At 45.1% G+C, this 115,343-nt stretch carries 91 protein-coding genes, 3 rRNA genes, 4 pseudogenes and 1 riboswitch (2 of these 99 cut by a window edge); of the genes and pseudogenes, 73 read left to right on the top strand and 25 right to left on the bottom strand.

Annotated elements, in window-relative coordinates:
* From LRC_RS09970 to LRC_RS09950, 4 genes and pseudogenes are all read right to left on the bottom strand, one after another.
* Positions 1 to 657: the 5' portion of an IS3 family transposase gene (locus tag LRC_RS09970; protein WP_014074292.1), read on the bottom strand. 165 nt of this gene lie to the left of the window's left edge; 657 of the gene's 822 nt are visible here — the first part of the coding sequence; it begins with the start codon at positions 655 to 657; the stop codon falls past the left edge of the window.
* A 29-nt stretch (positions 658 to 686) separates the two neighbouring features.
* Positions 687 to 1,401: pseudogene (locus LRC_RS09965) on the bottom strand (helix-turn-helix domain-containing protein).
* A gap of 361 nt (positions 1,402 to 1,762) precedes the next feature.
* The gene (locus LRC_RS09960; RefSeq protein WP_014074291.1) at positions 1,763 to 2,347 is read right to left on the bottom strand and encodes a GNAT family N-acetyltransferase; all 585 of its coding nucleotides are present in this window, start codon (positions 2,345 to 2,347) and stop codon (positions 1,763 to 1,765) included.
* Between the two features lie 314 nt (positions 2,348 to 2,661).
* Complete coding sequence (locus LRC_RS09950) at positions 2,662 to 4,578, bottom strand: M13 family metallopeptidase (protein ID WP_014074290.1); 1,917 nt, start codon at positions 4,576 to 4,578, stop codon at positions 2,662 to 2,664.
* A 240-nt stretch (positions 4,579 to 4,818) separates the two neighbouring features.
* Here LRC_RS09950 and jag point away from each other — a divergent pair, with 240 nt between their 5' ends.
* Positions 4,819 to 5,529, top strand: coding sequence for an RNA-binding cell elongation regulator Jag/EloR (jag, locus tag LRC_RS09945; RefSeq protein ID WP_014074289.1), 711 nt, complete (start codon positions 4,819 to 4,821; stop codon positions 5,527 to 5,529).
* 35 nt (positions 5,530 to 5,564) lie between these two features.
* Positions 5,565 to 6,032: a MarR family winged helix-turn-helix transcriptional regulator gene (locus LRC_RS09940; protein WP_014074288.1), complete on the top strand. Its 468-nt coding sequence runs from the start codon at positions 5,565 to 5,567 to the stop codon at positions 6,030 to 6,032.
* Between the two features lie 779 nt (positions 6,033 to 6,811).
* Here LRC_RS09940 and LRC_RS09930 read toward each other — a convergent pair.
* On the bottom strand, positions 6,812 to 7,615 hold the full coding sequence (locus LRC_RS09930; protein ID WP_014074286.1) for an HAD family hydrolase: 804 nt from the start codon (positions 7,613 to 7,615) through the stop codon (positions 6,812 to 6,814).
* Positions 7,616 to 8,007: 392 nt separating this feature from the next.
* Between LRC_RS09930 and LRC_RS09925 the strand changes: the two genes are divergently transcribed.
* The 5 genes from LRC_RS09925 (at position 8,008) to LRC_RS09905 (ending at position 10,868) form a co-directional block, all read left to right on the top strand.
* Entirely contained in the window at positions 8,008 to 8,421 is a 414-nt protein-coding gene (locus tag LRC_RS09925; RefSeq protein ID WP_014074285.1) for a MerR family transcriptional regulator, read from the top strand.
* A 174-nt stretch (positions 8,422 to 8,595) separates the two neighbouring features.
* Entirely contained in the window at positions 8,596 to 8,958 is a 363-nt protein-coding gene (locus LRC_RS09920; protein WP_014074284.1) for a PadR family transcriptional regulator, read from the top strand.
* Positions 8,951 to 9,580 (top strand): DUF1700 domain-containing protein, encoded by a 630-nt coding sequence (locus LRC_RS09915; RefSeq protein ID WP_014074283.1) that lies wholly within the window; start codon positions 8,951 to 8,953, stop codon positions 9,578 to 9,580. The genes LRC_RS09920 and LRC_RS09915 overlap by 8 nt, the downstream gene beginning before the upstream one ends.
* Entirely contained in the window at positions 9,577 to 10,569 is a 993-nt protein-coding gene (locus LRC_RS09910) for a DUF4097 family beta strand repeat-containing protein (RefSeq protein WP_014074282.1), read from the top strand. The genes LRC_RS09915 and LRC_RS09910 overlap by 4 nt, the downstream gene beginning before the upstream one ends.
* A gap of 41 nt (positions 10,570 to 10,610) precedes the next feature.
* Positions 10,611 to 10,868 (top strand): PspC domain-containing protein, encoded by a 258-nt coding sequence (locus LRC_RS09905; protein WP_014074281.1) that lies wholly within the window; start codon positions 10,611 to 10,613, stop codon positions 10,866 to 10,868.
* A gap of 84 nt (positions 10,869 to 10,952) precedes the next feature.
* Here the strand turns inward: LRC_RS09905 and LRC_RS09900 are convergent, their stop codons facing one another.
* Positions 10,953 to 11,135: a hypothetical protein gene (locus LRC_RS09900; protein ID WP_014074280.1), complete on the bottom strand. Its 183-nt coding sequence runs from the start codon at positions 11,133 to 11,135 to the stop codon at positions 10,953 to 10,955.
* 131 nt (positions 11,136 to 11,266) lie between these two features.
* Here LRC_RS09900 and LRC_RS09895 point away from each other — a divergent pair, with 131 nt between their 5' ends.
* The gene (locus tag LRC_RS09895; protein WP_014074279.1) at positions 11,267 to 11,767 is read left to right on the top strand and encodes a hypothetical protein; all 501 of its coding nucleotides are present in this window, start codon (positions 11,267 to 11,269) and stop codon (positions 11,765 to 11,767) included.
* Between the two features lie 854 nt (positions 11,768 to 12,621).
* Here LRC_RS09895 and LRC_RS09890 read toward each other — a convergent pair.
* Both LRC_RS09890 and LRC_RS09885 read right to left on the bottom strand, forming a co-directional pair.
* Complete coding sequence (locus LRC_RS09890; RefSeq protein WP_180376257.1) at positions 12,622 to 12,957, bottom strand: hypothetical protein; 336 nt, start codon at positions 12,955 to 12,957, stop codon at positions 12,622 to 12,624.
* A gap of 49 nt (positions 12,958 to 13,006) precedes the next feature.
* On the bottom strand, positions 13,007 to 13,318 hold the full coding sequence (locus LRC_RS09885) for an ArsR/SmtB family transcription factor (protein WP_014074278.1): 312 nt from the start codon (positions 13,316 to 13,318) through the stop codon (positions 13,007 to 13,009).
* Positions 13,319 to 13,446: 128 nt separating this feature from the next.
* On the opposite strand from LRC_RS09885, the gene LRC_RS09880 reads away from it, so the two are divergent.
* From LRC_RS09880 to LRC_RS09870, 3 genes are all read left to right on the top strand, one after another.
* Positions 13,447 to 15,168 carry an ABC transporter ATP-binding protein gene (locus LRC_RS09880; protein ID WP_041820197.1) on the top strand — a complete coding sequence of 574 codons (1,722 nt, stop codon included), beginning with the start codon at positions 13,447 to 13,449 and terminating at the stop codon, positions 15,166 to 15,168.
* Entirely contained in the window at positions 15,168 to 16,928 is a 1,761-nt protein-coding gene (locus LRC_RS09875; RefSeq protein ID WP_014074276.1) for an ABC transporter ATP-binding protein, read from the top strand. Before LRC_RS09880 ends, LRC_RS09875 begins: the two co-directional genes overlap by 1 nt.
* Before the next feature lie 1,621 nt (positions 16,929 to 18,549).
* Positions 18,550 to 20,460 (top strand): heavy metal translocating P-type ATPase, encoded by a 1,911-nt coding sequence (locus LRC_RS09870; RefSeq protein WP_014074275.1) that lies wholly within the window; start codon positions 18,550 to 18,552, stop codon positions 20,458 to 20,460.
* 500 nt (positions 20,461 to 20,960) lie between these two features.
* Here the strand turns inward: LRC_RS09870 and LRC_RS09865 are convergent, their stop codons facing one another.
* A complete protein-coding gene (locus LRC_RS09865) occupies positions 20,961 to 21,902 on the bottom strand; it encodes a nucleoside hydrolase (protein ID WP_014074274.1) in 942 nt (313 codons plus the stop codon).
* Between the two features lie 253 nt (positions 21,903 to 22,155).
* On the opposite strand from LRC_RS09865, the gene LRC_RS09860 reads away from it, so the two are divergent.
* From LRC_RS09860 to LRC_RS09820, 9 genes are all read left to right on the top strand, one after another.
* Positions 22,156 to 23,181, top strand: a complete 1,026-nt coding sequence (locus LRC_RS09860; protein WP_014074273.1) for a BMP family lipoprotein — start codon at positions 22,156 to 22,158, stop codon at positions 23,179 to 23,181.
* A gap of 115 nt (positions 23,182 to 23,296) precedes the next feature.
* Positions 23,297 to 24,817 carry an ABC transporter ATP-binding protein gene (locus LRC_RS09855; RefSeq protein ID WP_014074272.1) on the top strand — a complete coding sequence of 507 codons (1,521 nt, stop codon included), beginning with the start codon at positions 23,297 to 23,299 and terminating at the stop codon, positions 24,815 to 24,817.
* Positions 24,818 to 24,825: 8 nt separating this feature from the next.
* Positions 24,826 to 25,908, top strand: coding sequence for an ABC transporter permease (locus tag LRC_RS09850; RefSeq protein WP_014074271.1), 1,083 nt, complete (start codon positions 24,826 to 24,828; stop codon positions 25,906 to 25,908).
* The gene (locus tag LRC_RS09845) at positions 25,905 to 26,864 is read left to right on the top strand and encodes an ABC transporter permease (protein WP_014074270.1); all 960 of its coding nucleotides are present in this window, start codon (positions 25,905 to 25,907) and stop codon (positions 26,862 to 26,864) included. Before LRC_RS09850 ends, LRC_RS09845 begins: the two co-directional genes overlap by 4 nt.
* Positions 26,865 to 27,331: 467 nt before the next feature.
* Positions 27,332 to 28,333 (top strand): LacI family DNA-binding transcriptional regulator, encoded by a 1,002-nt coding sequence (locus LRC_RS09840; RefSeq protein WP_014074269.1) that lies wholly within the window; start codon positions 27,332 to 27,334, stop codon positions 28,331 to 28,333.
* A gap of 158 nt (positions 28,334 to 28,491) precedes the next feature.
* Positions 28,492 to 30,750, top strand: a complete 2,259-nt coding sequence (locus LRC_RS09835; protein ID WP_014074268.1) for a glycoside hydrolase family 65 protein — start codon at positions 28,492 to 28,494, stop codon at positions 30,748 to 30,750.
* A gap of 13 nt (positions 30,751 to 30,763) precedes the next feature.
* Entirely contained in the window at positions 30,764 to 31,432 is a 669-nt protein-coding gene (gene pgmB, locus LRC_RS09830) for a beta-phosphoglucomutase (RefSeq protein ID WP_014074267.1), read from the top strand.
* A gap of 473 nt (positions 31,433 to 31,905) precedes the next feature.
* Positions 31,906 to 32,763: an endonuclease/exonuclease/phosphatase family protein gene (locus LRC_RS09825; RefSeq protein WP_014074266.1), complete on the top strand. Its 858-nt coding sequence runs from the start codon at positions 31,906 to 31,908 to the stop codon at positions 32,761 to 32,763.
* 49 nt (positions 32,764 to 32,812) lie between these two features.
* Positions 32,813 to 33,385 carry a DJ-1 family glyoxalase III gene (locus LRC_RS09820; RefSeq protein ID WP_041820414.1) on the top strand — a complete coding sequence of 191 codons (573 nt, stop codon included), beginning with the start codon at positions 32,813 to 32,815 and terminating at the stop codon, positions 33,383 to 33,385.
* Between the two features lie 45 nt (positions 33,386 to 33,430).
* Here LRC_RS09820 and LRC_RS09815 read toward each other — a convergent pair whose 3' ends face one another.
* From LRC_RS09815 to LRC_RS09800, 4 genes are all read right to left on the bottom strand, one after another.
* Positions 33,431 to 33,631, bottom strand: a complete 201-nt coding sequence (locus LRC_RS09815) for a DUF3955 domain-containing protein (protein WP_003696027.1) — start codon at positions 33,629 to 33,631, stop codon at positions 33,431 to 33,433.
* Between the two features lie 106 nt (positions 33,632 to 33,737).
* Positions 33,738 to 35,819: a methyl-accepting chemotaxis protein gene (locus tag LRC_RS09810; protein WP_014074264.1), complete on the bottom strand. Its 2,082-nt coding sequence runs from the start codon at positions 35,817 to 35,819 to the stop codon at positions 33,738 to 33,740.
* Between the two features lie 158 nt (positions 35,820 to 35,977).
* Positions 35,978 to 36,946, bottom strand: coding sequence for a sugar ABC transporter substrate-binding protein (locus tag LRC_RS09805; protein ID WP_014074263.1), 969 nt, complete (start codon positions 36,944 to 36,946; stop codon positions 35,978 to 35,980).
* A 20-nt stretch (positions 36,947 to 36,966) separates the two neighbouring features.
* On the bottom strand, positions 36,967 to 38,955 hold the full coding sequence (locus LRC_RS09800; protein ID WP_014074262.1) for a methyl-accepting chemotaxis protein: 1,989 nt from the start codon (positions 38,953 to 38,955) through the stop codon (positions 36,967 to 36,969).
* A gap of 247 nt (positions 38,956 to 39,202) precedes the next feature.
* Between LRC_RS09800 and LRC_RS09795 the strand changes: the two genes are divergently transcribed.
* The 14 genes and pseudogenes from LRC_RS09795 (at position 39,203) to LRC_RS09730 (ending at position 54,351) form a co-directional block, all read left to right on the top strand.
* Positions 39,203 to 40,291, top strand: a complete 1,089-nt coding sequence (locus LRC_RS09795; protein ID WP_014074261.1) for an ABC transporter ATP-binding protein — start codon at positions 39,203 to 39,205, stop codon at positions 40,289 to 40,291.
* Between the two features lie 11 nt (positions 40,292 to 40,302).
* A pseudogene (locus tag LRC_RS09790) lies at positions 40,303 to 41,110 on the top strand (ABC transporter permease).
* Positions 41,110 to 41,952 (top strand): ABC transporter permease, encoded by an 843-nt coding sequence (locus LRC_RS09785; protein ID WP_014074259.1) that lies wholly within the window; start codon positions 41,110 to 41,112, stop codon positions 41,950 to 41,952. The pseudogene LRC_RS09790 and the gene LRC_RS09785 overlap by 1 nt, the downstream one beginning before the upstream one ends.
* Positions 41,949 to 43,022 (top strand): ABC transporter substrate-binding protein, encoded by a 1,074-nt coding sequence (locus LRC_RS09780; RefSeq protein ID WP_014074258.1) that lies wholly within the window; start codon positions 41,949 to 41,951, stop codon positions 43,020 to 43,022. Before LRC_RS09785 ends, LRC_RS09780 begins: the two co-directional genes overlap by 4 nt.
* Before the next feature lie 1,548 nt (positions 43,023 to 44,570).
* Positions 44,571 to 44,783, top strand: a pseudogene (locus LRC_RS09775) (HAD hydrolase family protein); the annotation flags it as partial.
* 246 nt (positions 44,784 to 45,029) lie between these two features.
* Entirely contained in the window at positions 45,030 to 45,464 is a 435-nt protein-coding gene (locus tag LRC_RS09770) for an Hsp20/alpha crystallin family protein (protein ID WP_014074257.1), read from the top strand.
* Positions 45,465 to 45,738: 274 nt separating this feature from the next.
* Positions 45,739 to 47,316 carry an ATP-binding cassette domain-containing protein gene (locus tag LRC_RS09765; RefSeq protein ID WP_014074256.1) on the top strand — a complete coding sequence of 526 codons (1,578 nt, stop codon included), beginning with the start codon at positions 45,739 to 45,741 and terminating at the stop codon, positions 47,314 to 47,316.
* A 358-nt stretch (positions 47,317 to 47,674) separates the two neighbouring features.
* Positions 47,675 to 47,953, top strand: coding sequence for a chorismate mutase (locus tag LRC_RS09760; protein WP_041820191.1), 279 nt, complete (start codon positions 47,675 to 47,677; stop codon positions 47,951 to 47,953).
* Positions 47,950 to 49,113 carry a chorismate synthase gene (aroC, locus tag LRC_RS09755; RefSeq protein WP_014074255.1) on the top strand — a complete coding sequence of 388 codons (1,164 nt, stop codon included), beginning with the start codon at positions 47,950 to 47,952 and terminating at the stop codon, positions 49,111 to 49,113. The genes LRC_RS09760 and aroC overlap by 4 nt, the downstream gene beginning before the upstream one ends.
* A 2-nt stretch (positions 49,114 to 49,115) precedes the next feature.
* Positions 49,116 to 49,637, top strand: a complete 522-nt coding sequence (locus LRC_RS09750; RefSeq protein WP_014074254.1) for a hypothetical protein — start codon at positions 49,116 to 49,118, stop codon at positions 49,635 to 49,637.
* Positions 49,638 to 49,647: 10 nt separating this feature from the next.
* Positions 49,648 to 50,961: a 3-phosphoshikimate 1-carboxyvinyltransferase gene (gene aroA / locus LRC_RS09745; protein WP_014074253.1), complete on the top strand. Its 1,314-nt coding sequence runs from the start codon at positions 49,648 to 49,650 to the stop codon at positions 50,959 to 50,961.
* Entirely contained in the window at positions 50,954 to 52,045 is a 1,092-nt protein-coding gene (locus LRC_RS09740) for a prephenate dehydrogenase (protein WP_014074252.1), read from the top strand. The genes aroA and LRC_RS09740 overlap by 8 nt, the downstream gene beginning before the upstream one ends.
* A gap of 5 nt (positions 52,046 to 52,050) precedes the next feature.
* Complete coding sequence (locus LRC_RS09735) at positions 52,051 to 52,545, top strand: shikimate kinase (RefSeq protein ID WP_014074251.1); 495 nt, start codon at positions 52,051 to 52,053, stop codon at positions 52,543 to 52,545.
* A gap of 159 nt (positions 52,546 to 52,704) precedes the next feature.
* A complete protein-coding gene (locus LRC_RS09730; protein WP_014074250.1) occupies positions 52,705 to 54,351 on the top strand; it encodes a peptide ABC transporter substrate-binding protein in 1,647 nt (548 codons plus the stop codon).
* 142 nt (positions 54,352 to 54,493) lie between these two features.
* Here the strand turns inward: LRC_RS09730 and LRC_RS09725 are convergent, their stop codons facing one another.
* A complete protein-coding gene (locus LRC_RS09725; RefSeq protein WP_014074249.1) occupies positions 54,494 to 56,248 on the bottom strand; it encodes an ABC1 kinase family protein in 1,755 nt (584 codons plus the stop codon).
* A gap of 195 nt (positions 56,249 to 56,443) precedes the next feature.
* Here LRC_RS09725 and LRC_RS09720 point away from each other — a divergent pair, with 195 nt between their 5' ends.
* From LRC_RS09720 to rrf, 11 genes are all read left to right on the top strand, one after another.
* Positions 56,444 to 58,072 carry a peptide ABC transporter substrate-binding protein gene (locus LRC_RS09720; RefSeq protein WP_014074248.1) on the top strand — a complete coding sequence of 543 codons (1,629 nt, stop codon included), beginning with the start codon at positions 56,444 to 56,446 and terminating at the stop codon, positions 58,070 to 58,072.
* A gap of 184 nt (positions 58,073 to 58,256) precedes the next feature.
* On the top strand, positions 58,257 to 61,091 hold the full coding sequence (locus tag LRC_RS09715; protein ID WP_014074247.1) for a sigma-54-dependent transcriptional regulator: 2,835 nt from the start codon (positions 58,257 to 58,259) through the stop codon (positions 61,089 to 61,091).
* 302 nt (positions 61,092 to 61,393) lie between these two features.
* The gene (locus LRC_RS09710; RefSeq protein ID WP_014074246.1) at positions 61,394 to 61,813 is read left to right on the top strand and encodes a PTS sugar transporter subunit IIA; all 420 of its coding nucleotides are present in this window, start codon (positions 61,394 to 61,396) and stop codon (positions 61,811 to 61,813) included.
* Positions 61,803 to 62,318, top strand: a complete 516-nt coding sequence (locus LRC_RS09705; protein WP_014074245.1) for a PTS sugar transporter subunit IIB — start codon at positions 61,803 to 61,805, stop codon at positions 62,316 to 62,318. Before LRC_RS09710 ends, LRC_RS09705 begins: the two co-directional genes overlap by 11 nt.
* A 30-nt stretch (positions 62,319 to 62,348) precedes the next feature.
* Positions 62,349 to 63,335: a mannose/fructose/sorbose PTS transporter subunit IIA gene (locus tag LRC_RS09700; protein WP_014074244.1), complete on the top strand. Its 987-nt coding sequence runs from the start codon at positions 62,349 to 62,351 to the stop codon at positions 63,333 to 63,335.
* Between the two features lie 34 nt (positions 63,336 to 63,369).
* Positions 63,370 to 64,179 carry a PTS mannose/fructose/sorbose transporter subunit IIC gene (locus LRC_RS09695; RefSeq protein ID WP_014074243.1) on the top strand — a complete coding sequence of 270 codons (810 nt, stop codon included), beginning with the start codon at positions 63,370 to 63,372 and terminating at the stop codon, positions 64,177 to 64,179.
* A gap of 14 nt (positions 64,180 to 64,193) precedes the next feature.
* Positions 64,194 to 65,108, top strand: coding sequence for a PTS system mannose/fructose/sorbose family transporter subunit IID (locus LRC_RS09690; protein WP_014074242.1), 915 nt, complete (start codon positions 64,194 to 64,196; stop codon positions 65,106 to 65,108).
* A 99-nt stretch (positions 65,109 to 65,207) separates the two neighbouring features.
* Positions 65,208 to 65,588, top strand: a complete 381-nt coding sequence (locus LRC_RS09685) for a DUF956 family protein (protein WP_004563749.1) — start codon at positions 65,208 to 65,210, stop codon at positions 65,586 to 65,588.
* A gap of 843 nt (positions 65,589 to 66,431) precedes the next feature.
* A 16S ribosomal RNA gene (locus tag LRC_RS09680) occupies positions 66,432 to 67,994 on the top strand.
* A gap of 214 nt (positions 67,995 to 68,208) precedes the next feature.
* Positions 68,209 to 71,122, top strand: a 23S ribosomal RNA gene (locus tag LRC_RS09675).
* A 74-nt stretch (positions 71,123 to 71,196) separates the two neighbouring features.
* A 5S ribosomal RNA gene (rrf, locus tag LRC_RS09670) occupies positions 71,197 to 71,313 on the top strand.
* Together the 16S, 23S and 5S rRNA genes form the textbook arrangement of a ribosomal RNA operon.
* Before the next feature lie 471 nt (positions 71,314 to 71,784).
* Here rrf and LRC_RS12325 read toward each other — a convergent pair.
* Positions 71,785 to 71,865, bottom strand: coding sequence for a hypothetical protein (locus LRC_RS12325; protein WP_420805677.1), 81 nt, complete (start codon positions 71,863 to 71,865; stop codon positions 71,785 to 71,787).
* Between the two features lie 108 nt (positions 71,866 to 71,973).
* Here LRC_RS12325 and LRC_RS09665 point away from each other — a divergent pair.
* The 3 genes and pseudogenes from LRC_RS09665 to LRC_RS09655 form a co-directional block, all read left to right on the top strand.
* Positions 71,974 to 72,413: pseudogene (locus tag LRC_RS09665) on the top strand (family 1 glycosylhydrolase); the annotation flags it as partial.
* Positions 72,414 to 72,691: 278 nt separating this feature from the next.
* Complete coding sequence (locus tag LRC_RS09660; protein ID WP_014074241.1) at positions 72,692 to 74,884, top strand: PTS transporter subunit IIBC; 2,193 nt, start codon at positions 72,692 to 72,694, stop codon at positions 74,882 to 74,884.
* 231 nt (positions 74,885 to 75,115) lie between these two features.
* Complete coding sequence (locus tag LRC_RS09655; RefSeq protein ID WP_014074240.1) at positions 75,116 to 75,934, top strand: endonuclease/exonuclease/phosphatase family protein; 819 nt, start codon at positions 75,116 to 75,118, stop codon at positions 75,932 to 75,934.
* A gap of 557 nt (positions 75,935 to 76,491) precedes the next feature.
* Here the strand turns inward: LRC_RS09655 and LRC_RS09650 are convergent.
* Both LRC_RS09650 and LRC_RS09645 read right to left on the bottom strand, forming a co-directional pair.
* Positions 76,492 to 77,493, bottom strand: coding sequence for a LacI family DNA-binding transcriptional regulator (locus LRC_RS09650; RefSeq protein WP_014074239.1), 1,002 nt, complete (start codon positions 77,491 to 77,493; stop codon positions 76,492 to 76,494).
* A 25-nt stretch (positions 77,494 to 77,518) separates the two neighbouring features.
* Complete coding sequence (locus LRC_RS09645; RefSeq protein WP_014074238.1) at positions 77,519 to 79,009, bottom strand: sucrose-6-phosphate hydrolase; 1,491 nt, start codon at positions 79,007 to 79,009, stop codon at positions 77,519 to 77,521.
* Between the two features lie 285 nt (positions 79,010 to 79,294).
* Between LRC_RS09645 and LRC_RS09640 the strand changes: the two genes are divergently transcribed.
* The 11 genes from LRC_RS09640 (at position 79,295) to LRC_RS09580 (ending at position 95,468) form a co-directional block, all read left to right on the top strand.
* The gene (locus LRC_RS09640) at positions 79,295 to 81,220 is read left to right on the top strand and encodes a sucrose-specific PTS transporter subunit IIBC (RefSeq protein ID WP_014074237.1); all 1,926 of its coding nucleotides are present in this window, start codon (positions 79,295 to 79,297) and stop codon (positions 81,218 to 81,220) included.
* Between the two features lie 228 nt (positions 81,221 to 81,448).
* The gene (locus LRC_RS09635; protein ID WP_014074236.1) at positions 81,449 to 82,420 is read left to right on the top strand and encodes a LacI family DNA-binding transcriptional regulator; all 972 of its coding nucleotides are present in this window, start codon (positions 81,449 to 81,451) and stop codon (positions 82,418 to 82,420) included.
* Between the two features lie 109 nt (positions 82,421 to 82,529).
* The gene (locus tag LRC_RS09630) at positions 82,530 to 84,200 is read left to right on the top strand and encodes an alpha-glucosidase (RefSeq protein WP_014074235.1); all 1,671 of its coding nucleotides are present in this window, start codon (positions 82,530 to 82,532) and stop codon (positions 84,198 to 84,200) included.
* Positions 84,201 to 84,218: 18 nt separating this feature from the next.
* On the top strand, positions 84,219 to 85,982 hold the full coding sequence (locus tag LRC_RS09625; RefSeq protein ID WP_014074234.1) for a glycoside hydrolase family 13 protein: 1,764 nt from the start codon (positions 84,219 to 84,221) through the stop codon (positions 85,980 to 85,982).
* A gap of 313 nt (positions 85,983 to 86,295) precedes the next feature.
* Complete coding sequence (locus LRC_RS09620; RefSeq protein ID WP_014074233.1) at positions 86,296 to 87,546, top strand: extracellular solute-binding protein; 1,251 nt, start codon at positions 86,296 to 86,298, stop codon at positions 87,544 to 87,546.
* Between the two features lie 322 nt (positions 87,547 to 87,868).
* On the top strand, positions 87,869 to 89,152 hold the full coding sequence (locus LRC_RS09615; RefSeq protein ID WP_014074232.1) for a carbohydrate ABC transporter permease: 1,284 nt from the start codon (positions 87,869 to 87,871) through the stop codon (positions 89,150 to 89,152).
* Between the two features lie 8 nt (positions 89,153 to 89,160).
* Entirely contained in the window at positions 89,161 to 90,036 is an 876-nt protein-coding gene (locus LRC_RS09610) for a sugar ABC transporter permease (RefSeq protein ID WP_014074231.1), read from the top strand.
* A 205-nt stretch (positions 90,037 to 90,241) separates the two neighbouring features.
* Positions 90,242 to 91,051 carry a maltodextrose utilization protein MalA gene (locus LRC_RS09605; protein WP_014074230.1) on the top strand — a complete coding sequence of 270 codons (810 nt, stop codon included), beginning with the start codon at positions 90,242 to 90,244 and terminating at the stop codon, positions 91,049 to 91,051.
* Between the two features lie 53 nt (positions 91,052 to 91,104).
* Positions 91,105 to 92,928, top strand: coding sequence for an alpha amylase N-terminal ig-like domain-containing protein (locus LRC_RS09600; protein ID WP_014074229.1), 1,824 nt, complete (start codon positions 91,105 to 91,107; stop codon positions 92,926 to 92,928).
* A gap of 1,007 nt (positions 92,929 to 93,935) precedes the next feature.
* Positions 93,936 to 94,766 (top strand): transporter substrate-binding domain-containing protein, encoded by an 831-nt coding sequence (locus LRC_RS09585; RefSeq protein WP_014074227.1) that lies wholly within the window; start codon positions 93,936 to 93,938, stop codon positions 94,764 to 94,766.
* A 15-nt stretch (positions 94,767 to 94,781) separates the two neighbouring features.
* Entirely contained in the window at positions 94,782 to 95,468 is a 687-nt protein-coding gene (locus LRC_RS09580) for an amino acid ABC transporter permease (RefSeq protein ID WP_014074226.1), read from the top strand.
* An 855-nt stretch (positions 95,469 to 96,323) separates the two neighbouring features.
* Here LRC_RS09580 and LRC_RS09575 read toward each other — a convergent pair.
* Positions 96,324 to 97,694 carry a C40 family peptidase gene (locus LRC_RS09575; protein ID WP_338034082.1) on the bottom strand — a complete coding sequence of 457 codons (1,371 nt, stop codon included), beginning with the start codon at positions 97,692 to 97,694 and terminating at the stop codon, positions 96,324 to 96,326.
* Between the two features lie 807 nt (positions 97,695 to 98,501).
* On the opposite strand from LRC_RS09575, the gene serC reads away from it, so the two are divergent.
* The 4 genes from serC (at position 98,502) to lepB (LRC_RS12115) (ending at position 101,613) form a co-directional block, all read left to right on the top strand.
* Positions 98,502 to 99,590, top strand: a complete 1,089-nt coding sequence (serC, locus tag LRC_RS09570) for a 3-phosphoserine/phosphohydroxythreonine transaminase (RefSeq protein WP_174519772.1) — start codon at positions 98,502 to 98,504, stop codon at positions 99,588 to 99,590.
* Entirely contained in the window at positions 99,590 to 100,768 is a 1,179-nt protein-coding gene (locus tag LRC_RS09565) for a 3-phosphoglycerate dehydrogenase family protein (RefSeq protein WP_014074224.1), read from the top strand. The genes serC and LRC_RS09565 overlap by 1 nt, the downstream gene beginning before the upstream one ends.
* Before the next feature lie 313 nt (positions 100,769 to 101,081).
* Positions 101,082 to 101,399, top strand: a complete 318-nt coding sequence (lepB, locus tag LRC_RS12120; RefSeq protein ID WP_258414324.1) for a signal peptidase I — start codon at positions 101,082 to 101,084, stop codon at positions 101,397 to 101,399.
* On the top strand, positions 101,377 to 101,613 hold the full coding sequence (gene lepB / locus LRC_RS12115) for a signal peptidase I (protein ID WP_258414322.1): 237 nt from the start codon (positions 101,377 to 101,379) through the stop codon (positions 101,611 to 101,613). Before lepB (LRC_RS12120) ends, lepB (LRC_RS12115) begins: the two co-directional genes overlap by 23 nt.
* Before the next feature lie 87 nt (positions 101,614 to 101,700).
* On the opposite strand, the gene LRC_RS09555 is transcribed toward lepB (LRC_RS12115), so the two are convergent.
* From LRC_RS09555 to LRC_RS09530, 6 genes are all read right to left on the bottom strand, one after another.
* Positions 101,701 to 102,255 carry a folate family ECF transporter S component gene (locus LRC_RS09555; RefSeq protein WP_014074223.1) on the bottom strand — a complete coding sequence of 185 codons (555 nt, stop codon included), beginning with the start codon at positions 102,253 to 102,255 and terminating at the stop codon, positions 101,701 to 101,703.
* A 63-nt stretch (positions 102,256 to 102,318) separates the two neighbouring features.
* Positions 102,319 to 102,420: riboswitch (THF riboswitch) on the bottom strand.
* Between the two features lie 139 nt (positions 102,421 to 102,559).
* A complete protein-coding gene (locus tag LRC_RS09550) occupies positions 102,560 to 103,123 on the bottom strand; it encodes an ECF transporter S component (protein WP_014074222.1) in 564 nt (187 codons plus the stop codon).
* A 194-nt stretch (positions 103,124 to 103,317) separates the two neighbouring features.
* Positions 103,318 to 104,118 (bottom strand): metal ABC transporter permease, encoded by an 801-nt coding sequence (locus tag LRC_RS09545; RefSeq protein ID WP_014074221.1) that lies wholly within the window; start codon positions 104,116 to 104,118, stop codon positions 103,318 to 103,320.
* The gene (locus LRC_RS09540) at positions 104,118 to 104,774 is read right to left on the bottom strand and encodes a metal ABC transporter ATP-binding protein (protein WP_014074220.1); all 657 of its coding nucleotides are present in this window, start codon (positions 104,772 to 104,774) and stop codon (positions 104,118 to 104,120) included. Before LRC_RS09540 ends, LRC_RS09545 begins: the two co-directional genes overlap by 1 nt.
* Before the next feature lie 18 nt (positions 104,775 to 104,792).
* The gene (locus LRC_RS09535; protein WP_014074219.1) at positions 104,793 to 105,668 is read right to left on the bottom strand and encodes a metal ABC transporter solute-binding protein, Zn/Mn family; all 876 of its coding nucleotides are present in this window, start codon (positions 105,666 to 105,668) and stop codon (positions 104,793 to 104,795) included.
* Positions 105,669 to 106,180: 512 nt separating this feature from the next.
* Positions 106,181 to 106,411: a helix-turn-helix domain-containing protein gene (locus tag LRC_RS09530; RefSeq protein ID WP_041820184.1), complete on the bottom strand. Its 231-nt coding sequence runs from the start codon at positions 106,409 to 106,411 to the stop codon at positions 106,181 to 106,183.
* 123 nt (positions 106,412 to 106,534) lie between these two features.
* Between LRC_RS09530 and LRC_RS09525 the strand changes: the two genes are divergently transcribed.
* From LRC_RS09525 to LRC_RS11615, 6 genes are read left to right on the top strand one after another with little or no spacing between them, the layout of a single operon-like run.
* Complete coding sequence (locus tag LRC_RS09525; protein WP_041820182.1) at positions 106,535 to 106,954, top strand: hypothetical protein; 420 nt, start codon at positions 106,535 to 106,537, stop codon at positions 106,952 to 106,954.
* A 48-nt stretch (positions 106,955 to 107,002) separates the two neighbouring features.
* Positions 107,003 to 107,803, top strand: coding sequence for a hypothetical protein (locus tag LRC_RS09520; RefSeq protein ID WP_014074218.1), 801 nt, complete (start codon positions 107,003 to 107,005; stop codon positions 107,801 to 107,803).
* Entirely contained in the window at positions 107,790 to 108,524 is a 735-nt protein-coding gene (locus LRC_RS09515) for a hypothetical protein (RefSeq protein ID WP_014074217.1), read from the top strand. The genes LRC_RS09520 and LRC_RS09515 overlap by 14 nt, the downstream gene beginning before the upstream one ends.
* Positions 108,521 to 109,171, top strand: a complete 651-nt coding sequence (locus LRC_RS09510) for a hypothetical protein (RefSeq protein ID WP_014074216.1) — start codon at positions 108,521 to 108,523, stop codon at positions 109,169 to 109,171. The genes LRC_RS09515 and LRC_RS09510 overlap by 4 nt, the downstream gene beginning before the upstream one ends.
* An 11-nt stretch (positions 109,172 to 109,182) precedes the next feature.
* The gene (locus tag LRC_RS09505) at positions 109,183 to 109,845 is read left to right on the top strand and encodes an ABC transporter ATP-binding protein (protein ID WP_014074215.1); all 663 of its coding nucleotides are present in this window, start codon (positions 109,183 to 109,185) and stop codon (positions 109,843 to 109,845) included.
* Entirely contained in the window at positions 109,826 to 110,293 is a 468-nt protein-coding gene (locus LRC_RS11615; RefSeq protein ID WP_014074214.1) for a hypothetical protein, read from the top strand. Before LRC_RS09505 ends, LRC_RS11615 begins: the two co-directional genes overlap by 20 nt.
* A 1,363-nt stretch (positions 110,294 to 111,656) precedes the next feature.
* Here the strand turns inward: LRC_RS11615 and LRC_RS09495 are convergent.
* The gene (locus LRC_RS09495) at positions 111,657 to 112,517 is read right to left on the bottom strand and encodes an alpha/beta hydrolase (RefSeq protein WP_014074213.1); all 861 of its coding nucleotides are present in this window, start codon (positions 112,515 to 112,517) and stop codon (positions 111,657 to 111,659) included.
* A 248-nt stretch (positions 112,518 to 112,765) separates the two neighbouring features.
* Between LRC_RS09495 and rsmG the strand changes: the two genes are divergently transcribed.
* The 4 genes in view from rsmG to LRC_RS09475 are tightly spaced (at most 18 nt apart) and all read left to right on the top strand, a layout consistent with a single transcriptional unit that may run on beyond the window.
* Complete coding sequence (gene rsmG, locus LRC_RS09490) at positions 112,766 to 113,503, top strand: 16S rRNA (guanine(527)-N(7))-methyltransferase RsmG (RefSeq protein ID WP_041820178.1); 738 nt, start codon at positions 112,766 to 112,768, stop codon at positions 113,501 to 113,503.
* An 18-nt stretch (positions 113,504 to 113,521) separates the two neighbouring features.
* Positions 113,522 to 114,367, top strand: a complete 846-nt coding sequence (gene noc / locus LRC_RS09485) for a nucleoid occlusion protein (RefSeq protein ID WP_014074211.1) — start codon at positions 113,522 to 113,524, stop codon at positions 114,365 to 114,367.
* A gap of 12 nt (positions 114,368 to 114,379) precedes the next feature.
* Positions 114,380 to 115,156 carry a ParA family protein gene (locus tag LRC_RS09480; RefSeq protein ID WP_014074210.1) on the top strand — a complete coding sequence of 259 codons (777 nt, stop codon included), beginning with the start codon at positions 114,380 to 114,382 and terminating at the stop codon, positions 115,154 to 115,156.
* Positions 115,137 to 115,343: the 5' end (the start) of a ParB/RepB/Spo0J family partition protein gene (locus LRC_RS09475; RefSeq protein WP_014074209.1), read on the top strand. 675 nt of this gene lie beyond the right edge of the window; only the first 207 of its 882 coding nucleotides appear in the window; the start codon lies at positions 115,137 to 115,139; its stop codon lies off the right edge, out of view. The genes LRC_RS09480 and LRC_RS09475 overlap by 20 nt, the downstream gene beginning before the upstream one ends.

Raw genomic sequence — 115,343 nt, 5'->3', positions numbered from 1 at the left:
GTTCCACCAGCGTTCCATAGGTGAATTCTCCCATGGATGCCCGGGATGAGACATACTGTGAACACATTTATTCTCTGTCAGATAATTATTGAAATCCATTGAACAGTATGCTGCTCCGCGGTCCGTATGAACCATCGGATGGGCGTCCGGCTCATATTCAAACGCCCGCTTAAAGGTGTCGATTACAGCCGACGATGTCTCTGTTTCCGAAATGTTGTAACTTAATGCATAACGGCCGTATAAGTCCAGAACAACATGCACTCTTGCCTTGTGACCGGAGTTGCCGTACTTGATTTCAGTAGTGTCAGTAACCCAGACTTCATTTTTTCCTTTCCTGTCGAACTGTCCCTTCAACAGGTTGTCATTGATGTATTCTTCGTGTCTCTTGATACGGTTGCGTTTCTTTCTTCTCACGTTGGATGTGATTCCGTTGCTTCTCATACAGTTGGTGACGCGCTTGATGCCGGCCTTGAAGTACAGCCTGTTTTCCGAGGCAAGCTGCGTGGTCATTCCCAGATATCCCAGAGTACCCTTGTGTTCCTTCTCCAGATCCATAATTGCTGAAAGAAGGTCTGACTGTTCCTGTTGCTTATTACTTGTTCCACGCTTGAGCCACTTATAGTATGCATCTCTGGTTATACCGACTGTTCTGCACAGTTCACTGATTGACCAGCCGTATTCCTCGTTCAGTTCCCTGATGGTCTTCTGCCTAATTCCTTTTTCGCCTCCCTGTTGCTTATTTCGACTAATTTTTTTGCGACGGCTATCTCCATTTCATGCTGATGAAGTCTGGCCTCGAGAAGTTTGTTTTCCCTCTTCAACCGGTCCATTTCAGTGAGTTCTGATTCCGGTTTGGCCTTTCCCCTGCGGTCACGCAGCGATTCCGGATTGTTGCCGCTTCCGGTGTACTTCCGATACCATCCGTAGACCTGATTATAGCTGACATTGTAATGTTCAGCCGCCCAGTTGTAGTCAACATCGTGTCTTATCAGCTGTTCAATGATTTCCAGCCGTTCGTCAAAAGTTGTCTTTCTGCCCTTCATTCCTGAATCTCGCTTTCCGGATCTGTGATCCTCTAAGATAGATTCATTGATACCCCATAATCCATTGACTCAGCTGGGTACGGCCTCTCAGCCCGTGGCTGATGGCGAACTCTTCAAGCTTCTCATCTGACTTCTGATATTCTTCAACCAGTGATGCCTTGGATTCTCTGGAATATGTATTATTTGAATGTGTGGGTTCCAGGCCCTGAATACCCTGATACTTATAGATGAGCTTCCAGGTTCTGATGGTATGGTCTGATATGGAATACAGCCTTGATGTTCTGGTGATTCCCAATGTTTCTGCTTCATGAATGATCATCAGCTTAAAAGCAGCAGAATATTTCGATTTTTTTCCCATATGAAAATGCCCTCCAAGCATACAGCAAATTTTCTTTTTTACCTGTATACTTAAAGGACATTATAACCAATTGCAAATAATCCGGGTTTTTGCATATGCATGACAATCACCTTCAATTATGAGAATAAAACAAAACAGCTTGGCGCGCTGCTTTGAAAGTCGTGCGCGCGAACTTGGACTTTTCAATCAGAATCATGTTTTCATCCGGGCTCTTGGTTTTAGGTGCAGTTTTTTTTCAAATATCAAATTTTGGCCATTTTCTCGGGTTTCCGACCGATCCTCGAAGATTCAGCCGACTGTTGCAAGTGATGCAAAACGGCATTTTGCGCGTGCCGGAGAAACGCCGGCAATTTTGGCAATATCACGAATGCTGGCCATTTGACTTGTTTCCGTCCGCAATCATTTTGACTGGCAGGATAAAACGCTGGAACAAACCGAGACACTCATGCATGATTTTCGGATACTCGTCTGGATCGATTTTTTGTCCCTGATATGTGAGAAAGTCGAATTTTTCGCCGCCTTTTTCAACGCTGTAGTATCCCGAATGAAGAAAATCGTTGCGTTGATAGAACTTCTGTCTCCTGATTCTCTGCTCGTTGTTTTCAGCCTGATCGTCGGGGCGTTCAGCACTGAGTCCGATGACAAGTCCGGCGTAGCGCTCGGTCAAAAGACTGATCAGTTTGCTGCCGTATCCGTGCGAGCGTTTGGTATCATCGATGGCAAGGAAGAAGACGTACGCCAGGGAGTCATTTTTCAGCGTATAAATGAAGCCGACCCACTCGTCGTCATCATATAAGCTGCAAAATTCGGCGATCCTGCGCTGCGTTTTTTTCTTCAAGAGCCAGAAAGGCAAGCGCTCGACAGCTGGAAAAGCCCTCAGGTACAATGCTTTGATTTTCTTCCAGTCTTTGGAATCTTTTTTTGTTTCAATCAGTTTTACTGTCATTTGTTTTCTCCTAGATTTACCTTAACCATATCAGAATTCCGTTTTTTTGTAAAATGCAGATTCTGCTCAATCAGCATGCCAAGACGTGATTACGGACAAAAAGCCGATTCTTGAGATATGCCCGTAAATGCCTGTCCACGATTACGTACAACGTCCCTTTTGGAGCTTTGATACATGGAAATGAAAACAGACTTGTTTCCATCATGGAAAGCGATTGTCATGCATATAAAAAAACCAAATGATTGCAAATCATCCGGTTTTTCAAATTGAGGCATTTTCTTCAGCCTCTTCTTGTCTGCTTGTCAGCAAATATTTTACCAAATATGAATGCGTTTTTCCGGTTCAAGCCACATGCCGTCTCCTTCATGAACGTCAAAGACATCATAGAATTCTTGAAGATTCTTAGGCTGAACGTTTGCGCGCAAAACATTCGGAGCATGCACGTCGATTGCAAGAAGCAATTTTTGGCACTCAAGCGACGACTTCATGCACCAGATGCGAGCCCAGTTGAGGAAGAATCCTTTGATATCAGGATTTTCTTCGCCCTTGGCTGCTTCGAGTGCACAACTCAATCCGCCGGCATCAGCGATGTTTTCGGAAACGACGAGCTTGCCGTTGCATTTGCCTGCTTCCGTTTCCAGACCGTCAAATTCTTCGATCATTTCTTGTGCCAGGCCTTCAAAATGTTTCAGATCTTCATCTGTCCACCAGTTGGAAAGATTTCCGAATTCGTCAAATTGAGAACCGTTGTTGTCAAAGGCGTGCGAAATTTCATGTGCGATTACGGCACCGATGCCGCCGTAGTTTTCGCTTGCGGTCTGTTTCAGACTGTAGAACGGAGCCTGAAGGATGGCTGCAGGGAAGACGATGATGTTAAACGACGGATTATAGTATGCGTTTACTTGATGAGCCGGCATTTCCCAACGCGTCCGATCGACCGGCTTTCCGTAACGATCAAAGTTGTCCGCAATTTGAATGCGCCTGAATTCAATGGCATTGTCGAGCAGATTCTTTGTTTCGTCAACGAGATACTTTTCGTAGAGCGGATCAAGCTCATCCGGATAGCCGACGTTGATGCCGAGCGCATCGAGTTTGGCCACGGCTTTTTTGGCTGTTTCCTTGCTGAGCCAGTCGTTTGTTTCAAGACGTTTTTTATAAACGGCAACCATTTTTTCAACCATATGCTGAACGTCTGCCTTGGCATCAGGTCCGAAATATTTGTGTGCGTAGTAAAGACCGACGACTTGGTCGTAGCGTGCCGTTGCAAGATGATATGCGGCTTTTTCAGGTTTCATTGCTTCCTTTGCACCGGAAAGCGCGCGTGAGAACGTGCCGCCGAGGACGCGAACGTCATCGCTCAAGAAACCTGTCGAATCCATCAGCGTATGTACGAAGATCCAGCTTCTCAATTGTTCAAACGTGTCGTCGTTGACGATCCTGTCTGCTGCTTCATAGAATTTTGGTTCTGTAACGACGATCTTGTCGGGCGTCGTCTTGACGATTTTCTTTGCGACGGCGCCAAAGTCGATTGTAGTCGAAAGCTTGGAGAAGTCTTCAAACGAATACGGATTGTAAACTTTGACGTAATCGGCACGTTCTGTGCTGTCTTTTTGGAACGGTGCGATCAAGCGATCGTACTCGATGGCTTCGCTGATTGTTTTCTTGGCAAATTCAGCATCGTATCCGGCTTTTTCAAAAAGCTTTTCAAGCATGTCTGATAAGACCGAAAGCAAGGCTGCACCTTGTTCGTTGCCTTCTTCATAGTATGTCTTGTCCGGCAAAAACAATGGCGTCACGTCTGCGTACAAAGCATATTCCTGCGTATTCTTCATATCCGGGTCAACGAAGAAGCTGAACGGATTTGCCGCGTCGATCAGCGCAAAATCAAGCCACTTGTCTTGCCAGTCTTGTAAATCTTTGATGGCCAAAACCGCATCGAGGTATTTTTTTGCCGGTTCAAATCCTTCGGCATTGCGAGTTTCAAAGTCTGATGCCAGCTTGTAGTACTTGAGGAATTCTTTTAAATTCTTGTCATCGGGAACGTTTTTTCCTTCAAGCATTTCGCCCAAGTCATTCATTAAAATTTTTTCAATGTTGAGATCCAGTTCGGAAAAGCCTCCAGCTGTTGGACGATCGGCTGGGATAACGGCTGTTTTCAGCCATTCGCCGTTGACGGCTTGATAGAGATCGTCTTTTAAGAGACTTTCATTGACCTTGTTTTTTTCACCCATATAAGAAACCCCCTAGATAGATTTAATCAAATACAGTTTTAATTTAAGCACAATTTTGGTTTAAAGTACATAATTCTGCTTGCGATTTTGGCATCAGAATCTCTTAAAGAAGTTTCAGCCGTGGATTTTCCCAAAGTTTGAAAATTAGTATGCGGGTGTTTTTTACCTATGGTATACTTACCTATAGATAGCGTAAATTAGCGCTATTTAATCATTACTTCATAATCAGGGGGATTCTAAATGAAATTTTCCGCACAAACTGCTGAGCAAGCGATCGAAAAAGGCTTGAAGGAACTTGGAAAGACTCGTGAAGAAGTCGAAATCGTCATTGTCAGCGAAGGCAAAAAAGGATTTTTAGGTATTTTTGGAGGAAAGCCGGCTGAGGTCGAAATTACGCCTAAGGAAACGGAACGTGTTGAAGAAAAAGCTGAGACCGTAGCTGAACCAGAGCCGTCCGATGAAAAAAAAGAGGCAGAATCGGAACAAGAAGTCGAACAGGCATTGCGCGAGGTGGGCTCATATCTGGCTGAAGTTACGAAAGAAATGGGCGTTGAAACTAAAATCGAAGTTACGGTCGAGCGCCGCGACGTTTTTTATAATTTCAGCGCCAATCAGGAAGGACTTTTGATTGGCAAGCACGGCAAAACGCTGAATTCATTGCAATTATTGGCGCAAAACTATTTTGACAAGCTGAGTTTCAAGCGTTTGAACATTATTCTTGACGTGGCAGATTATCGTGAACGTCGGACTGAAACGTTGAAATATCTGGCCAAAAAGGTCGCTTATGATGCCATTTCGCAGCGACGACGCATGCAGCTTGATCCGATGCCGGCATACGAAAGAAAGGTCATTCATTCGGCGCTTGCCGACAATTCAAAGGTCAAAACCTATTCAAGGGGTGCTGAACCGAGACGATACGTGGTCATCGAGCCGGCAAGATCAAGAAGATAATCAAAATAAGGTTGATTTGGGGAAAAGAGGGGAAGATGCTAAAGCATAAGCCGTCACACTTGGAAGATGAGTTGTGTTTTGCAGTTTATTCGACGCAGAAGCTGTATAATCGTTTTTATTCAATCGTATTGAAAAGATACGGACTTACATATGTACAATATGCGACAATGCTTGTTTTGTGGGAAGAGCGGCGTCTGATGATGGTCAAGGAGCTTGGTGAAAGGCTGAAGCTTGATTCCGGGACCTTGACGCCGCTGCTTAATCGTCTGGAAAAGCAAGGCTGGGTCGTTCGAAACAGAAATCTTGAAGACGGACGGTGCGTGATGGTCGAACTGACGCCAAAAGCGCTAAGTCTTGAACATGACGTCAAGCATCACATTCAGGATTGCGTTCTTCCGATTGAGATGACTGAAAGCGAGTATCGTGAATGCGTCAACGTTCTTTATGAAATTTCCGATAAGCTGGAATTCATCAATGGGTATCTTTTGGGAAAAGAAGAATAAAGAGGATGGAAAAAAGTCCCGTTTCTTACTTGAAATACCGAACGAAGGAGGTCGATTTTCGATTGAATTTGTCCGGCATTTTTTAAATACAATGCTGCACAACTGATCTAGGCAAAATCTCATGCAAATTTTACGGACAAAAGCTGCTTTTCGGAGCATTTGTCCGTAATCGCTATTTTTCGGGCAGGCCGTTTACGGAAAAATTTCCCATTTTCATCGATGTGTCCGTAAACGAAAGTGTTTTCGCCAAATGCAGAGTCTGCCAAATCAGCGCGCACAAGCTCTCGGTCAAATTTACCGCCAGCCTCTTTTGGGATATTTCCATCATGGAGGCGATTGTCGTGCATACGCAAAAAAACCGGATCAGATTTGCAATTGAATGCAAGTCATCCGGTTTTTCAATTTGAGGCATGGTTTTTCCCGGCCTCTTTTTATAGGGGATTGGTTATGAATCCTGCAAACCGAAAATTTCAATCCGGCCGGACTTCAGCAACTTCTTAAGAGCAGCGTTGCCTGGAATCAAAAAACTGGTTTGCAAAAGATCGAGCCTCTTTTTAACGAGCAGGCAATCAGTTTTAAAATCCGGAAGAAACTCGATCTCGATAAGTTATTTCTGTTTTTAGGGTAGTCGCCTGCTCGAAACCGTCTGCTGAGTTCAGAGACGATCTGGTTCAAGGCGTTTTTGCCGCCTCGTATCGGGAACGTGGCGCAAAACACCTTACGATGCATATTGTATCTTTGAAATCTAAACAATCTCGTAAGCAAAGTTCAAAATTAAATTAAGATTCCAGATCTTCTGCAAAGTATTTTGAAAGAAAAGCATAAATTCCGTCTTCGTTGTTTGACTTCGTAACGACGTCCGCCTGTTCCAGGACGTGTCTCGGACTGTTGGCCATTGCCACTCCATGTCCGCTTTCGATCAGCATCGGCAAATCGTTTTCGCCGTTGCCGAATGCGATCGTATTTTGCGGTTTGATGCCGTATTTTTGTGCCACGTCCTTTAATGCGGCTGCTTTTGAGCGCCCCGAAGGAATCAGTTCGATGTTGTGTTCGTTTGATGATGAAAGGCAAAGAGAGGGCGCATCCTTTAAAAATTCTTTTGCGCCTGCCAGAACCGACAAGTCGTTCGCACACAAAATACCGTTTGTGATGAACGTATTCAGGCGATCCAGGTCAGCCTTCGATTTGATTTTTTTAAATTTCGTCTTGGATGCAAGGTTCATGAAAGCCTGCAACATCCCGCCCATGCCATAGGCTGTGTCAGTTGAAAACAGTCGCAGCTGAAGTTTGGGATAAATCTTGCAGGCTTCAAAAATTGCCGAAACGGCTTCATCTTTCAATCTGTTTTTGACGATCTCGTTTCCGAGAGTATAAACGCTGCCGTTGGCGGCGATTGTTCCGATATTTTTGCCGAGCATTTCAGAATATGATCTGGCAGAAGAAAGCAAACGGCCGGAAGCAATGTAGAAAAGATGACCCTTTTTTTGGAGGCTTGAAACGATGTCGATTGTTTTTTTTGAGATGCGCATGTCGTCATTCAGCAAAGTTCCGTCAATATCAAATAAAATAAGATGTTTTTCCACGATTATTTCCCCTTGTCTAAGGCATTTTTCAACTTAATTTTAGCTTATTTCCTTAATGAAATACAGTGCTGAATCAGAAAATGAAAAACATGGCTGAGCAATCCGAAATTTATTGTAGGCAATTATTGACAGAATCGAAAAAACCGAGGATTTGTCCGTAACGGGGGACAGGCATCTACGGGCAAACCTCAATAATCGACGTTTTTCCCGTAACCCGCAACGGAGCAGAAGGTCGGCTATCTTGCGGCATCATGGCATTTTGAAAAGCAAGGATATCTGCGATCATGTTTTGGTTCAAGCTCTGCATTTTATAAAATTGTCAAAAAAGTTGACAAAATAGCGAGAAAAGTTACAATTAACGTAAGCAACACTTGAAAGGAAAAAGGACAACAGTGGATAAATTAAAAATGGGCGACAACCTTCGTATCGGAATCGGTGACATGAGCAAAATGACGGGCGTTTCTTCGCGTCAGTTGCGTTACTGGGAACAAAAGGGGTACATCAAGGCGATGAATGAAGAAGAAGGGGGCGCAAGAAAATACGGTCTTGGATCGATGTACAAGATTTTTGCAATCAAGCATTTTTTGGATGAGGGGTATACTTTGGCAAAAGCAGTCGAAAAGGCCGAGCTGCATCGCAAAGAGGGAATTTTGCTGCATCGCGTCTTTCGAACGCTCATCAAGGGCATCGAACTGACGGATGAAACCGAGATCAAAGGCCGCGTTGATTTGGGGACTGCCGATTCGTACCACGTCTACGGGGTCGTGGACGAAAAGGGCACTCGAATTGAGCTTGAAAAAGAATAGCTTTGTGAGAAGGATGTTGAGTCGCTTGCTTTTTGACAAGGGAATCAGCGTCTTTTATTTTTTGCGCTGGGAAATTCCTTTTTAATTTTTAAATAATATTGCTTGTCTTTTTATATTATACGCCATATAATATAGTTGTAGATAAGATATTGCGTTTTAAAAGGAGGGTGCGTGATGGAAATCAAAGTGACGGCGGATTTGCTCGACGGACTGGTGCTGGCGCTGCTTGACAAGCAGGATTACTACGGATACGCATTGACGCAGGATATGCAAACGGCGATTTCAATTTCTGAATCGACGATGTATCCGGTATTGCGTCGGTTGCAGAAAAATAATTATCTGACGACTTATGATCAGCCGTATCATGGACGAAATCGGCGCTATTATCAGATTACGCCTGAAGGTCGGACGCATTTGGAAAGGATTCGCAAGATGTGGGGAGATTTCAAAACAAGTCTGGACTCTGTATTTTACAAAGCGGATATTGTCGTAAGCCACGGTGATTTAAACGATGCAAAGGGGAATGAACATGGATAAGGAGAACTATTTGACGGAGCTCGAAGAGTATTTGGATGCTCTGACAGCGGATGAAAAAGCGGACGTAATTGAATTTTACAATGAATATATTGATGATGCGGGACTTGAAACGACGGACGAGATCGAAAAGCGTCTGGGGACTCCGCGTCAGTTGAGTCGCAAGGTTTTGGCGGACTATTCAATCAAGGTAACGGACATTGAATCGCATCGAAGCAAGAAAAGCAAAGCTTCCGTTCGTTCAAACGGCAAAATGATCTGGATGATTTTGCTGGCATTGCTGGCATCGCCTGCCGCCATCGTGCTCGGAATCGTGTTGTTTGCGATTCTTGCCTGCGTAGTTGCTGTCTTTGGCGCCTGCATGGTTGCCGCGCTGGCAGTTTTGTGCACATTCTTCATTTTGATGATTGCTTCGCTTTATGTCGGCATCGTGATGCTGTTCAGCAGTTTCACGACGGGTCTTTTCTATCTCGGGTGCGGTCTGATGGGACTTGGCGCCGTTTTGATCGGCTTTCCGCTTTTGTACTGGATCTTTCGCGCCATCATTCAAGGAATCGCAAATTTTGCAAAGTTCTTATATAAAAAAATTTACAAGAATCGTCGCCAAGGGGGGAATGAGAAATGAAAAAACTTTTTAAAGCAGGTTGGATCGTTCTTTTGATCGGTGCCGTGATGACGGCGATCGGAGTTGCCAAGGACGGTGCCAAATCGATCGAGTTCATGGGGATCAAGCCGGTCGAACTTAAGGAAGACAAGAAAATTACCAAAAAATATGACGTCAAGGAAGCAAAGAACCTGGTCATGGCTTTAGATAAGAAGGCCGACGGTTCAAACAGCGATTACAGTTCAATCGTCAACGTCGAAGTTCGTCAAGGGAATGATTTTTCTGCCAAATACAGCGGATCGAAAAACCTGGCGCCCGTAATCAAAAATGAAGGCGATGCGCTCAAAATTTATGCTGGCAAAAAGTCCGGAAATTATCGCAGGGTGGTTTTTGACTTCGATGGTTTTCGCAGTAGCACCGACTGGACGAGCCGCTTGGTCATTACGGTGCCTCGCGATTACAAGTTCAGCAGCGTTGAAAATGACGGGATGAACGGTGATTTGACGCTCAGCGGACTCAAGGCCGAAAATCTCAAGCTTCACATGTACGACGTTTCGGACATAATGCTCAACAACATTGAAGCAGACAAAGTCGACATCGACGTTTCAAGTGATCTTAAAGTTAATTCATCAAAGCTCAGTTATGGTATGATCAAAGTGGATGAAGGCGATCTCAACCTGTTCGACAGCGAGGTCAACAGCATCGGATTCGAATTGAACGACGGGGATTTCTCCACCAGCAATACCGTTATGGAGAAGAGTTCGGTCAAGTCAAATGACGGGGACATTTCAGCGATCAACGCAACAATCAAGGGAAGATGCCAGTTCATTTCGCAAGACGGCGATATCAATGTCACAAACGCCCAGGCGGACGGGTACGTTTCAACGACAAGCTCTGGAGACAATCTTTTACACGCAAAGAATGGTGAGGCAACGACGCTTGAAGAAAATCCGAATGCAGCGAACATATTAGTGTTAATGAATTCAGACGGTGACAACTCCGTTAAATGAAGATTTGGGTTTATTTGATTAAAGAAAGGAAAGTGTGAGATATGAGCAAAAAGAAAAAACAGCTTACAAAGTCAAATGATAAAGTAATCAGTGGCGTTTTAGGCGGAATTGCCGAATATTTTGATTGGGACAAGACGATTACCCGTCTGGTTGCGGTTGTCTTGTGCGTCTTCCCGGGACATGTTTTTGGAGGTATTTTAGCATATTTGATTGCGGCCGTCGTAATGCCGGATGCAGATGATGATAATCGTCACCGCGATGATGATGAAGTCATCGAAGGTGAGTTTAAAGAAAAATAAGCGGCTTAAAAATATGCAGAACGCATTTGATGATGCGCAGCACTGCATTTGACAAAAAAGAGACCGGGAAAATTCCCGGTCTCTTCATTTGCAGTCGTGATTGGCTTTTTTGATGATTGCATAGGCTTTTGCGGAAGCAACGATCAGCTTGTCGAGCTGCATGACGGCCACGCCTGTGAGGAGCAGTTTTCTGTATTTTTTAAAATCCTTTGGGCTGATCAGGCAGGAAGATTGTTTTTTATTTTTGGAAAAAGGCAATTTTTTCATAACGAACACCTCATTAGTTTAATCTTCTTACAGTATACCCAAAAAATTAGTCAAAAAAACGTCAATCTTCGTAACATGAAATGAAGAATTTGAGTGTTATACTGGACCTGTATCGATAAGGAGGAATTAAGATGGCTTTACATGAAATCAATATTGCGCTTGGACCTGAAGCAACCATAAACATGCTGATTGAGAAGTATCCGGAACGTCATTTTTTGAAATACAGATCTTCGGACGATCATCGCAAGTTCATGCTGCTTGACGTTTCCGGCGAAAAAAACGTTTTTCAATCGGGGTTGAACTATCGCGTCATTCAAACGTTGGGTGAAGTCGAACTTGCAGAAAATGCCATTCTCGAATTGCGCTACATGACACTTGATTCCGATGAGCAGAAAGTGATGCAGTCGATTCTTGATTCATGGGACGATGAAAAAAAGCGTCCGCTCGGACTCAAGTCCTATGTTGAGCTGCGTTCGATCAAACAAGATTACGAATATTTGCTGATCAACTCTTGGGAAGATGAGCACGATTTTCTTCAATGGAACAATTCTTCGGATAATCAGTTGACGCAATTTGGTCATGCCGGCAATAAGGCTGCCGTCGTCAATCAATATCAAAGCGTAGGATATTAGGAATGCTTATTGGTGATGATACGATAACTGAGACTTGGAAAAAATTTTGTCTCAAATTTGAAACTTGGATGAGTTTTGTGATTAATCGCAAATCTTATCCATTTTTTGTCTACCGGCTGGTCCAAATTCAGGGTTCGCGGCCTCGAAAGTAGACAAAAAACGGAGTGAATGGCTCATTTTTGTCTACCGGACACTCCGAAATTGGGGAGCGCGGTTCCGAAAGTAGACAAAAAACGGGGAAACGTCTGATTTTTGTCTACCTGACACTTCGAAACCGAGTCGCGCGGCCTCGAAAGTAGACAAAAACCGGGATAAATGTGTGATTTTTGTCTATCTGACACTTCGAAACCGAGTCGCGCGGCCCTGAAAGTAGACAAAAACCGGGATAAATGTGTGATTTTTGTCTATCTGACACTTCGAAACCGAGTCGCGCGGCCCTGAAAGTAGACAAAAACCGGGATAAATGTGTGATTTTTGTCTACCTGACACTTCGAAACCGAGTCGCGCGGCCCTGAAAGTAGACAAAAACCGGAATAAATGTGTGATTTTTGTCTACCTGACACTTCGAAACCGAGTCGCGCGGCCTCGAAAGTAGACAAAAACCAGGTAAAATATGTAATTTTTGTCTACCTGACTCTCCAAATTCGGCCCGCGCGGTTCCGAAAGTAGAACAAAATCTCCAAAATTTGGAAAAATGTTCTACCGCTGCCTACAAATTCGGCCCGCGCTGCCCTGATAGTAGAACAAAATCTCAAAAAATCGGAAAAATGTTCTACTCGGTTATCTTTGCCAAAACATTGCGATCTCAGATTACGGACAAATTTCAGAAATCAACGTTTTGCCAGTAATCGAAGTCAGATGCAGCGATTGAGCAGTTGCCGTGCAGCACTGCATTTGGCAAAATCACTGCCATTTACGTACACACCGATGAAAATGGGCATGCTGTCCGTAAATGGTCTTCCCGAAAAATGGCGATTACGGACAAAATGGTCAAAAATGGCGCTTTGTCCGTAAAATTCGAGTGAAATCTTGGCGCATCGCCCGGAACAAGAAAAAATCCGTGCCATCACAGCACAGATTTTAATCCTTATTAGTTGCGTTCGCTTCCACACCTTCATAATCGGGTTCAGACCAGCAACAAGGCTCATGATAAGTTCGTGCCGCGTCGCGACTGCGCTTGCGCTGATCACTCGCGCCCCTCCTTATCTCCCGCCTTGTTAAGCGGCTGGTCTTCGCACCTTAATCTTCCGCAATATGTTCCTTGACCGCCTGGAAAATCGTCATGACATGGCGGTCCGCCAAATGATACAAGACGCGCTGACCGTCCCGCAAACTGATGACGAGACCGGTCTGACGCAAAATTTTGAGCTGGTGCGAAACAGCCGACTGCGTCAGTCCGACTGCCTCAACGATTTCATTAACCGAAAGAGCCTGTTCAAACAGGAGATAAAGGATGCGGTAGCGAGTATCGTTGCCGAATGCCTTGAAAATCTGAACGCATTTTTCGGTTTCTTCTGATGTTGGTAATGTTGGTTTCTTTTCTTCTGACATATCTTTCACCTACTTTACATTCTACCATGATTGATGTACGGATGCTAAGCAAACCTGTGAGCAAATAAATTGCAATTGGATTAATAAAAAGTTAAAATCTAACCAATTGTGCAAAGAGGGGGATTATGATGCGAAATTTAATGTCACACGTCAGAAATTATCGCATTCCGGTTTGGGGTTCGGTAATTTCTTTGATCATTGCGGCGTTTTGTTCGCTGCTTCAGCCTTGGCTGCTGCAGGATACTTTAAACTGTTTGATGAAAAACGATGCTGCAGGAATTAAAGAATACGGCATCTTTTTGTTGCTTCTGGCAGCCATCGGCGTCGTGTGCGGAATTTTGAACATTTGGTTTGCGGCCAAAACGGCCCAAGGCGTTACGAGCGACGTCCGCGAACAGCTTTATCGGAAAATACAGAGCTTTTCATTTTCAAACATCGAAAAATTTTCGGTCGGAACGCTGATCGTTCGTTTGATCAACGACATGAATCAGGTAACGAACATCATCATGACGACTTTGATGCAGGTCTTGAGGATGCCGATTATTTTGATTGGTTCATTTGTCATGGGAATCGTGACGCTGCCACGTTACTGGTGGGTTCAGATATTGTTGCTTCTGATCGTTTCATTGGTGCTTTTTTTCGTTTTCCCGTCGCTTGACAAGCTGTTTTCTAAATATCAAGTCTGGTTTGACGAATGCAACACGGTCGCAAGAGAATCGATGCAGGGTGTCAGAGTCGTCAAATCGTTCAACCAGCAAGATCAGGAAACTGAAAAATTCACTGCTTCGTCAAACGAACTCAATCGGCTTAACATTAAAATCGGCTACGTTTTTTCGATTCTGATGCCGGCTTTCACGCTCGTCGTCTGTATTGGAACGGCCTTAATCGTTTATCTGGTCGGCAAAAACATCGAGTTGTATCCAAAAGACATCAGCGCCATCAGTTCTTATGTCGGCTACCTTAACCAAATGTTGTCAAGCCTGGCGTTTGGCGGGATGATGCTTGCGCAGTACTCACGTGGCCTCGTTTCTTTGAAACGAATTGATGAAGTAATTGAAACGGAGCCTGATTTAAAGTTCAATCATGAAGAATCAAACGTTGATCTGAAAGGTTCCGTTGAATTTGACGACGTCAGCTTCAAGTATCCGGGAAGCAGCAAAGAAGCTTTGAGCCACGTCAGCTTTAAAGTCAATTCCGGAGAAACGGTCGGAATCGTCGGCAGGACCGGTTCCGGTAAATCAACATTGGTCTCTTTACTGGTCAGATTGTATGATCCGACGTCCGGAACGATCCGTCTTGGCGGATGCGATCTTAGAGACGTCAATGAACGGAAATTGCGAAAAATGGCAGCATTGGTTCAGCAAAAAACTTTGCTGTTCAGCGGAACGATTGCCGATAATCTGAGACAGGGCGATGAGAATGCCACGGAAGAAGACATGGAACGAGCAATCGAAATTTCCCAGGCAAAAGAATTTATCGACAAATATCCGGATCGGTTCGAACACGTTGTTGAAGAGCGTTCAGCCAATTTTTCCGGCGGGCAGCAGCAGCGTCTGTCGATTGCGCGAGGCATAATCGGCAAGCCGAAAGTTCTGATTTTGGATGATTCGACTTCAGCGCTTGATGCGGAGTCCGAAAGGAAAGTTCAAGCTGGTCTTGAACAAAAGCTGGGTGACGCCACTGTATTTATCATTGCCGAAAAAATATTTTCGGTCATGCATGCCGATAAGATTCTCGTGATGGACGACGGGAAGATCAAGGCGATGGGCACGCATGAAGAGCTGCTTTTGACATCGCCGCTTTATCAAGAAATTTATGAAACGCAAAGGGCTAGAGAGGGTGGAATTTGATGAAGAATTTAAAACAAAGCATCGGGTATTTCGTCAAGTACATGAAACCTTTTAAAAATTCAGTGCTCATCATGGTCTTTTTGCTTTTGATCGCAATGATCGCACAGATCGTTGCACCTTATTACATGGGACAGGCCGTGACTTCGCTCGGGAGATTTTTGGCGCACAAGGCGCATGCGATGGCAGATTTTCGTCATTTCATGCTTTTGATGTGTGCGGCATTTTTCTTCCAGGTTTTTGCGCAGCTTATCGCCTGGGTCATCATGTCCGTTTTTAACGCTGAAGCAACGAATTCGATGAGAATCAGTCTGTTCAAAAAGCTGCAGAAGATGACGATCAGGTATTTTGATACTCATCAGGACGGAAAGTTGCTGGCATTGTTCAATTCGGATATCGACAACATCTTCAATGCGCTGAACGGTGCGATTTTTGATCTTGTTTCTCAAACGATTTTGTTTGTCGGGACGATCGTCGTCATGTTTGCAATCAACGTCAAACTGGCGCTCGTGACGATGGCTTCAACGCCGATCGTTGTTTTGATCGCATTCAGCGTGATGAAGAAAGCGCGAAAGTATCTTGACGAGCAGCAAGAAGACATCTCCGTTTTGAACGGCTACATCAACGAGCAGCTGAACGGAGAACGCATTATTTTGGCCAACGGTCTTCAAAAATCATCGATTGCAGGGTTTGTCAAAAGGAACGACAAGCTTCGAAAGACCATGTTTCGCGGTCAATTCTATTCTGGACTGATGTTTCCGATGATGTATGGTCTGTCGATGCTGAATTTGGCAATCGTCATCTCAGTCGGAACCTTGATCGTGGTCGAAAGCGGCATGTCGCTTGCCGTCGGAATGGGTTTGATCGTCACGTTCGTTCAATACTCTCAAACATATTTCATTCCGCTGATCAACCTGACTTCGTTTTACTCAATGATTCAGCTTGCTTTGACGGGGGCCAGGCGTCTGTCCGACGTTGAAGCCGAAAAAGAAGAAGACGAAGTTTCTTCCGGCATCAACATGCAGGGAATAAACGAAAGCGTGGCTTTGAAAGACGTTCATTTCAGTTATGAAAAAGGAAAAGAAATCCTTCACGGCATCAATTTAACGATTCCTCGCGGCAAGACGCTGGCTTTGGTCGGCCCGACCGGATCCGGCAAAACGACGACGATGAATCTGTTCAGTCGTTTTTATGACGTCGACAGCGGCACGGTCGAATTTGACGGAACCGACGTGCGAAAGTTCTCGCTTGATTCCGTCAGAAACCATGTCGGAATCGTGCTGCAAGATTCGATTCTGTTTACGGGAACGATTGCCGACAATATTCGGTTTGGCAAGCCCGATGCAACCATGGAAGAAGTCAAATCTGCTGCTCAAAAAGCACAGATTGCCGATTTTATCGAAAGTTTGCCGGACGGTTACGAAACTAAGATCAGCGATGAGCAGTCCTTGTTTTCAAAAGGGCAAAAGCAATTGATGAGCATCGCTCGAACGTTGCTGAGCGATCCCGAATTTCTTGTTTTGGATGAAGCCACGTCAAACGTTGACACCGTGACGGAAGAAAAGATCCAAAAAGCCATGGACATCGTGATGGAAGGTCGTACAAGCTTCGTGATTGCGCACCGCTTAAAGACTATCGTCAATGCCGATGAAATCGCCGTTTTAAAGGACGGCAGCGTCATTGAGCAGGGAAGCCACGAAGAACTGCTTGCAAAGGGCGGGTTCTACCATAATCTGTATGTAAATCAGATGGTGTTGGATTAAGGCAAGGTGTGGAAGCGAGCGCTCATGAGCCCGTACGCAAGCTTTGGGCGACCGAAGGCGAGCTCGTCTCGTCCAGGGAGTCCTTGCTTGCGATAGGGGAATGCGAGCTGGAACCCGATTAGGCAAAGTGTGGAAGCGAGCGCTCATGAGCCCGTACGCAACTGAATAATGGTGAAAATCTGCGCCATCATGGTGCGGATTTTTTCTTATTCTGGGCGGCACGCCAAGACTTCACTCAAATTTACGGACAAAGCCGGCTTTTTGGAGCATTTGTCCGTAATCTCCATTTTTTAGGAAGACCATTTACGGACAGCATGCCCATTTTCATCGATGTGTCCGTAAATGACAATGATTTTGCCAAATGCAGTGCTGCGCATCACCTGCTCAATCGCTGCACCTGACCTCGGTTACGGGCAAAACGTTGATTTCTGAGATTTGCCCGTAATCTAAGACCGAAATGCTTTGGCAAAGGTAACCGATTAGAATATTTTTTCAATTTTTCGAGATTTTGTTCTACTATCAGGGCAGCGCGGGCCGAATTTGTAGGCAGCGGTAGAACATTTTTCCAAATTTTGGAGATTTTGTTCTACTTTCGGAACCGCGCGGGCCGAATTTGGAGTCGGCGGTAGAACATTTTCTCAATTTGGGATGATTTTGGTCTACTTTCAGGGCAGTGCGGGCCGAATTTGTAGGCAGCGGTAGAACATTTTTCCAAATTTTAGGGATTTTGTTCTACTTTCGGAACCGCACGGGCCGAATTTGGAGCCGATGGTAGAACATTTTCTCAATTTGGGATGATTTTGGTCTACTTTCAGGGCAGCGCGGGCCGAATTTGTAGGCAGCGGTAGAACATTTTTCCAAATTTTGGAGATTTTGTTCTACTATCAGGGCAGCGCGGGCCGAATTTGTAGGCAGCGGTAGAACATTTTTCCAAATTTTGGAGATTTTGTTCTACTTTCGGAACCGCACGGGCCGAATTTGGACTAGCCGGTAGACAAAAATCAGACGTTTCCCCGTTTTTTGTCTACTTTCGGAACCGTGCTCCCCAATTTCAGAGTGTCCGGTAGACAAAAATGAGCCATTCACTCCGTTTTTTGTCTACTTTCGATGTCGCGCGCCCTGAATTTGGACCAACCAGTAGACAAAAAAGAGTCATTACTCTCGTTTTTTGTCTACTGTCCTTCTGGATTCAAAGCGGATTACGGGCAAAATGGCGATTTTTGAAATCTGCCCGTAAAAGGCAATGGCAAACGGCAGCAGAGGCACCGTAAGGACTTCGATAAATCAAGGGGCTTAAGGATTTTAATGAGATTGACGGAATTGAATTTCTCAGATCAAGACTTGTCGACAAAAATCCCGTTATTCTCATAATTTCTGTCGACTCTCACATCCCAATCGGCCACGCGGCTCCGAAGGCCCCACGCCAATAACCTTAATTTTTGTTTACTTGCTTGCCCCAAATCAACTCCTCAACTTCAATAGTCTATCCGCCCCGCTTCCCCAAAATCAATGCTCTGCATTTTATCAATGAAACATATTGATATCGATCCTGTCAAATGCTATAATTCACTTGAAGATATGAACATATGCTCATAAGCCGATCAAGAAAGAAGGTTCTGACATGAAGAAGCTTTGGGACGATTGCGACGAGGATGGTCGCAAAATGCTGAAAAAGATGGGGCTTACGCTGGTTTTGCTGATTTTGGCAAACTTTTTGACGGGCGTGGCCGCAGTCATGCTGTACGGGATGGCGTATCTGATAATCGGCTTTGACGTTTTGAAAGAAGCCGTTGAAGGATTGAAGGGCGGCAAAGTGTTTAACGAGAATACGCTGATGGCGATTGCGACGATCGGTGCTTTTTCGATCAAGCAGTATTCGGAAGCCGTCTTTGTAATGTTCTTTTATAAAATCGGCGAATTGTTCGAAGACATCGCCGTGAAAAATTCTCGTTCCTCAATTACGGCGCTGCTTGATATCAGGCCCGACCATGCTTGGCTTAAGCTGGGAAATGCAGTAAAAGAAACTTCTCCTGAAAAAATCAAGGTCGGTGACGTGATCGTGGTTAAACCAGGCGAAAAAGTTCCGCTTGACGGAATCGTGACTGATGGAAGCGCGTATTTGGATACGGCTGCTTTGACGGGCGAAACGAAGCCTTCATTTGTCAAAGAAGGCGACAAAGTGCTGAGCGGCACGATCTGCAAAAACAGCACGTTAGAAGTCAGAGTCGAAAAAGAATACGGTGAATCAACGGTCGCAAAAATTCTTGAGATGGTGGAAAATGCCAGCGAAAAGAAAGCACCGACCGAAAATTTCATTACGCAATTTTCCAAGATTTATACTCCTCTCGTCGTGTTCGGGTCGATTCTTCTTGCGACGATTCCGCCGTTGTTTTTTGGCGGCGATTTTACCAACTGGCTTTACCGCGCTTTGGTTTTCTTGGTAATTTCATGTCCGTGCGCTTTGGTGATTTCAATTCCCTTGAGCTTTTTTGGCGGAATCGGTGCTGCTTCAAGAGCAGGCGTGCTCGTTAAAGGCAGCAACTATCTTGAAGCACTCACTCACGTCAAAACATTTGTTTTTGACAAGACCGGAACGTTGACGAAAGGCAAGTTTGCAGTGACGAAGGTTTTGCCAAATGAAGGAGTTTCGGAAACGGAGCTGGTATTTTTGGCAGCGTGCTGTGAACAATTTTCGCCGCACCCGATTGCTCGTTCAATCGTCGATTACTATGACGGAGAACTGAAAAAAGGCGACGTTTCCGACAGCCGGGAACTGGTCGGTTTGGGCGTCAGCGCAAATCATGACGGAAAAACGATTTATTGCGGCAACGCCAAGCTGATGAGAAAAGTTCTTCCGGAGACAAAGCTGCCTGAATCTGAAATCGGAACCCAAGTTTACGTGGCGTATGACGGAAAGTACGTCGGAAGCTTGGAAGTAGCTGACGTCATCAAGGAAGATTCAAAAGAAGCAGTAAGCGACCTGCGCACAGCCAGCGTTCAAAAAATCGTGATGCTGACCGGTGATGCGCGCAAGGTCGGTGAAGGAGTGGCGCGTGAACTCGGGTTAGACGACGTTAAAACGGAGCTTTTGCCGCAAGACAAGCTTGAAGAAGTCGAGAAGCTGAAGTCAAAACTTGACGACCAAGACAAGCTGGCATTCGTCGGCGACGGTTTGAACGATACGCCGGTTCTGGCGCAAAGCGATGTCGGAATCGCCATGGGCGCGCTTGGTTCGGATGCTGCCGTTGAAGCCGCAGACGTCGTATTGATGTCAGATGAGCCTTCTGCCATTGTGCGCGTCATGAAAATTGCGGTCGGAACCAGAAAAATAGTTTGGGAAAACATCAGCTTTGCGTTGGGCGTAAAAACAATCTTCCTGGTTCTTGGGGCCCTCGGAATTGCCGGAATGTGGCAGGCCGTCTTTGCGGACGTTGGCGTGACCGTGCTCGCCGTTTTGAACAGTCTGCGCATTTTGTACGGGCAAAAAGATTCAAGCAGGGAGATTTCAGATAAAGTCAAGGCGCATGCGTGAACAGCTGTTTATCTCTTTGAAAAATGCAGAGCATTCAGTCTCTTTTGCGGTGCTGATTTTTGCGTTGGCAAATTTCTGATCAGACCAACAGAATCGTTCAAGAAGAGGTTGAACTATGCCTCAAATTTAAAACCCGGATGATTTGAGATCAATTGCAAATCTAAGCCGGGTTTTTGCGTATGCGAGACAATTTCCCTGTTATGATGTTAATAGCAAAAGGAGTCGAAGACTGGCATTACGAGCAAATTCCAAAAATTGACGTTTTGCCCGTAACTGGAGTCTGGATTTTTACGGACAAATCTTAAAAAATGGCATTTTGGCCGTAAGCCAGTCTTTGGCATTGATTGAGCAGGCGATTAGCAGTGCTGCATTTGACAAAAAGTTGTCAAAATTGAAAAATATCGGACAAAATCAGTCGACTTGCGACTTCCTTTGTTCGGTATTTCATTTAATTCGAGTAAGAAACGGGACTTTTTTACCAGTCTCTTTTTGCCATTTCGCTATTTGGTTTTTTTGCCCAGTTCCTTGATCATGTCAAAGAAGCGTTTGTTGTCGACATCGTAGACAAGCTGAGCTTCTCTGCCGTTGTCATCAAGATACGTGCGTCCGTCACGCGGAAAGTCGGTATAGACGCTGCATTTAACGGTCTTTTGCTTAATCAGAGTCGGGTCTTCCAAAGCACATGTTGTCAAAACGTCCCACAGGAAGTAGGTTGAGTTCGTTTCAAACATGCTGAGTTCAGGAACGAAGGCATAGCTGTTACCGATAAAATCGATGCCGGGGTAACGGCGATCTTTGGCCCATGACATGCGCACGGCCGGCGTGAGAGGAACATTGTGCGTGCTTTCGAGCGCGACCATCGTGATTTTGATGCCGCTTGAAAAAACGGTTGAAACGGCTTCGGGATCCCAAAAGGCGTTCCATTCCTGCGTTCCGTCGCAATCGGGTTCGGCAACGTTGCCGCGTTCCTGGAAGGTTCCGCCCATCCACATGAGTTCTGCTATCTTGTCTTCAATTTCCGGTTTCTTTTTCAATGCGCTTGCAAGATCGCTGAGCGGGCCGGTAAACAAAAGCGTAACAGGTTCGTTTGAATTCATCAGTTTTTCGATCAGATCATCATCGGCCGCAAGGGGAGCTTTAGGAGTCTTGATTTCCCCAGATTCGTTCAGAATAGGCAAAGAGTTTTCAGAGTAGGCATCGAGGCGCCATTTTGTCGGGAAAGGATGGACTGCACGAGCATTCGAATAGGCGACTTCGAGTTTTTTGCCATGACCGAAGCGGTCGATGACTTTTCGGCTTGCTTCTGCGGCTGGTTGCAGGTAGCTGTCCGCTCCCATGACGCCGACTCCGATCAAATCAACATCATCCATTTGAAGAAGTAAGAAAAGCGAAATAATGTCATCGACACCGCCGTCTTGACTGAAATAAACTTTTTTAGACATGTATGTTTCTCCATGAAATAGCGTAAAAATACGAACTATTGGAGCTGATTGGGAAAAAATGGGATTTAGGTAAAACCTTTTACCTGTCCGCAATCAGCATAACGTTACGATTATACCACGGATTACATACGTTTTAAAACCTATTAAAAACGAACGTTAGGAAAAAAATTTCGAGAATTATATTGATTTTACAAAAAAACAATGTATACTAAAATTTGTAAATTGATTAATCTGTTTTGGAGGGTGTACTATAATGCACATTAACAAAAAAATCGCTTCGGCCATTGCGGCAACATTGATGCTCGGAACTGTTCTCGTTGGCTGCGGTAACGGTAATTCCGGTTCCGAAAAGGTAAAGCACACGGCTGCTTTGGTAACTGACGGTGGCAGTATTGATGACAAGTCCTTCAACCAATCAGCTTGGGAAGGTCTTGAAGCATGGGGTAAAGAAAACAAGCTTGAAAAGGGCGTAAACGGCTACAACTACGCACAATCAAACTCTGATGCAGATTTCACTCCAAACATCAATAAATTGATCAAGGCCAAGTATAGTACGATTTTCGGAATCGGCTACAAGCTTGCTCCGGCCATCAAGAAGACGGCCAAGCAAAATCCTAAGACGAACTTCGTTATTATTGATGATGTCGTTTCCGGAAAGAACGTTGCTTCCGTAACGTTCAAGTCAGAACAATCTTCATTCTTGGCAGGCGTTGCTGCTGCAGAAACGACGAAGACGAACAAAGTCGGCTTTTTGGGCGGTGTTAAGAGCGACGTTATTACAACCTTCGAAAAAGGTTTCATCCAAGGCGTTCATGCCGTAAATCCAAAGATTACGGTTGACGTCAAATATGCAGGCTCATTTACGAAGGCCGATTTAGGTCAGTCAATGGCAACTGCAATGTACAACAACGGTGAAGACGTTATTTTCCATGCTGCCGGCGGTACTGGCGCAGGCGCATTTACGGCTGCAAAGAACCTTGCCAAGAACGGCAAAAAAGTTTGGGTTATCGGTGTTGATCAGGATCAAAAAGCTGACGGCGCATACAAGGGCGGAAACGTTACGCTTGCATCTGCCGTTAAGGAAGTCGGCAATGCCGCAAAAGATATTGCAAACAAAGCTATGAAAGACAAGTTCCCTGGTGGCAAGGTCGTTACCTATGATCTTAAGAGCAAGGGCGTTGATTTGGTAAACGACAATATGTCAGACTCTGCTTGGAAGGTTGTTCAACAATACGAGCAAAAGATCATCAAGGGCGACTTGACGGTTAAAGCAAAATAAGCTGCGTTAAAAACGCTGGCTCCTTTAAGGGGCATCGGGTGGAGTATTGGTTTTTTAAGATCAGCCGGTACTTCACCTTTTTTATTAAAGAACGCATCAAATTTAGGAGGGAAATATGAGTACAAGCGTCGTTGAAATGAGGCATATCACGAAGAAATTCGGCAATTTCAAAGCCAATGACGATATATCTCTTACATTGCACAAAGGCGAAATTTTAGCTCTCTTGGGAGAAAATGGCGCCGGCAAGTCAACATTGATGGGAATGCTTTCCGGACTTTTGAAACCGACTGAAGGTCAGATTCTCGTTGAAGGAAAAGAAGTTGAAATGGAAAGCCCGCGCGATGCCAAGAAGCTCGGAATCGGCATGGTTCACCAACACTTCATGCTGATTCCTGCATTTACCGTGCTGGAAAACATTATTTTGGGTGAAGAACCGCTCAAGGGCGGCAGAATCGACTACAAAAAAGCTTCACAGGAAATTGAACGATTAGCTGAAAAATATCAGCTTGACATCGATTTGAAAGCCAAAGTTGCTGATATTACGGTCGGGATGCAGCAACGCGTCGAAATTATGAAAGCTTTGTATCGCAAAGCCAACATTTTCATTTTTGATGAGCCGACTGCCGCATTGACGCCGCAAGAAATCGATCAACTGATGAAAATTTTTCGCGCGTTGGCTGATGAAGGAAAATCGATCATCTTCATCACGCACAAGCTCAAGGAAATCAAGGAGGCTGCCGATCGCTGCATCGTGATTCGTGCCGGTCGCGTCATTGACGACGTGATGGTCGCAGACGTTGCCGAAGAAAAGATGGCCGAAATGATGGTCGGAAGAAAAATCAGAACGACGGTCGACAAAGCAGAGGTCGATCAGTCAAAGGCGGTTCTCGAAGTTAAAGGGCTGAATGTTGAAAAACATGGACTTCAAGCAGTCAAGAATCTCGATCTTACGGTTCACACCGGCGAAATCGTTGGGGTTGCGGGCGTTGACGGCAACGGTCAGAGCGAATTGATCGATGCTTTGACCGGAATGCGCAAAATCAAATCCGGTTCGGTCAAGATCAATGGCAAAGAATATGCCAACCATCCGGTCAGAGAAATCACTGAGGCAGGCGTCGGGTACATTCCGGAAGACCGTCAAGTCGTCGGACTTGTTTTGCCGATGACGATTTCTGAAAACCTTGCATTGAAGAATTATTATCGAAAGCCGTTCAACAACCATGGCATTTTGGAGTATGCTGACATCAACCAAAACGGCAAAGATCTGATTGAAAAATTCGATATTCGTTCTCAAAGCGAAAAGGAAGCAGTCGGGTCTCTTTCAGGCGGTAATCAGCAAAAAGTCATCGTTGCCCGTGAAATCGCAAGCAAACCCGATCTGCTGATTGCGGCCAACCCTACCCGTGGCGTTGACGTTGGCGCAATTGAATACATTCATGAAAAAATCAACGATGAACGAAACGATGGTCGTGCAGTCTTGCTGGTAAGTTTTGAATTGGACGAAATTCTCAAGCTTTCGGATCGCGTCGTCGTGATGCATGCGGGCGAAATCGTCGGCGAAATCGACCCGAAGAACACGTCTGCTGAAGAATTAGGTTTAATGATGGCCGGCAAAAAGATTGCTGATGCCGAATAGGAGGAAAAATGTTGAAGGGAAAGAATAAAAATGCCTTAATCATCCCGCTTTTGGCCGTTCTTTCCGGCTTTATCGTCGGAGCGGTTCTGATGCTTGTTTTTGGCTATAATCCGATTCAAAACTACGTTAACTTGTTTGCCGGCGCATTCGGCGACGTTTATTCCGTCAGCGAAACGCTGCGCAACATGACGCCGTTGCTTTTGACGGGGCTTGGTTTTGCCGTTTCCAGCAAAGCCGGATTCTTTAACATCGGCGGGCCTGGTCAATATCTTATGGGCTGGTTCAGTGCAGTCGTTTTCGCACTGCATTTTCATGCCTTGCCCGGCATCGTCTTGATCATCGGCTCCATCTTGTGCGGCGCATTGTGCGGCGCAATCTGGTCAGGAATTGCCGGTGTTTTGAGAGCATTTTTCGGGACGAGCGAAGTTATTTCAACAATCATGCTGAACTACATTGCTTTATATTATGTAAACTATGCCATTAAAACCTGGCTTGCTCCGAAAGGTTCCGACTCATCCCCGAACATTCCGAAGAAGGCAAGCCTTTGCACTGATTTCCTGCAAAATCTGACGCATGGATCAACGTTTCACTGGGGCTTTTTCCTGGCAATTCTGTGCGCATTTGCGGTTTGGTTTTATTTCAACAAGACTTGTTCCGGCTTTGAAGTGCGCAGCGTCGGAATGAATCCTTCTGCCTCGCGTTATGCCGGCATGAACGTCAAGAAGACGATCATCGTTGCAATGATCATCTCGGGAATTTTAGCCGGAATGGCCGGAGCTCTCGACGGCATCGGCAACTATCAAAACATTTCCGTTTCAAACTCTACGCCAAGCGTCGGCTTTGACGGAATGGCCGTGGCTTTGCTTGCCGGTGAAAATCCGATCGGCATGCTGTTTTCGGCCTTGCTCTTCTCAGCGCTTCAGATTGGCGGGTTGAGTATTTCAGTGCTTTCAACGACACCGTCCGAAATCGTCAACGTCGTGATGGCTTCAATTATTTTCTTCGTCGGAATCAAGTATGCGTTTGAAATGCTGATTAAAAAAGGCGTAATCAAGAAGGGCGCTAAAGCAAAGGAGGCAGGCAACCAATGAGTTTAGAAACAATTTTGATGACGGTTTTCTCGTCAACGTTGATTTATGCGGCTCCGTTGATTTTTACGGCTTTAGGCGGAACGTTCTCTGAACGAAGCGGCATCGTCAACGTCGGACTTGAAGGAATGATGATTGTCGGAGCTTTCAGCAGCACGGTCTTTACGTTATCCTTCAGCAACGCGTTGGGTACTGCGACTCCGTGGCTTTCAATCCTTGTCGGCGGCTTTTTCGGATTTTTGTTTTCAATTTTGCATGCAGTTGCAACGGTTAATTTCAGAGCAGATCATATTATTTCAGGGACGGTTTTGAACTTGCTCGCTCCCGGACTTTGCGTCTTTTTGACCCGAATCATCTACAATGGCAAGGGTCAAACTCCGATTATCGAACAAGGCCTTGGAACCTACACTTTCCCTGGACTTTCAAAAATTCCGGTTCTAGGAAAAATTTTGTTTACGCGGACGTCTCTTGTTGCATACTTTGCGATTTTGATTGCAATCGTCAGCTGGTACTTCTTGTATCGCACAAACGTTGGGCTGCGTCTGCGTTCCGTTGGTGAAAATCCAGTGGCGGCAGACACCTTGGGAATCAACGTCTACAAATATCGCTATTTGGGCGTTTTGATTTCAGGCTTTTTAGGCGGCATGGGCGGTGCCGTGATGGCTCAGTCGATCACGATGAACTTCTCGTCGAATACGATTTCCGGTCAAGGCTTCATGGCTTTGGCAGCCATGATTTTTGGCAAGTGGCATCCAATCGGCGCAATGGGTGCGGCATTGTTCTTTGGCCTGGCACAAAGTCTGCCAATCACAGGAGCCTACATTCCGTTGCTCAGCCACGTCAACTCGGTCTGGTTCCAAGTTGCTCCTTACGTTATTACGATTATCGTGCTCGTAATCTTCCTCGGCAAGGCGGTTGCACCGGCTGCTGACGGGACGAATTACGTCAAAAACAAGTAATCAGGAAGGGGCTTTAAAAAACATGCCTCAAATTGAAAGAGACTGAAAAAAACTCTGTTTCAAATTGAAAAACCGGTTGATTTGCAATCAATTGCAAATCAATCGGTTTTTTTTCGTATGCATGACGATCACTTGACATGATGGAAATAAGTCTGTTTTCATTTCTATATGTCGAAACTTTTTGCCCGTAACCGAGGTCTGGATTTTACGAGCCAATCTTGAAAAGCGATGTTTTGCCCATCTTTGCGGGCTGATTAAGCTGACGCATCGCAATCTGAGCGCAACAGACGCAGCATTTTGCAAAAGCTGACGAGACCGTGAATTTGCACTCAGAAACGGCACGCTGATTAAAGTTCAATTGGATGAAATCAAAATATGCTTGATTTTGCGTTTATTATGGTTATATACTTTTAATATATACAGTGTGCAACCGCTTTTATTACGATGTGACAGAGAGGTCTTACGTTATGGCAACAATTAAGGACGTTGCGCGTCTAGCGGGAGTTTCTCCTTCGACTGCCTCACGTGCGATGCATGACAGTTCACTTATTAGTGAAGAAACTAAACAAAGGGTGCGCAAAGCAATGGCAAAGCTCGACTATTCACCGAACTTTGCAGCGCAAAATTTGGCGAACAAGTCGTCAAACATGATTGGGGTTATTTTGCCTGCAAGAGAGGATTCCGTTGGCGACAACCCGTTCTTTATTCAGATTATTCAAGGATTGGTAACGATCTGCAATGCGCATGACTACATGGTTTCCGTAGCAACGGGTCAAAGCGAAGATGAGCTGATTAAAAACATCGAGACGATGATCAAGCGAGGCAACATCAGACAGTTCGTTTTCGTCTATTCCAAAGCGCGCGACAAGGTTTTGGAGTATGTCAAGAAGCAAGACGGCGTGCGGTTCGTCATTATCGGAACGCCCTATGAAGATCAGGAAACGACGCTTTACGTCGACAATGACAACCGAAAGGCAGGCTTTGACGCGACGGAATTCTTATATGACAAGGGGTTGGAAAACATTTTGTATGTTTATACTGATCTTGATGAAAACGTGCAAAATGATCGCTTTTGTGGGTATCGGGATGCCGTCAAAAAGCACGGTGGGCAATTGTTGAGCCTGAGCCTCGGGAGTGAAGACGAACATGAGCGCACGAAAGCTTTGAAAGATTATTTCAAAGCCTATCCAGAGATTGAGGCAATCATTGCATGCGACGATATTTTGGCGCTTAAAACGAAGTACTCATGCGAAGCCGCAGGAATCGACGGCAAAAAACTTGCAATGATGGGATTCAACAATTCCGCATATGACAAGATCATGCACCCGACGCTGACTTCGGTCGAGATTTTCCCGCGTTTTTTGGGATCGGAGGCCGCTGCGCTTGCGATTGATTCGAATCTTAAAATTGAAAGCAACTGCGTGATCGTCCCGCACAGGGTCATCGAGCGCGAATCAACGAGAATATAGCAGAAAAACCTCTGAAATCTGAATGTTTCTGGAGGTTTTTGTCTATAAAAATACAGTGCTTCGGAAAAATTTTTGAAGAAAGTTCTTGCAAATGCAACCGATTGCATATATAATAATAAGCGAAAATGAAAACGTTTGAATGAAGGGCGGCAAAGTAAATGAAACGTATTTTTGAAATAAACCCGTGGAAAGTAATTACACATACGTTCAATAAAGAAGACAAGCGTCTTCAGGAAAGCATGACGAGCACCGGCAACGAGTATATGGGCATGCGCGGAATGTTTGAAGAAAAGTATTCTGGTGATACGCATAAAGGCATCTATCTTGGCGGCGTCTGGTTCCCGGACAAGACGCGCGTCGGCTGGTGGAAAAACGGCTATCCTGAATACTTCGGCAAGGTTATCAATGCGGTCGATTTTGTCAGCGTTGACGTCAAGCTTGACGGAGAATCGGTTGATTTGGCCAAAGATGAATTCAGCGATTTTGAACTTGCGCTTGACATGAAGAGCGGCATTTTGACAAGAAGCTATGTTGTCAAACGCGGCGAAAAGAAGGTCAGATTAAACTTTGAACGCTTTGTCAGCGTTGACATGAAGGAGCTTTATGCAGATCGCATCACGGTTGAAAACTTGAGTTCAGAAAGCGTTGAAGTTGAAATTGATTCATCAATCGATGCGGACGTCTTCAATGAAGACTCAAATTATGATGAAAAGTTCTGGAACGTCTTAAGCAAGAAAAAGGATCAGACAACAGGTCGTCTGGTTGCCGAAACGATCGAAAACAATTTTGGTACTCCGCAATTTACGACGGAAATGCTGATGGAAAACGTTTCGGATCTTGATGCAAAAGAACCTGTCGAAACAGATCTCAAGGTTGCAAACGTCTTTTCCGGAACGCTTGAATCAGGCAAAAAGACGGTCTTTGAAAAGCGCGTCGTCGTTTTGACTTCGCGTGACTACGAAACGCTTGAAGATTTGGATGCGGCCGGAGAAAAGCTGTCCGCAAAACAAGCAGAATCAAGCTTTGACGAATTGAAGGCAGCACAGGCAAACGGTTGGGCAAAGCGTTGGGAAAAAGCTGATGTTGTCGTTGAAGGAAACGATGAATCGCAACAAGGCATTCGTTTCAACTTGTTCCAGTTATTCTCGACCTATTATGGAAACGACGCACGCTTGAACATCGGACCAAAAGGCTTTACCGGTGAAAAATACGGCGGTGCTACTTATTGGGATACTGAAGGCTTTGCCGTTCCTTTGTATTTGGCATTGGCAGATAAATCAGTGACGCGAAACTTGCTTGAATATCGTCACGAACAGCTTCCTGGCGCATACCACAACGCCAAGCAGCAAGGATTGGACGGTGCATTGTTCCCAATGGTGACGTTCAACGGAATCGAATGCCACAACGAATGGGAAATCACGTTTGAAGAGATTCACCGCAACGGAACGATTGCATATGCGATTTACAACTACACGCGCTATACGGGCGATACGGAGTACGTAACACATGACGGCTTTGACGTTTTGGTCGGCATCGCACGCTTCTGGGCAGATCGCGTTCATTTCTCAAAACGCAAAGGCATGTACATGATTCACGGCGTGACGGGCCCGAACGAATACGAAAACAACGTCAACAACAACTGGTATACGAACATGCTTGCCAAGTGGTGCTTGAATTATGCAAACGAAATCGCTGACAAGGTTGATGCTGACAAGACGGCTGAACTCGGATTGACTTCAGAAGAACGTGCCAAGTGGCATGAAATTGCCGACAATATGTACTTGCCGGAAGACAAGGAATTGGGCATTTTCGTCCAACATGATACGTTCCTTGACAAAGACCTGACACCGGTCAAGGATCTTCCACAAGATCAATTGCCGCTCAATCAGCATTGGTCATGGGATCGCATCTTGCGTTCGCCATACATCAAGCAAGCTGACGTTTTGCAAGGAATCTACTACTTCGTGGATCGCTTCACGCAAGAACAAAAGGAACGAAACTTTGATTTCTACGAACCGCTGACCGTTCACGAATCAAGCCTTTCGCCATCGATTCATGCCATTTTGGCTGCAGATCTTCACAAAGAAGACAAGGCGTTTGAAATGTACTCAAGAACTGCGCGCTTGGATCTTGACAACTATAACAATGATACGAACGATGGCCTGCACATCACATCCATGACTGGTTCATGGCTTGCAATCGTCCAAGGCTTTGCAGGCATGCGTGTCATTGATGATGAGCTGCAGTTTGCTCCGTTCTTGCCAAAGGAATGGACGGGCTACAAATTCAGAATCAACTTCCGCGGTCGTTTGCTCAGCATCAGCGTCAGCCAAGAAGGCACGCAGATCGACTTGCTCAAGGGCGATGATTTGACGATCAAGCTGAATGGAAAAGATTTGAAACTTACGGCAAAATAAGGGGGATCAGAACGTGAAAGGCGCAATTTTTGATTTAGACGGCGTAATTACCGATACGGCCAAATTTCACTTTGCAGCGTGGAGTCAGCTGGCTTCCGAAAAACTGGGGTTAAAACTTCCGGCTTCATTTGAAACGGAGCTCAAGGGCATTAGCCGAATCGAATCTTTGGAACGAATTTTGGACTTTGGCGGTCTTCGTGACAAATACACGGCTGAACAAGTCGAAGAGCTGGCGGCAGAAAAGAACGGCTACTACTTGAAAGCTATCGATACATTGACAAAAGACGACATTCTTCCGGGAATCACGCGTTTGATAGGAGAATTGAAAGAACATGACGTCAAGCTTTCCGTTGCTTCCGCATCAAAGAATGCTCCGGTTATTTTGAAAAAACTGGGCTTGTTTGACAAATTTGACGCGATTGCAGATCCTTCGAAGGTCGAACATGGCAAGCCTGCGCCGGATATCTTCTTGGCTGGTGCTCGTGCTGTTTCGCTAGACCCGAAAGATTGTGTCGGCGTTGAGGACGCAGTTGCCGGAGTTGCCGCAATCAAGGCGGCAAACATGACGGCCGTGGCTGTTGGCGACCCTGAAGAACTCGGAAAAGCAGATGCCGTTGTTCCTACGACGGATGATTTCAGCTATGCCTTGTTCGAAGAAACGTGGGAAAAATCAAGGAACTAAAATAATTTTAGAGGCTTCGAAAAAAACTATGCCTCAAATTGAAAAACCGGATGATTTGCAATTAATTGCAAATTAATCCGGTTTTTTGCATATGCGGGACAATCACTTTCCATGATGGAAATATCCTAAAACAGTCTGGCTGTAAATTTGATTGAGAGTTTCACCCGCTGATGCATCAGATGCTGCATTTGGCAAAATCATTGCCGTTTACGGGCAGAATTCAAAAATCGCCGTTTTGCCCGTAATTGAAGGTTGGATTTTACGGACAAATCTTAAAAAACGGCATTTTGCCCGTAAGCCATTCTTGACGCATTGATTGAGCAGCTGCTTTGCGGCACTGCATTTAAAAAACACGTCAAAAACATTCGTTTGCATTGAAAAAGGAGGCAAAAAGTGTCAAAACAGCTTGAGATAACGCTTTCAAGAAACTATAATAAACTATGTAGTTATTTCACTTTTAGGGGGCATGATCAATGAGGATGCTGACATTGAATTGCCATTCTTTGTTAGATTATGATTCTGACAAGCAGATTCAAGAAATAGTCGATCAGATTGTCAGAGAAGAAATTGACGTCTTGTCGCTGCAAGAAGCAAATCAATCACAGTTTGAATCGGCAATCGCTGAAGACGAATTGGAATCACTGGGGTATAAAGAACCAGCAGAAGGCAATGCAATTATCAAGAAGGACAATTTTGCCTATCGATTATCAAGAGCGTTGAAAAAAGTGAAGCTTGATTTTAAATGGTCGTGGAATTCGGCCTATGGAGAAACAAACGGACTTGAATGGGGAGTTGCGCTTTTTTCGCGTCTTTGTTTGACCAACGTTCACAGTACTTTGATTTCAAGCAGCGATTTTACGGGTAATCTGACAAAAAGGTGCGTTTTGTTGGCTCAGTTGTCCGATGAAATGAAAACAGTGGTGGCGGCCGTACATTTTAACGGTGAAAATTCATTTGAATTTCGTCGTGAGTGGAGCAATTTGATGGAAACGATTGCGGGATTGGGGCTGAGCAAGCGTCCGGTATATCTGCTCGGGAATTTCAATGTTGACGCAGAAGTTGATACGGGAAGCTACACGCTGATGTGTCAGGAATTTGAGGATACATACTGCTCCGCAATTTCAAAAGGCGACGGCATGACCGTCCGCGGCAAACTTGACGGATGGGATGACAGCGGAATTTCTGAGCGTTTGGACTATATTTTGACGAATGCGCAAAATGAAGTGTCTTACAGTCGTATTTGTTTTGATGGAAACATCGGTCCGCGCATTTCGAACCATGCAGGGGTTTTGATTGAGGTCTCAGATGATTCCGAAACGTGCTCTGCATAAGCAAAATTTGATATAATTCAGGTATGAACAGATTGGAGTGATTAGAGTGATAAAAAAAGCAGCGGTAATTTTGGCACCGGGTTGTGAAGAAATCGAGGCTTTGTCAGTGGTTGACGTTTTGCGCCGTCTGAATGTCAAATGCGACATGGTTGGTTTGTTTGAAACGAAAGTTGACGGCGATCACGGCATTCTCCTGACCTGCGACAAGACTGTTGATGAAAGTCTGCTTGACTATGATCTCGTGGCTTTTCCGGGCGGACTTAAAGGTGCTCAAAATCTGCGCGATTCAAGCAAGCTTGAAAAGCTGATGGTTAAAAGGCAAAAAGACGGTAAGTGGAATGCGGCAATGTGTGCTGCTCCGATGGCATTTGCCAGATACGGTCTGCTTGACGGGGCAAAATACACGATGTATCCAGGAATGAATGATGATATCAGCTCTGAAGTTGACAATGGGTCATTCAAGGAAGACGTCGTCGTCATTGATGAAGAAAAGCATCTTGTGACGAGTCGCGGACCGGCAACCGCATTGGCATACGCATATGCGATTGCAGAGGTTTTGGGAATCGACACAAAAGCAATCAAGCATGGGATGCTGTACGATTTCTTGCTTGAAAACAATTAGCCGAAACGCGAAAAGAGCTCGAGATTTGGTCTCGAGCTCTTTTTGTTAGTGCTTCTTCAAAAGCTTTAAAGCAGTGATGACGCCAGAAACGATGGCAATCACGAAGAGAATTTCTCCAATGATAATCGTGAAAAAACCTGGTTCGTGAAGCATCCCGTATTCATCGACGTAGGAGGACAGGTTGCCGATGAAAGGAATGGCAAAACTCAAACCCAAAAGAAGAAGCGGGAATCTGAAGCTTTTCATGCCTTGATTGTAACAAGAATTTGTTTCCTATTGGTTAAAAACAGGTTAAGAAAAGGTAAAACAAGACCGAATCGGCATTCGGTCTTGCTTTTTCAAATTAAATTTATCAGACTTTGAATCGATTTGCCTGTTCGTCCAATTCTTTGGCAATCTGTTGCAAATCAGCCACGTGTTGTGTAAATTCGTCCATCGTTGCCAAAACTTCTTCGGAATTTGCGGAAACCTCTTCCGTTCCAGCTGCGTTTTCCTGCGTTGAAGCAGAGATGCTTTCAAGTCCTTCGAGCACTTTGCCTTGAACTTCTTCGATCTTATCTGAAGCTTTGGCAACGCCTGCGACTTTTTGTGCCATTTCCTGATTGCGCTTGAAGACTTCCATCGTCGATTTGATGGCTTCTTGAATCAGCTTGGACTGCTTTTGACCGCCTTCAACGGAACTGTTCGTCTTGTCGACCATTTCAGTTGACTGATTCTTGATGTTGTCGATGATGTCTTCGATTTCCTTCGTCGAAGCCGCGCTTTGTTCGGCAAGCTTGCGAATTTCTGCCGCAACGACTGAGAAGCCCTTGCCCGCTTCGCCGGCGCTGGCGGCTTCAATCGAGGCATTCAAAGCAAGCAGGTTCGTCTGACGCGAAATTTCGTTGATGACGTTGATGATCTTGGTAATGTCTTGAATATCCGCATTCATGTTCTGCACGCTTTGAGACAAAGCTTTCATATCATCGAGTTCAGCCACCCAGTTGCTGTTGACGCTGTCCATCGTGTTCATGTTGTCCTGATTGATTTTGGCAGATTCGTCAGATTCAGCATTCATTTGCTGAACGCTTTCGTTCAATTCGTCGATAACCTTGGAAAGCTCTTTAAGCTTAGTTACGCTTTCTTGAGTTTCCTGAGCCTGTGAACTCGTAACATTGGCAATACCCGTAATCGTTTGTGCGACTTCGTCAACTGCGTGATCAGTCTGCTTGGAAAGATCGAGCAATGAAGTCGACATTTCATCAACTTTGGCAGAGTTGGTCTGAACATGCCCGATCAGTTCTGCAGTTGCGTCGATCATTAGATTGTATTCATATGCAATCTGATTGAACTCGTGTCCGTTTGGATCTGGACTGACGAATTTTTTAACCAGCTTATCGAGCGGATGCTGCTTGATTGACGGATCGTATTTATCAAGTTTTTTCAGATTGCCAGAAGCGGCTTCCTGAATCCGATTTTTAAAAATATCGATTCCGCCTTTGATCCAATAAACGGAAGCAATCGTTGTAATTACGATTAAAATGCCGATAATGATGATGATAAAGAACGTATTTCTGAGCAAAACGGCTTGCTCCATTGTTAAATCGTTTTTGCTGACTTTGGCAAACGTCCATGTCACGCTTGAATTGTTGCCTTTGTCAAAATAGATGTCCTGCGTTTTGCTTTCGCCTTTGATATGTACTGTTCCCTTGCGCTTCTTGGAATTCGCAATTGCTTTAAATTCAGGGGACTGAGAGATATTTTTGCCGATCTTATAAACCGTGCCCGCGTTTTTGTTGCCCGTTGAATTGATAACGTTCCCTGTATTTGAAACAAGCGTAAGACTGCCGGTTCTTCCGACTTTCATGTCGGCAAATTCGTTGATGATGTCATCGTATGAAATGTCGAAACATATTACGCCTGAATCGCCTTTCTTGTTTCTGACGACGGTCGATGCGGTCGTCAGCCATTTGCCCGTTGCTTCAAGGTAATGCGGCGTCGTCCAGTAGATCTGACCCTCTTTTTGAATCGCGCCCTTATACCAATCTTTCGTCCTCAAATCGGCCGTATCTTTGATGCTCTTAGTACTTGTGAACTTGCCGTTTTGATTGATGAAAATAACATTCGGATATTCGTCGTTTCCTGAAACGGCAAGGTGCAGTTTGCGCCTGATCTGCTTGAGCTTGAAATCAAAATCTTTTTCAAATACTGGCTGACGAGAAACCTCTGTCAGCTTGTCATTTGTTGTTTTTCTCAGATTGGTTCGTGATTTTTGAATCGTTGCGACTGCGCTTTGCTTGGCAAGCTCGTTTCGTTCTCGCAGCATGTCAATGTTGCTCGTATATGAAGTGATTGCCATAGTGATGATCGGAACGAACCCGAGAATCAAGAGCATGATCATAATCGGTTTGCTGATGCTCTTGCCCCGTCTCTTAGTTGTGTTTTTCACATTCATAACCTCCAGTGCTGTTTGATAGAAAAATTATACAAAAATGACATGATGGAAATTTATGTTTTTTTGAAATAAAGAAAGAAAACCAATCATCAAATCAAAGACTTTTTGATGATTGGTTTTTATAATTGTGATTATAATGGTAAGAAACGTTCAAGCATTTAATTGTCTAAATCTTGAGAATTCGTGATGGCTTTGAAATCCGTATAAACATACAATCCGTCTGCGGTAGAACCTTTAATATCGGTGATTTTTTTGCCTTCAATCAGTTTCAGCGCGGTTTCGATACACTTTTCCCCTTGAATCTTTGACAGCTGGGAGGCGGACATTCCCATTTCGCCTGTGCTGATTTTGGCCTTGCCCTCAGCCGATGCATCCACCCCGCAGACAATCGGCAATTTTTTGTGAGCTTTCTTAAAGGCTTTGATGGCCCCGAGCGCCATATTGTCGTTGTTTGCTGCGATAACGTCGCATGGCTGGCTGGTTTTTAAGAACAGTTCCATCTGATGTTCGGCTGATTCTTCTTGCCAATCGGCAGAGTCGATGAAGACGTAATTGATGCTTCTTCCGGATTTTTCAAGCGTTTCTTCGAAGGTATTGGTGCGTTTTTCAGAAGCGAGCCCTCTTTGACCTTTCAAAATTGCAACGTTCAGTTCTTGTTTGCTTGTGTGCTTCAAAACGTAATTTGCCTGAAGGCGTCCGGCCATTTCTTCTTCCGGTCCGACATAGACGTCTTGATTTGCTTTTAAGGCGCTTTCTGACGGTTGAAAATTATAGAAGACGACGGGAATTTTTCCGGCAATGGCAGTCATTTCCTGCGCATTATCGGGATCGACCGGTCTGATCAGGATGGCGTCATAGCGTTTTTTGACGGCTTTTTTCAGTTGTTTGATCTGTTTTTCGCTGTTTTGTTCAGAACTATAAACGTCAACCGTTGCTCCTTTTTCAGATGCAGCATTTTTGATGTACGAAATCAGATTTCTGACGAATACATCTTTGTTCGTTTGCGTCAAGACAGCGATGCGCTTGCCGTTTCCGGACTGGCTTTCGTTTGTCGTCATGCCGCAACCCGTTGCTGCAAGCATAAAACACGTCAAAACCAGCATCATTTTGATAAATTTTTTGAACATGCTTTTTTCCTCCTGTTTGCTCAGACCTTGAAATGCTTGACTTGATCGGCAAGCTCTTCTGAAGTGGCAGCCAAATGCTGTGATTCTTCGGCAAGAACAGTACTGTTTTCGGAAATATTTTTGGCTTGTGAAAGCGTCGTTTCCGAAGTAGCGTGAATTTCGTCCGAACTTGCTGCCTGCTCTTCTGAAATGGCGGCAACGTTTGTCGCAACCTGATCAACGCTGTCGATTTCTTCGACGACCTTTGAAATGACGTCGCTTGTTTCTTGAATGTTATGGTAGATCGTGTCGAAACTTTCAACGGCCGTATTAATCAAACCGGCGCTGGAGTTGATGTCTTTAACGCTTGAGCTGGCTTGTTGAACCGTATTGGCGACAAGTCCGTTGACTTGATCGATTAATTCTGAAATTTGTGAAACAGATTCAGCGCTGCTCTTGGCCAGGTTGTTGATCTCGGTTGCCACGACAGCAAAGCCCTTGCCTGCCTCTCCGGCACGGGCTGCTTCAAGCGATGCGTTAAGTGAAAGGAGGTTTGTCTGATGAGCAATTTCACCGATGATTTTCACGATATTGACGATCTCGCCTGATGCTTTGCCGACCGAATTGATGGAATCTTGAAGAGTCGTAACTGAGGATTGGATATTTTCGAGCGCCGTAACGACTTGTTTCATATCCTCTCGTCCTTTGTTTGAAACCTCGACCGTATCGTTCATCTTGTTTTTGGCATGATCGCTGTTGTCCTTGGTGTCGGTGACGACTTCTGCCAGCTGACTTGCATTTTCAGCGATGTCGTTGACGGAAATTGCCAACTGATCAACGGTCATGTTAAGTTCGTTCATTGATTTTGACTGAGTATCCGATGCGGAACTCATTTCGTTTGCGACACGTTCGCTGCCAAGGGCTTGTTCTTCGAGGGTGTGCGAAATGGTTGTGATGGAGCTGATCATTTGCCGCATGTAAGCGATGAATTTTGAAACGCTGCGACCCATTTCGGCAATTTCGTCGTTGCCATTCGTCCTGACGGAAACGGTAAAGTCGCCGCCGGCCATTGCCGTGATGACCTTTGTCATTTCCTTGACGGGCTTGATTGCGACGTGCGTTACGCGTTCAACGACGATGCACATGATCAAAAGCGCAATGAGACTGACGATTGCCATGATGATTCTCAGGTTTGAAAGGTCGGCCAAAACAATGCTTGACGGAATATATGAAACGAGAATCCAATCGGTTCCTTCAATCTGAGAAAATGCAGTAAAGTTTTTTCCGAGCGTTTGGGTGGAATAGTCGCTCTTTTTGATTTCCTTTTTGACTTGTGCGTAAATTTCAGGCTGGTCTGATGAACCGATTTTTTCTGAAACGTAGCTTGAATTGCGGTCTGCCATAATCTTCATTGTATCTTTGTCTACGAGGAAAGCCCTGGCGCCATCCATCGAAATGCTTGAATTAACAATGTTCGAAATGCGATCAAGGCTGAAATCCGCGGCAATGACGCGAACATTCTTGCTGTTGTCGTCAAGCATCCCGGTTGCGCTGATGACTTTGCTGCCGTCTTCGCTCGTGTACGGATCGCCAAATGCCATGTTGACGTGAGTCAGACCTTCCTTGAACCAAGGCGAGTTCAGAGGATTGCTGATGGTTTTGTCCGACTTTTTGGCTTTGATGACCTTGCCATTTTGATCTGCGATGTAAATTCCGTTTTGAGAATTGGTATTAAAGCCATAGTAGTTGTCGACCGTTTTTTGGAGCGACTTTTCGCTTTGGTGGTCGGATTCGATGGCTCTTTTGGCCGAATTGAACGAATTAAGATTTTCCGTCATCCAAGCTTCAATATTTGAACTTTGTTTGTCAACGGACGTTTCCAGAAGTTCTTCGGCATTTCTTTTGATCATCGAAGCAGAAACGTTATAGGCAATTACGACCAAGACGATGATCATCGCACTGGTAATTGGTATAATTGCCGATAAAAGTTTAGCTTTGATAGAAAATTTGGCATTTTTTTTCAAAGACATATCCTCCTGTATACAAAATGTTTTAAATAAAATATATGATTCGCTAACAATAATATCGGAAGAATGTTTAAAAAATAAACCCCACAATATACATATGAGACAATAATGATGAGTTTATAATCTTGTATGGCGTCTGATGCGGTCATCTTTGCAACAATTGTGCATTTTTTGCCTAAATCAGAGCTGGATACTGTATAATTGCAATTGAGCGTCATTGCTCAATCGTTAAAATTAAGGGGTGGTAATTTTGAAGCAACCGATCATTTCATTTAAAAACGTCATCAAGTGCTACGATGACGACGTGCCGGTATTGAAGAATGTCAGTTTCGAGATTGAGGAGGGAAAATTCTATACTCTGCTCGGTCCTTCCGGATGCGGCAAAACAACGATTTTAAGAATGATTGCGGGCTTTTCAGAGCCGACTGAAGGCGACATTTATTTTGAAGGGAGAAGAATCAACAACGTCCCTGCAAATAAACGACAGGTTAATACGGTTTTTCAAGACTATGCATTATTTCCGCACATGGACGTGTATGACAATATTGCATTTGGCTTAAGAGTTAAAAAACTTCCGAAAAATCAGATTGATCAAAAGGTCAAAGAAGCATTGAAGATGGTTCAGTTGGCCGGTTATGAAAAACGCGGGATCAATGAGATGTCAGGCGGTCAAAGACAACGTGTGGCAATCGCAAGGGCAATCGTCAACGAACCCAAAGTGTTGCTTTTGGATGAGCCGCTTTCTGCTTTGGATCACAAATTGAGGCTTGATATGCAGTATGAGCTGCGCGAACTTCAGCAGCGCTTAGGAATCACGTTTGTTTTCGTGACTCACGACCAAGAAGAAGCTTTGGCTATGAGCGATGAGATCTTTGTTTTGAACAACGGCAACATTGTTCAATCCGGAACGCCCGTTGATATCTACGATGAGCCAATCAATCACTACGTTGCTGATTTTATCGGAGAAAGCAATATTTTGAACGGGACGATGATCAAGGACTGTCTGGTTGAGTTTGCAGGCAAACGGTTTGAGTGCGTCGATGAGGGGATGAGAGAAAACGAGCCGGTCGAAGTTGTTTTGAGGCCGGAAGATCTGGATTTGACGGATGAAGAGCACGGCAAGCTAAAGGTCAAGGTCGATACGATCCTCTTCCGCGGCGTTCATTACGAAATCATCTGCTACGATGACGAGGGCAACGAGTGGATGGTTCATACCACCAAAAAGGCCGTACCAGGGACAACGATCGGGCTTTACTTTGATCCGGAAGACATTCACGTCATGCGTTTTAACGAATCTGAAGAAGATTTTGACGCTCGTCTTGAAAGCTATGAGGACTGAGGGTGATTTCGATGAAAAAGTACAATGCCTTTTTTGCGATTCCATATTTTTTATGGCTCCGTTTTCTTTGTTTTGGCTCCGGTCATCTTGATTGTCGGATATTCCTTCTTTGATTCGAACGGGAACTTTACGCTGCAGAACTACGCAACGTATTTTGCATCGGGAAAGTATCTGGCAATGACGTTCAACTCAGTCTTATATGCGTTTTTGATTACTTTGCTCACGCTTGTCATCAGCTACCCGACGGCATATTTTCTGACGAAATTGAAGCACCGCGATTTATGGCTGCTGTTGATTATTTTGCCGACGTGGATCAATATGCTGCTCAAAGCCTATGCATTTATCGGAATCTTCAGTCTGCACGGCGGGATCAACCGTTTCATGACTTTCTTCGGACTTGCGCCACATCAGATCCTGTTTACTGACGTCGGTTTTATGATCGTTGCGACATATATCCAGCTTCCATTCATGATCATGCCGATTTTTACGGGGCTGGAGGAGCTGAATCCGTCGCTGATCAAAGCCAGTCGCGATCTTGGGGCAAATGCATTCCAAACATTTGCTAAGGTGGTTTTTCCGCTGTCTCTTGCAGGAGTAAAAAGCGGCATTCAGGCTGTTTTCATTCCGTCTTTGTCCTTCTTCATGCTGACTCGTCTGATTGGAGGAAATCGCGTAATCACCCTCGGGACTGCGATTGAAGAGCATTTCCTGGTCACGCAGGACTGGGGGATGGGGGCAACGATCGGCGTCGTCCTCATCGTTGCAATGTTTATCGTGATGATTATTACCGGCGAAAAGAAGAAAGGGGGCAGAAACTGATGGAAAAAAAGCATAATTTCAGTTGGGACAAGCTGTATCTTGCCGTCGTGTTTGTTTTTTTGTATGTTCCGATCGTTTATTTGCTGGCATACTCATTCAATAAAGGCGACACGATGAATTCCTTTACTGGATTTTCCATGCGCCATTTTGCCGAGCTGTTCTCGGACACGCGTCTGATCGTGATTTTGCTTGAGACGTTCATGCTGGCATTTTTGTCGGCATTGATCGCAACGGCCGTCGGTACGTTCGGGGCTCTTTCAATTTATTACGTCAAAAAACGCCAACAAAGGATGGCGCTTTTGTCTTTGAACAATATTTTGATGGTTTCACCGGACGTCATCATCGGTGCCAGCTTTTTGATTCTGTTTACGACGATCGGATCGTTGGTCGGAGGCATCGGGCTCGGATTTTGGACGGTGCTTTTATCGCACGTTGCATTCAGCATTCCGATCGTTGTTCTGATGGTTTTGCCCAAGCTTCAGGAAATGAACGAGTCGATGGTTTCTGCGGCATATGATCTTGGCGCAAATAATTTTCAGGTTTTAAAAGACATTATTTTGCCTTTTTTGACGCCGGGAATCATTGCCGGGTATTTCATGGCATTTACGTATTCGCTGGATGATTTTGCCGTGACGTTTTTTGTGACGGGAAACGGTTTTACGACGTTGGCCGTTGAAATTTACTCCAGAGCTCGGCGCGGCGTGAGTCTTGAGATAAATGCGCTCAGTACGCTTGTTTTCCTGTTTGCGCTTGTCTTAGTGGTTGGATATTACTACATCAGCAAGGACAACAAGTCTAAAAAGAAGAGCGAAAGACGTCAGAAGGGCGGTGTGATGCGATGAAAAAACTGCGCGCATTGGTGATCGGAATCGTTTTGATCATCGTCGTTTTGATTGCCGGCTCCAAGATATTGAGCCAGTCTTCAGGAATGTCCGGTGCAAAAGTCATCAACATATACAACTGGGGTGATTATATTGACCCGGAACTGATCTCTGAATTTGAAAAGAAAACAGGCTACAAGGTAAACTATGAAACTTTTGATTCAAACGAGGCCATGCTGACCAAGATCAAGCAAGGCGGGACATCATACGATCTTGCGGTTCCGAGCGACTATATGATTCAGAAGATGAAAAAAGCTCATCTGCTCAAGCCATTGGACAAGTCAAAAATCAAAGGCCTGAACAATATTTCAAGTCAGTTTTTGAATCAGCCCTTTGATCGAAACAACCGCTACTCGGTTCCTTATTTTTGGGGAACTTTGGGCGTCGTTTATAATGACAAGTATTTCAAGGAATCGGACGTTGACAGCTGGAACAAGCTTTGGAACAAGAAGTTTCGCGGCAAAATCATGTTTGTCGACGGTGCTCGTGAATTTATGGGCATCGGGTTGGCCAGCCTCGGATATTCGCTCAACAGCAAAAATGACCGAGAGCTTGACCAGGCTTATAATAAGCTGAAGTCTTTGACCGGAAATGCGAAGGCGATTGTTTCGGATGAAATCAAGATGTATATGGAAAATGAAGAAAGCAGCGTTGCCGTGACCTATTCCGGCGAAGCTTCGGAAATGCTCGCCGAAAACAGGCACTTGCACTATGTTTTGCCTTCGGAAGGAACCAATTTGTGGTTTGACAACATCGTCATCCCGAAAACTTCGAAAAACACCAAGGGAACCTATGCGTTCATCAATTTCATGCTTGAACCGAAAAATGCGGCCAAAAACGCCGAATATATCGGCTATGCGACGCCAAACGAAAAGGCCAGGAAGTATCTGCCAAAGGACGTCATTGACGATAAGCAGTTTTATCCAAGTAAATCTTTGATGAAGAAGATGGAAGTTTATGAGGATCTTGGTTCACGGTATATTGAAAAATACAATGATTTGTATCTGGAATTGAAGATGTATCGTCATTAGTGACAAAAGATGATGATGAATTTGTTCATTTTGATAATCATAAAAATTTGCATTGTGCACAATCCATCGCCTATAATTAAAGCATAGATGCAGGGATGCCCGCATCGTCTCTATCATACAATAATATCAACTCAGATTCCCGCATGATTCCCGATATCATGCGGGTCTTTGCTTGGATTTGAATTCCTTCAACATGCTGCCTGACAAGCTCCGGGCCATCATGTTAACGGGTGTTTGGCAAAGACTGTAGAAAAGGTGCTGGAGGCTGGGAAAAAACCATGTCTCTAACAAAAGTCCCGGATAATTTGCAGTTAATTGCAAATTTCATCCGGGACTTTGTTTGTGTATGCGACGTTAAATGTGTGCTTTGACCGCAACCAAGGGCTGGAATTTACGGGCAGATTCCAGAAATCGGCATTTTGCCCGTAATCGGGAACTGGAATTTACGGGCAGATTCCAGAAATCGCTGTTTTGCCCGTAATCGGGAACTGGAATTTACGGGCAGATTCCAGAAATCGGCATTTTGCCCGTAATCGGGAGCCGGAATTTACGGGCAGATTCCAGAAATCGGCATTTTGCCCGTAATCGGGAACTGGAATTTACGGGCAGATTCCAGAAACCGCCGTTTTGCCCGTAATCGGGAACTGGAATTTACGGGCAGATTCCAGAAATCGGCATTTTGCCCGTAATCGGGAGCCGGAATTTACGGGCAGATTCCAGAAATCGCCGTTTTGCCCGTAATCGGGAACTGGAATTTACGGGCAGATTCCAGAAATCGGCATTTTGCCCGTAATCGGGAACTGGAATTTACGGGCAAATCCCAGAAATCTCCGTTTTGCCCGTAATCCCGCCTTGGAGCCCTGATTGAGCAGGCGATTCTCAGCACTGAATTTAAAAAAATAAGGGTTTCATGTCCCAAAACTTAAAGAATGCCGGACAAAATAAATCGAATTACGACCGCTTTTGTTCGGCATTTCGTTTAATTCAAATGTGAAAAAGGAGTTTTTTCCCAGCCTCATTTATTATGGATTCTGAAAATGACGGCACACAAAAACGACTCGCATACTCATTTTAAATCCGTACATATCAGCTTGAAGGTTCTCATGTCGACTCCAAAGCTAAAAACTAATCGAGTACACGGGTCGTAATCCTATAAGATAAGGAGTAACTATCATACCCACGTCCTTTATTCAATTTTATGATCTGTTCGCCCTCTTCGTGGCACTCAACACAATCACCTTTTTGAGCCAATCATAGCCGACATCGGCACGACTATTGCAATGACAACTTGATGAAAAACTTCTCATGTTGGTTCCATCACCCTCTGTCCACGAAGCGACAAATGCTTCGATTATTTCTTGGTGGGATCATTGACTCCTTACACTTATTTTATAACATATCCGCGCCGAAAATGCAAGCGCATACATTGCTTTTAAAGAGAAACTTTTCAACTAGAATGTTTGACTTGATTTGTGCCAATAAGATATGATACAGGCGGAAATGAAAGCGGTTAACTTGAAAGGACGAGATTATGAGCAAGGTTATTTTTTAGACGTTTTGCTTGAGCATCTTAATGCGAAAAAAGCAGATACGATTGCGTTCGGGGATGCAAAAGTCGATATTCCGATGTTTGAATACTGCGAACAAAGCGTTTGCCTTGGAAACGGCGGCGATGAAGCGAAACAGGCAGCCGATATGGTGACGCAGGCAGTTGACGACGACGGTTTGGCCTCTGCATTTTATAAGCTCGGCTTGATTTAAATAAAAATGGCGCCTGCCTTTCCGCAACAGACGCCTAACCGTATAATAGAAACTTAAGCATAACTCCGAATATGTGAATTGTCAATATCACAAATGTGAAACAATAGTGAAAAACGGACTTGCAATTGTTGATATAACAACTTTTTAAAGTTTTTAAATTTTCTGATAAATCCAGTGCTTATTACTTGAAATCCGTTCAAAAGTGTTTAGAATAAGAATTGAAAAATATGAAAGGAAGTCTTAGTTATGGCACATGAATTGACAAATCGTTTCAATGATTTGATGAACAACGGAGATGATTTCTTCTCAAATTTCGGACGTTCGTTCTTTAGCAATTTTGATGGTTCGCTCAAGGAAATGAAGTCCGACATCAAGGAAACTGACAAAGATTATACGTTGGTAATCGATGTTCCCGGCGTTGACAAGAAAGATATGACGATTGACTATAAGGACGGCATTTTGACAGTTTCGGCCAAACGCGACTCCTTTAGCGATGAAAGCGACAGCGAAGGCAATATTGTCGCAAGTGAACGCAGCTATGGCCGGTTTGCTCGTCAGTACAATTTTGAAAACGTTGATCGCGACGGCATCACGGCCAAGTGCGAAAACGGCGTGCTGACCATCGTTTTGCCGAAGACTGAAGAAGAAATTTCTCAGACAAGCCACATTCAGATTGATTAGCTCTAAGAAAGGCCCCGGGATGAAAGTCCCGGGGCCTTTTTTCTTATGGAAAGCAGGAAATCTATGGGATATTTTGCCTGAAGGAAGAAATATGATGTTTCCTGATTCCAAATATAAGCATGAAATCACCTTCTTTTAAAATGAAATACGCATGGTTTAATTGATTTTTAACCATACGTTAATTATAATGTGGTTCGTATAGATGGGAATATCAATAATAATTTTTTATCGACAAGCTTAAGCTGCTGATTGGTAAATACAGGGGGAACTTATAGTGATTACATACAAATACTCTTCCAAGCTGAAATTCATGCTGATTGCCCTGCTCGGAACAATCAAAAGTTCAGAGTATGTCATTCTTGCATATATTGTCGGAACTCTGACAAACATTGCCACGAATCATCAACTTGGACGATTGCCCGGGTTCATTGCATTTGTCATATGTACTTTTGTCCTGCTGCTTTTGGCAGAGCTGATTTACAATAGCCTGAGGGCCGGCGAAGTCAGGAGTATCAATGTCTTTCTTCGAAGAAAAATTCTGCAGGGCATGCTGAAGAGGCCGGGAAATGAAAACAGGGAATCACTTGGTTTTTTGACCAATGACTTCAAACTGCTTGAAACAAACAGGATAGACGCAGAATTTGATGCAATCCTTGCAGTGTCCACGCTGACATTGGCACTATCCTATGCTCTTTACTCCAACTGGATATTGACAGTCGTCTTCTTCGCCGGATCGATGATACCTGTTCTGGCATCGAATCTCTTCCAGAAACCGATTCAGTCAGCATCTGAAAAATGGACGGAGGCCAACGCCTCATACGTAGGACAGGTAAAGAACTTCATTGATTCTTCTGACTGTGTCAGACTTTATGACAGAGCTGAACAGGTCGCATGTAAAAACGAACCCGGAATCAGTCATCTTGAAGAAGCGCTCAGAAGAATGAATCTGCTTAACAACAATGCCAACTCCTGCATCAATGTCATCGCAAACATCGGGACCTTTGTGCTTCCGTTTCTCTTGGGCATCTATCTCGTTTTAAGGGGCCAGACGACGCTTGGTGCACTCTTCAGTATTGTCCAGCTGTCAAATGCATTCGTAAATCCCATTCTGATCCTTCTTCAGGAAAGAAACAACTTCTCGACGACAAGACCGATTGTTGAAAAAGTCAGTCAGTTCCTGAAGGATGCGGAAAAAAAGAACCCAGACGGGCTTGTCATGCATGATGAACTGTCACTGGATGGAATCAGTGTTTCAAGAAACGGTCATAATCTGCTTGAAAATATCAGAATCGACATCATAAAGGGGAAAAAGATTGCGGTTACAGGCCCGTCTGGTTCCGGCAAGTCGACGCTTATGAAACTTCTTGTCTCCGACGATGAATCAATCGGCAGGATTGATAACATCATTCTGGACGGAAAACCGGTTGATGCTGCAGACATCTCATCCCTGTTTGCATATTCGAGCCAGTACCCCGTTGTCCTGGCCGATACTCTGTGGTTCAACCTCACACTTGGAAGAAAAATTGGAAAACAAAGGGTAATGGATGTCTGCAAATCGCTGGATCTGGATGACATTGTCAGGGAAAAGGGATTTGACTATGTCCTTTCAGCAGACGGGACCGGTCTTTCCGGTGGTCAACTTGCCCGGATAGAACTGGCACGTGCCGTTCTTTCCGAGAGGCCGATTCTGCTTCTGGATGAAATCAATGCCTCTCTTGACAGCAGGACCGACATGGACATCCATCATTATCTCTGGAATTCCAATCTGACTTTCATTGAAATCATTCACCATTACAGAAAGGAAGACCTGAAGAACTATGATGCCGTAATCGATGTTTCCGATTACAGCTGATGTTTTGCAACATTTATGTAATGACGTTCTGTATTTTTAGCCTTATTCTTACTTAATCCTTGACTAATGTTTCTAATAGTGATTTAATGGTATCAACAAGGATGAAAGGATGAAGAACATGACCAGGAAACGTGTTGCAGTTGCATATTATTTTGGCTTTGCCTACTTTGCTAAGCGCCCGTAGTAACTTACAGGTACGGGCGTTCCCCGTATCTGGCAGGGTCATGTTTTTCGTGCCGCAGCCAGAAGGCGATTTCCGGTTGTGGTAACCTCATTCATGGAGAATCTCATTTGCAGCCGGAATCGATGATGGATTCCGGCTGTTTTTTCATTCAGAAGACGGAGGCAGAATCAGATTATGAGTGAGGAACTTGAAAAGGAAAGAAACAGGGTGACGGCGGCTGACGAGAAGATAGTGCCGCTGCTTCTGGAGAGAATGGAGGCAGTTGCCGAAATCGGGCGGATCAAGCAGAGAGAAGGGCTTGGCGTCAAGGACGTCGGACGTGAACGGAAAGTCCTGAACCGTGTCGGGGAGCTGGCGGGAGAAGAAAATGCCGAATATGTGCAGGAAATATACAGGGAAGTCATGAACCAGGCATGCAGGTTTCAGGAAAGACAGAAGGGGGAAGGGAAATGATCTATCTGACAGCAGGAGAATCGCATGGTCCGCAGCTTACGGGTATTATCGAGGGACTTCCGGCGGGACTTCATATTGACGTTGGCGCAATCAATGACAATCTGGCAAAGCGCCAAGGCGGGTACGGCCGCGGCAACCGCCAGCAGATTGAACATGACACGGTTCAGGTCGTCGGCGGAATGAGACATGGATATACGCTTGGCTCACCGTTGGCGCTGGTAGTCAAAAATCGCGATCACGCGCATTGGAGCGAAGTCATGGATCCGCTCGAAAATGACAGCGAAAATGCGCAGCTTCGCCAGTTGAAACATCCGAGACCGGGACATGCCGATCTGGTCGGCGGGATGAAATACGGGCACCGCGATTTGCGCAACGTTTTGGAGCGTTCTTCAGCGCGTGAAACTGCAATCAGAGTGGCCTTGGGCAGCGTTTGTCAGCAATTTTTGGAGCAGCTCGGCATCAAAGTCGTCGGATACGTCAAGCAGCTTGGCCCGCTTGTTTTGAGCTCTGAAGACTTGCTTGACGTCGATCGGATTCGCCGAGAAGTCGAAGCAAACGACATGCGCGTGCTTGATCAGGACAAAGTTGACGAAGCGCATGCGCAGATTTTAAAAACGAAGAAAGAAGGCGACACGCTCGGCGGAATCGTGAGAATCGTGGCTGAAGGGATGCCGGCAGGACTTGGCAGCTATATCAGCTGGGATACGAAACTTGATGCCAAACTGGCTTTTGCCGTCATGGGCGTCAATGCCATCAAAGGCGTCAGCATCGGCGACGGATTTGAAGCGACAACGCGTCCCGGCAGCATGGTCATGGATGAAATCCTGCATGAAGATGCCGGATGGACGCGGCGCACCGACCATCTCGGCGGGTTTGAAGGCGGGATGACAAACGGCATGCCGGTAATCGTCAATGCGGCAATGAAGCCGATTCCGACTCTGTACAAACCGCTTGAAACGGCGGACATCGAGACTAAGGAAAGATCAAAGGCCAGCGTTGAGCGTTCAGACACGACTGCTCTTACTGCCTGTTCAATCGTCTTGCAAAGCGTCGTTTGTCTGGAACTTGCGAAGGCTGTCTGTGATGAGTTCCAAAGTTCAAGCATGGAACGACTCAAAAAACAGATTGCCGAATATCGAGAAGAGCTTGCGAGGTATTAGACGTGAAGATTCATACGTTGGGACCAAAGCAAACCGACAGCAGCGAGGCATGCGACTATTATCGAAGCAAAAATTTTCCTGATGCAAAAATCATGCTGCACCAAAGTTTTGAATCCGTTTTGGAGCACCTTGAAGAATATCGCGGTGATTTATTCGTGGTTCCCGCAGCATTTGCTTCGGAAACTCTGCATTTGACATGGGGAACGATGCACTATCGCTACCTCGACAGATTGGACGTCGAAGCAAGCTTTATCTATCCGCTTTCAGAAATGGTCTGCATCAAAAGCAGGAAGCGCCATACCGGAATCGGATATACGCATGCGGCGACAAAGGATTTGCTGAAAAAGTATGCGCCAAATGCCAGGCTGGTGTCTGCTGCCAGCAAATACAGGGCTTATGAACGTTATTTGAAGGACGGAGAATACGTTTTGACGAATAAAAAGAATATGGTTGAAGCGGATGAGGCAGAAATTTTAGCGGAATTTCAAGTAAAAATGGTTTGGTGCGTCTACCGGATCAAATAGGGAGGAAAAAATGATGAAAATTTTGCAAAAAGCGCCCAAAAACGGACTGCATGGCAATTTGACGGTGCCAGGGGACAAAAGCATTTCGCACCGTGCTTTGATGATCGGAGCAATCAGCGAAGGCAAAACCGTGATTGAGCATTTTTTATGCGGTGAAGACTGCCTGAGCACGATGAAAGCCTTGCAGGATCTTGGCGTCAAAATCGTGCGAAACGGCAGCCACGTCGAAGTCGAGGGCGTGGGTCAAACCGGATTTAAGCAGCCGGAAAAGCCGCTTGACATGGGAAATTCCGGAACGACGACCAGGCTCATGATGGGACTTTTGGCCGGGCAAAACCTTGATGCAAAAATGGAAGGCGACTCCTCGCTTTCGAAGCGTCCCATGAAACGCGTCAGCGAACCTTTGAAAAAGTTCGGCGCAAAAGTCGAGCTTTCGGACCAAGGGACGCTTCCTGCAGTCGTTCACGGCAAAAAGCTGCATGAGGCAACGATCAAGATGGACGTCGCAAGCGCACAGGTGAAAAGTGCACTGATTTTTGCGGCGCTTTATGCCGATGGAACGTCAACCATCGTTGAGAAACTGCCAACGCGCGATCATACGGAAATCATGCTCAGAGCATTCGGTGCTGACGTAAAGACGGCTGAAGACGGCGTGACGATTTCCGTTTCAGGGAAACCTCGGCTGAAGGGGAGAAAAGTCGTCGTTCCGAGCGATATTTCCTCTGCGGCATTTTTCATCGCGGCAGCAGCCTTGATTCCCGGATCGGAAACGACGTTTGAAAACGTTTCGCTTAACCCGACAAGAACCGGAATTCTGCACGTTTTGTGCAAGATGGGCGGGAACGTCAGCATCGTGCCCGATCCAAACGAAAGCGGAGAACAAAGCGGAACGATCAGAGTGAAATATGCTCCGTTGCGGGCAATCGAACTGGCTGAAGAAGACGTCCCGTCAATCATTGATGAATTGCCGCTCGTTGCGATGCTTGCCGCAAGCGCTGACGGAACGAGCAAAATCACCGGGGCCGCAGAACTTCGCGTCAAAGAAACCGACAGGATCGCAGTGACGGTGCAGGAGCTTCGCAAGTTCGGCGTTGAAATTGAAGAGCTTGAGGACGGGATGATCATCAAAGGACGAGAAAACTGGAACGTTCAAACTCAAAAACTTGACAGCCACGGCGATCACCGCATCGGCATGATGGATGCGATTGCGGCGCTTAAAGCGGATTGCGAAATGGAACTTGAAAATGAAGCTGCCATCGATATCTCATATCCGACGTTTTTTTCCGACCTGGAAAAGATTACAGGGGGCGTAAAAAATGACTAAGATTTACTTGAAAGGATTGGGACTGATCGGAAGTTCGCTTGCAAGAGCAATCAAAAAAGAGCACCCGGATTACGTGCTGATTGCAGAAGATCAAGATCACGCCGCCGAACGCTATGCGCTTGAACACGGGATTGCCGATGAATGCGGCACTGCATTTGACAAAGCAGAAGATGCCGATCTGATTATTTTGGCGACGCCCGTCAGCGTGATTGCCAAAGACCTTTTGCGACTTTCCGAGCTTGAAACGAAACCTGGAGCAATCATCACTGATGTCGGCAGCACGAAAAGAACCGTCATGAAAGCTGCCCGAAAGCTGATCGATGCAGGCAAGATTTTTATTGCCGGTCATCCGATGGCAGGGTCGCATAAAACGGGCGTTTGGGCGGGGAAAGCCGATTTGTTTGAAAATGCCTTCTATTTTTTAATTCCGGCAAACGATGCGTCTGAAGAAAAACTTTCTGAGCTTGAAGAAATGCTCAAGGGGGTTCATGCCAAATGGCTGGAAACGACCCCGGTTCGGCATGACAAAATCGTAGCTCAGATCAGTCACGTTCCGCACGTTGTGGCGTCCGCTTTAGTCAATCAGACCGAAAAGACGTTTGCAGACGAGCCGATGGGGATGAGGGTCGCAGCCGGCGGATTCAAGTCCATCACGCGCATCGCTTCGGCCGACCCGACGATGTGGAGTTCGATTTTGCTGAATAACGGCGAACTGATCAGCGAGCAGCTTGAAGACTATATCGATGCTTTGAAGGAGATTGATGAAAAAATCAAAAAACAGGATCAAAAAGCCCTGTTCGATTTCTTCAAAGCGGCCAAAATCGGACGCGATTCGCTCGGCCCGGAAAAGATTGGCGCAATTCCCGGCTTTTACGACCTGTTCATCAATCTTGCCGACAAAGTCGGATCCTTGGCCGACGTGACGCAGATTTTGGCAGAAGCGCGCATCAATCTGGTCAACGTTCATATTTTGGAAATCAGAGAAGAAATCGACGGAATTGCACAATTGACCTTTTCATCCGAAAAAGATCGTCAAAAGGCTTTGGGATTGTTGAAGACAAAGTATAAGATTATTGAGAGGTAAGAGAAATGAAAGCGATTATCATCGGCTTTATGGGAAGCGGCAAAACGACGGTCAGCCGGCTTTTGGCCCAAAAATTAGGCTGCCGCGCCTTCGATCTTGACGAATACATCGTTGAAAACGAACGGCGATCAGTGAAGCAAATTTTTGAAGAAGACGGCGAAGACTACTTCAGAAAGCGCGAGCATGAGCTTTTGCTTGAAATTTTAAAAGAAGATGCCGTTTTGGCAACGGGAGGAGGAACTCCGCTAAGAGAAGACAACAGGATGGCCATGAAAAATGCAGGGGTTCCGGTGATTTTACTTGAGGCAAGCTCAAAGGAAACGTTTGAAAGACTGCAGGGAGACGATACGCGCCCGCTTGCTACCGGACTTGATGAAACGAGTCTGGGAAATCTGAAAAATCAGCGTCGTCAAGCTTATGAAGAATGTGCTGACTATGCCATCAAAACGGATGAAATGACCCCGCTTGAGATCACGGAAAAAATCAGCGAATTGCTCTAAAATGAGAGAAAAAGGCTCTGCATTTTCCTTAATTTGGGAACTTTCTCGAACTAAAATTAGAAAAAAATTGCAAAATGGTATTGCAAACTTAATGAGTTGGTTATATAATTTAAAACAATCTTAACTAAATGTGTTTTAAATGAAAGGGAGAAACGGCATATGAATTGGAAAAAGACATTAACGGCCGGTGTTGCCGTAGCGTCAGCGGCAATGGCCTTGACTGCCTGCGGCTCATCTGATAGCAGCAAATCAAACGGAAACGGCAAGCTGGCCGATAAGCAAGTTTTAAATTGGAATGAGGCATCCGAACTTGCGACAATGGACCCGTCCAAGGTCATGGATACGATCGGTGGCGACATGCTGAACAACACGATGGAAGGTCTTTATCGTTTGGGCAAAGATTCGAAGGTTGAACCGGGAATTGCGACAAAGACGACCGTTTCAAAGGATAATCTTACATATACGTTCACGTTGCGCAAGAATGCCAAGTGGTCAAACGGTGATCCCGTCACGGCCAAGGACTTCGTTTATTCATGGCAGCGCACGGTTGATCCTAAGACGGCGGCAGCATACTCGTATCTGTTCTCAGGCATCAAGAATGCGGACGATATTGTTGCCGGCAAGAAGGCTCCAAGCACTTTAGGCGTTAAAGCAGTCGGGAAGTACAAGCTGGTCGTCAACCTTGAAAAGCAGCTGCCATACTTCAAACTGCTGATGGGCTTTGTCGTCTTTGCTCCGCAAAACCAAAGGGCAGTTGAACAATACGGCAGCAAGTATGGTACGGCAGCCAAGTACATGTGCTATGACGGTCCTTTCAAGATGACCGAATGGACAGGCACGAACCTGAAGTGGAAACTTGTCAGAAACGACAATTATTGGGACAAGAAGAACGTCAAGCTCAGCGAAATCAACTTCAGCGTCAACAAGAGCACGACAACGTCATACAACTTGTATCAAAGCAAGAAGCTGGACGAAACGATTCTCAGCCCTGAACAGGCAAAGCAGCTCAGCAGCAATTCCGACTACAGCGTTTTGAAGCAGGCCCGCACGTCATATCTTGAATTCAATCAAACGGAAAAGAAGTTCCAAAACAAGAAGATTCGTCAAGCAATCTCCTATGCGATCGACCGCAAGCAGCTGGCTGAAAAAGTTCTTGGCAGCGGCACGCTTCCATGCAAGGGAGCCGTATCGCAGGGCCTGGCCAAGCGTGACGGCAAGGATTTCACTGATGCCGCAAAGACGAGCACTGGCGTTCAGTTTGACAAGTCAAAGGCCAAGAAACTTCTCAAGGAAGGCTTGAAGGAAGTCGGCGAAGATAACCTGAGCTTTGCTTTATTGGGCGACGATACCGACAACTCCAAGAAGATTACCGAATTCTTGCAGAGTCAAATCGAAGAAAACTTGCCTGGTACAAAGGTTTCGGTTCAAAATATCCCATTTAAGACGAGAGTCACGCGTTCTCAAAAGGGGCAGTTTGAAGTCGTCGTTTCAAGCTGGGGTGCCGATTTCTCAGATCCAATCAGCTTCCTTGACCTGTACACGACTGACAATTCCTACAACTTCGGCAAGTGGAAGAACGCTGAATATGACGAGTGGATTGCAAAGTCCAAGACGGTGGATGCCGGAAATGCTTCCGCACGTTGGGACGACATGGTCAAAGCTTCCAAGATCATCAACGAAGACCAAGGCATTGCGCCTTTGTTCCAATTGAATCAGCCGCAATTGATTCGCTCTAACGTCAAGGGCGTCATCCAAAATACGGCCGGCTCAGTCAACAACTGGAAGAACGTCTACATTACAAAGTAACGTTTGAATCTGTTTAATCAATTTACAAACAAGAGAGGACATGTCCTCTTAAATTAATGAAATGCCGAACAGAGGCGGTCGATTTGCGACTGACTTTGTCCGGCATTTTCTTAATCTTTCTCTCTTTTTCATGACGTGAAATTCACTTTTTAAAATGGTGCCAGATTGCCGAAGCAACCATCCAGATGATGACGACAAAGGAAATCATGTATCCGGCAACACCGATGTTGTAGATGGCGGGATGTTTCATGCTGCCTTGGACGAGCAAAGAAGAGCTCAAAATGATCGAAGCGAGGATGATTGTGATGATCAGCCGGTTGACGATCGTTTCAATGCGGTCGATGAATGTGTCTTGGCCTTTGAAACGCAAAGTGAATCTGCCGCGCCCTTGGTTCAAGGTGTCAAGCAGCTTTTCAATTTTGATCGGAATTTGAGGAGTGGATTTTATAGCACGTCCGAAAGTCATCAAATCTTCATCAAGCTCATTTTTCCAGTTGAACTTGCGCTTGAAATATTCTTTGGCAAATGGACGCGCGACATCCATCAATGAAAGATCGGGATCAAGCTGAGCAACGATGCCTTCAAGCGATCCGAATGCTTTGATCAGCAGCGTAACTTCAGGTTTGACCTGAAGATTGTTTTTGCGGCAAAGTTTGATGATGTTGTAAAGCATGACCGGAAAATCAATCTGACCCAATCCTTGTTTGAGATAAGGCGTCAAAAAGATTCCGAGCTGATCCGTGAAGTCTTCTTCGTCGATTTCGCCCGTGCGGTTGCAGATGGAAAGAACGGCCTGGCTGATTTCCTGGGTGTCCTTTTTGCTTAAAGCAACGATTACGTTGGCAATTCCTTCTGCAAGCAGCGGCGACAGTCTGCCCATCATTCCGAAGTCAAGGTAAACGAGGCGATAAGGCGGAAGTTTTTGTTCGGTTTTGATGCTTGCCTTGATGCTGCCTGATTTTTTTTCGAACTCATGCGTCGGTTCAAGTTCATTGATGCGCGGATCGTCTTGTTTAAGGCGATAGAAAAGGATGTTTCCCGGGTGAGGATCAGCATGAAAGAAATTGTCGACGAAAACCTGTTTAATGAAGTTTTTGACCAATGCGTTTGCGATGTATGTGCGCTCTTTTTTTTGAAGCTTGCGCTCGGTCGGATCGTTTGAAAGCGAACGAGCGGCCAGTTTTTTGATGCTTTCGCCATCCATTCTGGAATTGACGAGAATTTTTTGAGTCGAGTATTCTTCATATACGACTGGAACTTCGATGATTCCGTCATGGTTGTTTAAGCGATAAAATTCCAGACCGTTTTTAATTTCGATTTCGGTGTTGATCTCATTCAAAAGAGACGCTTGCAGCTGATTCAGGATTTCCTTCGGATCCACGACGGTGATTTCCGGGGCAAGTTTCAGAATTTTTAAGGCCTGACGGAACAGTGTGAGGTCGGTTTCGACAAGTTCTTTGATTTTAGGATGCTGAACCTTGACGACGACCTGCGTGCCATTTTTTAAAACGGCATGGTGAGTTTGACCGATTGAGGCCGAAGCAAAGGGCTTTTCGTCAAATTTGTCGAAAACGTCGCTGATGTTTTTTTCGGTTTGTTCTCGGAAAGTTTTGCTGACGCTTTCGAACGAATCGATTTGGACGTCATCTTGCAGTTTTTTAAATTCGCTGATAAATGCAGGGGAGATCAAGTCAGGACGGGTGGAAAGAATCTGTCCGCCTTTAATGAACGTTGGCCCGAGCTCTTCCAATGCAAGTCTGACTTCTTCCGGATTCTGTTGTTTCATGAAGTTGCGAACAAAATCGTGTCTGCGCATGATTCTGACGATTTCAAGCATGCGGTTGCGCTGATCCTTGCCGGTTATTTCTTCGATTTTTGAGATATATTCGTCGGTCATTTTTGATCCTTCCTTATGCGTTTATGGGAATATTGTATCACAGAACGCGAAAATCCTTGTGATGTAAGAAAGAAGAAAATAGCATTAATGTAAAATTAATTTAAAGTTAGAAAACTCTTGCGCAGTTCAAACTTATGTAATATAATTTAATCAAGTTTTAGAGAATTTTAAATTTTCGGACAGGGGGTTATGCGTATGAAAAACTTTAATAAACTTCTTGCTGCTGGCGCGACGTTGGCAGCAGCGGGATTGGCCCTTACCGGATGCGGCTCAAAATCAAGTTCCAGTTCTTCTAAGCAAGTCTTGAATTGGAATGAGGCTTCCGAACTTCCGACGATGGATTTGTCAAAAGCAACCGATACGATCAGTTTCGACATGCTGAACAACTCGATGGAAGGACTTTTGAGAATCGGCAAGAATTCTAAGGTTGAACCAGGGATTGCCAAGTCTTACAAAGTTTCTTCCGATGGACTTACATATACTTTCAATCTTCGCAAGAATGCCAAATGGTCAAACGGTGACAAGGTTACGGCTGACGACTTCGTTTATTCCTGGCGCCGGACGGTTGATCCGAAGACGCAATCGCAGTACTCATACCTCTTTGAAGGCGTTAAAAACATCGATGATATCACGGCCGGCAAGAAAGCTCCTTCAACGCTTGGCATCAAGTCCGTCGGTCAATACAAAGTCGTCGTTACTTTAACGAAAAAGATTCCTTATTTCAAGCTGCTCATGGGCTTCCCGAGCTTCTTCCCGCAAAACAAGACCGCGGTTGAGAAGTACGGCAAGAAGTACGGCACGTCATCCAAGTACATGGTATATGACGGACCGTTCAAGATGACCGGATGGACAGGGACGAACCTTTCCTGGACGCTTTCCAGGAACAAGAATTATTGGGATAAGTCGCACGTTAAGCTTGACAAGATCAATTTCAAAGTCAACAAGAGTACGACGACTTCATACAACCTTTATCAAAGCAAAAAACTCGATCAGACGATTCTGTCGACTGAACAGGCTAAGCAGCTGTCAAACGACCCGGGATACACGGTCATAAAGGAAGCACGTACTAACTATCTTGAATTCAACCAGACGAAGAAGGAATTCCAGAACAAGAAGATCCGTCAGGCCATTGGCTATGCCATCGACCGCGATCAATTAGCGAAGAAGGTTATGGGAAGCGGCACGCTTCCGTCCAAGAGCGTTGTTTCATCAGGACTCGTTCAAAACAACGGAACTGACTTCGCAACTGCTGCCAAAACGACGGTCGGCGTAACTCTTAATAAGAAGAAAGCCGCACAGCTTTGGAAAGAAGGACTTCAGGAACTCGGCGAATCCGGTATGACGATTACCCTGTTGGGTGATGATACGGATGCTGCCAAGAAGATTACTGAATTTATCCAAAGCCAATTGGAAGCAAATCTGCCAGGAATCAAGGTCGAAGTTGCCAACGTTCCGTTCAAGACACGTCTGGCACGTGCAGAAAAAGGCCAGTTTGAACTTCTGGCAAATGCTTGGGCTGCCGATTTCTCCGATGCGATCAGTTTCCTTGATCTCTTTACGACGGGTAACCCTTATAATAACGGCAAGTGGTCAAATGCCGAATACGACAAGCTGATCACGGCTTCCAAGACGACGGATGCCGGCAATGCGGACAAGCGTTGGGATGACATGGTCAAGGCTTCCAAGCTGATCAATGAAGAACAACCGATTGTTCCTTTGTTCCAATTGAATACGCCATCGCTGCTCAGAACGAACGTCAAGGGTGTCGTTCATAATACGGCGGGCGTTGCATACAACTGGAAGGAAGCATACATTGCTAAATAATTGAATTTGATTAAGGACATTTCTGTATGGTTCATGCGCCGCGAATGCATGGGACTCTTTTAACGAGGAGTTTTTGAAATGTCTAATCAGTTATGATATGTCGTGGTGACAGGATAGCCACGGCATATTTTTTTGTTCTGTGATACACTAAGAGTATCGATACACAATAGAAGAGGTGAAGCTGATGACGCGCAAGGACAAGATTTTTGAGTATGTTAAACAAAACGCAAGCATCGAGTCGGAAGGATATACGACGACCGAGATTTCAGAAGCTCTCGGAATCATCAGAAACAACGTCAGCAAAGAATTGAACGTCTTGGTTCGTGAAGGAAAGCTTCAAAAAATCGACGGCAGACCCGTCAGGTATTTATTGGCCGAACGTGAAATGCAGAGCAGAAACAAAGTTGGCGAATATTCGCAGCGCAAGTCGCAAATAACCGGATTCACCAATGCAAGACTGACTGAATCAAGCAATGACGATTATGAAAAAGATATTCCGCAAGATGTTTTTGAAAATTTCATCGGTAAGAATGACAGTTTAAAAAATCAGGTAGAACAGGCCAAAGCTGCTATTTTATATCCGCCGCAAGGGCTGAACGTTTTAATTACCGGTCCGACCGGTTCTGGCAAAACCTATTTTGCCAATGCGATGTATCGGTTTGCGATGAATACGGGAGTCATCAAAAAACAGAAGTTCACGACGTTCAATTGTGCCGATTATGCGCATAACCCGCAGCTTTTGATGTCGCATCTTTTTGGGTATGCCAAGGGGGCATTTACGGGTGCGACGGAAGATCATGACGGACTGATTCAGGAAGCAGACGGCGGGATGCTTTTTTTGGATGAGGTTCATCGATTGCCGCCTGAAGGTCAGGAAATGATCTTTTATTTTATGGATCACGGGACATATAATCGTCTCGGTGAAACTGCCAAGACACATCATGCTGATGTGCGCCTTGTCTGCGCAACGACGGAAGACCCGGAAAGTTCTTTGCTTCAGACGTTTGTCAGAAGAATACCGATCATGATCAAGATGCCAAGTTTCTCTCAAAGAAGCGCAAGAGAACAGCTGCAGCTTTTACGGCAGCTGTTGGGGATTGAAGCCAATCGAACCGACAAGGACATCAAATTGAGCGAGGACGTCGTCAAAGCTCTTCTTGGAAGCGTTACGTTCGGCAACGTCGGACAGCTTAAATCAAATATTCAGCTTGTTTGCGCACAAGCATTTTTGAACAGCATGCAGGATGAAAATGAAATGGAAATCGAGTTTGACTCGCTTCCTCAAAACATCAAGGACGGAATTCCGCGACTTGCCAACAACAGAACGGAATTAAGCAAACTGTCGCGTTTGTTGGAACCGATGATGGTCGTTCATCCAAATGACGCTTCGAAGATTCAATCGGAAAGCGACAGTTATGAATTGCCTTACAACTTGTATGAAATCATCGGTTCCAAGGCTTCCCTGCTGAAAGAAGAAGGGTTGGATCAACCTGCAATCAACAACTTTATTTTGACGGACATCAACCTGCATTTGAAATCATTTTATCGTGAAGCAAAGGTTAATCAAAAAGAAACGAACTTAAACGAAGTTGTTGATCAAAGCACGATCGATCTGACCAAAAAAATCAAGGAACGCCTTCAAAACGATTATGCCTATAATACGGGAGACAACTTCATCTATGCGATGAGCTTGCACATCAGCTCGTTTATCAAGCGGATTCGCTCAGGCAAGCCGATGCGGACTGTTTCCGGAGATATCGTGACGATGGTCAAGGACTATCCTGAAGATTTGCGGCTCGCCGAACAGGTCAAAAAGATGATCGAACAGTATTACAAGTTCATCGTACCAGAGTCGGAAGTTTACTACCTTGCCGTGTTGCTCGTTTCGCTGAATTCCGTTCCGAAAAGCGGCAGCGTCGGGGTCGTGGTTGCGGCGCATGGGAACAGTACTGCCGCTTCAATGGTCCAAGTGGTAAACAAATTGCTTGGGGCAGAAAACCTGGCTTCCCTTGACATGTCGCTTGAAATGAGTCCAAAGATTGCGTTGAAGGGAATTATTGAAAAAGTTAAGGAAGTTGATCAGGGCAACGGCGTGTTGTTGTTGGTTGATATGGGATCGCTCAGTACCTTCAGCGAGCAGATTACGAATGAGACGGACATTCCCGTTAAAACGATCGACATGGTAACGACGGCGATGGTTTTAGAGGCGGCTCGCAAAACTTCATTGATAGACAGTGATTTGAAGACTGTTTATTCGGAATTGCGAGATTTTAACGGGTATTATTCTCATAAGGACGAAGAACATTCTTCAATTCAAAATGATGTTGATAAGCGGCGCGCAATCATCGCAATCTGTTCGACCGGTGAAGGAACTGCCCGAAAAATCAAGCAGATAATCGATAATATTTTAGTTGACCAATTGATTGATGACGTTGTCGTCGTTCCGATCTCTGTTGTCGGAATGGATGGTCGAATTGAGGAGCTCGAACAAAATTATCGCATAATTGCCGCAACGGGAGTCGTCAATCCTGACATTGGCGTTCCGTTCATTTCCCTGGATGAATTGTTTAAAGGGGGCGGCAGCGAGTTTATCCAACTGTTGGAAGATTCTGATCGATACTATGAATTAAACCCCGGGCAACCGGCTGAAGAATCGCTGTCGATGAGCGAGCAGACGGCCTGCCAGTATTTGGAGCAATGCTATACGTTCATCAATCCCAAGAAGATTATCGGCATTTTGCAGAATTATTGTGATTTGATCGAACGAGATTCGAAAAAAGAATTGGGACAGTCGAAACGAATGGGGCTGATCATGCATTTGGCAGGAGCAATCGAGCGCGCGTTGCTGCAAACACCGATTTCTGCAACTGAATCGGAATTGATCGAAATAAGAACCAACAAAATGTTTTCGAGCGTGCAAAAAGCCAATCAGATGCTGGAAGAGCGGCTTAACGTCAAGTTTGCCGATTCGGAAACGTATTACATCATCAAACTGATTGATACAGAAAATCAAGACTAATGATACAGATATGTTTGATACACTAATGTTAGTGTATCAAGTGTTTTTTTGTCATAAAAAGGCAAGAAAAATATATGAATTTTTAGTGAATATCTATTTTTCAAATATCAATCAAAAATAATTGATTATATTTTAAAATGCTGTTAAAACGGGAATAATAGACGCTTTGACCTGGGAGAGAAAGAAAAAATGATGAAGAAAAAAGAAATAATTAATCGAAATTCTGGATTTGATACACAAAGTTGGCACGGTAATTGCTATATGTTACGTGTAAGGAAAATCTTTGATAAGGAGATGATCGGATGCTGAGATTGATTGTTTCTAGTCACGGAAAGCTTGCCGAAGAGCTGGTCGAATCTTCGTATATGATATTTGGTCGGCAGGATGGCGTTTTCGCCTTGGAATTTAATCTTGACGAAGATCTGAACGATATCAAAGAAAAATACAGAACTGTTTTGGCTGGAGTGCCGGAAAATGACCAAGTGATTTTTTTATGCGATTTGTTTGGCGGTTCTCCGTTTAACGGGGCAAAAGCTTTTATCGATGAAAATTCAAAACGTTACGGTCTGATTGGCGGCGTAAACCTTGCAATGCTGATTGAGGCGTATGTTTTGAGGCAATCAGGCAAACCGTTGGCTGAGGTTGTTTCCATGTTGGAAGAAACCGGTCGATACGGAGTCAGACACTATGAAGCCGGTGATGACATTGACGATGGATGTTAGGTTGTTAAGAATCGATAGCAGGCTGTTGCATGGTCAAGTGGCAACGAGCTGGACCAAAGCGACAAAGGTTGACCGCATTCTTGTCGTTTCCGATGACGTTGCCAAAGACAATCTGCGCAGGACGTTGATTATGCAAGCCGCACCGCCGGGGGTCAAGGCAAACGTTTTGACCATCTCAAAAATGCTTCGTATTTATTATGATTCGCGCTTTGATTTTATTAATGCAATGATTTTAGTTGAGAATCCAGTAGATGCAATAAGACTCATTTCCGGTGGGATCAAAGTTCCTTCGGTCAACATCGGATCAATCAGTTTTGATACCACCCGTAAGATGGTAACTGATACAGTCGCAGTAAATCATGATGACGTGAACATATTTGTCTGGATGCATCGCCGCGGAATCGTGCTTGATTATCGCAAGGTTCCAAGCGATGCCAAGAAGGATTTTTGGAAATGTCTTTGTGAAAAGGAATTTGTTCATGATACGAGCCAAAAGCTGAAATAGTTCAAAAATTATGTATAGGAGGCAATACAAATGGTAGGTATTATCCTAGCAAGTCATGGTAGCTTTGCAGACGGAATTTTCCAATCAGGTCAAATGATCTTTGGTGAACAAGAAAACGTCGCACACGTTACCTTGATGCCAAGTGAAGGCCCGGACGATATCAGAGCTAAGATGGAAAAAGCAGTTGCATCTTTCGAAAATCAAGATGAAGTCTTGTTCTTAGTCGATCTTTGGGGCGGTACACCGTTCAACCAAGCAAACAATCTGGTTGAACAACATAAAGACAAGTGGGCAATCGTTGCCGGCATGAATTTGCCAATGGTAATCGAAGCTTACGCATCACGCTTTTCGATGGAAAAGGCGCAAGACATTGCGGCACACCTTGTTGAAGCCGGCAAGGACGGTGTCAAGGTCAAGCCTGAATCATTAGCTCCAAAAGAAGCACCGAAAGCAGAGGCAAAAAGCACTGAGCCAGCAGGGGCAATCCCTCCTGGAACCGTTCTTGGCGACGGCCACATCAAATACGTGCTTGCACGCGTTGATTCGCGTTTGCTTCATGGTCAAGTTGCGACGGCCTGGACGAAGACGACGCAGCCAACGAGAATCATTGTTGTTTCGGATGGCGTTGCGCATGACAAGCTTCGCAAGAATCTGATTACGGAAGCAGCTCCTCCTGGAGTTAAAGCAAACGTTATTCCGATTAACAAGATGATTGAAGTTGCAAAAGATCCTCGCTTCGGGAATACGAAAGCCTTGCTTCTCTTTGAAACGCCGGAAGATGCCCTTAAGGCAATCGAAGGCGGCGTCGACATCAAGGAACTGAATATCGGTTCAATGGCACACTCTGTTGGCAAGGTTGCCGTAAACAAGGTGCTTTCCTTGGGCAAAGAAGACGTTGAAACGTTTGACAAGCTGAAGAAAATCGGAGTCAAGTTCGACGTGCGCAAGGTTCCGACGGACTCTCATGACAATATGGATGAAATTGTTGATAAGGCTCGCAAAGAGCTCGGAATGTAAAGTTTCATTCTCAATAGAACAGGAGGACTAAGATATGTCTATTATATCAATGATTTTAGTAGTTATCGTTGCCTTCCTAGCGGGTATGGAAGGTATTCTTGATGAATTCGAATTCCATCAACCGCTGGTGGCATGTACGTTAATCGGTTTGGTGACGGGTCATCCTACAGAAGGTATCATTCTTGGCGGCTCGCTTCAAATGATCGCTTTAGGTTGGGCAAATATCGGTGCTGCCGTTGCCCCTGACGCTGCGTTGGCATCTGTCGCATCTGCAATTATTTTAGTTCAAGGCGACCAAGGCGTTAAGGGTGTCGGTACGGCGATCGCAATTGCCGTTCCTTTGGCCGTTGCCGGTTTGTTCTTGACGATGATCGTTCGTACGCTTGCTGTTCCTATCGTTCACATTATGGATACGGCAGCTGAAGAAGGAAACTATCGCAAGATTGAAGTTTGGCAAATCATCGCTGTCTGCCTGCAAGGTCTTCGTATCGCTATTCCGGCTGCAGCTTTGCTGATTATTCCTGCAGACGCCGTTAAGAGTGCTTTGGAAGCAATGCCTGCATGGTTGTCAGACGGCATGTCCATCGGCGGCGGCATGGTTGTTGCCGTAGGTTACGCAATGGTTATCAACATGATGGCTACGCGTGAAGTTTGGCCGTTCTTTGCAATCGGCTTCGTTATCGCAGCCGTTTCAGATTTGACTCTGATTGCTTTGGGTGCTCTTGGTGTTTCGTTTGGCTTGATCTACCTCGAACTCAAGAAAAACGGCGGAAGCAACAATGGCAACGGCGGTAACGGCAATACTGGCGACCCGCTCGGTGACATTCTCGAAGACTACGAATAAGGAGGATCAGGAACATGGCTGAAAACAAGATTCAATTAAGCAAAAAAGATCGCTTGGCCGTTTGCTGGCGTTCAACGTTCCTGCAAGGTTCATGGAACTATGAACGTATGCAAAATGGCGGCTGGTGCTACGCAATTATTCCGGCAATCAAAAAGCTCTACAAGACAAAAGAAGAACGCACGGCTGCTTTGAAGCGTCACTTGGAATTCTTCAATACGCATCCGTATCTTGCATCTCCCGTAATGGGCGTTACGCTTGCTCTTGAAGAAGACCGTGCCAATGGAGCTGCCGTTGACGATACGGCTATTCAAGGGGTTAAGGTCGGCATGATGGGTCCTTTGGCCGGTGTCGGCGATCCTGTCTTCTGGTTCACGATTCGTCCTATGCTTGGTGCTTTGGGTGCTTCGCTTGCCCTTGGCGGAAACATTCTCGGACCAATCTTGTTCTTCATTGCATGGAACATTATTCGTTGGGCATTCATGTGGTATACGCAAGAATTCGGCTATCGTGCAGGTTCCAAGATTACGGACGATATGTCTGGCGGACTTTTGCAATACGTGACGAGCCTTGCATCCATCATGGGCATGTTCGTGCTAGGTGCTTTGATTGAACGCTGGGTTTCAATCAAATTCACGCCGGTCGTTTCGAAGACAACTCTTTCAAAGGGTGCCTACATTGAATGGGACAAGCTTCCAAAGGGTGCTGCCGGCATCAAGGAAGCTTTGACACAGCAGGCAAGCGGCATGGCGCTTGATCCGACGAAGGTTACGACGCTTCAAGACAACCTGAACCAGTTGATTCCTGGTTTGGCTGCATTGCTTTTGACATTCCTTTGCATGTGGCTTTTGAAGAAGAAGGTTTCCCCAATCGTTATCATCTTGGGAATCTTCGTTGTCGGTGTCGTATTCCACTTAATCGGCTTGATGTAATTTATCGATAATGATGATAATGCGGTCTTGTTCCATGGGAATGAGACCGTTTTGTTGTATAATAATAAGTATTCAGACAATATGGCGGAGGGTATCGTAATGGTTCAATCAATCAATACTAAAGTGGATCTCGTAATCGAAGGAACGTCACACATGGGCTTGACGGATTACGGCAAAATCATGATTGGCGACAAAGGTTTCGAATTTTTTAATGATCGCGACGTTCGCAAAAACATTCAGATTCCTTGGACGGAGGTTGATTTGGTAATTGCCTCCGTTATGTTCAAAGGGCGCTGGATTCCGCGTTACGGCTTCCAGACGAAGAAAAACGGAACGTTTACGTTTTCGTCCAAACAGCCGAGAAAGGTCTTGCGTGCTGTCAGGAAATATATTGAACCTGAGCGCATGGTTCGCTCGCTGACGTTCTTTCAAGTCGTTAAACGGGCATTGAAGAACAAGTTTTCTTCTGATAAGAAATAGCTTGTTTTATCAAATGCAGTGCATAGCAGCTCTGCTTGATCAGTTCGTCAAGACGTGATTACGGACAAAGTTCTCTATTTCATCAATGTGTCAGTAAATAAGGGCTTTTGTCAGATACAGTTATAGTTTCTGTTCAATCAGCGTCGAGATATCATTCAAATTTATCGACAGCATCTTTTTGGCTGTTTCCGTCATGGCGAACGATTGTCATGCATATTCAAAAAATCAGGCGATTTGAAATTAATTTCAAATCGCCTGATTTTTTATTTGAGGCATATTTTTTGGCTTGTTTTGTCAGTTGATGTTTGAAAAGATTGATTGAGAATGAAATAAACTGTATTCAAAAAGGAAATAAGATGAATAAAAATTTCTTTAATACATAAAAAAACATTTTCATTCCGAACAAAAAAAGCGAATTAGCATGGAATGTTTATAGTCAAATTTTTTTTATAAATAAATTGCGAAATATCCTTGACTAATAGGAAAAATGCTTGTATAGTTAGTAACGTTGTCAGTCGAATGACTTCTTGTCGTGAGATTGATGACTTAGAAAAATTAATTAATTGTTGACATCACTTGTTGAATGCGATATACTTAAAAAGTTGTCAGTTGAGACAAATGAGCTGAGGATGATGAATTTTTATTCAAAAAATAATTCAAAAAGGCCTTGACAAAGATGTTGATAATTGATATAATTTAAGAGTTGTCACTTAGATGACTGCGAAACAGATCTTTGAAAACTGAACAAAGTTTCGATAAGCAAATGTGCAGGGCTTCTTGTTTTAAACGAGAGCAACAATATTTGCGAAGTCAATTCGCTAGTAAATTTTGAGTCACAAACTATAAATTGAGAGTTTGATCCTGGCTCAGGACGAACGCTGGCGGCGTGCCTAATACATGCAAGTCGAACGAAGCTTTCTTTCACCGAATGCTTGCATTCACCGAAAGAAGCTTAGTGGCGAACGGGTGAGTAACACGTAGGCAACCTGCCCAAAAGAGGGGGATAACACTTGGAAACAGGTGCTAATACCGCATAACCATGAACACCGCATGATGTTCATGTAAAAGACGGCTTTTGCTGTCACTTTTGGATGGGCCTGCGGCGTATTAACTTGTTGGTGGGGTAATGGCCTACCAAGGTGATGATACGTAGCCGAACTGAGAGGTTGATCGGCCACATTGGGACTGAGACACGGCCCAAACTCCTACGGGAGGCAGCAGTAGGGAATCTTCCACAATGGACGAAAGTCTGATGGAGCAACGCCGCGTGAATGAAGAAGGCCTTCGGGTCGTAAAATTCTGTTGTCAGAGAAGAACGTGCGTGAGAGTAACTGTTCACGTATTGACGGTATCTGACCAGAAAGCCACGGCTAACTACGTGCCAGCAGCCGCGGTAATACGTAGGTGGCAAGCGTTGTCCGGATTTATTGGGCGTAAAGGGAACGCAGGCGGTCTTTTAAATCTGATGTGAAAGCCTTCGGCTTAACCGAAGTAGTGCATTGGAAACTGGAAGACTTGAGTGCAGAAGAGGAGAGTGGAACTCCATGTGTAGCGGTGAAATGCGTAGATATATGGAAGAACACCAGTGGCGAAAGCGGCTCTCTGGTCTGTAACTGACGCTGAGGTTCGAAAGCGTGGGTAGCAAACAGGATTAGATACCCTGGTAGTCCACGCCGTAAACGATGAGTGCTAAGTGTTGGAGGGTTTCCGCCCTTCAGTGCTGCAGCTAACGCATTAAGCACTCCGCCTGGGGAGTACGGTCGCAAGACTGAAACTCAAAGGAATTGACGGGGGCCCGCACAAGCGGTGGAGCATGTGGTTTAATTCGAAGCAACGCGAAGAACCTTACCAGGTCTTGACATCTTCTGACAATTCCAGAGATGGAACGTTCCCTTCGGGGACAGAATGACAGGTGGTGCATGGTTGTCGTCAGCTCGTGTCGTGAGATGTTGGGTTAAGTCCCGCAACGAGCGCAACCCTTATTGTCAGTTGCCATCATTAAGTTGGGCACTCTGGCGAGACTGCCGGTGACAAACCGGAGGAAGGTGGGGATGACGTCAAATCATCATGCCCCTTATGACCTGGGCTACACACGTGCTACAATGGACGGTACAACGAGTCGCTAACTCGCGAGGGCAAGCTAATCTCTTAAAGCCGTTCTCAGTTCGGATTGCAGGCTGCAACTCGCCTGCATGAAGTCGGAATCGCTAGTAATCGCGAATCAGCATGTCGCGGTGAATACGTTCCCGGGCCTTGTACACACCGCCCGTCACACCATGAGAGTTTGTAACACCCAAAGTCGGTGGGGTAACCATTTGGAGCCAGCCGCCTAAGGTGGGACAGATGATTGGGGTGAAGTCGTAACAAGGTAGCCGTAGGAGAACCTGCGGCTGGATCACCTCCTTTCTAAGGAATGAATTACGGAATCTGCACATGATTCGAAACTTTGTTTAGTTTTGAGGGATTTGTTTCCTCAAAACTTGTTCTTTGAAAACTAGATAATATTTTATTTCTTTGTTAATTTTTATAACCGAGAACACCGCGTTTTAAAGAGTTTAAAACAAGAAATTAGTTCTTAATCGCAAAACTCATAACCGTTTATCGCAAGATAAATATTATAGGTTAAGTTATTAAGGGCGCATGGTGGATGCCTTGGCACTAGGAGCCGATGAAGGACGTGACTAACTGCGATATGCTTCGGGGAGTCGTAAGTAGACTGTGATCCGGAGATTTCCGAATGGGGAAACCCAGCAGGCTTTGCCTGTTATCGCTCAATGAATTCATAGTTGAGCTGAAGGTAGACGCGGGGAACTGAAACATCTAAGTACCCGCAGGAAGAGAAAGAAAATTCGATTCCCTAAGTAGCGGCGAGCGAACGGGGAACAGCCCAAACCAGAGAGCTTGCTCTCTGGGGTTGTAGGACTGGACATCTGAGTTACCAAGAAATAACGTAGTCGAATGATATGGGAAGATCAGCCAGAGAAGGTAACAGCCCTGTAAACGAAACGTTGTTTCCTCAGTCCAGGATCCTGAGTACGGCGGAACACGTGAAACTCCGTCGGAATCCGGGAGGACCATCTCCCAAGGCTAAATACTCCCTAGTGACCGATAGTGAACCAGTACCGTGAGGGAAAGGTGAAAAGCACCCCGGGAGGGGAGTGAAAGAGTACCTGAAACCATGTGCCTACAAGTAGTCAGAGCCCGTTAACGGGTGATGGCGTGCCTTTTGTAGAATGAACCGGCGAGTTATGCTAACGTGCGAGGTTAAGGCGGAAAGGCCGGAGCCGCAGCGAAAGCGAGTCTGAACAGGGCGAACGAGTACGTTGGTGTAAACCCGAAACCAGGTGACCTACCCATGTCCAGGTTGAAGGTGCGGTAAAACGCACTGGAGGACCGAACCCGTGTATGTTGAAAAATGCTGGGATGAGGTGTGGGTAGCGGTGAAATTCCAATCGAACTTGGAGATAGCTGGTTCTCTCCGAAATAGCTTTAGGGCTAGCCTCGGAGTTGAGAATCGTGGAGGTAGAGCACTGTTTGGACTAGGGGCCCGTCTTGGGTTACTGAATTCAGATAAACTCCGAATGCCACTGATTTATATCCGGGAGTCAGACTGCGAGTGATAAGATCCGTAGTCGAAAGGGAAACAGCCCAGACCACCGATTAAGGTCCCTAAATATGTGTTAAGTGGAAAAGGATGTGGAATTGCACAGACAACTAGGATGTTGGCTCAGAAGCAGCCACCATTTAAAGAGTGCGTAATAGCTCACTAGTCGAGTGATCCTGCGCCGAAAATGTAACGGGGCTAAACACATTACCGAAATCGTGGATGCAGCTTTGCTGCATGGTAGGAGAGCGTTCTAAGGGCGGTGAAGCCGGACCGTAAGGACCGGTGGAGCGCTTAGAAGTGAGAATGCCGGTATGAGTAGCGAAAGACAGGTGAGAATCCTGTCCACCGAATGACTAAGGTTTCCTGGGGAAGGCTCGTCCTCCCAGGGTTAGTCGGGACCTAAGCTGAGGCCGAGAGGCGTAGGCGATGGACAACGGGTTGATATTCCCGTACCGGTCTGATTTGTTTGAACAACGGAGGGACGCAGGAGGCTAACGATGCGCACTATCGGATGTGCGTCCAAGCAGCAAGTCTGTCGGCGAGTCAAATGCTTGCCGGCTCAAGGACAAGCTGTGACGGGCATGAACGATTTATCGTTCTAAGTGAGTGACGTCACACTGCCAAGAAAAGCTTCTAGTTAGAATCAGACCGCCCGTACCGCAAACCGACACAGGTAGTCGGGTCGAGAAGACCAAGGTGAGCGAGAGAACTCTCGTTAAGGAACTCGGCAAAATGACCCCGTAACTTCGGGAGAAGGGGTGCTGATCGCAAGATCAGCCGCAGTGAATAGGCCCAGGCGACTGTTTATCAAAAACACAGGTTTCTGCAAAATCGTAAGATGAAGTATAGGGGCTGACGCCTGCCCGGTGCTGGAAGGTTAAGAGGATGGGTTAGCGCAAGCGAAGCTCAGAATTGAAGCCCCAGTAAACGGCGGCCGTAACTATAACGGTCCTAAGGTAGCGAAATTCCTTGTCGGGTAAGTTCCGACCCGCACGAAAGGCGTAACGATCTGGGCACTGTCTCAACGAGAGACTCGGTGAAATTATAATACCCGTGAAGATGCGGGTTACCCGCGACAGGACGGAAAGACCCCATGGAGCTTTACTGTAGCTTGATATTGGGTGTTTGTACAACTTGTACAGGATAGGTAGGAGCCGTAGAAGTCGGGACGCTAGTTTCGACGGAGGCATCGGTGGGATACTACCCTCGTTGTATGAACACTCTAACCCACGCCGGCAATCACGGCGGGAGACAGTGTCAGGTGGGCAGTTTGACTGGGGCGGTCGCCTCCTAAAAGGTAACGGAGGCGCCCAAAGGTTCCCTCAGAATGGTTGGAAATCATTCGCAGAGTGTAAAGGCATAAGGGAGCTTGACTGCGAGACCTACAAGTCGAGCAGGGACGAAAGTCGGGCTTAGTGATCCGGTGGTTCCGCATGGAAGGGCCATCGCTCAACGGATAAAAGCTACCCTGGGGATAACAGGCTTATCTCCCCCAAGAGTCCACATCGACGGGGAGGTTTGGCACCTCGATGTCGGCTCATCGCATCCTGGGGCTGTAGTCGGTCCCAAGGGTTGGGCTGTTCGCCCATTAAAGCGGTACGCGAGCTGGGTTCAGAACGTCGTGAGACAGTTCGGTCCCTATCCGTCGCGGGCGCAGGAAATTTGAGAGGATCTGTCCTTAGTACGAGAGGACCGGGATGGACATACCGCTGGTGTACCAGTTGTTCTGCCAAGGGCATCGCTGGGTAGCTATGTATGGATGAGATAAACGCTGAAAGCATCTAAGTGCGAAACTCACCTCGAGATAAGATTTCCCACTCCTTTATGGAGTTAAGACCCCTGAGAGATGATCAGGTAGATAGGATGGAAGTGGAAGTGCGGCGACGCATGGAGCGGACCATTACTAATCGGTCGAGGACTTAACCAAAAAACGCAGGTTCTTGAAAAGAGAAGTGAATATTGTCTAGTTTTGAGAGAACAAGGTTTTCTCAAGGAAAATAGTGTGGTGATGATGGCATGGAGGATATACCTGTTCCCATTCCGAACACAGAAGTCAAGCTCCATAGAGCCGAGAGTAGTTGGGGGATCGCCCCCTGTGAGGGTAGGACGTTGCCATGCAAATTGTTGCGTCAGCCATTATGGCTGGCGTTTTTTTTAGGGTCTTTGTCAAATGGTGTTGATGACCTCGAAAACTTCACTTCAGAAATGGAGTGGAGTTTTTTTGTTCCCGTCGGATTCTCCTGTGTTTTTTCAAATTGGTACAGTTACGTATCAACACCGCCTGCGTTTCCGCTGGCGTGGATTCATGTATGAATTCCTGTCGTTGATTCACAAAGCTCGTACGCGCTGCGACCTAACTGGGTTTCACCTCGCAGCCCGTTCCGCCCAGGTACTCTCACTTGGCAGGCTCGCCTGCTGGCGTTCGAGCAGGCCTGGTGCTTGCAGGCTAAGTGCACGGTTCAACACCTTGTCTCTGCCGCGCGCTCCACGACTTTTCCCGGTTGCGGTTGACATCACAATTCTTACTCGCCGGAAACTACGGCTGGAGGAAGTGTATTGAGAGAGACTGTCTCAAAAACACTTCCAGCGTCAGCTTCTGATCAGCGCAATGCGTTTCCTGAAGTTATCAAGATTCCCGAATCCAAAGCAACTGCGTTTCAGACTCTTGATTCTGCGTTTTATTCCTTCAACCGGACCGTTGGAGAAATCATTACTCGACGCTGTTAAGAACGGCTGTCATGTTCTTCTTCAAGGTGGAGATAGCTTTGTCCATGTTCTGACCCGAGCGACGTCAGAACCGCTCAGCTTCAGGACGAGCCGAACCCGTTCTTTACCGACGTTCATGTTCGCGGAGAATATCCGGAATATCTGAACCGCTACTTCAAGGAAAATGGCATCGAACTTTCCATGGAGCCTGAAGATGAGGCGAAAACAAAAAAGGCACGGTCGACTATTTAGGCTTCAGCTGCCATATGTCGATCATGACGTCAGATGTTTCAAAAGTCGAAAAAGCCAGCGGCAATTTTGCCATGGGCGAACTGAACCCTTATCTTGAGGCAAGCGATTGGGGCTGGCAAATTTATCCTGTCGGTCTTCGTATGACTCTGAACGAGTACTGGAATCGTTATCGCGTTCCTTTGTTCATCGTCGAAAACGGTTTGGGCGCACTTGACGAAATCAATGACGTTTACGGACACATTGATGAAAATGGAGATTACGGACAAAATTGACAAAAACAGTCGGTTGTCCGTAAAATTTCAGACTTTTTGAACCCGTTTTTAAGGAGTTTAAGGAAATGCCGATTTGATGCAAACGAATGCATAGAAAGACTGATTTTTTGTAATTTTTTTAAATAAATTATAATTAAAGGGTTTACAAAACCGCCAAATGGGATATAATAAGAGTTGTTGATGAAATCGGTTGCATAGGGAAGAATGATTGCTTGTGTAACTGGTTTGGAACATTGCAATTATTTTATCAAAGGGGTTTTATACAGATGAAGGATTCAGTTAAAAAGATCTTCAGCTTCGAATTTTGGCAAAAATTCGGCAAATGTCTGATGGTCGTTATCGCTGTTATGCCTGCAGCCGGATTGATGATCAGTATCGGCAAGACGATTCCGATGATTAATCCGAATGCGGCAATTCTCGTCACTGTCGGTGGCGTGATTGAACAAATCGGTTGGGGCGTTATCACCAACCTGCACTTGCTTTTTGCGTTGGCAATCGGCGGAAGTTGGGCTAAGGATCGTGCTGGCGGCGCCTTTGCTGCCGGGTTGTCGTTTATTTTCCTCAACAAGATCACGGGTGCGGTATACGGAATTACAACCGACATGATTTCGAATGGTCATGCTTACGTACATACAATCTTCGGAACGAAGATTGCCGTAGCTGATTATTTCATCAATGTTTTGGAAGCGCCCGCATTGAACATGGGCGTCTTCGTCGGCATCATTGCCGGATTCGTTGGTGCGACGGCTTACAACAAGTACTACAACTTCCGCAAGCTTCCGGATGCTTTGTCATTTTTCAATGGTAAGCGCTTCGTTCCGATGGTGGTTATTTTCCGCTCTGCAATCGTTGCATTGCTTTTGGCAGCATTTTGGCCGGTTATTCAATCAGGAATCAACGGTTTCGGCACATGGATTGCCAACTCTAAGGAAAGTGCACGCTTCCTTGCACCGTTCCTTTATGGGACATTGGAACGTCTCTTGCTTCCGTTTGGCTTGCACCATATGCTGACGATTCCAATGAACTACACGTCGCTTGGCGGCACGTATACGGTTCTTTCTGGCGCTCAAGCCGGTCACCAGGTGTTTGGTCAAGATCCTCTTTGGCTTGCATGGGCAACCGACTTGGTTAACTTGCATGGCGCAGGACATATTGCGAAGTATCAGTACGTATTGACTCACTGGACTCCTGCTCGTTTCAAGGTTGGGCAAATGATCGGTGCTACAGGTACATTGATGGGTCTTTGCTACGCAATGTACCGCAACGTTGATCCAGATAAAAAAGAACAATACAAGTCAATGTACGTTTCTGCCGCACTTGCTGTTTTCTTGACAGGTGTTACGGAACCGCTTGAATATATGTTCATGTTCATCGCAATGCCGCTTTACCTCGTATATGCCATAGTTCAAGGTTGCGCATTTGCAATGGCCGATCTCGTTCATTTGCGCGTTCACTCATTTGGCAATATCGAATTTTTGACGAGAACGCCAATGGCTATTAAAGCCGGACTTTTGGGTGACATTCTGAACTTCGTTTGGGTATCGATTCTCTTTGGCGTAATCATGTACTTCATTGCAAACTTCATGATCAAGAAGTTCAACTATGCAACTCCTGGTCGAAACGGCAACTACAATGATAGTGATTCGTCCGAATCGACCGGTGCTGCTACGACTTCTGACGGCAAAGTAGATCCTAATTCACAAATCGTCAAGATTGTCAACTTGCTCGGTGGTCGCGAAAATATCGTCGACGTTGATGCTTGCATGACGCGACTTCGTGTTACGGTCAGGGATGCTGCCAAAGTCGGTGATGAAAACGCGTGGAAACATGCCGGAGCTTTGGGACTCGTCGTCAAAGACAATGGTATTCAGGCAGTCTATGGACCTAAAGCGGACGTTTTGAAGTCTGACGTCCAGGATCTGCTTGATTCCGGCGTCGAAATTCCAAAAGTTGACGTTTCGGGAAATGCTTCTTCTAAAGAAAAGCACGTTGAATACAAAGGCGTGACAGAAAACGTTGTCAGCGTGGCTGACGGTGAAGCGATCAAGATTACTGACGTCAAAGACCCTGTATTTTCCAAGAAAATGATGGGCGACGGTTTTGCTGTTAATCCGACCGGCTCAGAAGTTTACGCACCGGTTTCAGGCAAAGTCACGAACGTCTTTCCGACAAAACACGCAGTCGGATTGTTGACAGACAGCGGACTTGAAGTGCTTGTTCACATGGGACTTGATACGGTTGAATTGAAAGGCGAACCTTTCGATGTCAAAGTAAAAGAAGGTCAAACCGTAAATGCCGGCGATCTGCTTGCGGTTTGCGATTGGGACAAAGTCAAACAAGCCGGCAAGGGCACGACGATCGTGGTCGCATTCACAAATATGGATGCTGTCAAAGAGGTTAAAATTGACAAGCTTGGTCAAACTTCTGCCAAGACGGTCGTTGGGTCGGTTGAGCTTTAATAAATCGTCTCTATGGCAACCTGGAGACATAAAAGGCATTGGTAATTAGATAATCACTGTTCGAGCAACTATGGCTGTTTGAGTAAATCATCTGTATCTATGCAAATTGTGGTTCGGACACTCAATATAGGGGTGTTTGTTCACAAGTCATCGACTTTAGCCGATGGTGGTTGACATACTAGGCCGGGGAATCGCGTTATTTCCTGGCTTTTTTGAAAGGAATACGCAAAGATGGCTAAATTTTTAACCTTGAATACGCACAGTTTGTTGGGCGAAAACGTTGAAAGAAAATTGAAAATTCTGGGCGATGAAATTTTTAGCGGCGATTATGACGTCGTATGTTTGCAAGAGGTGAATCAATTGATGACTTCCGATGCGACGCAAGATTTGCCGGGGTATTGTCCTGTTGCAGGCGAAATCGCAATCCACGAGGACAATTACGGACTGCAACTTGCGAGATACCTTGCCCAAAAAGGAACAAAGTACTACTGGAGCTATGCATACAACCACGTCGGGTATGATCGTTTCAACGAAGGAGTTGCGATTTTTTCAAAAGAGCCTCTTGAAGCTTCAAGCGTACTCGTTTCAAAAGGAGATGATCCATCGGACTATCATACGCGGAAGATGCTTTTTTGCCAAACCGTTGTTGACGGAAAGAAAACCTGCGTTGCCAGCGCGCATTTTTCGTGGCTCAAGGACGGATTCCTGGATGAGTGGAAAAATGCGGTAGAAGCATTGGCTACTCAAGGAGAAAGCCTGGTGATTATGGGTGATTTCAACAATCCGGCAAACACGAAGGGCTATCAGGCAATTCTTGACAGCAAGCTTTTATTGCGTGACACGTATGTGGAAGCTGACGTTAAAGAAGGCGAAAATACGATTGAAGCAGACATCGATGGTTGGGAAGGCAACAAGGATGCTTTGAGAATCGATTTTATTTTTGCAACGAAAAATTTTGTTTCGCAAACAAGCAGAGTCGTGTTTGATGGCAAGAAAATGCCGGCAATCAGCGATCATTTCGGAGTTTCATGCGAAGCAACCGTAAACTAGACATAAAAGAGACTAGGAAAAACGATGCCTCAAATTGAGAAACCGGATGATTTGCAATCAATTGCGAATCATCCGGTTTTTTTGCGTATACGTGACAAGTGCCTGTTATGATTTAAATAACCCAAAATAGTTTGGCGCGCTGATTTATCAGTCGCTGCATTTGGCAAAAGAATTGCCGTTTACGGACAAATGCTCCGAAAAGCAGCTTCTGTCCGTAAATCTGCATAGATTTTGACTAGATTAGTTGAGCAGAACTGTATTTTAAAAAATGCGGACAAAATCAGTCGCAAATCGACCGCTTTCGTTCGGCATTTCATTTAATTCAAGTAAGAAACGGGACTTTTTCCCAGCCTCTTTTTGTTTGGAAAATGCAGGGCTGAGTTGTGCTTTAACGATTTTTTAAGATTACGGGAAAATCTTAAAAAACGGCAATTTGCCTGTAATGAAAGCATATAAGTTAAAACAAGACTGCGAAAACCGAAGAAGAAAAAGGACTTCCTGTTGAATATCGGGAAGTCCTTTTTGGATGCGAATTTTTTTATTCCGGGAACTGGATTTTACTGACCAAAAATCTGCCCAATTGATGCGGACCTCTTAAACGTGACGGGTAAGACGTATTCCATCTGTTTGAGTTTTTCATCCGGATTTTTGATGCGTTCAAGCAAAAGATTGATCAAAACCGAGGCGATGTCTTCAAGCGGTTGAACGACTGTTGAAAGTTCGGGATGATAAGTTGAAACGAGTTCCGTTCCGTCAAAGCCGGTGACTTTCAAGTCGTTTGGGACGTTTATGCCGAGTTCGCGGGCAGCCTGTAAAACAAGCAAAGCCGTCAGGTCGTCGGTGCAGACGATGCCATCGGCGACGCTTTTTGACAAAAGTTCTTTGATGGAAAAGCTTTTGAGTGAGGCGGATTCGGTAAAGCTGACCGTATGAGTGTGGCGCGTCAGTTTGAGCCGATCGATTTCATCGCAATATCCTTTGAGACGCTTGTCCGTCGGATTGCCGCTTTGATGCGGGTTGCCCAAAAAATAGATATGGCGCGCACCAGCTTCGTAAAGTTCTTTCGTGGCCGTAATGCCGCCTTGATAATTGTCGCAACTGACGGTTGGGATAGTTTCAGACAGGTAGCGGTCAAAGGAAACAATCGGCAAACCAACGTTTTTGTATTCCTCGATGCCAAGATTGTGGGTACCGGCAATGATGCCGTCAACCTGATTTGCAATCAGCATTTTGAGATAGTCGCGCTCTTTTTTCTTGTTTTGGGCAGAGTTGCACAAGATAATCTTATAGCCGGCATCGAAAAGTTTTTCTTCGACGCGCTGCACCAGTTCGGCGTAAAACGGGTTCATGATCGAAGGAAAAATAATGCCGATCAGGTGCGTGCTCTTACCGTGAAGCGAGCGTGCAAGCGAATTTGGCTGATAGTTGAGCTCTTTCATCGCACGGTAGACCCGTTGTCTTGTTTTTTCGCTGATATATCCGTAGTTGTTAATGACGCGCGAAACGGTCGTTTTGGAAACGCCGGCTTTTTTGGCGACATCGGTCAGTTTTGGTCGCATAAAAATCGTCCTTTCGCTAGGTGATTCAGATGCTCTGCATTTTCCAGAAAGTTCCGCGATATTTGACGTCCGATTGCGATTCGATCACGATTGACTTTTGACCTTTTTCAGGGAAGAAACGTGCCGTCATCGTTTTCTTGCCGCCGTTGATGAAAATTTCGCAAATCGAGTTGTCAACGAAAATGTCAAGCTCAATCGGAGCATTTTTTGCAACCAAAGTTGTTCTTTTCGTGCCAAATTCAGTGGCGAAAACCTTGCCGCTGTTTCCGCGATCAAGGGTCAGACTGCCTTCTTCAGTGTCAAAAACAAGTTTTAGACTTTGGTTGTTCAAACCGTTTTTTTCGAGGTGCAAAATTCCTTTCTGGTTGGCATCTAAAGTTAATTTTAATTCATATTGGCTGCCCGTATCGGAAACGAGGTTTTGAATGTGGTCCATGCCTTGTTCTTGAGTCAAAGGAAGCCCGTCATAGCGCAGGTCGGCCATTGCTTTGACAGGACGCTGAATCAGTTCGCCTTTGTCCGTTAATAAAAGCTCTTTGACCTGGCTCAAGCAATGAGCCCAGTTTTCTTTATCCGTTGGGTATTCAATTTCAGGAAGACCTGTCCAACTGATGAGATATGTTTTGCCGTCAGGTGCGTTGAAGGCTTGCGAAGCGTAGACGTCAAAACCTTCGTCGAGGTTTTTGATCGTTTTGTCGCTTGCTTCAAAACGTCCTGCATCAAGGTTGACAGAATCTCCGATGATGTAGTTGTTCGGATAGATGTTGTCATATGAGCAGATGTTTTTGTCCATGCCTTGCGGACAGAAAATGAGCACCGGTTTGTCGTTGATGAAGACCAAACTTGGGCATTCAATCATGTATCCCATGTTTTCGTCCGTGAAATGAAGATATCCGAGGTCTTCGAAGTTCTTCAGGTCTTTGGAGCGATAAATTGAGATGCGACCGTCTTTTTGTGTCGCATCCTGTGCACCGATGATTGCATAGTACTCATCTTTGTGCTTGATGATTTGCGGATCGCGGAAATGCTCCGTGATGTGATCCGGTTGTGTAATCAATGGTTCAGGGAGTTTTTCGATGCGATTGTTCTCATCCATCCAGGCACCGAGCTGGTATGGGTGCCGAACCCAGTTTTCATCTCTTGAATTACCGTTATACATGATGAAAAGCTTGTTTCCGACTTGGAGAGCAGAGCCCGAGTAGGCGCCGTTTTTATCGTATTCAAAATCGGGGTTCAGGCCAATGCCCAAGTTTTCCCAATGAACCAGATTCTTTGAACGCATGTGATTCCATGATTTTAAACCATGAACCGGTCCAAAAGGATATGATTGGTAGAATACGTGCCAATATCCATTATAATATGAAAAACCGTTCGGGTCATTAAGCAATCCGGAAGTCGGCATGATATGATAGCCTAATTTGTAATCTGAGCATGCAGCCTGCGCTTGAAGATCGAGCAAGGTTTTTGCTCCCCAATCGGCATAAGGCTTGTAGCGCAATTCTCTTGACCATTCCATAGCAAATTTCCTTTCTTGACATAAAGGTTGAAAACGTTGTCTTATTATGCTTTAATTGTAACCTCTAAGTCTGAATATGTCAATCGATTAACACTCTAAAAATGTTGATATAACTGTAATTTTAGAAATCATTTATAAAAAAATCAGAAAAAATATGATAAACGATTGACATATTTTAAAAATACGTTATCATAGTATTTGTAAGCGATATTGAAACGCTTACAACATTGTTTTTAGCAATTATTCATAATTTAAAGGTTACTGATTAAAGGAGCGTGACTATTCATGGATCACAAAAAAGTTGCCCAACAGGTTATCGATGCCGTCGGGCGTGACAATATGGTTGGCGCTGCACACTGTGCTACGCGTCTGCGCCTTGTTTTAAAGGATGACTCAAAAATTGATCAAGCGGCGTTGGATGCAAATCCTGACGTTAAGGGGACTTTCAAAACGAACGGTCAATACCAAATCATTATCGGACCAGGAGACGTCAACAACGTCTACGATGAGTTGATCAAGGAAACGGGACTCAAGGAAGCTTCGACAGATGAGCTTAAAAAAGTTGCTGAGCAAGGCAAAAAGTTCAATCCGGTCATGGCTTTCATCAAACTTTTGTCTGATGTTTTCGTTCCGATCATTCCTGCCTTGGTTGCTGGTGGTCTGCTGATGGCATTAAACAATTTCTTGACGTCCAAAGGTTTATTTGGTGCCAAGGCCTTGGTTGAAATGTATCCGAACGTTAAAGGACTTTCAGACATGATTCAGCTCATGTCGGCCGCTCCGTTTATCTTTATGCCGATTCTCGTCGGTATTTCGGCTGCCAAGCGTTTTGGTGCCAATCAGTTTCTCGGAGCCGCAATCGGGATGATTATGACTTCGCCGAACCTCCTTCCCGGCAAATCATGGGATATTCTCGGACTTGCGGTTTCCCAAAACAATTACTACTATCAGGTAATTCCTGTTTTGGCTGCCGTTTACTTATTGTCAGTTTTGGAAAAATTCTTCCACAAGCATCTTCCGTCAGCGGTTGACTTCACGTTTACGCCGTTGCTTTCGGTAATGATTACCGGGTTTTTGACATTTACGATCGTCGGTCCCGTAATGCGCACTGTTTCTGATTGGATTACGAACGGCTTCGTTTGGCTTTATGATACGACGAGTTTTATTGGCATGGGCCTGTTCGGTCTTTGCTATTCGGCAATCGTTTTGACTGGGCTTCACCAAAGCTTTCCGGCAATCGAAACGCAGCTGCTTTCTGCATTTAGCAACGGCCATGGCTACGGCGACTTCATCTTCGTCGTTGCATCAATGGCCAATGTTGCACAAGGTGCCGCAACTTTTGCAATCTACTTCCTGACAAAAGACAAGAAGATGAAGAGTCTGTCGTCTTCTGCCGGCGTTTCGGCTCTTTTGGGCATTACTGAACCTGCTTTGTTCGGTGTCAACCTGAAATATCGCTTCCCGTTCTTCTGCGCATTGATTGGTTCGGGCATCGCTTCGGCATTTGCCGGTTTTGTCAAAGTTATCGCCGCATCCCTTGGCTCGGCAGGATTCCTCGGCTTCCTTTCGATTTATGCAAAATCGATTCCGATGTACGTCGTTGCCGAACTCATCTCATTTGCAATCGCATTTGCTTTGACGTATGCATACGGCAAGAGTCACGAAGCACGACTCAATCCGGTTGCGCCGCAAGCTCCTGCTGAATCTGCAGAAGCCAAAGAAGTCAAGGCTGAAGCAGCCGCCGTTTCCGGTGTGGAAAATGCGGAAATCTGCTCACCGGTCGACGGCAAGTCAGTTGATTTAAGCGAAACAAACGACGAAGTTTTTTCTCAAAAGATGATGGGCGACGGTGCTGCCGTGATTCCTGAAGATGGGACGATCTATGCACCGATTGACGGTGAAATCACGGTTGCCTATGAAACGAAGCATGCGTATGGAATCAAAGGCGACAACGGTGAGGAAGTCTTGCTCCATATCGGAATCGACACCGTTAATTTGAAAGGCGAGAATTTCACGTCAAACGTCGTTCAAGGACAACGCGTCAAGAAAGGCGACGTTTTGGGAACAGTCGATCTTGCTGCCGTTAAGAATGCCGGCTACGATCCGACCGTCATGGTTATCGTGACGAATACGCCAAACTACAAGTCCGTCGTGAGAATCGATAACTCCAGCGTCAAGCATGGCGACGATTTGATCGCGCTTGAAGCATAAAGAAAATTTTTAAAGAAAAAAAAACAGCTATCCGCATGATGCGTACTCGAAAAATCGGCCTTTCGATTTTGGGACGAGTCAGTGACGATGGCTGTTTTTTTGTGATTGTATTAGAGATTTCTAAGAAATGTTGGCGCCGGGAAATGTTTCGATTGGAAATTGCGAAGAAAATTGCACACAGTGATATAATATCTGAAGAAACTATATTTAGAAAAAGAGGGGTTAAAAATGGTGACGCTGGCAGACGTGGCAAGAAGGGCAAATGTTTCCAAAATGACGGTTTCACGCGTGATCAACCATCCCGAGCAAGTAACGGATGAATTGAAAAAATTGGTTTTTGCCGCAATGCATGAGCTGGATTATCGCCCAAACGTTGCTGCAAAGGCTCTTGCCAAAAACAGAACGCAGATTGTCAAATTTTTCATTTTGGAAGAAATTTCAACCGTCGAACCATACTACATGAATCTTTTGCTTGGCATTTCGCTTGCGCTCAGCCGACATCAGTATTCGTTGCAGCTTGTCGCAAATAACAGCTTTGATCTTGGCGTATGCGACGGATACATTATTACGGGGATGCGAAAAAGCGACTATGAGTGGATTTCTCGAATCGAAAAACCAGTAATTTTGTTCGGGGAAAATCTGTACGGATATGATTTTGTCGATACGAACAATAAGAAAGGCGGGATGCTTTCAACGCGCTATGCGCTTTCGTTAGGGTATGACAAAGTCGTTTTTGTCGGCATTGATTTGAAAGAGGCATTCGAATATTCGCGAGAACGCGGCTATATCCAAGTGATGCAGGAATCTTTGAAGGAACCGGAAATCGTGCGGGTGGAAAACCATTCTCATAAGAGTCAGGAAATGCTTCAAAAAAATTGGGAAAAATATCCTAAAAATACGGCATTTGTCTGTGCAAGCGACCGGATTGCCGTCGGAATCGAGCGAGCAATCCAAGAAAAGGGCGCAAACATTCCCGATGATTACGGGATCATTGGCTATGATGGCATCTTTTTGGACCAGGTTGTGTCGCCAAGGCTTACAACTATCAGACAAGACGTTGCCAAACTGGGCGAAATTTGCGGTGAGATGCTGCTCAACAAAATCGAACAAAAGGGTAAAAAACAAGGATTCAAGCTGCTTGATCCGATGCTCGTCAAAAGAGAAACGACACGCCGAAAGGGAGGTAGCGAAAAAAGTTAGCGAAAGACGAAAAATGTTATCGTTAACAATTTGAAACCGCTTGCGAAGAATTTGCTATGCCCTTAAACTCATAATTGAACGTATTATGCGAAGAAGGAAGGTTTTTTGAGTGGGAATCAAAAAATATCAGGACAGGATCATCTATCAGATATATCCGAAGAGCTTTAGGGACTCTAACGGAGACGGAATAGGCGATCTGCGGGGTATTATCGGAAAACTGGAATATTTAAAAGATTTAGGGGTTAATACGATTTGGTTGAATCCGATCTTTGTGTCACCGCAAATTGATAACGGTTACGATGTGTCGAATTATTATGCGCTCGATGAGAAGATGGGCACTCTGCATGATTTTGACGAATTCGTCGAAACTGCGCACTCTTTGGGCTTAGACGTAATTTTGGATTTCGTCATGAATCATACTTCGGACAAGCATCCGTGGTTCAAAGATGCAATCGCAAACGAGCGCAGCCTTTATCGCGACTATTATTTGTGGGCAAAGGGAAAAGACGGCAAATTGCCGAATAACTGGGGCTCATTTTTTGGCGGCAGCGTTTGGGAAAAAGATCCGCAAGCAGACGACGTTTATTACTTTCACTTATTTGACAAAAAGATGCCGGATTTGAATTGGAGAAATCCCGAAGTGAGACGTTCGATGGCAGATATTGCCAAGTTTTGGATCGATCATGGCGTTGACGGATTCAGGCTTGATGCTTTTATCCATATTGCCAAGGCCGATTTTGAGCAAAATATGCCTTCTCATGGAAAAAAGGGTCCGATTGTTGCCGAGCCATTTTTTGCAAACATGCCGCTTGTTCAAACGTATCTCCACGAATTCGTGAAGACGCTGCGCGAATATAAGCCGGATATTTTCATTTTAGGCGAGGCCGCCAGCGCAGACATTGATCTGGCTATTGATTATACGGACCCTTCGAGGGAAATGTGTGACACGGTCGTAACCTTTCGATATTTTGAGGACGACAAGAGCAAGCTCGATCCTAAACTTCCGGAATTCGGGCAGCCGTTGCCGTTTAAAATCGAAACGTTCAAGGATACGATGGTTACGTGGCAAAAGCGTCTGCAAAAAATCAGCTATCCGACGCTTTATTGGAACAACCACGATATGCCGCGGGTTTTGACGCGTTTTGCTGCCGAAAGCGAACATAAGAAGGCAGCGGCCAAAATGCTTGCGACTTTGATGTATCTTCAGCGAGGCGTACCTTGCATTTATTATGGCGAAGAAATTGGCATGGAGTCTGCTGTCTTGCCAAAAATCAGCGATTTTGAAGACCAGCAAGCAGACGAATTTTTCAAAGAAGCCGGTGCAACGGATGAAAAATGCCTTTTGATGCTTTCAAGAAGTCACAAGATGGCTGCAAGAACGGTGATGCAGTGGAACGAAAGCGAGTATTACGGTTTTTCGGCGACGAAACCTTGGAAGTACGGACAAACGAACGACGTGAACGTTGCAAATGAACAAAGCGACGGCACGAGCATCTTGAATTTTTACAAGTCTGTGCTTAAACTGAAGAAGAAGCCTTTGTTTGTTGAGGGCAATTTCGTTTTGGCCGATACGACGGATGATTTGTACGTCTATAAGCGGACGCTTGGCGACAGCGAAGCTTGGGTAATCTGCAATTTGGCGGATGCCGTTACTAAATACAGAGTTCACGGAAACTTGAGCGACAAGCACATCGTTTTACAAAACGGGAGCCTGAGTCTTAATGAAGAAAACGTTTTAACGCTTCCGCCGTTCGGAAGCCTGGTTTTTATGACAGAATAAGGAAAGAGAGGGAACGCAATGGAAATTTCAGCGTTATATCATCGCCCGGACAGCGAGATGGCATATCTTAAGACAAAAGATGCTTTTCAGATTCGCTTGAGAACAAAGCACAGCGATGTCAAAGAAGTCAAGCTGCTTTACGGAGATCCGTACGGAAACAAGGTCAACGAAAAAGACGAAAGCACTTGGGAGCATGACGTCATTTTGATGGAGAAAACGTTTGAAACCAAATACCACGACTATTGGGAAACGGAAGTCAAGATGCCTTTGAACAGGCTTCAGTATGCGTTTCATCTGGTTGGCAACGACGGAGAAGAGATATTATATGACGACAGGCGCGTAATGCCTTATACGGAAGAAAACGAAGACAAGCTATCCTGTTTCAGGATGCCTTATCTTCATGAAATCGACCGCGTCAAAACGCCCGAATGGGTCAAGAAAACTGTTTGGTATCAGATTTTCCCGGAAAGGTTCGCAAATGGCGACAAGACTAATGATCCGACTGGAACTCTTCCTTGGGGGAGTGCCGATCCGACACCGACGAACTTTTTTGGCGGTGATCTGAAGGGAATTCTTGATCACCTCGACTATTTGCAGGATTTGGGTGTAAACGGACTGTACCTGTGCCCGATTTTTACCGCAACGTCCAATCACAAGTACGATACGGTCGACTATTTTGGAATCGACCCTGCATTTGGCGACAAGGAGACGTTCAAAGAGTTGGTTGATGCTGCCCATGAACGCGGGATGCACGTCATGCTTGATGCGGTTTTCAACCATATGGGCGATTTTTCGATTCAATGGAAAGACGTGCAAAAGTACGGCGAAAATTCCAGATTTGCCAAATGGTTCCACATCAACAAATTCCCCGTTTCTTATGATGAGACGGAAAATGCAGAGCATGCAAAAAATTTGACCTATGAAGTCTTCGCAACGACTCCGCATATGCCAAAACTCAATACCGCTAATGAGGAAACGGCAGAATATCTGCTTGAGATTGCGCAGTACTGGATCAAAGAATTTGACATTGATGCCTGGCGGCTCGATGTCGCAAACGAAATCGATCACCATTTTTGGAAGAGGTTTTATGCCGCAACGCACGAATTGAAGTCAGATTTTTACGTTCTCGGCGAAGTCTGGCACAGTGCTCAGGAATGGGTTGAACAAGAAGAATTTGATGCTGTGATGAACTATCCGTTTACTGAGTCGATTGCGCTTGATTTCGTCAAGCACGAAACGACGGCAAAAGAAATGGTATCGATGCTTTCCGAACATTTGATGAAATATCGCGATCAGACGAACGAAGTCATGCTGAATGCCATGGATACTCATGATACGGCTCGACTTTTGACGCTTTGTCACGGTAACAAAAAGCTTCAGCGTCAGACGCTTGCGTTCATGTTCACGCAGCCTGGTGCCCCTTGCGTTTACTATGGCACGGAAGTTGGACTCGACGGTGGCTTTGATCCAGGATGCCGCAAGTGCATGATTTGGGATGAGGAAAAACAGGATCACGAAATGTTTGCGTTCATGCAAAAGCTGATTAAGCTCAGAAAAGATTACGCAGATATTTGGTCGAAGGGAAAAGTCGAATACAGGAACGTTTGTGACGAAACGAACAGTCTTGAAGTCGTCAGAAGTTTTGACGGAGTTGAGTTGCATTGCTTCTTCAACATGGGTGAAAAAGCACTTGAAGCGCCTTGTTTTGGTGAAGTCTTGCTCGGGCAAAACCTTAAGAATGACAAGGTTGAAAAAGACGGCTTCATAATCGTAAAGAAATAAATTTTTCAAGGGCGGGGCAAACTATGCCTCAAATTAAGGATCCGGATGATTTGCAATTATTTGCAAATCATCCGGTTTTTTTGTATTAGTGACGATCGCCTTCCATGATGGAAATAAGCAAATAGCTTGGCGTGATGATTTAGCGAGTGCTGCATTTAACGAAAAAAGAAGAATGTTTACAAAATCAATCGGAACCATAATGTAAGCGCTACAATATGTTACCGGTAACACCCTGTAATCGGTTGCATAAAGGAATATGATGACGCATAATAAAACTTGTAAGAAAACGAATTAACCTAAAGGGGGATTTAAAATGAACAAATATATCAAGAAAGCTAGTGTTTTAGCTATTGCGTTGGGTGCAACCGCGTCATTGGCTGCTTGCGGAAACAGTAAGAGCGGATCCGATTCCTCAAAGAAGACGATTACGATTTCAGTTGACAAAGGCTACAAAGATTATATCAATGAAGTCAAAGGCAACTTTGAAAAGAAGAACAACGTCAAGGTTGTCGTAAAGACGAAGGATGCTCTGGCAACTTTGGACGCTTTGAAACTTGACGGACCTGCAGGTAAAGCTGCTGACGTGATGATGGCTCCGTTTGACAGAGTCGGCGTTTTGGGCAAGCAAGGCCAATTGGCTGACGTTAAGCTTGTCTCCGGTCGCTACGATTCACGCGACAAAAAACTTGTTACGCTTAATGGCAAGCAATATGGCGAACCGGCCGCAATAGAAACGCTCGTTATGTACTATAACAAGAATCTTATCAAGACGGCTCCTAAGACGTTCAAAGATCTTGAAGCTCTTTCCAAGGATTCAAAGTACGCATATGCAAACGACAAGACCAAAAACGTCGGGTTCCTTTGCCAATGGACAAATTTCTATAACGCTTACGGCTTGATCAAAGGTTATGGCGGCTATATCTTCGGTGACAGCAATACAAATCCTAAGAAGCTTGGTTTGAACAACAGCGGTGCAGTTGAAGGCTTGACATACATCACTGACTGGTTCAAGAACGTTTGGCCAAAAGGCATGCAGTCAAAGACTTCAAACGAAAACTTCATTACGGATCAATTTACGTCCGGCAAGACTGCCGCAATCATCGATGGTCCATGGATGGCCGCAACATATAAGAAAGACAAGGTCAACTATGGCGTCGCAACGATTCCGACGTTGGACAACGGTAAAAAATATCAAGCATTCGGTGGCGGCAAGGCATGGGTCGTTTCAAAGTATACGAAGAATAAAGCAGTTTGCCAAAAGTTCATCGACTATCTGACAAACGACAAGAATCAAGAGAAATTCTACAAGGACGTTCAAGAAGTTCCTGCCAATCAAAATGCTCGCAACTATGCAATCAAGAATGGTACGGAATTGTCCAAGGCCGTTATCAAGCAATTTGCTTATGCAGATCCGATGCCTAACATTCCGGAAATGGCCGAAGTTTGGACAGGTGCTGAAAACTTGGTCATAAATGCGGCTTCTGGCAAGAAGACGCCAAAGCAGGCGGCAGATGCTGCTGTAAAACAGATCAGTCAATCGATTGAACAAAAGTATAAGGATTAGACAAGGTGTGGAGCCGAACGGTTAGCCCCCGCGTATCCAAGTCGCACTTGCGACGGGTAGGCTCGTCTTGTCTCGTCCAGGGAGTCCTTGCTTGCGATAGGGGGAATGCGAGCTGGAACCTGATTAAGACAAGGTGTGGAAGCGAGCGGTCATGAGCCCGTACGCAAGCATTGGTTTCAGCCGCTTGGCTTGCCCGTTCATCTTTGATGCTTTTCAAATATTTTTCAGAAGAGTTTGGCAATCAGCCAAACTCTTTGATTATGAAGGCTTTTGCTTTCGCCAATAGCAATTATTTATGTCGTTTTAAAGGAGTGGGATTTAAATGGAAAAGTTGAATCCAAAGAAAACAATGTGGCTTTCTCTGATTCCTGGACTTGGTCAATTAAAAAATGGTCAAAAGGCTAAAGGAATCATCTTTTTAGGCATCTTTGCTCTTTTCATCATTGAAATGGCCGTTTTTGGTTTCAATGCCTTGGTCGGGCTTGTTACTCTCGGGACGGTTGCCGGAAGAGATCATTCGATGTTCTTGATGGTTCGAGGAACGCTGCAATTTTTAGTCACAATTATCTTTTTGATGTTTTATATTGTCAATGTTAGAGATGCAAGAAAAACAGCGGAAGCAATCAATCGAGGCAAGGACGTTCCTAAGACTTGGAAGGAAATGTGTGATTCGCTTGCGACTGATGGTTTTCCTTATTTGCTGACGTTTCCGGCATATATTTTAATGATTTTTACGATTATTTTGCCCGTCTTCGTAACGCTGCTTATGGCATTTACGAATTACGATTTTAACCATATTCCGCCCGCATCTCTTATTTCATGGATTGGTATTCAAAACTTCCACGATATGTTTATGCTCAGTTCCTATCGTGCGACGTTCGGTGCGGTCTTTGGATGGACGGTAATTTGGACATTGTGTGCCTCAACGCTTCAAATCGTGATCGGAATTTTCACGGCTGTCGTTGCTCACCAAGATTTCATCAAAGGCAAAAAAATCTTTGGGATTATTTTCTTGCTGCCATGGGCCGTCCCTGCATTTGTCACGATTATGAGTTTTTCAAATATTTTCAATGATTCAGCTGGTGCGATTAATATCCAGGTAATTCCGTTTTTGAATCATTTCCTGCCGGTTCATATTCCACAGATCAGCTGGATGACTGATCCGTTTTGGACAAAGGTTGCTTTGATCATGATTCAAGGTTGGCTTGGTTTCCCGTATATCTACGTGCTGGTAACCGGTATTTTGCAATCAATTTCTGAAGATTTATATGAAGCTGCGACGATTGACGGCGCAACGCCGGTACAAAAGTTCAATCACATTACGCTGCCTGCAATTTTGGCCGTTGCCGCACCGACGTTCGTGACGCAATATACGTTCAACTTCAACAACTTCTCCATCATCTACCTGTTCAATAATGGTGGCCCAGGAGACGTTGGCGGTGGTGCCGGAAATTCTGATATCTTGATTTCATGGATCTATAAGCTGACGACCGGCACTACGCCGCAATACGGACTTGCTTCTGCAATCACGCTGATTATTTCGGCAATCGTCATTGCGGTTTCGTTGTTCGTATTCAAGAAGTCGCATGCATTTGACATGGATTAGAGAGGGGAATGATTAAGATGGCTGAACAAATAAAAGTCAAAAAGCAAAGCTCGATCAAGAGGAACCGTTTCTTAAAACATTTCTTCACGTATCTGTACATGATTTTGCTTTCGATAATTATTATCTATCCGTTGCTGATTACGACGATGACTGCATTTAAGAGCAGCGACGTGGTTGCCTTTACGCTTGATTTCAGCGGGCCATGGACGTTGAACAACTTCAAGGAATTGTTCACGGATACGCTTTACGGTACTTGGTACGGAAATACGCTCATCATCTCTATTTTTACGATGTTTGTTCAAGTTGCTGTTATTACCCTTGCAGGGTACACATATTCGCGCTATAACTTTGCCGGCAAAAAGTGGTCATTGACTTTCTTCCTTGTCGTTCAAATGGTACCGACGATGGCGGCTCTGACTGCTTACTACGTTTTGGGCATGTTGCTTAATGGGCTTGATCATGACTGGTTCTTGATTTTGATCTATATCGGCGGAGGCATTCCGATGAATACCTGGCTGATGAAAGGATATTTTGACACCGTGCCTTATGACTTTGACGAATCGGCCAAACTTGACGGTGCCGGCAACTTCACTATTTTCTGGAAGATCGTCATGCCGCTTGTCAAGCCGATGATTGCGGTTCAAGCGCTGTGGGCATTTATGGGACCGTTCGGCGATTACATGACGGCTCGCTACCTGCTTCGCGAAGAGGAGAATCTGACTGTTGCCGTTGGGCTGCAGGAATTCATCTCAGATCCGAAAAATCAACAAGTTGCCTTGTTTGCCGCAGGTGCTATTCTGATTGCCCTTCCGATCTGCGCATTGTTCTTCTATCTGCAAAGATATTTCGTAACCGGTTTGACGGCCGGCGGTGCCAAGGGCTAACGGAAATTTTGGAGGCATGGGAGCTAACTTTCTCCCATGAACTCCTTTAGCTTAATTAATTGCTAGGGAACCGGGAATCCGGTTCCTTTTTGTTTTGAAAAAATGCAGAGCCGCGTATTTAGGGAAAGTTGACGTACCGCCTTTGCGAGCGATTGCAAACGTGGTAAAATTATTTGTATAAAGTACTTGAAACGAGGTTTTTATAATGAAAGACGCATTTCCGTCAAATTATTTCGCATCATGGACGTCACCAGTAAAAATGTTTACGAATCGCAAATCAATGAAGTGGTGGCAGCTGATTTTGGTATTCGTTTTCTTGTTTGCGCTTGTTTTAACACCGGTTCCGCTTTATTATCAGCAAAAGACGACGGTCGATATCGGTGAATATATGCCTGAGGTTTCGCAAATGCTAAATGATAAGGAAATGCAGCAAATTGCCAAGAATGCTTCATATTCCAAAGATGAATATTCATTTAAGAATTCGCAGGTTCTCAAAAACGAGAAAGGACGTTTGATGGGCATCAATTTGCCGAAAAAACAGGTAGACAAAGCAAAATCGGCAGTCGTCATGTGCGACAAATTTTTCTATTTGAGAGATCGCAAGGTAACCTACAAGATTTTTTATAACGAAAAATATGCACCGAATGAAGGCAAGTTGAAAGAACAGCTTGTGAAAACTTGGTATCTTAGGAATAAGGCGGCAATTGCATTTTCAATGATGTTTCTTGTGGGATCCATGTTTTTGATGACGGATGTTTTGATCATTCTTGTCGGAAGCATCTTTTTATGGCTTGCAAGAAAGAGTCCGATGATTACGATCGGAAACTTCAAAGAAGCGGTCAACGTCATGTTAAACGTTTTGGGGCCGGCATCGTTGGTGGCATTTGTTTTCGGGACTGTGCATTTCGACTTGTCATTGATGACGGCCGTGCAATCGGCTTCTGCAATCATTTTGATGCTTGTCGTATATACAAAAACTCACTTCAATGATTACTATGTTGAAAAACGCAAATAACTTGATTTTTAAGTTATAATATAGACAGTAGAAAATCAGGTGAGGTAATAGAAATGGACAAAGCGGCAATTTTTCATCACCCAGAAAGCGAAATGGGTTATTTGACCAAACAAAACAAGTATTGCGTGCGCTTGAGAACAAGGCATGGAGACTTTGCGCGAATCAGAGTAATTTATGGTGCTCCTTGCGCAGAAGCACTGAGGAATATCGAGGGCAATACTTGGGCTTTTGACCAGCTCGAAATGACAAAATATTTGGTGAATGGCGAGTTTGACTACTGGGAGGCATTGTTGCCGGTTTCGTCCAAGCATCGCATCAAGTATGCTTTCAGACTGCTTGATGCAACGGATGGAGAATATCTTTACGGTGAAAACGCGCTGAAGATCTTCAACCTTCAAAACGTTGCTCAGATGCGAGGATTCATTACCCCTTATCTGAATAAATGCAGTCAAAAAATTTCAAACGATTGGGCTCAAAAAACCGTGTGGTATCGCGTGATGCCGGATCGTTTCGCTAACGGAGACGAAACAAGCGATCCTAAAGGTGCAGATGACTGGAACAATGATCCAATGAAGGCCAGTCTTTTCGGTGGTGACCTTCAGGGAATCATTGATCATTTGGATCATCTGCAAAAGCTTGGGTTCAACGGACTGTATTTGACACCGGTATTTTCCGCATATTCAGGACATAAATTTGATACAATCGACTTTTTTCAGGTTGACAAAAATTTCGGTACGAAAGAAACTTTGAAAAAACTGGTTGAAGCCGTGCATAATCGCGGGATGCACGTGATGATGGATATTTGTTGCGACCACTTGAGCGATTTTTCGCTCGAATGGCAGGACGTTCGTCATTATAGCGAGCGCTCGTCTTACGCCAAGTGGTTCTTGATTGACAAGTATCCTGTTCGCTACATTCCAAGCGACATTCCTGATTACGCTAAAATGCTGACTTATGAAGCTGTTGACGACAACCCTCATCAGCCAAGACTCAATTTTGAAAATGCAGAGGTTCAAGACATGTTCAGCAATGTTTTCAGTTACTGGACAAGAAATTTCGGAATCGATGCATGGTGTTTGAACAATGCGGATGAGCTGCCTGACTCGTTCAAGCGACGTTTAAAAGATGAGCTGCGTGTACTTGATCCGAGCGTCATGCTTGTTTCCAAGGGACGCCTCAAAGCAAATGACGGTTCAGAAAACGTGCTTGATGTTGTCTTTTCGAATTCGTACTCATGCGAGATTGTTGATGCGTTCACCAAGGGCGACGTGACGCCCATTGATTTGAGCGACTCGCAAGTTCAGACTGCTTCCAAGCGACGCTCTTCGTCTATTCCTTGCGACATATTGGAGTTCGATGCACCGGATACGATTCGGCTGATTGACGCATGCGGCGGAAATGAAGAACTTTTGAGATCATTGCTGGCTTTTTCGTTCATGCAGATTCAGGCCCCTTGTTTTTTGTACGGAACCGAGGATTTGCTGTCGGTCAAAGCGGAAGAAAAAGATGAAAATTCTGGTGAACAGCCGTTTTTAAATGCGAGTCAAAGTCCGTCCTTGCAACCGACGATGAAGTGGGAAAAAGAAAAACAAAACGCTACGATGACGCGTTTTGTTTCACGCTTGACCGCAATCAGAAGAAAATACATCGAGATTTTGACCAAGGGCAGCTTTGAATGGGGGCAGTGCAGCAATAAGACGGGTTTCATTACGTTTACGCGAAGACTTGGCAAGCAGCAACTGTTTTGCTGCTTCAATTTGGGTTACGGCAGCATCCGAATCGTGACGCCGAAAAATGCCAAATTGCTTTTGAGTCAAAATTTGATGGAAAAGGATTCGCGCTTAGGCAAGCAGGGGTTTGTGATTGTGGAAATGTAAAGGTGTGGAAACGAGCGGTCATGAACCCGATTTAGACAAGGTGTGGAGCCGAACGCTCAGCCCCCGCGTATCCAAGTCGCACTTGCGACGGGTAAGCTCGTCTTGCCCGAGCAAGGGTGCTTGGGACAAGGGGGTTGTGAGGCGAAACATGATTATGACAAGGTGTGGAGCCGAACGCTCAACTGAATAATGATTTAAATCCGTGCCATGATTGGTGCGGATTTTCTCTTGTTCTGGGAGGCACGACAAGATTTCACTTAAATTTACGGACAAACTCCCAATTTTCATCGATTTGTCCGTAAACGGCAGTGATTTTGCCAAGGGCAGTGCTGCGCATCATTTGCTCAATCACTGCACCTGACCTCGGTTACGGGCAAATCGTTGCTTTTTGAAATTTGCCCGTAATCTGAGACCACACGGCTTTGGCGAAGGTAACCGAGTAGAACATTTTTCCGAATTTTGGAGATTTTGTTTTACTTTTGGTTCCGCGCACCCTGAATTTGGACCAACCGGTAGACAAAAATGAGGCATTTATTCCGTTTTTTGTCTACTTTCGGATCCGCGCGCTAAAGCAGGATTCCGAGCAAAGCCGCAATCAACAAAATTACTCAAAGGCAGACTGCGGTTCCGGGAAAAATGCCATTTTTTTCGATTTGCCCGCAAACGCCGTGAACGTCGATTCAAGAGGCATCAAGTCATTGTTCGCTGCCGTCAGCTCTGCATTTTACAAAAAAATCGGATGCATGAAAAATGCAGATGGCGGGTCACTACGTTTCTAATATTCATACAAATGCATAAAAAACAAAAAAATCACTAAAAATTGCATAAATATATTGACAAATCCCGTATATAAGTTTAACATATGCAATATCGAAACAGTTAAGGAGTTAATTACTATGAAAAAACGACGACGAAAAGGGCAAATGACGTCTCGTAACTTATCATGATTAGTTGTGCATCTATCAGCATGAAATCAGGCACAACGTTAAATATTGGAGGAAATTGATATGAAAAAGAATATGATTAAGAAGTTTACGCTTGGGATTGCTTCAGTTTGTGCTCTTGGTCTGATTCTTTGCGGATGCGGAAAGAAATCATCAGATAATTCTGTGCAAGAGGTCAAGGACAACAAGACTTTGACCATCGGAACTTCGGCAGACTTTGCACCGTTCGAATTTCCGATCGTTAAAAACGGCAAAAAAGAAATTACCGGTTATGACATCATGCTTGCGCAAAAAGTTGCCGATAAGCTTGGTGTTAAGCTTAAGATCGTCAACACGGAATTTCCGTCGCTCATTTCTGAACTTCAAAACGACAAAGTCGATCTTGTTTTGAGCGGCATGACGAAGACGGCCAAGCGTGCAAAAGTCGTTGATTTTTCAAAGCCTTATTACACGGTTGAGAACGTTATGCTTGTTCAAAAGAAGGATGCTGACAAGTATAACAAGATCAGCGATACGAAGGGCAAGCAAATCGGTGCTCAACAATCAACGACGCAAGAAGACATCGTTAAAAAGCAAATGAAGGGCGCAAACCTCGTGACGGAATCCGTGACGACGAGTCTTGCAACAGAGCTTAAGAACGGCAAGATTGACGGTCTTGTTTTGGAAAATGCAATTGCCAATAATTACGTAAAACAAAATCCTGGCAAGTATGCGATTGCCAAGGTAAAATTGACAACCGGCAAAGATATCGAATCGTACAGCGTTGCTGCTAAGAAGGGCGATAAGAAGCTGATCAAGGTCGTTAACGAGGTTATCGACAAGATTCAAAAAGGCGGCACTTCGGGCCAAATGCTTCAAGATGCTCAGAACTTGCAAGCCAAGTACGGCAAGTAATGAGGAGGATCTAAGATGTTTGACTTTTTAGGGCGCTATTACCCAGCCTTTCTTGAAGGTACCGCACAAACGATTATCATCTCGATCATCGCAAGCGTTATCGGGATTTTGATTGGCTTGCTGCTGGTTTTGATGAGAATTTCCGACAACAAGATTCTGGCGACGATTTCTCGCGTCTATATCTCGGTTGTTCGCGGAACTCCTTCGATGATTCAGGTCATGCTGATTTATTATTCGTTGTCAAAAATCTTGAGCATCCCGCCGATTCATATTCTTGGCGCCAGTCTTGATCGCGTTTTGCCAGGTTCGATTGCTCTTGGGTTAAATTCAGGGGCTTATACGGCGGAGATTTTCCGTTCAGGGATTATTTCGATTCCGAAAGGACAAACTGAGGCTGGTCTGTCATTAGGAATGACGCGTCATATGGTAATGTTTGAAATCGTTTTGCCGCAAGCGGTCAGAAATGCTCTTCCGGCAATGGGAAACGAGTTCATCTCTTTGATCAAGGAATCTTCCGTTCTGTTTTATATCGGCGTTCAGGAAGTTACGGCACAAGCTTTGGGCGTTGGCGGAACGTTGTATGACTTTGTTCCTCCTTTGATTGTCGCTGCTGCCATCTACTTCGTATTGACGTTTACGTTATCCTGGATTATTGGATATTTTGAAAAGAAAATGAGTCGCAAATATGCGCGCCTGGCCTGAAAAACTCCCTAACACACATGATGTCGGCGGGCGCAACTGCAAAACGGCGTCATGTTGCCCCATGGCGCTGTTTTAATTTGTTTTTTTAGTTGTAAAAAAGATTCGCCGGCTAACGTTTGATGTGAGCACAAGCGGAGATTCAGGCCAAAATCTTGCTAGTGAATAAATAATCATTTTTCAACCCAAGTTCATAAAAAGTTCACATCAAACTTGTAATATAAACCTGTAGCTTGAAGGAAATTTCAAGCTAGTTCCTTTTTCCAAAGGAACTATTGTATTGCACGCTTCCCCAGTGCTGCGATATAATCGAATACTCCATATAACCTTTTTTCTCCCTGGCCTTTCCCCGGCTAGGGAGTTTTTTAGTTGTGTTTCTAAGGGAAAAGGCATTATTTGGAAACATTCTGATTATTGTAGGCACAAAAATAAAGAGAATAACTAAAAATCGCTTTTACTCAAAGATGATTGTTATTCTATAAAAAATATATCTTGAATAGTTATTATGATAAAAAATACTATAATTACACTATTAAGTTGGTAATTGAGTAAAAATAAAATTTGTGCATAAATATTAATAATAATCGTTTAATTTCGGGCAGCTTCAGAGGACACGTAAAATGTAAAAACATAAACAGATATGAATCACAATATAAGGGAGAGATAAAAGGCAGCTTGCGACTGAATTCGGTCGTTGTCTGGGAGCTGACTCTTGTTACTCTTCCTTTGGTTATTTCCGTCATAACAGGAATTTTGTTCCCATATACATAAAAAACCGGACGGAATTTGCAGTTAATGCAAATTCCGTCCGGGTTTTCAATTGAGATCACATTCTCCCCAGCCTCTTTGAATCATTGTTTAATTTACGTGAACGGCAAATGAAGGTTGGAAGTAACGGATATTGCCGATTTTGACGCTTTGTCCGGGTTCCGGAGCAGTAATATACTGTCCGCCGCCAAGATAGATTGCAACGTGGTAAGTATTACCGCGTGCACCCCAGAAGAGCAAATCGCCGACTTGAGCCTGGCTGACACTGATCTGTGTTCCGGCGCTTTCCTGAGGAACCGTCCATCCTCCGATTTCCTTGCCGAAGTGTGCATAGACGTAATGTGTAAATCCTGAGCAGTCAAAGCCGCTTGGCGTCTTGCCACCGGAAACGTAAGGCACGCCGATGAATTGTTGAGCATATGCTGCAACCGCACTGCCGCTGATTGAGGATGAAGCGGCAGGAGTTGGTGTCGCTTGCTGCTGAGCAGGTGCAAACTGCTGCTGGCTGCTTGAGCTCGATGGTTGAGCCTGTTGCTGTGTTTGTTGCTGTTGAGCATTATTGCTGCTTTGGGTTGCCTGCTGTGTTTGAGTTGAAGCTTCCGCCTGAGCAGCTTGCTTTTGTTGTTGAGCAGCCTGTGTCTGCTGCTGTGCAGGATTCTTTGTCGGATCGTTGATCGTCAAAGTCGTGCCTGCGACAAGCGTTGCACCAAGGTTGTTTGACTGACGCAATGAATCAACGGTCACACCGTAAGCTTGTGCGATCGACCAAAGAGATTCTCCGGAAACGACCGTATGAGTCGTATGGTTTGCAGAAACGACAACTTGAACCTGTTGCTGTTGAGAAGCCTCAGAGTTAGCAGCAGTCGAAGCTTCTTGTTGAGTTTGAGCATTCGTTGCAGCTGCTTGCTGAGTCTGATCAGCTGAAGCGTTTTGTTGAGCAGGCTGTTGCGTTTGAGCTGAAGCTTGTTGGGTATCGGTGGACGTCGTTTGAGTTTGAGCCGCTGCTTGGGCAGCACCGGGAACCTTGAGCGTTTGACCAGGGTAGATCAAATTTTCGTCTGCTTTAAGGTTGTTCAATGAACGAAGCTTGTCAACCGTCGTGTTTTCAGCCTGTGCAATCGTCCAGAGAGAATCACCGTCTTTTACTGAAACCTCATGCGTTGCTTCCGTTGTCTTGTCTTCTTGTTGTCTGGCATCGTTTTTTGCAGGAATTTGCAATGTTTGACCAGTAACGATCAAATGACTGTTCTGATCAATCTTGTTAAGCGTTTCAATTGATTCGATGGAGACGCCGTATTTTTGGGAAAGATCCCAAACAGTGTCGTTTTTAACAACTTTATGTGCTGTATCGGCATTTGCTGTTGCAGCTGAGGCCAAAAACAAACCTGCAGCACCAGCTGTACCGATTAAAATATTTTTAGCTGTATGATTCAAAATAACTACAACTGCTATATAAAACATAGGATGATGCAAAAACTGCATCCGTTGCGCTTGCCGGCTCAAAGACCGGCATCAAGGCCAGTGGCTCTTCCTAAAGCGACTGACCAGGGCAAACAGCCTTGCCCCTGATTGGTAAATGCTGTTGCGCAACGTTCTTCAATTCTATTAACAGTCTCTATCCTCCCGATTCAAATACTATGGAATAAGTTCTAAATAACACCAACGATAAACAAAGAAACATGCATATCATGTTTCACGGATTATGTCAACAGGGTGAACTTTCCCTTGACACCCTATACGTACTATTCTAACTGGTAAATGTTGCAAATATGAGCTAAAAATATTACAAAATAAGTTATTTTTGTAACAAACAGCTCATTATTGCTGATATAACGGGATTTAAAGGCAAACGTGAAGCTTTTGTGAGATATTGATGAAGCAATGAAGAATTCCTTTTTATAAAGGATTTTGTTTGTTGAAGTTATGGATTTCAAAGTTCTCTTTCATTCTAACGTTACGTGAATGTTACAAAAGACTTAAGGAAACCGATGCCTGGGGAAACCCTTGTAAAATACAGGGTTTTGAACGTCAAAGATTGTCAATGAAAGCTCGTGAATGTTACAGTTATGTTAATTATTAAAATCTGAATTTGTCAATCCGATAATTGAGACATTAAATAAGAGTTGGAATTCAAACATTTCTTTAATTTTCATCGCTGAAACTTATTGCATTTTGCATGATAATAGCCTAAAGTTAAAGGATAGCAGAAACTTTTCTGTTTATTAGAAATAGATTAATTAAATTCAAAACAAGAAAGAAGTGGGTAATGTGACAGAGATTTATAACTTTTCAGCTGGACCGGCGGTGATGCCAAAGTCAGTCGTCAAGAAGATTCAGGCGGAACTTCCTTCATATAAGGGAAGCGGTATGAGCATTATGGAGATCAGTCACCGATCCTCACTTTACGTTGACATGCAAAATGAGGCCGAAAGCGATCTGCGTCAGCTGATGAACGTGCCGGACGATTATGATGTCCTGTTTCTTCAGGGGGGCGGGACGCTTCAGTTTGACACGATTCCCCTGAATCTGGCACGCAGGGAAAAGACCGTTGCCGTTGTCGATTCCGGACATTGGGCAGTCCGTGCCAGGCAGGAAGCGGATTTGCTGCCAGGAATCTCGACATATGCGGCAGCATCCGGAGAGGCCGAAAATTACACGAAGCTGCCGTATTCTCTGAATTTGGACAGACCTTGCGACTATGTTCACGTCACGCTCAACAACACGATTGAAGGAACGATGTATCGCAAGCTGCCGGACGTAAAGGGAAACGTCGTTGTGGCTGACATGTCGTCAAACATTCTTGCCCAAAGATATAACGTTGAAGATTTTGGACTTATTATGGCCGGAGCACAGAAGAACATCGGCCCGGCCGGTCTGACCGTCGTGATTGTCAAGCATTCTCTGCTCGATGAAAGTCAAAACCTGCCTTCAATGCTTGATTACGTCAAGCTTTCAAAGAAACATTCGACGCTCAATACGCCGCCGGTCTTTGCGATTTACGCGGCTGGTCTCGTCTTTAAGCAGCTGCTTGAAGAAGGCGGCGTTGATGCCGCACAAAAGCGCAATGAGGAAAAATCACGCTTGCTTTACGAATTCTTGGACAATTCCAAGCTGTTCAAGTCGCCGGTCTTTGCAGACGACCGGTCAACGACGAATATTCCGTTCGTTACGGGCGATGAAGAATTGGATCGGCGCTTCATCAAGGAGGCAGATGAGGCAGGGTTCAAGAATCTCAAGGGCCATCGACTGGTCGGTGGCATGCGGGCCAGCCTGTATAATGCGTTCCCGCTGAAGGGCGTCAGGGCATTGGTTGAATTCATGGAAAAATTTGAAACGGAAATCAAGGGGGAAAACTAATGACATTCGATGTTAAGACTTACAACGTAATTGCTCAGGAAGGGATTGACGTTTTTCCAAAGGACTCATATACGGTCAACCAGACGGAAAAGCCGGATGCTTTGCTGATAAGAAGCCAGGACATGCATAAAACGGCTTTTGGAACGAACGTGCTTGCGATCGCTCGGGCAGGGGCCGGATTCAATAATATCCCGCTTGTAAAATGCACGGATCAGGGCACCGTCGTATTCAATACCCCGGGCTCAAATGCCAATGCCGTCAAGGAGCTTGTCGTTGCGCTTTTGATCTTGGCAGCCCGTCCCGTTATTCCTGCGATTCAATGGGCCAAGAAGATGGGCGGCGCGGATGTTTCGCTGCAGACTGAAAAGGGCAAGAACCATTTTGACGGAACGGAACTTCAGGGTAAGCGCATCGGCGTTATCGGACTTGGTTCCGTCGGGTCAAAAGTTGCCCGTGCAGCATATGATTTAGGGATGGACGTTGTCGGATACGATCCCTATATTTCCGTTGAGCATGCCTGGAGGCTTTCCAACGACATTCCGCGCGCGGAATCCCTCGATGACGTTTTGAATGACAGCGACTATGTCACGATTCATATTCCGTATACTGAACAGAACCGCAATCTGATTTCTGCAGAGGAGCTTGCAAAAATGAAGGACGGGGCAGTCCTCCTGAATTATTCGCGCGGCGGAATCGTCAACGATCATGACGTCTGCGAAGCGCTTGATTCCGGCAAGCTGAGGCTTTTCATGACTGACTTCAGTTCTCCTGAAGTTCTTAATCATGACAAAACGGTCGTGACGCCGCACCTTGGTGGAACGACGGAAGAAGCCGAGGTCAACGGTGCCAAGCAGGCTGCAAGAACTTTGCGCAAGTATCTTGAAACGGGAAACATCGTCAATTCGGTCAATTTTCCGACGGTCGAAATGCCGTTTGAGGCACCGCTTCGCCTGACTTTGATTCACCAAAACATCCCCAACATGGTTGGACGCATCACGACAATCTTGGCAAATCGCGAAATCAACATCGACAACATGATCAACAGGTCGCGCGATAAGATTGCCTATACGGTAATTGATGCGGCCGCTCTTTCCGAAGAACAAGTCGAAGAGCTTGAGAAGGAATTGATGACGATTCCTGAGGTCATTCGCGTCAGGGCATTGCACAATCACGCCTAAGGTATGGTATAATTAAATTCCTTGGCAGGGGCAGACGGAAAGCATTTCCGTTTCCTTAGCGGCATCCGAGTTGCGCATGCGATTTGGACGTCGCTTTTTTAAGAAGATGCGGTGAATGCGTTTTCTAGTGACGGTGGCTTTCTTTTTTGATTAAACGTTATTTCGGAGACACAAGTTCCGATGTTTATCGCCAAGAAGACCGTCGCTATGAGCACTGCATTTTTCATGAAGGAAAGCATCGGTGACTTGTTCTATACATTCTGGACGGATGATGCTAGAATTGGGAATAACAATTTCTCAGAGGTGAGAATTTATGAGCAAAGTAAAGGTTCTTGCTGCCTGGTTCGTTACGGGTATTTTATGTTTTACGGCCTTTTTCATGTTCAGGAAAAACGGTGCAGAAGTCAAAGTTTACGGAAGCTCAATGGCCCCGACGATTGATTCCGGGCAAAAGGTTTTTATCGAATATCATAAAAAAATCAAGCGGTCGGACGTCGTCGTCTTTGATACCAAAAGGATGTCCGTCAAGCCGGAAGAAAGCGGCTATTACATCAAACGCGTCATTGGACTTCCAGGTGATTCCATCGAATCAAAAAACGGAATCATCTATGTCAACGGCAGGGAAAATTGATGAAAGCTATCTGAATGAAGAACAAAAAACGTCGGCTTCAACGGGTGATTGGACGCTGCACGATCTTGGCGTGCGCAATCACTGGAAGACGATTGTCGACAGAGTTCCTGAAAACAGTTATTTCGTTTTGGGGGATCATCGTTCGACTTCGGAAGACAGCCGGATGTTTGGCTTTGTTCCCAAGCGGGCTGTCGTAGGCGTAATGGATAAGTGAGAATAGGAGGCTTTTGATGCGTTCGTGCGTCAAAAGCCTTTTTTGAAGAAAATTAAAATGGGACCGGATTATCCGATCCCATTATCTTTAATTATTGTTCAAAGATTTGATTGGCAAGCGTTCGATTGCGTTCATGAGGAACAGCAAAACGATGACTTCAATCGGCCAGCTGATGATTTCCTTTGGAAGTCGCTGAGCCAAAAGGCCATACAAGGCGCCTGCCGTTTTGGTCTGGAAGTACATCAAAAAGATCCACATCGTGTTGAAGAACACGTTTGAAATCAGGATCTGAAAGAAAGTGTACGTTGCCAGACGCTGCCAGGTAATTTCCTGACGGTGCAAAAATAATCCGGCGATAACGCCTGTGACAAATGCAGAGAAGGTAAATCCGATAAAGAATGACGATCCGGTTGAAAAAACGGTGTTGCTGATCAGGTCGTTCAAAACCAATGCAACTCCACCAAGCCATGGACCAAGGAAATACCCGATCATTGCGGTACCGATAAAGCCTAATCCGACCTTGACGACGTTTTCGGGACCAACCGACAGTTTTGACAGGCAAAGCTGAATCGCAATCAGCAATGCGCCAAAGGTCAAGGTTCGAGTCGTCAGTTTAGGACTGCTCCATGTAAGTTTTGTCATTAGATAAACATCTCCCTAAAGTTTATTGGGGGAGACAAGCACCAAAAATTATGAAATTGTAATTATGGTGAATGCGGAAGAACCACGCAGGCCAATGACAGGACCTTTCTGCTGACGTTCACATTCCGTTCCGTCAGCCCTTGACGCAGGACTTCCTACCCCTGCAACGAATAATATAACATAGATTGGGTGCAAAATCCACCATGAAACACGAATGTTACTTAAAAACTTGACGGTTATCGTTCACTTGTAGCCGGATGTGGTCACGGACGCAGGAAAATGACGTTGTCGCTTATTTCCTGTTTCAATGTCTCTGTACGGACAGATTCATCCGGCTTGTCACTCTGGACATGACGACGAAGAATACTGGAACTGCAAAGAACATCACGAAACCTGTTGCGAAGTCGGCCGGAAACGCTGCGAGCGCGGTCACGGCAGCCTTGCCGAACGGAAGACCGGCATCGATGAGACTTTCGGCGAGATAGCGGAGATAGCCAGAAAACATCTTGACGAGGCCGGAGACAATGCCGATTGTAATCAGTGACGAGCGGGAAAGACCGTCATTTCTTTTCAGCAGCCTGTAGGAAACCGCAACGGCCGCCGTCAGCAAAAGGACTTCCATGACGGTCAGGTATGCATGATTGGCGTAACCGTTCAGAAGATCAAAAAGGCCAAGGCCGATCGCGCCTGAGATAAAACCGTACTTGAATCCCAAGAACAGCGTGCCCAGAGCAACAAAAGAAAAACCAAGATCGACGAACGGGTGACCGACGGGTGACGGGACGTGAATCTGGAACATTGCGAAGACATAGTCAAGCGCAGCGAAGAATGCTGCCCGAATTACTGCGTAAAGCTTTTCATTTCTCATAATAAAACCTTCTTCATAATAGCGTTAAGTGAATTATAGGTTTCGGATGGTTAAAAATCAATTAATAAACGATGTTCTATTTAATTTTCGGATAATGTATCGATACAATTATGTGCTTGGATGAGATGCCGACTGTGCGGACACAAAAAAACGGATGATTCACAAAAAAGATGCGAATCATCCGCTGACATAAATTATTTTTGATATGTCTCAAAATGTTCCTTCAAGATTGCGCTGCCGTAAATCAGTGCCTCAATGACGGTGATGAAGAAGCTGACCGGAAGATCGGTCACCCAGCTCAGAACAAGGCCGAACCAGATTCCGAACAGAGCGAACAGGAAGTTGAGCACGATCATCTTTTTCAGCGTGTGCGCAAAATACTTGGCTGCCGATGCAGGAATCGTCAGTAAAACGAAAATCAGCAATGAACCGACGATCTGCGCCGTGATGCTGATCGTCAGCGCAAGCATGATCAAGAAGATGATTGAAATCGACTTGTTGAAACGCTGATTATATTCGGCGCCTTGCGAATCAAACGAGTTGTAGGCCAAGCGCTTGAACAGCAGGAAAATGACCAAAAGCAAAAAAATGCTTAATCCGACCAGAATGTCAATGCTTGAGCGATTGATTCCGACGATGCTCCCGAAGAGAATGCTCGTTGCATAATTGGCCTGCTTGTTTGAAAGGGATAGAAACAAAATTCCGAGTCCGAGGAAAAGACCGGAGAAGACGCTGATTGAAGATTCGCGCCGGCCGAGCTTTTCGCCTGAAAAACCGATCAGGAGGGCAGACGAGCAGGTGAACAAAAGCATCCCTGCAAGCGGTGAAATGCCGGCAAAGACGCCGAACGAAGCACCGGAAAAACCGATTTCGGACAACGTGTGCGTGAAAAACGAAGTCTGGCGCGCCACGACGAAGACGCCCATGACGCCGCAGATCAGTGCAATGAAAATCCCGGCAATAAAAGCATAGCGCATGAAATCATATTGGAGCATCAGTTCTTGTCCCCCTTGTTGATAAGTTTTCCCGATTTGTCTGCCAAATGCAGTTCGTAGTCGGCATAAGCGGCAATCAATTCAGGATCGTGCGTGATGAACATGATGGTCAGGCCATGTTCCTTCATGACGTTGCGAAGCATTTTCAAGAGTTCGTGCTTGCTTGTCTGATCAAGACTCGCGGTTGCTTCGTCTAAAATCAAAAGCTTCGGATTGGCACAAAGAGCCTGGGCGAGATAGGCACGTTGCTTTTCCCCGCCGGAAGCGCGTCCGAGCGGTCGGTCGGCAATTTTTGTCAAATTGGTTTCAGAGAGGATGGCGGCCAGTTTTTCTTTGGCTTCTTTGTTCAAAAAAATGCTGTTGGTTTTGAGCCCGAAAGCCGCAAAATCACGAATGCAAAGCGGATATTCGTCATCAATGCTTCGAAGCTGCGGCACGTATTGAACCTGATCTCTTGAAACCATGAACTTGGCGTGTTCCTCGTAGTCATGCGATAAATCCGCTAGGAGATGCTTGATCAAAGTCGTTTTGCCGACGCCGTTTTCACCCGTGATACAGGTCAGTTTTCCGCGCGGAATTTCAAATGACAGATTTGAAAAAAGCGTTCGGTCGGGGATTTTCAGATTCAGGTTGGTCACTTTCAAAATAGAATCCATAGTCGTTCTTCTTTCCGATTATTTTTCGATTTCTGCAATTTGACGATATTCCGATTGCAGCCAATTGAAATAGTTCTTTCCTTCTGGCAGCGTCTCCGTTACCTTGACAACCGGGATGTCGTGTTTTCTGCAAAGATTTACGATGTTTTTGACGGTCGTGCCGTCGCTTTGAACATTATACACGAAAAAGGCGATTTCTTTTCGCTTGATTCTATTTTGCAGATTCTTGATGTCCGTATATGACGGATCGCTTTCTTCTTCGACTGCCTTGGCAAAGTGAGCGTTTGCGACTTTGTAACCCATTTTTTCAAGTGAGTAGTCAAAAACCGGCTCCGAAACGGCCACTGGCTTCTCAATTCTTTCAGCTCTGATTTTTTCGAGTTCGCTGTTCAGTCTGGCGACTTTTTTCTTGTAGGCAGCGGCATTTTGCTTGAATTCAGCTTTTTTTGACGGCATTTTTTTTGAAAAAACATTGACCAGTTCATCCGCAAGCCTTGACATCGTTTCAGGATTGTACCAGAGGTGTTCGTTTTGCCCCTCTTTGACGTTCATCAATTCGGCAGCGGAAACGCTCTTTTTGTCCGAAAGTTTTTTGATCCAGTCGTCATAGCCGGCGCCGTTTCTGATGATGACGTCGGCATTTGCGGTTTGTTTGGCCGTTTTGGTCGTTGCTTCAAAGTCGTGCGGGTCGATGTTCGGGTTGTCGATAAGGGACGTGACGGTTCCGTTTTTGCCAAGGACCGCCTTGGCAGTTTCTCCGTAAAAATCCAGAGTCGAAACCACTTTCAGTTTGTCAGAGCTGCTTTTTTTGCTTTGGTTCGCGCATCCCCCGAGAATAAGCAGCGTACAGATCGTCAAAAGACATAATGAGAGCAGATGAGTTCTTTTATTCATGCATAATTCCTTTCCTTAACAGCGTATCTGAGTTTTAGTTAGTAATTGTTACGATTAAAATCATAACCGCCCAAAATATGACTGTCAAGCAAGAAACGTTGATATATCAACCTTATTACGATTTAGCCAAAAACGGTATTACGATGTTAAGCGTAATAAGAGGAGTAAGATTACGATTTAAATTTTTTTGAATTTTTGAATGAAACATTCGGCAATCAGTGATTGAGGAAACGTCTCGACCCCGAAAGCGTCTTCTGGTTTTTGGCAGTCCGCGTCAGGCACGAAGAATTGCGCTGAAGACACAAAAAACCTCCGTATGGGGAAATACGGAGGAAAAAAGGAGTATGTGTTGTAGCTGCAGACTGGGGAAAGTCCGCAGCATTATCAGCTTTCCGACGCATCTGAAAGGGGAGAATCAGATGCGGGTGTATTCAAATTTTGGTGTTCTACTTCAAGCTGTAATTTAATTGTACACAATGGATTTAAAGAAAATATATCGAATTATTTAAGAATTATTTAAGGCAATAATCAGAATCGCCTATTTCAAAATCATCACAATACTGTATAAATTCCAAAGGGGTCATTCCGAGTCGTTTCAACAGAAGAATAAATGACAAAAAATCGATGTTTCCGGATTCTTCAAAGCGAGACAAGGTTGATTGCGAGACGATGCCTGCTGCAACCTGCTTTTGCGACAAGCCCTGTTCTTTGCGAAGCAATTTAAATATTTTCCCATAATTCATAAATCTGCCCCCCAAAAAAATAATATGCAAATATGAATAATCAAATCAACAATTGAGTTAATTATAGTATAATGACACATGTAGTAATGTTACAAAAAGATTAAAAATGAGGGAGTGTTTTTTATGAAGAAGAGAAATTTATTAGTGGCTGTTATCTTAGGAGTATTGCTTCTTTTTGCTAACTTTGGTTCCGTAGCATCTGCTGCTAATACGTCATACGTTCATTTTGAATTCAGGTGGAATAGTCCATATGATGCAACATATAGGCAACAGAAATGGACTAAGTCTTATATTTATTTTAAATCAACTAAGTGCACCCGTCCTTGGTATACAGTTACGCCATACATTCACAGTTATTTAGTTGGCGGAAAGGGAAACACTTCTATTGGTAGTTCTAGAAGAATATATGGAAACCACACATATTATATAACTAATTATGCGGTTGAAAAATACGGCAAAGGAAACAACGTTTGGCTTGAAGCATCATCTTGGGGGAATGGAAGTGCCTATGGAACTTGGCATGCAGATTGTGGAAAATATTAATATAGATTTGGAAAAAGCATCATTCTTTCATTGATAGGAAGTGAAATCGTGTATTTTGTAAAGCGTTCCTTTTCCAGAAGGTACCTTTCGGGTTTTTTGCTCGGACTGATAGTCGTTTTATTGCACGTTGTTTTTGCGGTCGGCTTTCTCCGCATGCAAATCGGCGAATTCAAAAACAGTCCGGAAGCATTTTGTCCGTACTATAAATGGATTATGGCAGACACGTTTTGGAGCCTCATTTTTTCGTTGATGATTCCGTTCATGGCAGCGCTCGGAAACAGTCAGATGACGTATGATGACGCAAACAGCGGCTTTATCATGCACGTGCTGCAGAAAAAGGGCAAAATCGGCTATGTGCTCGGTTCGCTGACTTCGGTTTATGCGGTCACGTTTATCGAGACCGTGCTTGTTTTGGCGGCAGACGTCATGTTTGTTTTTTTGCTGCTGCCGAACGTTTTGCCGGATCAAGTGCTGAATTCAGGCGAAGGCTACAGTCGTTTGTTCACGTATCACGTTGAATGGATGTACTCTAAACCATTTAAATTGATTTTGTTTTATATAATTCTGTCAGGGTGTGCGGCAGGATTGTTCGGAATGCTGACGGCCGTTTGCGGACTTTATTTTTCAAACAGGTTCACGGTCATGTTCAGCGGCTTTATCATCGGGTTGATCTTCTTCGTGCTGGCCAATCAGAAAATCGTCAATCTGCCGTCGTTTTTGCTGGTGCTTCCGGTCATGTCGCAGATGTACCTGCCGTCGCTTGGATGCTTGGCGGCCTTTTATCTGGTCTGCGTCGCGCTGCTTTTTGTCTTTCAGATTGTCGGGGTAAGAAAGCATGCAAGCATATAAGTATCTCTTGAAAAAAACGTCGAAAAAATCGCGCATCAAGGCTCTTGTTTTGGGATTGGCCGTTTCGGTTTTGACTTTTGCGTCCGTTCTTTCAAAATGCAGGGCCAATATTGCAATAGGGAATAAAGGCGACACTGAGCTCGGCAGAATGTTCGTTGCGAGTTTTTCGAATCTTCAGTATTGTGAATTGGGACTGTTTCCCGTTTTTTCGGCCATTTTTTTGCTGTTGTTGACTGATTGCGGATTTGAAAGGGAAATGTTTGTGTTGAAACAGCCTGAAAAGATCGGACGTTTGACAAGGTCGAAGGTCTTTTTAGCCTGTTTCATCCTGACTTCTGGCGCCATTTTGGGCCTGTTGGTTTTTGCAATCTTTTTTGGCGGCAGATATCAGGTGCAAAAAACAACCTTCTTCTGCCTGGCAGGAGATTTGAGTTTGTTTTTTTTAGCCTGGTTTGCTTTCGGGTGCATGACGTTTGCTTTGGAAAACGTGCTGTCAAAACCTTTAACGTGGCTGTTGTTTCAAATCGTGTTTTTGATTGAAGCCAAAACGTTCGAATTTTTTGGCATTTCCGTTTGGATCATGCGCGGTTTGCTGATTCCCGATGCAACAAGCTTTGGCTTTTTTGAATTTGCATTGGACTGTTTGATCAATGCAGGCTATGCCGTTTTGGCGTCTGAAATTTTCAAGAAGACTCTTTTTAGAAGGGAGCGCTTGAGTTGAAAGTTTTTGGAAAACTTTTTTCAAGAAACATGAAACTGATGCTCGGAAACGTTTGGCGCCGCGAACTGATCATGCTTGTTTTGTGCGCCATTGCCGTTTTTCAGTATTCCAAAATTGGACAAAGGCCGCTTTTAAGCGACGTGATGCAGGGTATTTCAGATTTCAGAGGCAATCCGTACTTTCCGATGTCATGGTTTTTGATCGTGATTTTTAATCAGGTCGTCATCGGTGATTCCTTTCGCAAATTGATTTTGCATGACTATCCGTTGGTCGCAAGCATCAGTCTTGGCAAGTATCTTTTTTGTTCGGTTCTGAATCTGTTTTCGGTCGGAGGAGCAAATGTTTTGCTGCTGTTGGTTATGACGAGGCATCATTCTCTGCATTTTGCATGGACCGCAGTGTTTTGCCTGCTCTTGTTTTTAGCGTGCTTTGCCTTCCTGACTCTGATTTTTTCGCCCGTAATCTGCGAAGGGCTAGTCGTCGTCATTGCGGTTTTGACAATTTTTGCCGATGGGATGCCGTTTTTTGACCGGTTGATGTTTGTCAGAGGAACGGCGATTTTGCCAGGGGATGTTTTGGCAGCATTGCTAATGCTGATCATCATCGCTTGGTGCGGTTTTAGAATCAAGCAGTTGGATTTTATTTGAGGTGATTTTTGATGAGCAGCATCGTAAAAATTGAACACGTAACTAAAAAAATGAAGAGCCTTGTGGCTTTGGACGATATTTCGCTTGAAATTTCCGAACCGGGCATTTACGGCTTCGTTGGTCCGAACGGGTCCGGTAAAAGTTTGATCTTCAAGACGATTCTTGGCTTTTTGAAACCTGATTCGGGGCAGGTTTTCGTGCACGGAAAGAAGCTTCGAAAAGACATCCTGTTTGCCGAAGATACTGGGTATTCAATGGTCGAATATGCGGCCTTGGCCGACAAGACCGGCAGGCAGAATCTGGAACTGATGGATATTTTGGCGTCTGAAAAACACGATTTGGACAAGCTTTTGAGATATGTCGGGCTCGATCCGAACAATCAGAGAACGTACAAGGAATACTCGCTTGGGATGAAGCAGCGCTTGCTTTTGGCGATGGCGATGCTGTCCGATCCGAGTCTTCTGATTTTTGACGAGCCGACCAATGCTTTGGACGAAGACGGTCAGGAATTTTTGAAGCGACTCGTGCTTGAACAAAGAAAACGCGGCAAAACCTTGCTGATTTCCAGTCACGACAAGACGTTCATCACTGACGTAGCGGATAAGATCTATTACGTGAGCGAAGGCAGGATCAAAAAAGAGGCGGTTAATTGCGATGAAAAAATTGACGAATAAAGGCTTTGTCGGCATCGGACTCGTCTTGTTGGCTTTGGTTTCGGCAGGTCTCTTGTTAGTTCGGCATGAAAATGCAGCGCTGGCCCGACAGTATAAAATCGTTCGCTGCAGCGCAAAGGCTGGAACGAAACTTTTCGGCAGGCAGATTGAGATTGAACGCTACGTTGAAAAGGTCGAACCGAAGAAGGTTTGTTTCAAACTGATCGTGAACAGCCAAAAGGCGCAATCTCTGGAAAATCTGCAGCTGGTCAATACGCCTGAAGGAACGGTTGATTATTTTGACTCGTACAAAGTCAACGGCAAGGCTTCGGAAGGACTCAGGCTCAAGCCGGGCAGAAACGTCATTGAAGGAAAAATCAATAAGGAAGACTTTGGCAAAAAAGGCGTCAAGACCGTGCTGTGGTACAAGCTCGGCAAAATGAAATATGCTGAATATTTTTTTGAATGATGAGGAAAATATGGCCCGAAGTGAAAAACCGGTTGATTTGCAGTTGATTGCAAATCTAAACCGGTTTTTGCGTATGCATGACAAGCTCCTGCTGCGATGAAAACAGCCAAAAGAGGGCGCTTTCAGTAACCTAGGGATGGTATTTACGGACAGAGCACCATTTTTTGCTGATTTGTCCGTAAGCAAAACGTATTTTACGGACAAACGGCCGTTTTTGCCCATTTTGTCCGTAAACGGCAGTGATTTTGACAAATGCAGTGCTGCACATAATCTGCTCAATTACTGCACCTGACCTCGGTTACGGGCAAAACGTTGATTTCTGAGATTTGCTCGTAATCTGAGGCCACACTACTTTGGCAAAGGTAACTGAGTAGAACATTTTCTCAATTTTGGATGATTTTGTTCTACTCTCAGGGCAGCGCGGGCCGAATTTGGAGTCGGCGGTAGAACATTTTCTCAATTTTGGATGATTTTGTTCTACTTTCGAGGCCGCGCGGGCCATATTCGGAGAGCCCGGTAGACAAAAATCACACATTTCCCCCATTTTTTGCCTACTTTCGAGGTCACACGGGCCATATTCGGAGAGTCCGGTAGACAAAAAAGAGGCATTCACTCCGTTTTTTGTCTACTTTCGAGGTTGCGCGCCCCAATTTCAGAGTGTCCGGTAGACAAAAATCACACATTTCCCCCGTTTTTTGCCTACTTTCGAGGTCACACGGGCCATATTCGGAGAGTCTGGTAGACAAAAAAGAGGCATTCACTCCGTTTTTTGTCTACTGTCCCTCGAGATTCAATGTTGGTTACGGGCAAAACGGCGATTTTTAAGATCTGCCCGTAATCGAAAGGATGACAGCAGGATTTTGCTGAGAAAAATGGACTAATGTATCTGAATGATTTCTGAATGTGGCTGACGACGCTGGATTTCTCATAGAAAAATGCTTTATGAAGACTTGTAGACAAAAGTCACGCTATTTTAACAATTTTTGTTTGTCGTCACGCCCGCTCTTGTCACTCGCGTTTCCAAAAGCAGAACAAAATTCCCCAAAATTGAAAAAATTTTCTACCGTCCAGCCCAAATCCGTCGTCCACGGCCCCCGGCAACCGCATAAAACAAAATCATCCCCGTTTCAGCGCAGAAGCAGAGACGAGGATGATTTGCAGAAAAAAACTCCACGATTGGGGAACCGCGGAGAAAAAGGAATATTTATCCAAGCGGCTTAGGGAGACCGCTTGAATCATCACTTACTTTTTAGGGGGGAGTAAGTGAAATATGTTTGTTGTTATTAGGTATGTTTTAAAGATAAACTAAACTTATGAATGACTTGTGAATTAAACAAGAGCTTTAAGTGAACTTTGCTAGAAGTTAGTTGCCCTTTTTTAAGTTCTTTGATAAAAAATTTAAAGCAATGGTCAAGGAATATGGCGTAAAGAACGCATCGGAACCGTGGTCGCAATTTTCAAGCGCGTAAAAATCGGCACAATGATCGGTCTGTCTGAGTTTTTCATACAGCATCACGCTTTGAGAAAACGGCACCATGCGATCCTTTTTACCGTGCATGATCAAAAACGGCGGCAGCTTTTTTGAATCGATATAGTTCAAGGCACTGGATTTTTCAAGAAGATCAGGCACCGTGCGGATATTGACGCCGCCAAACAGCAGGCCCGTCGGACTTTTTTCGCTTTCATGATCATGGTTCGTCGGAAATTCCTGCATGCGCGAGAAGTCGATTGGCCCGTAAAAATCGACGCAGGCGCGGTAGTGCAGCGGGGAAAAGCGCACGTCTTCGTCTGAAAATTCCTGCATGTTGCCGGTAACGCAAGCCATGACTGAGGCATATGCGCCGGATGAGTCGCCGAAGCATGCGTAGCGATACGGATCGACGCTGTACTCGAAAGCGTGATTCAACATATAGCGCGTGGCAGTCTTCAAATCCTTGATTTGCGCCGGAAAAATTCCCGTCGGAGTCGGACGATATTCGACGATTGCGACAACGTAGCCATGTTTTGCGACCTCAATCAGCGGAACCAGGTGTCTGGTGAGGTTTTGTCGTTTAAATGCAGAGCCCTGGGTATACATGATAAGAGGATAATGCTTCGTTTCAGTTTCTTCGTGAGCGGGTACGATGATTGTCAAATGCAGAGCCTGACCATCTTTGACGGCATAACAGACGTTTTGAATCACTTGCGGATAAAAAGGACTCATCGGTTCGTTTAGAGTTTTCATTCCTTCGGGCGCCAAAGGAGAGGACGGAAATTCGTCAAATGAGTATTGTTTCAAGGAATCACGACCTTTCAAAAATTCTTTAGTTCAATCATAGCTTTTTAAGTAATTTTTTGCCATCAAATTTATAATTAAGAGTTGCCGTAAAGGCTTGTTTTTCATTAAAAAATAACTTACTATTGTAGGTAGCGTGTGAAACAAGGCGCTTGCGTCATGTTTCACAAAATTTGAGAAAATGCAAGAGGAAAATGATGACACCAGAAGAATTTCGTCAAGCATTGGCTGCACGAGGTGTTGAACTAAGCGACCATCAGATGCAGCAATTTGCGGATTATTATGAATATCTCGTCGCCGTGAACGAGCACGTCAATCTGACGGCGATTACCCAAAAAGATGAAGTCTATCTCAAGCACTTTTACGATTCTCTGATTCCGGCATTGACCGTCAAAGATCTTCAGACAGAAGCTTTGACGCTTTGCGACGTGGGAGCCGGTGCCGGGTTTCCGTCGATTCCGATGAAAATCGCATTTCCGAATCTTAAAGTAACGATCGTTGACTCGCTTAATAAGCGAATTCGTTTTTTGAACGATCTTTCGGAACGACTGGGGTTGGAAGAAGTCGAATTTCATCACGGCAGAGCTGAAGAGTTTGCCGGCAAAAAGAGCAAGCATCGCGAAAGCTATGACGTCGTGACGGCAAGAGCCGTTGCGCGTCTGTCGGTTTTATCGGAGTATTGTCTGCCTCTTGCAAGAGTCGGGGGTCGTTTCATCGCGCTCAAGGCGCAAAAGTCGGAACAAGAACTTGAAGATGCGGAGTATGCGATTGAAAGTCTCGGAGGAAAGCTGGTTGACGATGCCGTTTTTCACCTTCCCGAAACGGATGACGTGCGTCATATCATTACAATCGAAAAAATCAGGCAGACTCCGAAAAAATATCCTAGAAAGGCCGGGACGCCAGCCAAGATGCCGCTTGAAAAGCCTAGAGCATAAGGTAAAGGAGCGATTTGTATGCCATTTTCTTTTTTTAAGGGCAATAATAAGAATCAGGAAAGCATCGAAACGCCAAAAGATGACAGGGACCGCGTTGAAAAAATCGCCGTTTCTTTGATCGTTCCCAATCGCAATCAGCCTCGCAAGATTTTTTCCAGGGAAAGCATCGGAGAACTTGCCGAAACGATTCAGAATCACGGCCTTTTGCAGCCGATTATTCTGAGAAAATGCAGTGACGGAAAGTATGAAATTATTGCCGGAGAACGCAGGTTCAGGGCCGTCTGCTCGCTTAAATGGGAAAAAGTTCCTGCTATCGTGAAGGAAATGGGCGATCGCGAATCCGCTTCATTTGCAATCATCGAAAATCTCCAAAGGGAGGGACTGACTGCAATTGAAGAAGCACAGGCATATAGTCGGCTGATGGAACTCAATCAGCTGACGCAGCAGGATCTCGCAAAGGAAATCGGCAAGAGCCAGTCATTCATAGCCAATAAGTTGCGTCTTTTGAAGCTGTGCGATAAAGTAAAAGAAGCAATTATGAACAAGTCGATCAGTGAACGACACGGCAGGGCAATGAGCGGACTTGAAAAAGGACAGCAGATTTATGTTTTGAATGAAGTCGCGGCCAATCACTTGTCCGTTAAAGAAACGGAGAAACTCGTCAAAAGCCTGCGCGAAAAAGCGGAAAGAAAACCTGAGAAAAAGCGCGTCAGAGGCGTCGTCAAGGACGTCAGAATCGCAATCAATACCGTTAAGGGCGCGGTCGACATGGTGCAGAAAAACGGCGTCGACGTTGTAATGCATGAGGAGGACAACGCTGAATTTCACAGGATAATTATTGATATTCCAAACAAAAAACAATAAGGGGGATTAAAAGTGGGTACTATCATTGCAGTTGCAAATCAAAAAGGCGGCGTCGGCAAAACGACAACCAGCGTCAATCTGGCCGCATGTTTGACAGATTTGGGGCAAAGGGTTCTTCTGATCGACATGGATGCTCAGGGAAATGCCACAAGCGGAATCGGAATCAAAAAGCCTGACATCAAGCAAGATGTATATGATGTTTTGATCAATGACGTTCCGCTTGAAGACGTTGTGATGCATACGCAACGTCAAAATCTGGACGTTGTTCCGGCAACGATTCGCTTGTCGGGTGCCGAAATTGAGCTTACTTCGCAGATGGCGCGCGAAAAACGCCTGGCCGATGCGTGCGTTTTGGCAAAAGATGCATATGACTACGTTTTGATCGACTGTCCGCCTTCGCTGGGTCTGCTGACGATCAACGCTTTTACGACCTGCGATTCGATTCTGATTCCCGTTCAAAGCGAATATTACGCTTTGGAAGGGTTAAATCAGCTGATGAATACCGTCAAGCTCGTTCAGCGTCACTTCAACCCTGATTTGAAAATTGAAGGCGTCTTGATGACGATGCTTGATTCGAGAACGAACCTCGGAAATCAAGTCGTTGAAGAAGTCAAAAAATACTTTGGAGACACCGTTTATCAGACGATCATTCCAAGAAACGTGCGTTTGTCGGAAGCTCCAAGCTACGGACTTCCAATCGTCGATTATGACGAAAAATCAAAAGGCGCAATTGAATATCAAGCTTTAGCAAAGGAGGTTTTGGCTGCTCATGCCTCAAAGGAAAAATAAAGGACTGGGTCGCGGACTTGACGCATTATTCACTGAATTTGACGAAACGGCAACGGCTGACGAAACAGTTGTCGAATTGAATCTTAGTGATATCAGATCAAATCCGTATCAGCCGCGTAAAACATTTGATGAAACAAGTTTGTCGGAACTTTCTGACTCAATCAGAAAACAAGGCGTTTTTCAACCG

It is taken from the genome of Ligilactobacillus ruminis ATCC 27782, assembly GCF_000224985.1.
In the GTDB taxonomy this organism is placed as follows: Bacteria; Bacillota; Bacilli; order Lactobacillales; family Lactobacillaceae; genus Ligilactobacillus; species Ligilactobacillus ruminis.
This window is presented reverse-complemented; position numbering and strand designations above follow the sequence as displayed.

Excerpts from the sequence above, each read along its gene's own strand:
- LRC_RS09960 (WP_014074291.1), bottom strand. The coding sequence starts at position 2,347 with ATGACAGTAAAACTGATTGAAACAAAAAAAGATTCCAAAGACTGGAAG.
- LRC_RS09950 (WP_014074290.1), bottom strand. The coding sequence starts at position 4,578 with ATGGGTGAAAAAAACAAGGTCAATGAAAGTCTCTTAAAAGACGATCTC.
- jag (WP_014074289.1), top strand. The coding sequence starts at position 4,819 with ATGAAATTTTCCGCACAAACTGCTGAGCAAGCGATCGAAAAAGGCTTG.
- LRC_RS09940 (WP_014074288.1), top strand. The coding sequence starts at position 5,565 with ATGCTAAAGCATAAGCCGTCACACTTGGAAGATGAGTTGTGTTTTGCA.
- LRC_RS09920 (WP_014074284.1), top strand. The coding sequence starts at position 8,596 with ATGGAAATCAAAGTGACGGCGGATTTGCTCGACGGACTGGTGCTGGCG.
- LRC_RS09915 (WP_014074283.1), top strand. The coding sequence starts at position 8,951 with ATGGATAAGGAGAACTATTTGACGGAGCTCGAAGAGTATTTGGATGCT.
- LRC_RS09910 (WP_014074282.1), top strand. The coding sequence starts at position 9,577 with ATGAAAAAACTTTTTAAAGCAGGTTGGATCGTTCTTTTGATCGGTGCC.
- LRC_RS09905 (WP_014074281.1), top strand. The coding sequence starts at position 10,611 with ATGAGCAAAAAGAAAAAACAGCTTACAAAGTCAAATGATAAAGTAATC.
- LRC_RS09900 (WP_014074280.1), bottom strand. The coding sequence starts at position 11,135 with ATGAAAAAATTGCCTTTTTCCAAAAATAAAAAACAATCTTCCTGCCTG.
- LRC_RS09895 (WP_014074279.1), top strand. The coding sequence starts at position 11,267 with ATGGCTTTACATGAAATCAATATTGCGCTTGGACCTGAAGCAACCATA.
- LRC_RS09885 (WP_014074278.1), bottom strand. The coding sequence starts at position 13,318 with ATGTCAGAAGAAAAGAAACCAACATTACCAACATCAGAAGAAACCGAA.
- LRC_RS09880 (WP_041820197.1), top strand. The coding sequence starts at position 13,447 with ATGCGAAATTTAATGTCACACGTCAGAAATTATCGCATTCCGGTTTGG.
- LRC_RS09875 (WP_014074276.1), top strand. The coding sequence starts at position 15,168 with ATGAAGAATTTAAAACAAAGCATCGGGTATTTCGTCAAGTACATGAAA.
- LRC_RS09870 (WP_014074275.1), top strand. The coding sequence starts at position 18,550 with ATGAAGAAGCTTTGGGACGATTGCGACGAGGATGGTCGCAAAATGCTG.
- LRC_RS09865 (WP_014074274.1), bottom strand. The coding sequence starts at position 21,902 with ATGTCTAAAAAAGTTTATTTCAGTCAAGACGGCGGTGTCGATGACATT.
- LRC_RS09860 (WP_014074273.1), top strand. The coding sequence starts at position 22,156 with ATGCACATTAACAAAAAAATCGCTTCGGCCATTGCGGCAACATTGATG.
- LRC_RS09855 (WP_014074272.1), top strand. The coding sequence starts at position 23,297 with ATGAGTACAAGCGTCGTTGAAATGAGGCATATCACGAAGAAATTCGGC.
- LRC_RS09850 (WP_014074271.1), top strand. The coding sequence starts at position 24,826 with ATGTTGAAGGGAAAGAATAAAAATGCCTTAATCATCCCGCTTTTGGCC.
- LRC_RS09845 (WP_014074270.1), top strand. The coding sequence starts at position 25,905 with ATGAGTTTAGAAACAATTTTGATGACGGTTTTCTCGTCAACGTTGATT.
- LRC_RS09840 (WP_014074269.1), top strand. The coding sequence starts at position 27,332 with ATGGCAACAATTAAGGACGTTGCGCGTCTAGCGGGAGTTTCTCCTTCG.
- LRC_RS09835 (WP_014074268.1), top strand. The coding sequence starts at position 28,492 with ATGAAACGTATTTTTGAAATAAACCCGTGGAAAGTAATTACACATACG.
- LRC_RS09825 (WP_014074266.1), top strand. The coding sequence starts at position 31,906 with ATGAGGATGCTGACATTGAATTGCCATTCTTTGTTAGATTATGATTCT.
- LRC_RS09815 (WP_003696027.1), bottom strand. The coding sequence starts at position 33,631 with ATGAAAAGCTTCAGATTCCCGCTTCTTCTTTTGGGTTTGAGTTTTGCC.
- LRC_RS09810 (WP_014074264.1), bottom strand. The coding sequence starts at position 35,819 with ATGAATGTGAAAAACACAACTAAGAGACGGGGCAAGAGCATCAGCAAA.
- LRC_RS09805 (WP_014074263.1), bottom strand. The coding sequence starts at position 36,946 with ATGTTCAAAAAATTTATCAAAATGATGCTGGTTTTGACGTGTTTTATG.
- LRC_RS09800 (WP_014074262.1), bottom strand. The coding sequence starts at position 38,955 with ATGTCTTTGAAAAAAAATGCCAAATTTTCTATCAAAGCTAAACTTTTA.
- LRC_RS09785 (WP_014074259.1), top strand. The coding sequence starts at position 41,110 with ATGGAAAAAAAGCATAATTTCAGTTGGGACAAGCTGTATCTTGCCGTC.
- LRC_RS09780 (WP_014074258.1), top strand. The coding sequence starts at position 41,949 with ATGAAAAAACTGCGCGCATTGGTGATCGGAATCGTTTTGATCATCGTC.
- LRC_RS09770 (WP_014074257.1), top strand. The coding sequence starts at position 45,030 with ATGGCACATGAATTGACAAATCGTTTCAATGATTTGATGAACAACGGA.
- LRC_RS09760 (WP_041820191.1), top strand. The coding sequence starts at position 47,675 with ATGAGTGAGGAACTTGAAAAGGAAAGAAACAGGGTGACGGCGGCTGAC.
- aroC (WP_014074255.1), top strand. The coding sequence starts at position 47,950 with ATGATCTATCTGACAGCAGGAGAATCGCATGGTCCGCAGCTTACGGGT.
- aroA (WP_014074253.1), top strand. The coding sequence starts at position 49,648 with ATGATGAAAATTTTGCAAAAAGCGCCCAAAAACGGACTGCATGGCAAT.
- LRC_RS09740 (WP_014074252.1), top strand. The coding sequence starts at position 50,954 with ATGACTAAGATTTACTTGAAAGGATTGGGACTGATCGGAAGTTCGCTT.
- LRC_RS09735 (WP_014074251.1), top strand. The coding sequence starts at position 52,051 with ATGAAAGCGATTATCATCGGCTTTATGGGAAGCGGCAAAACGACGGTC.
- LRC_RS09730 (WP_014074250.1), top strand. The coding sequence starts at position 52,705 with ATGAATTGGAAAAAGACATTAACGGCCGGTGTTGCCGTAGCGTCAGCG.
- LRC_RS09725 (WP_014074249.1), bottom strand. The coding sequence starts at position 56,248 with ATGACCGACGAATATATCTCAAAAATCGAAGAAATAACCGGCAAGGAT.
- LRC_RS09720 (WP_014074248.1), top strand. The coding sequence starts at position 56,444 with ATGAAAAACTTTAATAAACTTCTTGCTGCTGGCGCGACGTTGGCAGCA.
- LRC_RS09715 (WP_014074247.1), top strand. The coding sequence starts at position 58,257 with ATGACGCGCAAGGACAAGATTTTTGAGTATGTTAAACAAAACGCAAGC.
- LRC_RS09710 (WP_014074246.1), top strand. The coding sequence starts at position 61,394 with ATGCTGAGATTGATTGTTTCTAGTCACGGAAAGCTTGCCGAAGAGCTG.
- LRC_RS09705 (WP_014074245.1), top strand. The coding sequence starts at position 61,803 with ATGGATGTTAGGTTGTTAAGAATCGATAGCAGGCTGTTGCATGGTCAA.
- LRC_RS09700 (WP_014074244.1), top strand. The coding sequence starts at position 62,349 with ATGGTAGGTATTATCCTAGCAAGTCATGGTAGCTTTGCAGACGGAATT.
- LRC_RS09695 (WP_014074243.1), top strand. The coding sequence starts at position 63,370 with ATGTCTATTATATCAATGATTTTAGTAGTTATCGTTGCCTTCCTAGCG.
- LRC_RS09690 (WP_014074242.1), top strand. The coding sequence starts at position 64,194 with ATGGCTGAAAACAAGATTCAATTAAGCAAAAAAGATCGCTTGGCCGTT.
- LRC_RS09685 (WP_004563749.1), top strand. The coding sequence starts at position 65,208 with ATGGTTCAATCAATCAATACTAAAGTGGATCTCGTAATCGAAGGAACG.
- LRC_RS09660 (WP_014074241.1), top strand. The coding sequence starts at position 72,692 with ATGAAGGATTCAGTTAAAAAGATCTTCAGCTTCGAATTTTGGCAAAAA.
- LRC_RS09655 (WP_014074240.1), top strand. The coding sequence starts at position 75,116 with ATGGCTAAATTTTTAACCTTGAATACGCACAGTTTGTTGGGCGAAAAC.
- LRC_RS09650 (WP_014074239.1), bottom strand. The coding sequence starts at position 77,493 with ATGCGACCAAAACTGACCGATGTCGCCAAAAAAGCCGGCGTTTCCAAA.
- LRC_RS09645 (WP_014074238.1), bottom strand. The coding sequence starts at position 79,009 with ATGGAATGGTCAAGAGAATTGCGCTACAAGCCTTATGCCGATTGGGGA.
- LRC_RS09640 (WP_014074237.1), top strand. The coding sequence starts at position 79,295 with ATGGATCACAAAAAAGTTGCCCAACAGGTTATCGATGCCGTCGGGCGT.
- LRC_RS09635 (WP_014074236.1), top strand. The coding sequence starts at position 81,449 with ATGGTGACGCTGGCAGACGTGGCAAGAAGGGCAAATGTTTCCAAAATG.
- LRC_RS09625 (WP_014074234.1), top strand. The coding sequence starts at position 84,219 with ATGGAAATTTCAGCGTTATATCATCGCCCGGACAGCGAGATGGCATAT.
- LRC_RS09620 (WP_014074233.1), top strand. The coding sequence starts at position 86,296 with ATGAACAAATATATCAAGAAAGCTAGTGTTTTAGCTATTGCGTTGGGT.
- LRC_RS09615 (WP_014074232.1), top strand. The coding sequence starts at position 87,869 with ATGGAAAAGTTGAATCCAAAGAAAACAATGTGGCTTTCTCTGATTCCT.
- LRC_RS09610 (WP_014074231.1), top strand. The coding sequence starts at position 89,161 with ATGATTAAGATGGCTGAACAAATAAAAGTCAAAAAGCAAAGCTCGATC.
- LRC_RS09605 (WP_014074230.1), top strand. The coding sequence starts at position 90,242 with ATGAAAGACGCATTTCCGTCAAATTATTTCGCATCATGGACGTCACCA.
- LRC_RS09600 (WP_014074229.1), top strand. The coding sequence starts at position 91,105 with ATGGACAAAGCGGCAATTTTTCATCACCCAGAAAGCGAAATGGGTTAT.
- LRC_RS09585 (WP_014074227.1), top strand. The coding sequence starts at position 93,936 with ATGAAAAAGAATATGATTAAGAAGTTTACGCTTGGGATTGCTTCAGTT.
- LRC_RS09580 (WP_014074226.1), top strand. The coding sequence starts at position 94,782 with ATGTTTGACTTTTTAGGGCGCTATTACCCAGCCTTTCTTGAAGGTACC.
- LRC_RS09575 (WP_338034082.1), bottom strand. The coding sequence starts at position 97,694 with ATGTTTTATATAGCAGTTGTAGTTATTTTGAATCATACAGCTAAAAAT.
- LRC_RS09565 (WP_014074224.1), top strand. The coding sequence starts at position 99,590 with ATGACATTCGATGTTAAGACTTACAACGTAATTGCTCAGGAAGGGATT.
- lepB (WP_258414324.1), top strand. The coding sequence starts at position 101,082 with ATGAGCAAAGTAAAGGTTCTTGCTGCCTGGTTCGTTACGGGTATTTTA.
- lepB (WP_258414322.1), top strand. The coding sequence starts at position 101,377 with ATGTCAACGGCAGGGAAAATTGATGAAAGCTATCTGAATGAAGAACAA.
- LRC_RS09555 (WP_014074223.1), bottom strand. The coding sequence starts at position 102,255 with ATGACAAAACTTACATGGAGCAGTCCTAAACTGACGACTCGAACCTTG.
- LRC_RS09550 (WP_014074222.1), bottom strand. The coding sequence starts at position 103,123 with ATGAGAAATGAAAAGCTTTACGCAGTAATTCGGGCAGCATTCTTCGCT.
- LRC_RS09545 (WP_014074221.1), bottom strand. The coding sequence starts at position 104,118 with ATGCTCCAATATGATTTCATGCGCTATGCTTTTATTGCCGGGATTTTC.
- LRC_RS09540 (WP_014074220.1), bottom strand. The coding sequence starts at position 104,774 with ATGGATTCTATTTTGAAAGTGACCAACCTGAATCTGAAAATCCCCGAC.
- LRC_RS09535 (WP_014074219.1), bottom strand. The coding sequence starts at position 105,668 with ATGAATAAAAGAACTCATCTGCTCTCATTATGTCTTTTGACGATCTGT.
- LRC_RS09530 (WP_041820184.1), bottom strand. The coding sequence starts at position 106,411 with ATGAATTATGGGAAAATATTTAAATTGCTTCGCAAAGAACAGGGCTTG.
- LRC_RS09525 (WP_041820182.1), top strand. The coding sequence starts at position 106,535 with ATGAAGAAGAGAAATTTATTAGTGGCTGTTATCTTAGGAGTATTGCTT.
- LRC_RS09515 (WP_014074217.1), top strand. The coding sequence starts at position 107,790 with ATGCAAGCATATAAGTATCTCTTGAAAAAAACGTCGAAAAAATCGCGC.
- LRC_RS09505 (WP_014074215.1), top strand. The coding sequence starts at position 109,183 with ATGAGCAGCATCGTAAAAATTGAACACGTAACTAAAAAAATGAAGAGC.
- LRC_RS11615 (WP_014074214.1), top strand. The coding sequence starts at position 109,826 with ATGAAAAAATTGACGAATAAAGGCTTTGTCGGCATCGGACTCGTCTTG.
- LRC_RS09495 (WP_014074213.1), bottom strand. The coding sequence starts at position 112,517 with ATGAAAACTCTAAACGAACCGATGAGTCCTTTTTATCCGCAAGTGATT.
- rsmG (WP_041820178.1), top strand. The coding sequence starts at position 112,766 with ATGACACCAGAAGAATTTCGTCAAGCATTGGCTGCACGAGGTGTTGAA.
- noc (WP_014074211.1), top strand. The coding sequence starts at position 113,522 with ATGCCATTTTCTTTTTTTAAGGGCAATAATAAGAATCAGGAAAGCATC.